This window comes from Streptomyces sp. NBC_00385, assembly GCF_035917155.1.
GTDB lineage: Bacteria > Actinomycetota > Actinomycetes > Streptomycetales > Streptomycetaceae > Streptomyces > Streptomyces poriferorum.
This window is the reverse complement of record NZ_CP107951.1, coordinates 4829992-4941848: the sequence shown is the minus strand read 5'-3', so window position 1 is coordinate 4941848 and position 111857 is coordinate 4829992. Positions and strand designations below refer to the sequence as shown.

Below are 111857 nucleotides of genomic sequence, written 5' to 3'. Positions count from 1 at the left end.
CGCAACTCCTACTTCTACGACCTGGTCAAGAACAGCGTGCTGCGCATGGCGTTCGTGCAGGCACACGAGTTGAAGCCGCACGGCGGTACGGCGGTGGCGCTCACCCCGGGCTGGCTGCGCTCGGAGATGATGCTGGACGCCTTCGGTGTGGCCGAGGAGAACTGGCGCGACGCGCTGGCCACGGTGCCGCACTTCTGCATTTCGGAGAGCCCGTCGTACGTGGGGCGAGCCGTCGCCGCCCTGGCCGGGGACGCCGGCCTCGCACGCTGGAACGGCCGGTCGTTGTCCAGCGGGCAGCTCGCCCAGGAGTACGGCTTCACCGACCTGGACGGCTCCCGCCCGGACTGCTGGCGCTACCTGGTCGAGGTCGACGCCGCGGGGAAACCGGCGGACGCGGCGGGATACCGGTAACCGTTGGGTCGAGGGGGCGCCACGGGGGCGCCTCCTCCTCGGCGAAGACGCCCTCGACGGACCGGGCGGTGGGTGCCCGCAGGAGCCAGCGGTTCAGGGTGTCGGGATCGACGCGAACATGCGCGCGAAGAGGCCGCTTCCGAAACTCCGGAAGCGGCCTCCACTCCCGCCCTACTGCGGCAACACCGGCAGCAGTTCCGGCAGATGCCCGTCCGAGGCGGCTGCCGCCGTCACCCGCTCCTGCGGCACCTCCCCGTACAGCGTCGTACGCGGCTTCGCCGGCCGGCCGGCCGCCTCGGCCACCGCGACCAGGTCCTGCACCGACTTGTACGAGCCGTAACTCGACCCGGCCATGCGGGAGATGGTCTCCTCCATCAGCGTGCCGCCCAGGTCGTTCGCGCCCGAGCGGAGCATCTCCGCCGCGCCCTCCGTGCCCAGCTTCACCCAGCTGGTCTGGATGTTGGTGATGTGCGGGTGCAGGAGGAGGCGGGCCATCGCCGTGACGGCGCGGTTGTCGCGGTCGGTGGGGCCGGGGCGGGCGATGCCGGCCAGGTAGACGGGCGCGTTCGTGTGGATGAAGGGAAGCGTCACGAACTCGGTGAAGCCGCCCGTCTCCTGCTGGAGGTTGGCGAGGGTGCGCAGGTGGCCCAGCCAGTGGCGGGGCTGGTCGACGTGGCCGTACATCATCGTGGAGGAGGAGCGCAGGCCCACCTCGTGGGCCGTCCTGATGACCTCCAGCCAGTCCGCCGTCGGCAGCTTGCCCTTGGTGAGGATCCAGCGGACCTCGTCGTCCAGGATCTCCGCCGCCGTGCCGGGGATGGAGCCGAGTCCGGCCTCCTTCGCGGCGAGGAGCCAGTCGCGGATCGACATGCCCGTGCGGGTCGCGCCGTTGACGACCTCCATCGGCGAGAAGGCGTGCACGTGCATGCCGGGCACGCGCTCCTTCACCGCCCGCGCGATGTCGAAGTACGCGGTGCCGGGCAGGTCCGGGTGGATGCCGCCCTGCATGCAGACCTCGACCGCGCCGACGTCCCAGGCCTGCGCGGCCCGGTCGGCGACCTGGTCGAGGGAGAGGGTGTACGCGTCGGCGTCGGTGCGGCGCTGGGCGAAGGCGCAGAATCGGCAGCCGGTGTAGCAGACGTTGGTGAAGTTGATGTTGCGCGTGACGATGTACGTGACGTCGTCGCCGACGACGTCACGACGCAGGGTGTCCGCGATGCGGCAGAGCTCGTCCAGGGCCGGTCCGTCCGCGTGCAGCAGGGTGAGCGCCTGGGCGTCGGTCAGCTTCGTCGGGTCGTCGGCGGCCTGGCCGAGGGCGCCCTTCACGTCGGTGTCGATGCGGGACGGGACCATGCCGGGCACCGCCGCCTCGCGGAGCGCCTCCCAGTCCCCGTACACCTCGTCGAAGTCGTCGCGGCGGTCGCCGGTGCGGCCCTCGGTGTCGATGGTGCGGTGCAGGTCGGTGCGGCCGGAGGCGTTGAAGCCCTCGTCGGGCTCCTGCCAGGGCAGGCCGGCCGGGATGGCGCCCTCCTTCGCGAGTCCGGTCTCCGGGTCGGCGAGGGCGCGGACGTGCGGGAGCAGGCGGGGGTCGAGCCAGGGCTCGCCGCGCTGGATGAACTCCGGGTAGATGGTGAGGCGTTCGCGGAGCTCGAAGCCCACCTCCGCGGTCCGTACGGCGAGTTCGTCGATGTGCGGCCAGGGGCGCTCGGGGTTCACATGGTCCGGGGTGAGCGGGGAGACGCCACCCCAGTCGTCGATCCCGGCGCCGACGATCAGCGCGTACTCCGCGTCGACGAGGTTCGGCGGGGCCTGGATGCGGGCGGACGGGCCGAGGATGTGACGGGCGACGGCGATGGCGGCGGCCAGTTCCTCCAGCTCCGCGTCCGGCATGGCGCGCATCGCGGTATCGGGCTTGGCGCGGAAGTTCTGGACGATGACTTCCTGGATGCCGTGGTAGGCGCGGGCGGTCCTGCGCAGCTCGAAGAGGGAGTCGGCGCGCTCCTCGTACGACTCGCCGATGCCGATGAGGATGCCGGTGGTGAAGGGGACGTTGGACCGGCCCGCGTCTTCGAGTACGCGCAGGCGGACGGCCGGTTCCTTGTCCGGGGAGCCGTGGTGGGGGCCGCCGGGCTCGGACCACAGGCGGGTCGCGGTCGTCTCCAGCATCATGCCCATGGACGGGGCGACGGGCTTGAGGCGCTGGAGGTCGGTCCAGGTCATCACGCCCGGGTTGAGGTGCGGAAGGAGACCGGTCTCCTCCAGGACGCGGATCGCCATGGCACGTACGTACGCGAGGGTGTCGTCGTACCCCTCGGCCTCCAGCCACTCCCGGGCCTCGGGCCAGCGGTCCTCCGGCCGGTCGCCCAGTGTGAACAGCGCTTCCTTGCAGCCCATCGCCGCACCCTCACGGGCGATGGTGAGGACCTCGTCCGGGGAGAGGAACATGCCGTGGCCCTCGCGCCGGAGCTTGCCGGGGACGGTGACGAAGGTGCAGTAGTGGCACTTGTCGCGGCAGAGGCGGGTCAGCGGGATGAAGACCTTGCGGGAGTACGTGATGACACCGGGCCGGCCCGCCGCCTCCAGACCCGCGTCCCGCACCCGGGCGGCGGAGGCGGCGAGATCCGTCAGATCGTCGCCGCGCGCCTGGAGCAGGACGGCGGCCTCGGCCACGTCGAGGGCGACACCGTCTCTGGCACGCTTGAGGGCACGTCGCATGGAGTTGGTGGTGGGGCGTCCGCGCTGAGGATCGGTCATGAACCGAGCATACGAGCGAGTAGCCGGCCGGTGACCGGCCGGATCTCCCGCAGGTCACCCACGCCCCTGGCGCCTCGGCCGCACAAGGGCCCTCGACCCGTAGGCTCGGCCCGGTGATGGAAACGATCGTCTTCGACATCGGCGAGACACTCATCCGCGACGACCGCTACTGGGCGTCCTGGGCCAACTGGCTCGGCGTCCCGCCACACACGCTGAGTGCGCTGGTCGGGGCCGCGGTCGTCCAGGGCCGGGACAGCGCGGACGCGCTGAGCATGCTGCGCCCCGACATGGACGTCGCCGAGGCCTCACAGGCACGCGCCGCCGCCGGGCGCGGCGAGCACCTGGACGAGTCGGACCTCTACCCGGACGTCCGCCCGGCGCTGGCCGAACTGCGTGCGCTGGGCGTACGGGTGGTGGTCGCGGGCAACGGGACGGTACGGGCCGGGGAACTGCTGCGGGCGCTGGACCTGCCCGCGGACCTGGTGGTCACCTCGGACGAGTGGGGCGTCGCCAAACCGGACCCGGAGTTCTTCGCCCGCGTCCTGGAGGTGTCCGGCTCGGACCCGCAGAAGACGCTGTACGTGGGCGACCATCCGGCGGGCGACCTGTTCCCGGCCAAGTCCTCCGGGCTGCGGGCGGCGCACATCCGGCGGGGCGCGTGCGGGTACTGGTGGGCGGACCACCCGGACGTGGTGGAGACCGCCGACTTCCGCGTCAACGCGCTGACGGAGCTCCCGGCCCTCCTGAACAGGACCCCGGACGCGCCGGTGCCGCCGCGCCCGCGGGCGTTGCGGGCGCTGTAGCCGCACCTGGCGTACGGACCGGGCCCCGCTACGGGCGGGAGACCCGGCCGCTGACGCAGCCGCTCAGAGGTACGGCAGCTGGGCCGACTTGGCCTTCACGTACGCCTCCCGGGCGGCCCTCGTCTCCGGGGCGTCGGACACCTCCGCGACCGGCACGTCCCACCAGGCCCCGGAGGACGGCGCGGGCACCAGCGGGTCCGTCTCGATGTGGATCACCGTGCACCGGTCGGAGGCCCGGGCCCCGGCGAGGGCCTTGCGGAGCTCGGCGACCGTGGCGACGCGCAGGACGTCCGCGCCCAGGCTCGCCGCGTTGGCCGCCAGGTCGACGGGCAGCCGGTCGCCCTCCAGCGCCCCGCTGTCCGGCTCGCGGTAGCGGTACCAGGTACCGAAGCGCGGGACGCCGACCGTCTCGGAGAGCGCCCCGATCGACGCGTACCCGTGGTTCTGGACCAGGACCACGATGAGCTTGACCCCTTCGGCGACGGCCGTCACCAGTTCCTGCGCCATCATCAGGTAGGAGCCGTCGCCCACCATGACGAAGACCTCGCGCTCCGGGGCGGCGAGTTTCACGCCGAGCCCGCCGGCGATCTCGTAACCCATGCAGGAGTACCCGTATTCGACGTGGTACTGCTTCGGGTCCGCCGCCCGCCAGAGCTTGTGCAGGTCGCCGGGGAGCGATCCGGCCGCGCAGATCACCACACCGTCCTCGCCCGCCGCCTCGTTGACCGCGCCGACCACCTCGGACTGGGCCGGCTTCGGGGTGTGTTCCAGGTGGTACGCGGCGTCCACGGCCGTGTCCCAGTCGCGGGCCAGGGCCGCGGTCCGCGCGCGGTGCTCCGGCGGCACCTGCCAGCCCGCGAGCGCGTCGGTCAGCGCCTCCAGGGCCTCGCGGGCGTCGGCGACCATCGCCAGTCCGGCGTGCTTGACCGCGTCCGTCCGGGCGACGTTGATGTTGAGGAACCGGACGCCGGGGCCGGCGAACTGGGTGTGCGAGGCGGTCGTGAAGTCGCTGTAGCGGGTGCCGATCCCGATCACCAGGTCGGCCTCGCGGGCCAGCGCGTCGGCAGCCGTCGTGCCGGTGTGCCCGATGGCACCGGCCGAGGACGGGTGGCCGTGCCGGAGCGAGCCCTTGCCCGCCTGGGTCTCCGCGACCGGGATTCCGGTGGCGCGGGCGAAGGCGTCCAGCGCCTCGGTGGCCCCCGCGTAGACGACGCCGCCCCCGGCCACGACGAGCGGGCGGCGGGCGTCCCGGATCATCCGGACGGCGTCGGCCAGCACCTCGGCCCGCGGAGCCGGCCGGTCGATGCGCCACACCCGGTGGGCCAGGAACTCCTCGGGCCAGTCGTAGGCCTCCGCCTGCACGTCCTGGGGAAGCGCGAGCGTCACCGCGCCGGTGTCCACCGGGTCGGTGAGCGTGCGTACGGCCGCCAGGGCGGCGCCGATCAGCTGCTCGGGACGCGCGATCCGGTCGAAGTAGCGGGACACCGGCCGGAAGGCGTCGTTGACCGTCACATCGCCCGCCCACGGCATCTCCAGCTGCTGGAGCACCGGTTCGGCGACGCGGGTGGCGAAGGTGTCCCCGGGCAGGAGCAGCACCGGAAGCCGGTTGATGGTGGCTCCGGCCGCTGCGGTGATCATGTTGGTGGCCCCGGGGCCGACCGAGGAGGTACAGGCGAAGGTCGAGAGGCGGTCGGACATCCGGGCGTACGCGGCGGCGGTGTGCACCATCGCCTGTTCGTTGCGGGCCTGGTAGTACGTCAGGTCGCGGTTCTCCCACAGCGCCTGCCCCAGCCCGGCGACGTTGCCGTGACCGAAGATGCCGAAGCAGCCCGCGAACAGGCGCCGGCTCTCCCCGTCCCGTTCGGTGTGCTGGGCGACCAGGAAGCGCACCAGCGCCTGGGCGACGGTCAGCCGGGTCATGATGTCCCTTCCGTGGAGGGTGTGGCCTCAGTGGAGTTCCAGGTGTCGCGGATCCAGGCGTGCGCCGGGTCGTCGGTGATCCGCCAGGCCCGCTCGTCGTGCGGGCCCGCCATCACGTTGAGGTAGTACATCGGGTAGCCGGGCAGGGCAGCGGAGGGGCCGTGCCAGCCGTCCGGGACCAGCACGACGTCACCGGTGCGGACCTCGGCCGTCTCCCCGGCGGGGCCCGGCGGGGAGCCGCCGAGCCGGTGGTGGCCGAAGCCGCCGCGGCCGATCTCGAAGTAGTAGACCTCCTCCAGCTCCGACTCCGCCGCGGTGTGCTCGTCGTGCTTGTGCGGCGGATAGCTGGACCAGTTCCCGTCCGGGGTGAGGACCTCCACCACGATCAGCCGGTCGCAGGCGAAGCCGTCGGCGCTGGCCAGGTTGTGGACCCGGCGCAGACAGGAGCCCGCGCCGCGCGTCTCGACCGGGACTCCCCCGGCCGGTCCGCGGCGGAACGGCAGGTCCCGCACGGCCGTACCGCTCGCCAGCGCGAAGCGGCCGCCGCCCGGGCTGCTGATGACGGCGTCGCTGCGCCGGGGGACGTACGCGAAGTCGCTCACGCCCTCGAAGACGCCGGGGCGCCCTGCCAGTTCGAACTCCTCGGCTCCGCAGCGTACGGAGCAGGAGCCGGACAGCGGCAGCACGATCACCTCGCGGTCCTCCGTACCGAAGGGCCGCGAGCCGCCGGGGCCGAGTTCCAGCACCCGCAGGCCGGTGTGGCGCATGCCGGTGTCCACGGTCCAGGGGCCGTGCGCGGTGCTGCCCGCGGGCTGATGGCCGTCCATGGCGTCTCCTCTCACAGCAGGCCGACGGCGGTGTCCACCGCTGCGGCCACGTCGTCGTCGGGCGGGTAGAGCAGCGACCGGCCGACGACCAGGCCGCGCACGGTGGGGAGCCGGAGGGCCTTCTCCCAGGAGGCGTACGTCTCGTCGGGGGTGCCCGGAGGGTCCCCGCCGAGCAGCAGCGCGGGAAGCGTCGACGCCTCCATCACCGCTTCCATGTGGTCGACCACCGGAACCTTCAGCCAGGTGTAGGCGGAGGTGCGGCCGAGGCCCTGGGCGATGGCCAGCGCGCGCGTCATGGCCTCGGGGCGCAGGTCGTTGACGGCTCGCCCGTCCGGCCCGCGCCTGACCCAGAAGGGTTCGACCAGGGCCGTCAGCCGGCGGTCCGCGAGCGCGGAGACGGCGTCAGCGCAGCCTGCCAGGGTGGAGGCGGTGGCGGCGTCGGCCGGATCGATGCGCAGGAGCATCTTCCCGGCGTTGAAGCCCATCTCCTCGATCGAGGCCGCGTCGTAGGCGGTGAACCGGTCGTCCATCTCGAAGACGGTCTCCGGTACGCCCCCGCGGTTCATCGAGCCGATGACGACCTTGTCCTCCAGGGCGCCGAGCAGCAGCAGGTCCTCCAGAACGTCGGGGGTGCCGAGCACCCCGTCCACGCCCGGGCGTTCCAGCGCGGTCAGCAGGCGGTCGAGGAGTTCCGCGCGGTTCGCCATGGCGTCGGGACGGCCGCGGACGGTCAGGGCGCCGCGGGCCGGATGGTCGGCGGCCACCAGCATCAGCCGGCCGGACGGCTGGACCATCGGACGCCGGCTGCGCCGCTGGGCCGCCTCCAGGATCGCCTCGGGCCGCAGGGCCCGGGTCTCCCTCAGGGTCTGGAGCGCTCCGTCACGCATGCGGTGCGGCTTCGTGGGTGTGCGCGTGTTCCATCATGTCCTCCACCTGGGGGGTAGTCGGCATGTCGGGGGCACAGAAGAGCCGCCCCGCGACGAAGGCCCCTGCGGCGTTGGCGAAGCGGAGGGTCCGCTCGAGTGGCCAGCCCGCGAGCAGGCCGTGGCACAGGGCGCCGCCGAAGGCGTCGCCCGCTCCGAGGCCGTTGACGACCCGGACGGGGTGGGGGGCGACGACGACCCGCTCGGTCGCGGTGCGTGCCAGCACGCCCGCGGGTCCTTGTTTGACCACGGCCAGTTCGATGCCGGTGGCCAGCAGGGCATCGGCCGCGGCGTCCGGATCGCGTACGCCGACGGCCGCCTCGCATTCGTCGAGGTTGCCGACGGCCACGGTGGCCCCCGCGAGAGCGGCCCGCAGCGCGGGCCCGGCCGCTTGCGGGGAGGGCCAGAGGCCAGGCCGGTAGTCGAGGTCGAGCACGGTGATCCCCGACCGGTCGCGGGCGGTCAGCGCGGCAAGGTGCGCGGAGGCGCTGGGTTCGGCGGACAGCCCGGTGCCGGTGACCCAGAGGAGCCCGGCCGCGCGGACCTCGTCCGGGTCCAGTTCCTCGGGGCGGATCTGCAGGTCGGGGGTGCCGGGCGGGCGGTAGAACCAGATGGGGAAGTCGTCGGGCGGGAAGACCTCGCAGAAGGTGACCGGGGTCGGGGGTCCGGCGACGGGGAGGACCCGGGCGTCGTCGACTCCGTAACCGCGCAGCTCGGTCCTGAGGTAGTCGCCGAAGGGGTCCTGCCCGGTGCGGCTGATCAGGGCGGTGCGTCGGCCGTGCCGGGCGGCGGCGACGGAGACGTTGGCGGCGCTGCCGCCCAGGTGCTTGCCGAAGGTCTCGACGTCGGCCAGGCCCACGCCCTGCTGGAGCGGGTAGAGGTCCACGCCGAGCCGTCCCATGACCAGGACCTCGGGCGGAGGCCCGGGGGCGCTCACGACGTCACCTTGCGCAGATGGGCGAGGGAAGCCACGACATCGGCCGACGGGCCCTCACCCGGGGCGGGTTCGGCGTCGAGGACGGTGTCCTGTTCGAGTACGTACCACCCGGTGTAGCCGGCCGCGTCCAGGGCCGTGGTGATCGCGGAGATGTCCACGTCCCCGCGTCCGAGCGGTTGGTAGAGGCCGCCCCGGACGGCGTCCGTGTACGTGACGTCCCCGGCCCGGACGCGGGCGGCCAGCGCCGCGTCGACGTCCTTGAGATGGACGTGGGCGATGCGGTCGGCGGCCCGGCGGGCCAGGGCGACCGGGTCGTTGCCGCCGGCCAGCAGGTGGCCGGTGTCCAGGCAGAGAGGGACGGAGCTGCCGGTGAGGACGCGTTCGACCTCGTCCGGGCCCTCGACCATGGTGCCGATGTGCGGGTGCAGGGTGGCGGTGATGCCTTCGGTACCGGCGTGGGCGGCGATCCGGTCGAGGTTGGCCAGCAGGGCGTCCCATTCCCGGTCCGTGAGTTCCGGGCGGGCGTCGTAGCCGTCGGATCCGGTGGCGGCGGCCAGGACCAGGGTCCGTGCGGAGCCGAACCCGGCCAGCGCGCGCCGCACTTCGGGGAGCGGGTCGCGGCCGGGGTCGTGGAGGACGACGGGGACGAATCCGCCGACGGCGGCCAGGCCGTGCCCGGCGAGCAGTTCCGCGCGAGCCTCCGGGTCCTGCGGCAGGAAGCCGTCGGGCCCGAACTCGGTCGCGGCCAGACCCGCTGCGGCCATCTCGTCGAGCACGCGCTCGGGGGCCATCTGGTGTCCCCAGCCGGGGACTTCGCACACACCCCAGGAGATGGGGGCTCCGGCGACGCGGATCATCGGCCCGCCTCCTCTACGCGTACGGGCCGGCCGGTGCGGCACGACCGGTCGGCGGCCTCGGCGATCAGCAGGGCGGCCAGCGCGTCGTCCCCGGTGCAGGGGCTGGGGCGGGTGCCCGCGGCGACTTCGGTGAAGGCGGTCAGTTCGGCGACGTACGCGTCGTGGAAGCGGCTGAGGAATCCGTCGTGGGAGACGGACCCGGGCTGCGGTCCGCCTGCGGTGAAGCGGAGGGGCGCGTGCGGGTCGAGGCCGGTGGCCAGGGTGCCGGTGGAGCCGGCCACCTCCATCCGCACGTCGTAACCGGCGCCGTTGTACCGGGTGGCGGTGCACGTCACCAGTGTGCCGTCGTCGAGGGTGAGGACGGTGACGGCGGTGTCGACGTCACCGGCGGCGGTGAAGCAGGAGTCGCCGCGGTTGGAGCCGGTGGCGCTGACCTCGACGACCTCACGGCCGGTGACCCAGCGCACGCTGTCGAAGTCGTGCACGGCGCAGTCGCGGAAGATGCCGCCCGACGCGGGCAGGTATCCGGCCGGTGGCGGCGCCGGATCGGCGGTGCAGGCCCGGACGGTGTGCAGCCAGCCCAGCTCGCCGGCGGCCACGGCGTCGCGCAGCGTGGCGTAACCGGCGTCGAAGCGGCGCTGGAAGCCGACCTGGAGCGGGACTCCGGTGCCGTCGAGCTCGGCCAGCAGGGCCTTGGTCCCGGCGAGGCTGTCGGCGATCGGCTTCTCGCAGAAGACGGGCACTCCGGCGCCGGCCGCGGCCCGTACGAGGTCCGCGTGGGCCGCGGTGGGGGCCGCGATCACGACGCCGTCCAGACCGGAGCCCAGCAGGTCGTCGAGGTCGGGGACGTGCTCGGCACCGAGTTTGACGGCCAGTTCGTACGCCTGGTGTCCGACGGCGTCGTGGAGGGCGACCGCCTTGACGGCGGGCAGTCCGATCAGGGTCTCGGCGTGGAACGTGCCGATCCGGCCGGTACCGATGAGTCCGATGCGCATGCGCGAATGCCTCCGGTTCGAGGAGGAGTGGATTCCTGTCTGATCCCTGCCCCTGATTTGTATCCTCAGCACTCACAACGAGTCAAGCATTTGTACTGACATATATACGTACTGAGCTGACGTCGAAGCGTGCGGCATACTGAGCGCCTGGCACTACGCGTCGAGGAGTCCCCATGGAATCGATCACCAGGCTGATAAGCATCGACCGCAGCAGTCCGGTGCCGCTGTACTTCCAGGTCGCGCAGCAGCTCCAACACCTCATCGAATCAGGCACGTTGGCGCCCGGCACCCGGCTGGAGAACGAGATCGCCCTGGCGGACAAGTTCGGACTCTCGCGCCCGACGATGCGTCAGGCCATGCAGTACCTCGTCGACAAGGGGCTCCTCGCACGCAAGCGCGGCGTCGGCACCCAGGTCGTCAACAACCGGGTGAGCAGGCAGATCGAGCTGACGAGCCTCTTCGACGACCTCCAGCGGGACGACCGCCGCCCCCGCACCGAGGTGCTGTCCCTGCAGACCGTGCCCGCCGCGGGCCCCGTGGCGGCCGCGCTCGCACTCGAACCCGGCACCCCCACGGTGGCACTGCGCAGGCTGCGTTACGCGAACGACGAGCCCATAGCCGTCATGCAGAACCATCTGCCCGCCGACCTGCTGACACTGACCGAGGACGACCTCACCGCACACGGCCTCTACGAACTGCTGCGGCGGTCCGGGGTCTCGCTGCGCACCGCCCGCCAGAACATCGGAGCCCGCAGGGCCACCGCGGCGGAGGCCCGCCTGCTGGGCGAGGGCCGCAGCGGCACCCTGCTCACCATGGAACGTACGGTCCAGGGCGACGCGGGCCGTCCGGTGGAGTTCGGGTCCCACCTCTACCGCGCGTCCCGGTACTCCTTCGAGATGACGCTGACCGCGCACTGAACGGCCCGGCGGGCGGCCGACGGACAGCGGCGGGCGGACAGCCGGGACACGTCAGCGCGCGGACAGCCGCCGCACGTCACCCACGCCCCACCGCCTCGACCCGCCGGGCCAGGGCCTCGTTCATCGCATGGAACTGCGGAAGCGTGTCGTCCCTCAACTGCCCCTCCACGAACGGCACCGCGACCCCGGTGAACGACTCGCTCTGTGTGACGCGGACCCGGCCGCCCCCGATCTCCTCGATCACGAACCGGTGCTCCCCGTCCGCGATCCAGCCGGGCCCCATCTTCCCGAGCCACCGCAGCTCCCGGCCCGGCTCCACGGTCAGGACTTCCGGGGTGAAGACGGTGTCCCCGGTCCTGTCGTGCATCACGTTGCGCAGGGTCGCGCCCTCTTCGAGCCGGCCGCCCTCCGACGTCACCCGCGTCGAGGTGAGGAACGGGTTCCACTGCGGATAGGCGGGCAGGTCGGTCAGCACCTGCCAGACCTCGTCGGGCGACGCCTCGATCTCGATGGACGCGGTCAGCCGGACGGGGTGGGTATTGCTCCACACCGTGTACCCGCCGAGCAGGGCGACGAGCGCCGCCCCGGCTCCCAGAAGTACGCGACGCCTGCGGCGCCGGGCGGGAACGGGAGCCTGATCCGGATCCCGGGGTGCCTCGGTCGGCGTGGAAGGTAAGGCGGTGGTCATCGTCGGACTTCCTCTCGTCAGGAGTTACACGGTCCGGGGCCCGGTCCGCCTCAGGCGGCGGCACCCCGCAGCACACTGGTCATGAGCCGGTCGACGTACGCGGTGCCGATGGGGCGTCCGGTGATCAGCAGCCGGTAGTACAGCGCCCCGGCCAACTGGTCGAAGAGCACCTCGGGATCGATGTCCTCACGCAACTCCCCCGCGTCCCGGGCCTGTTCGATGAGCCGGAGCACCAGGGCGTTGCGCCGGACGAACATGTCCTGCACGGCGGAGCCGATGTCGGCGTGGCGCGCGGCGGCGGCGGCGACCTCCGCGACGAGCCCGGCGGACGCGTCACCCGACGCCGCGGGGCGCCCGGCGAGCCGCATCCGGCCGAGGCCGTCGACGATCGCGTTGAGGTAGCGCGTGAGATCGGCGCGTACGTCGCCCCGGTACTCGACGGGGACCTCGTCCTGCATCCGCGCCACGACGGCGACGACGAGGTGGTCCTTGGTGGGCCATCGCCGGTACAGCGTGGTCTTGGCGACCCCGGCCCGCACCGCCACCTCGTCGACCGAGAAGGCGTCATAGCCGCGTTCGAGCAGCAACTCCAGGGCCGCGCCGGTGATGCGGGCATCCGCCGCCTCGCTGCGCGGCCGACCGCGCCGGACTGCCGGTTCCACGGGCCCACCCCTTATCGCTACGACCGTTTCGTAAAACGAAGGTAGCGCCGCCGGAGGCTTTACGCAACGGTGGTAGCGAAAAGCGGGGGATCGACCACCCGCAGGACAGAATGGTGATCAAGTGCACCCTTCATTACCTGAGTGACACACTGCCGATCACAGAGGCCCGCGCACGCTTCTGCTCCCTCGTCCGCAGGCCTCGCACGCGCGGGAGCGCATCACGATCACCGACCACGGCCAGCCCGCGGCCGTACTGATCAATCCGCAGGAGCTCGCCGAACTCGAAGATGCTCTGGCCCTTGCCCAGTACCAGGCACGCCAGGCATCCGGGAGCGTGGAAACGGTTCCCCATGACCAGGTGCGCGCGACTCGGCCTGGAGCAGCGTTGACGTATCTGATCACCTGGGACGAGAACGCCATCGACCAGGGCGGCTAGCCGAGGAAGAGCGGTAGGCGCGTGGCCAGGTCGCCGAGTGCGGCCGTCTCCGCCCCGGTCGGGGTCCGTCGCCCGGTGCCGACGAGAAGGGCGTCCCGGTCGGAGAGCGACGCGGGGAACGCCGCCCCGGCGATCGACTCCAGGAGCGCCCGCGAGCGGGCCATTCCCTCCGGCGGCGGGTCCGCCGCGTCCGGGAGGTGCGCGATGAGGTCGAGGTGGTGCAGCGTCCACTCCAGGACGTACGTGGTGAGGTACTCGTCGACCGTCAACACCTCGTCGCGCGTGCCGACCCGGGCCGCCGGATCCGCGAGAACCGCCGCCCTGCCCGCGGCCGACCCCACGTCGTCGAGGTGGAACCTGAGCAGCCACGGCTCCTCGTACGCCGCCGCGAGACGCACGGTCAGCGCGTCGAGCGGGTCGTCACCGGTGGGCGGCGTGGTGGAGACCTCCCAGTACGTGACCGCGTCCCGCGTCGGCTCCGAAGCGGCGGGCGTGGCGAGCGTGATCAGGACGTCCTGGGCGTCGATGACCAGGTGGCACACCAGATCCCGTACGAGCCAGCCGGTACAGCCGGACGGGCGGGCGAAGGCCTCGTCCGGAAGTTCGGCGACCGCGGTACGGAGCGCTGCCCATGAGTGGGAGAAGAGATCCATCGCCGCAAGCTAGCAGCGCCCGGCGCCGGTGCTCCCTCGCTCCGCCGGGACTCCGCATATCGCGGGCGTATCGAAATCCGCATACGCCCCCGCAACCGCGCCCCGTCTCCAATGGGGGCCATGACCCCCAACGCCACCCTGGCCGCGCCGTCCCGTCGCGTGCGCGGGATCGTGCTCATCGGCCTCGCGGTCCTCGCCCTGACGGTCGCCGTGTTCCCCATGCGGCGGATGCTCTGGATGGCCGCGCCGCGGTGCATGGCGGGGCGGTGGCACGGCTGTTACGACACGTTCAACGGCCTCGTGCTCATGACGCTGGTCGCGCTGCCGTTGTCCTTGCTCGTGGTGTGGGTGCTGGCGCGGATCCGGCGCGCCGCCGACGGAACCTCGCCGTGGCGGATGTCGCTGGCCGAGGTGGGCATGGTCCATGGCACGGCGCCGTTCCTGTGGATGACCCTGATGCCGGGGGCCCAGCCCGGTGCGGCTCCCGCCCGGGTGAGCCTGGTGCCGCTGCGGGACCTGGTCACGATGGGGCCGCTCGGGATCACCGGCAACCTGCTGGTCTTCGCGTCGCTGGGCTTCTTCGCCCCGATGCGGTTCGCGGCACTGGCGTCCGTGCCGCGGATCCTGGCGCTCGGGGCGGGCTGCTCGGCCCTGGTCGAGATCGCGCAGTACGTCTGCCGGCTGGACCGGGTGTCCTCCGTGGACGACATCCTGGTCAACGCCACCGGCGCCGTACTGGCCGGACTGGCGTCGCGCCGCTGGTGGCGTACGGCGGCGCAGGCGCCCACGGACCGGCCCCGGCCCCGGCCCGCAGTGTCCGGCCGGCTCTAGGCTTCGCACATGCGCGTACTGATCGTGGAGGACGAGCCCTATCTGGCCGAGGCCGTCCGTGACGGTCTGCGGCTGGAGGCCATCGCCGCCGACATCGCGGGCGACGGCGACTCGGCCCTGGAGCTCCTCAGCGTCAACTCCTACGACCTCGCGGTCCTCGACCGCGACATCCCCGGCCCCTCCGGCGACGAGGTCGCCCGGCGCATCGTCGCCTCCGGCAGCGGCATCCCGATCCTCATGCTCACCGCCGCCGACCGGATCGACGACAAGGCGTCCGGGTTCGGGCTCGGCGCCGACGACTACCTCACCAAGCCGTTCGAGCTGCGGGAGCTGGTCCTGCGGCTGAGGGCGCTCGACCGCAGGCGCGCGTACGCCCGGCCCCCGGTCCACGAGATCGCGGGCCTGCGGCTGGACCCGTTCCGCCGGGAGGTCTTCCGCGACGGCCGGTACGTCGCGCTGACCCGTAAGCAGTTCGCCGTACTGGAGGTCCTCGTCGCCGCCGAGGGCGGCATCGTCAGCGCGGAGGAGCTGCTGGAACGGGCCTGGGACGAGAACGCGGACCCGTTCACCAACGCCGTACGCATCACGGTCTCGGCCCTGCGCAAACGGCTCGGCGAACCGTGGCTCATCGCCACGGTGCCCGGCGTCGGCTACCGGATCGACACCGGCACGGACAGCGCCACGAACGCCGCCACGGACGCCCCCGCCTCCGGCGGCCCGCATGCGTAGACGCCCGGGGCTCAGCGTCCGGCTGAAGCTGACCCTCAGCTACGCCGCGTTCCTCGCCGTCGCCGGTGCCCTGTTGCTGGCCGTGGTCTGGGTCTACCTGCTGCGCTACGTACCCGACAACACGCAGGGCCTGCTCGGGATCTCACCCAACCGCTACCTCCTCATCCGCACGTTCGCGCCGCCCGCCGCCATCGCGATGGCCGCGCTGCTCGTGTTCGGCCTCGTGGGCGGATGGCTCCTGGCCGGCCGGATGCTCGCCCCGCTCACGCAGATCACGGACGCGGCACGGCTGGCCGGGTCCGGATCGCTGTCGCACCGGATCCGGATGGAGGGCCGTCAGGACGAATTCCGGGAGCTCTCCGACACGTTCGACGCGATGCTCGGACAACTCGAGTCCCACGTCGCCGAGCAGCAGCGGTTCGCCGCGAACGCCTCCCACGAACTGCGCACCCCACTGGCGATCTCGCGCACGCTCCTCGACGTCGCGCGCAAGGACCCCGCACGGGACCGGGACGAACTCGTCGACCGCCTGTACGAGGTGAACACGCGGGCCATCGACCTCACCGAGGCGCTCCTGCTCCTCAGCCGCGGTGACCGCTCCACGTTCAGGAGGGAGAGCGTCGACCTCTCCCTCCTCGCCGAGGAAGCCGCCGAAACGCTGCTGCCGCTCGCCGAACGACGCCGGATCACCCTCGACGTCAGCGGCACGGCGGCCCGGACCTGCGGCTCCGCGGAGCTCCTGCTGCGCATGGTGACGAACCTCGTCCAGAACGCCGTCGTCCACAACCTGCCCACGGGCGGCACGGTGACGGTCCACACGGAGGCGCACGGCGACACCAGCGTGCTGCGGGTCGAGAGCACGGGCCGCCGGCTGCCCCCGGAACTCGTACCGACCCTGACCGAACCCTTCCAGCGCGGCACGGAACGCGTACGCACGGACGAGCACGCGGGCGCCGGGCTCGGCCTGGCCATCGTGCACAGCATCGTCCGCGCCCACGCCGGAACCCTCGACCTCGCCGCCCGCCCCGCCGGCGGCCTCCTCGTCACGGTCCGCCTTCCGGGCACCGGGCGCCGGGCAGCCGGCTGATCACAGCGGAACGGGCGAACGGCGACGTCAGTCCTTGTCCCCGGCGGGCGGCGCGGGTGGCAGGGTCGGGTGGTCGGGGATCGGATAGACACCGACGGCGAATCCGTGGACGGTGTCACCGCTACGCGGGAGCTTGTCGAACTCGTGGACCACCTGCTCGATGCGCTCCCAGAACTCGGCCGCCTGATCTTCGGAGATCCGGGCCCGCCGGATGAACCCGCGCAGTTGCCCGAGCTCGTACGCCGTGGCCGACTCCTTCGCCGCCACCTCGAAGTCGTTGAAGTCGGGCGGCAGTTGTCCGTCGGAGGACTGCCTGCCGAGGCCGACGAAGAACATCCGCGCGGTGCGGCCGTAGTAACGCTCCTCGATCGCCCGGACCCTACGGGTCCGCACCACGCGCAGCAGACCGGCCTTGGTCAGGACCCCGACATGATGCGCGACGGTGCTCTTCGGCCGCTCGACCGCGGCGGCGAGCTCGGTGACCGTCGCGGCGCGCTCGTGCAGCAGACCGAGGAGGGTGGTGCGCAGGGGGTCGCCGATGGCCCGCACCTGCTCGGCGGTGGTGAGCTCGACCGTTTCGTCGAGTTCGTAGTCCGGAGTATTGCTCGACATAATTCGATTAGACTAGCATCGCCGATTGTTCCAAAACTTTGGATCGTTCACCGGGATGAATCAGCGAGATGAAGGCGGGCAGACGATGACCGAGGTTGTGCTGTTCCATCACGCGCAGGGGCTGACCCCCGGCGTCGAGGCCTTCGCGGCCGAACTCCGCCGGGCGGGCCACACCGTCCACGTGCCGGACCTCTATGAGGGGCACACCTTCGAGACCCTGGAGGAGGGCATCGGCTACGCGAGCGGGACGGGATTCGGCACCGTCATGGAGCGCGGGATCACCGCCGCCCGGTCGCTCGGCGAGGACGTCGTCTACATGGGCTTCTCCCTCGGCGTCATGCCGGCCCAGCGCCTGGCCCAGACCCGTCCCGGAGCCAAGGGCGCGCTGCTCGTCGACGCCTGCCTGCCCGTGTCCGAGTTCGGCGAGGCATGGCCGGCCGGCGTCCCGGTGCAGGTGCACGGGATGGACGGTGACCCGTTCTTCGCCGACGAGGGGGACCTCGACGCCGCCAGGGAGCTGACCGCCGCCACCGACCGGGCGGAGCTGTTCCTCTACCCCGGCAAGAATCATCTGTTCGCGGACTCCTCGCTGGCGTCCTACGACCGGGCCGCGGCCGAGCTGCTGACCGGGCGGGCCATCGAGTTCCTCAACGGCCTGCGGTAGCCGGGGCGGGCCCCGAGTCGGCCGGACCTGCCGCGAAGGACCATCGCCTGTCAGACCTGCCTGGGATGCTCCGAGGATGGAGATGACCGTGCAGCTGACGATCGACTGCTCCGATCCGCAGAAAATGGTGACCTTCTGGGCCGAGGCCCTGGGTTACGTTCCCGAGCCTCCGCCGGCCGGGCACGCCACGTGGCGTGCCTACTGGGCGGCGATGGGGGTGCCCGAGGCGGAGTTGCCGGCCGGCGCCGGGGACATCCCGGAGTCGATCATCGATCCCGAGGGACGTGGGCCGAGGGTGTGGTTCCAGCAGGTCCCGGAAGCGAAGTCCGCCAAGAACCGATGGCACTTCGACCTGAAGGTCGGCGGGGGCCGCGACGTCCCGCTGGACGTCCGCGCCCAGCGGGTCGACGCCACGGTACAGCGGCTGGTCACCGCCGGTGCCACCGTGCTGCGGATCAAGGAAGAGCCGGACATGGGGTTCTACGCCGCTGCCCTGCAGGACCCCGAGGGCAACGAATTCGACGTCGTGTGAGGGGCGTTGAGCCGGACCGGGCAGCACGCTCGGACACCGTCATGCAGGCCGGACACGATCGCTCACCGCCTCGGAGGTCCCGCAGAGATGATCACGTTCCTGATCTCCTTCGTCGCCGACCAGCTCCTGACCCCGGGGCTGCCCGGGCGACGGCGCCGGGAGCGGGCGCAGGAGCGCGTCTTCGCGGACGGCGGCGAGGTGACCTTCGAGGCGTACCTCCTGGGCGACCGCCCGTACTGCCGGCCGGTACCCGTCTTCCTCTCCGCCTCCCGGACCGCGCTGCACGTGTCACCCACCGAGTTCAAGGAGCTCCGGCGCCGCGCGTTGCCCGCCGAGCGGATCGCCGTACAGCGGATACGCCGCCGGGCACGGACGGATCCGCGCTCCATCCCCCCGTACTGGCAGCTCGCCGAATGCAGCGACGGACAGGCCGACATCCTGATCGCCTGCGATCCCGCGCACATGCGGTACGTGACCGAGGCGCTCCGCCCTACCTGAAGCAGTCCAGGATCAGCGGCAGGTCCTCCAGCCACTCACGCAGCCGGGCCCGCTTCCGGGCGGCGATCACGCACGGGTAGGCGGCGCCGTTACGGAGGCGGACGGTGACGCCCAGGTGCTTCGGGCTCGTGGCCGCATACTCGACCGTGCTGATATCCGCCCAGGTGAACCGCACTTCACCCAGCGGCGTTCCGAGCTCGACCCCCATGGCATCGACCAGGACGAAGCTGTCCGCGCTGACCGCCATGAACTCCATGTCGGACCCCGTATCGGGCCCCACGTAGTTCGGCGGCCCGAATCCGGTCGGCGCCTGGTGGAACGGGACGGCGGCGGCCGGTGCGTAGGAGGGCGGTGGCGGTACCGCCACCGTCGGGGAGTACGTCGCCCCACCCGGCACGAACAGGTCCAACAGCCGTTCCGGCGTGGGCCGTTCACCGGGCTCCTTGGCCAGGCACGACGCCACGATCGGCCGCAGGCCGTCCGGTACCACCGCCAGATCCGGCGCCTCGTGCACCGACCGGTACATCAGCCCCATCGGCGTCCCCGCCCCGAACGCGGATCCGCCCGCCGCCGCGACGAGCACGGCCCCGAGCGCGAACACATCGGCGGCTCCCCCGACTTCGAGTCCCTGCGCCTGTTCGGGCGCCAGGAACCCCGGCGTCCCGAAGGCGACTCCGGTGGCCGTCAGGCGGGTCGACTCCAGCGCCCGGGCGATGCCGAAGTCCAGGACCCTCGGGCCGTCCGAGGCCATGATGATGTTCCCGGGCTTCAGGTCACGGTGTACCAGCCCGCAGCCGTGGATCGCCGCCAGCGCCTCGGCGAGCGCCGCGCCGAGCTGCCGCAGCCGCGCCTCACCCATCGGCCCCTCGGCCTCGATCAGCGCGCCGAGCGTGGGCCCGGGGATGTACGCCGTGGCCAGCCAGGGCGCCGCCGCTGCCGGGTCCGCGTCCACCACCGGCGCCGTGTGGAAGCCGCCCACCCTGCGCGCGGCCTCGACCTCGGCACGGAACCGCTCCCGGAAGTGCGGGTCGGTCGCGAGCTCTGAGCGCGCCACCTTCACGGCCACCGCACGCCCGCCGCGTGAACGCGCCAGATAGACGACGCCCATCCCGCCGGCGCCCAACTCCCGCTCCACGGCGTACCCGCCGACACTCTCCGGCAGGCCCACACCGTCCGCCCCGTACCCCATGTGCCGCACGCCCCCCTGTGTTCCAGCGGCTCAGTATGACGCAGGCGGGCCGGGCAGCGGGACGGGACCATGCTCGCCGGCCCGGGCACACCACGCCGTCGCGTCGGACAATCGCCGGGTCCCCTCGCGATGATGCCGCGCCGGCCGATGGCGGACCGGCGCGATCCGAACGAGAGGCCCTAGGGGCGCAGGTTGGCCAGCGCCTGCGGAGTCAGGTGCCGGGCGAGCACGGCAAGGGCATCAGCGACTTCCTGGATCCTTTCCGGATCGCCGGCGCCGAGCGCCTTGGCGAGCGTGTCATCGATCGCGGTCGCCCGGACCCGCACCACGCGGTCCGAGAGGTCGGGGGACTTCCGGACCAGGAGGCGGCGACGGTCGGCGGGGTCGGGCGACGTCACGATCGCGCCCGTCTCCTTGAGACGGGCAACGGCCGTGGATACCTGGCTCTGCGGCAGGCCGGTCCGTGCGGCGATCTCACCGACGGCGCTGTCCGGATGGGCGGCGATATCGCTCACCACGATCAGGACGGACCGGACGGAGCCGCGGTGGCGCCCGCTACCGCCCTCCGGCTCCGGCATGGCCTCTTCGCCGATCTTCATCAGGGTCCGCCCCAGGAGGAACAGTTCGACTCCATTCATGGCGCCACAGTACATCGAGATCGATGCATCTCCCTCAATGCATCTATCTTGATGTATCTAGTTCGATGCAATACCGTCGGGGCCAGGTCCTCGGGTCCGCCGGGGTCGGTCGAAGGGGTGGATCCATGCGGAAATGGCACGCGAACCCGTGGGCGGTCCTGGTGACGCTCTCCCTCGGGTTCTTCATGACCCTGCTGGATCTGACGATCGTGAACATCGCGATCCCGGAGATGATCGACGGGCTCGGCGCCTCGCTCGACCAGACGCTCTGGGTCGTCAGCGGCTACGCGCTCGTCCTGGCGGTGCTGCTGATCACCGCCGGCCGCCTCGGCGACCTGCTCGGGCCGCGCAATGTCTTCGCCGCGGGGCTGGTGATCTTCACCCTGGCCAGCGTCGCCTGCGGAACGGCCCCGGACGCCACCCTGTTGATCGCCGCCCGAGTCGTCCAGGGACTCGGCGCCGCCTTGCTGGTGCCCCAGACGATGGCCCTGATCGTCTCGGTCTTCCCCGCCCAGCGGCGTGGCACCGCCATGGGGATCTGGGGCATGGTCGCGGGTCTGGCCACCCTGTCCGGCCCCACCCTGGGCGGCATCCTGGTCTCCACGGTCGGCTGGCGCTGGATCTTCCTGGTGAACGTGCCCATCGGTCTGGCCGCGCTCGCGCTCACCTTCCTGGTCGTCCCCGACATCCGGCACGGCCTCAAGCACCGCTTCGACGTGATGGGCGTACTGATCGCCACAGCGGCACTGGCCTGCCTGGCCTTCGGCCTCCAGGAGGGCACGCGCTACCACTGGGGCCCCGGTATCTGGACGCTGCTGGGCGCCGGCGCCGCACTCGTCGCGGGCTTCCTGCTGCACCAGCGCGGCAAGCAGGACCAGGAGCCGCTGGTGCCGTTCGCACTCTTCCGTGACCGCAACTTCAGCGTCATGACCGTTCTGGTCGCGCTGGTGTCGATGGCCATGATCGGGCTGGTGCTGCCGTTCAACCTCTATCTGCAGTCGGTCCTGCACCTGAGCGCGATCAAGGCCGGCATGGTGCTCGCCCCGTCCTCACTGGTATCGATGGCCGTCGGGCCGTTCGCGGGAAGGCTCTCGGACCGTCTCGGCGGCAAGTACCTGCTGATGACTGGACTGACGCTGTACGCAACCGGGATGCTCGCCATCGTGCTGATCGCGGGGGTGGCCACCCCCTGGTACGCGTTCGTCCCGGCGACCCTGATCACGGGTCTGGGCATCGGCTGCGTGGTCGCACCGATGTCCACCGAGGCCATGCGGAACGTCGATCCCCGACTGGCCGGCGCCGCCTCAGGCGTCAACAACACGATCCGTCAGGTCGGTTCCGTCATCGGCGCGGCGACGGTCGGCGCTGTGCTGCAGGGCCGGCTGACCGCCGAGCTGGCCACCGGCAAGACATACGCCGACGCGTTCATCGCCACGATGCACGTCACCGCGATCCTCCCGATCGCCGTGGTCCTGGCCGGAGCGCTCGCCTGCCTGCTGGTACGCAACCACACCAAGGCCGAGCCCGCGGGCCTCGTACCGGCCGCGGCCCCCTGCGAGACGACGCCCCGTCGCTGACCGAATGGCCCGCTTGTCCGGCCGCCGGCCCCACCGGTCGGTGGCCCGACAGCACTCCGTCCGACTCCGGGGCGCCCCGCCTGAACGCCGGTTCATCCAGGTCCAACAGGTTTGGGCCACAACGGTGCTGGACGCGCCGCCGCCTCGGGTTCGGTTCCCCAGGATCAGCCGGTCGCGGCGTCGTCCACCTTGAAGTCCATGCTGACCTTGCCGTTGACGACCGACTTCGCGGTCACCGTCACGCCGTACTGCTTGCCCTCCGACGCCAGCTGGCAGCGGATGGTGGCACCCACCTCGGCCGGAAGGTCCTCGGCGCAGGAGAAGGCGTCGGGCGCCTTGCCGACCTGGGCCGTCAGTGCGGCCTTGCCCTGACGGGCGACCTCCGCCCTGTTCACGGACTGACCCCCGGCGCCGGTGCCGGTGCTCGCCGCGTCGGTGGGCTCCGGGTCCGCGGAGCTGCCCGCGCCCGTGGCCTCGTCGACCTTGAAGTCCATGTTGACCTTGTCGCCGTCGACCGACTTGGCGGTGACCGTCATGCCCTGCTTCTTGCCGCCGTCGGTGAGCTCGCACCGTATGGTCGCGCCCACCTCGGCCTTGAGGTCGTCCTCGCAGGTGATGTCGTCGGGTTCCCGGCCGACCTGCTTACCGAGCGCAGCCGACGCCTGCTTGGCGACCTCGTCCTTCTTCACTTCCTTCGAGCCCACGCTCGCCGAACAACCCGCCGCGAACGCCACCGCGAGCAGCGCCCCTGCGGCTCGCACGGCGATACGGCTTCCGGTGGACTGCTGCATGGGGTCTCCTCGGTCAAGAACGATTCATGCCAAGCTACGCGACGCGCAAAATCACCGCCCCGGTTCCCGGTCCCGGCCGATCTCGGCCCACACCGTCTTGCCGACCACCCGCTCGGCCACACCCCACTTCGCCGCCAGCGCCTCGACCAGACGGAGCCCGTGCCCCGCCTCCGCACCTGCCCGCTCCTCGCACACCTCCGGCCGCCGTTCCCTCCGCGCGTCGGAGACCTCGATCCGGACCCCGCCCGCGCCGAGGGCCTGCAACCGCAGCTCGAAGTCCCGTCCCGGTACGTACCCGTGCACCACCGCGTTCGCCGCCAGCTCGGCCACGACCACCGCCACGTCGTCGGACAGCTCACTCCCGTACGGAACCCCCCACTCGTCCAGCTGATGCACGGCAAGCCGGCGTGCGAGCCGGGCGCCACGGCGGGTGGCGGTGAAGCGTTGGACGAACTCGGCGCCCGCAAGGGTGATTTCGGCGTTCATGTGACTCAGCGTGTCCGCGTACTCGTACGCTGACCAGGAGTGACACCACGACGCCGTGAAGCTGTACGGGTCCTCCCTGCCGGCTGTACGGGCTGTCGGCCGTGACCGGGTACGGACAGAGGCGGTACGGGACGGATGGCGAACGCGGAACGCGAAGAACGGCCGGAGCGGCCGGCCGAATCGGACGGTACGGCGCACCTGTTCAGGGCGCTGGGCAAACAGATCAAGGTCCTGCGCGAACGCGCGGGCCTGAGCCAGCGGGAGCTGGGCCTTGCGACGCACTGCGGGGAGGACCTGGTGTCGGCGGTGGAACGGGGCGTACGGACGCCCCAGCTGGACTTCCTTGAGCGTGTGGACCAGGTGCTCGGCGGGGGCGGAGTGCTGGCGGCGGCTGCGGATGAGGTGCGGGAGGCGTTGGCGCGGTCGCGGACGCGGCATCCGGACTGGTTCCGGGACTTCGCGCGCACGGAGGCGGATTCGCTGGCCCTTCACGAATACAGCAACCAGGCGGTACCTGGGCTACTACAAACCGAGGACTATGCCCGCGCGGTCTTCACCCGCCGCCGCCCCTTACTGAACGAAGAGACCGTCGAGAAACGGGTCGCGGACCGCCTTGCCCGCCAGTCGATCTTCGAGCGCTGGCCTGCGCCAACGTTCAGTTTCGTACTGGAGGAGGCGGTGCTGCAGCGCCCCATCGGCGGACGGTCCGTCCACATGGATCAGCTACGCCGACTGCGCCATGTGGGGCAGATGCGGACCGTTGAACTTCAAGTGATGCCGACTGAGCGCGAAGAACACCCATCTATGGACGGTCCCTTCACGCTGCTCACGCCGAAGGGACGCGGAGAGGTCGCCTATACCGAAGTGCAGGGCCACGCTCGACTCATCACCGCTCCTGACGAAGTCCGCGTGGTCAACGAGCGCTATGGGATCATGCGGGCGCAGGCTCTCACCCCGAGGGAGTCCCTGACGCTGATCGAGAAGATGCTGGGAGAGCGATGAACACCGAGCAACTGCACTGGTTCAAGAGCAGCTACAGCGGCGGCGAGGGCGGAACCTGCATCGAGGTCGCCTACGACTGGCGCAAGTCCAGCTACAGCACCGGCGAAGGCGGCAACTGCATCGAGGTAGCCACCTCCCCCGCCACCATCCACATCCGCGACTCCAAGAACCTCCAGGCCCCACACGTAGACGTGACCCCCGCCGCCTGGTCCGTCTTCCTCGCCCACGCCCGCCGGGGCTGATCCGGCAACCGACGGGCATTTCGTACGGGTCCGGCTCTCAGCGAGGACGCACTCCGGTAACCACGACGTCGAGCAGGTGGCCGATCCGACTCGCCCGTTCCCGGGCACCCTCGGTGGCCACCGCGATGCCGTTGGTCAGGTTGAGCAGATCCGAGATCGTGAGGTCACTCCGGGCCATGCCTTCCTGCTGCGCCTGACGCAGGAGTTCCCCGCCCGCCGCACGCACCTCGTCGTGGCGGGCCTCCACGTGTGTCCCGGACTCGGCCAACTCCTCGGCGAGCAGCGCGGCCAGGCCGCGGAACGTGCAGTTGTGCTCCACGACTACCCGCATCCACATTTCGAGGGCCTGCCCGGGTGCGAAGTCGTCCGAGAGCCCACGTGCTCGCGCGCAGAGGGCCCCGACCCGCTCGTCCATCACCGCAGCGGCCAGTGCGCGTCTCCCCCGGAAGTGGCGGTGCAGCGTCGCCGAGCCGACGCCCGCATGCCCGGCAATCCGCTCCAGCGAAACCAACACGCCCTCCTGCGCGAAGAGTTGACCGGCCGATGCCACAATCCGCTCGCGGCTGATCCGGGCATCGGCACGCACGTGCCGATCGGCACCCGCGCGCACCTCGTCGTCTGGCTGCATTCTTTCCCGTCTTCTCGCTAAATGGGGTCTGACCCCGTTTACTGTGGCATGGTGAGGCGCCAGGCTCCTGCCGATCGAAAGGTTCGATGCCCGATGCCCGATGCCCTTGGTGATCGCGACAGGCTTGTCGGTGGCTTCGTGAAACGCCCGTCCCTGGATCGGTATGCCACCGCATTCTCCGAACACTTCGCCATCCACCGGGACGCCGGGGTCATCGAGATCCGTATGCACACTGCGGGCGGATCGGCCGTCCTTTCGCGTGCGCTGCTGAACGCCTGGGGGCGCGTGCTCACGGAGGCCGGCGCGGACCCGGACAACGAGGTCGTGATCATCACGGGCACGGACGGACACTGGATGGCCGGGGTGGACCACCGGTCTTTTGCGCAACCGTTGTCGCAGTGGTCCAGCGACATGCTGTACGAGCAGTACGCAGACGGGGTGCGGATGCTTGAGGGCCTGGTTCTCCACGTCGACGTACCGACCATCGGCGTGCTGAACGGGCCCGGTCCGCGACAGGAACTGGCCTTGATGTGCGACATCACCCTGTGCGCCGACGACGTGGTGATCGCGGACGGGAACTTCGCTGCGGGTTCGGTGCCCGGCGACGGCATGTACCTGGCGCTGGAGGAGCTGATCGGCACCAAGCGTGCCGCCCACCTCGCTTACACGGGAGGGGGAATCGACTCCGCTACCGCGCTGCGGTGGGGGCTGGTCAATGAGGTGCTCCCGAGGGAGCAACTAATGGGCCGGGCCCGCCGTATTGCGGAGACGGTCATGACTGCGCCTCGTACATCACGTCGACTCACCCATGCGGTCGTCAGCCGCCCGTGGCGGCGCAGGATCTCCGAGGACCTCCGTGGCGTGTATGCGCGCCAACTCCTGGCGAGCAGTGGCCATTAGCGCCGCCGCGAACACACCCGTCCATCCGGACACCCGGCACACTCCAAGGAGCTACCAGCGACCATGAACATCGACTCCGTGATCGCGCGACAGCGTGTCGACGACCTGGATGCGGCCATCCCCTTCTACGAGAAGTTGACGGGCCTGACGGCCGCACGCTTCGCCTTCGCCGGGGTGACTCTGGCCGCCATTGGCCCCTTCTTGTTGTTCAGCGGGCCCGACGAGGCGGTGCAACAGGTCGCAGGGGTCGCGGCCACGCTCGCGGTCGTCGACCTGAAAGCGGCAGTCGACGAAGCCGTGACGGCCGGGGCCACCGTGCTGAGGCCGGCCCAGCCCACGCCCAACGGCCATCGCGCGGTGCTCCGCCATCCCCACGGAGGCGTGTACGAGTACGTCGGCCCCTGAGCAACCCGTCACATCCTGGCCGCCCAGTACGCGTGCCGGGCCTGCCGGGCCTGCCCCCGGATCGCACGTCACCGGGTCGCGGGAATCCACGATGCGGTGCCCACGACGTGGATTTCCGCGACCCGGTGGCCTACGACGTAAAAGCTTTTAAAGGCTCTTGGAAGAGAACTAAATACCCACCCAACCCGCCCGGCGTCCTCGTCACCCGCACGGGTGAGGTTCGCCAACTGAGCTGGATTTGCACCCGGTTGCGTGGCATATGCTCACCGCACCAAACTTCAGACTCTGACGGCCCCCGCCGGGACGACAATCCCGAGCGGGGGCCTGACCAACACGGAAGTGACACCTTCCTGATGGCTACCTCGCAGGTTATCGCGGCCCCCTACGTCCCGCCCTCTGGCGTCGAACATGTCAACGTTCGCCACACCGAGCGCTTCACCGTCGTGGGCAATCACCTCAGCCAGCACCCCGAACTCTCGCTTGCCGCCCGGGGTCTCGCCCTCCACATCCAGTCGCTGCCGCCCGGCGCCAAGGTCGGCATCAAGGTCCTCGCCGCCCGCCTGCCCGCCGACAGCGAGCACCGCATCGCCGAGGCCCTGCGGGAGCTGGAGCAGCATGGCTACCTGAAGCGCACGCGGGTGCGTTCGCCGGAGGGCAAGGTCTACACGCGCACGGTGTCGTACAACCACCCGGATCCGGCCGCGCTCGACAAGGCGCAGACGCAGACGGCCAAGCCGCGCAGGCCCCGCCCGGCACCGGCACCGGCACCCTCACCGAAGCCGACAGTCGTGCCGCCCCCACCCGCGGCGCAGCCCGAACCCGAGCCTGCGCCCCTCCCCCGCGTCCCCGCGCCCACCGCCAAGAAGCCCCCGCGCCCTCCGTTGCCCCAGCCGGTCAACCCCCGGCCGCAACTGCTCCAGGCTGCCGCGCTCCTGCTCGTCGGTCTCCAGAACCAGGACGCCGAACTCGTCCTGACCGAGGAGCAGATCGACTTCCTCGCTCCCGGTGTGGCGGCATGGTTCGAACGGGACGCCTCGCCCGCCGCCGTACGCAAGGCGCTCACCGAGGACCTGCCCCGGCCCGTACGGTTCCCGGCGCAGCTGGTGCGGCACCGGCTCACGGTCTCGCTGCCGTCCGGACGCTCCCTGCCCGCCGCGTTCCGGCCCGTGCCGATGCAGAACTGCGACGGCTGTGACCGGGCGTTCAGAGCTCCGGAGCCGGGCAACTGCGACGAGTGCGCAGGGGCCACGGACACGTACCCGCTGAACAGCTGCGGTTGAATGGGGCGGTGAACGAGACCGCAGCGCTCCTCCTCCGTCAGGCCGTCCGTCGTACTCAGGAGGCCACCCGTGAGCGTGCCGCCACGGGGCGCGGCCCGGAGGAAGCCGATGACGTTGCGGGCACGTTCTCCACGGACGGGGCGCTCGGCTTCGATCCGCTGCCACTTCTGCGGGCTCTGCACGAGGCCGGGTCCGGCGCGGTGGTCATCGGCCAGGTCGCCGGGATCATGCACGGCTCGACCGAGCTGACGGGCGACCTCGACCTGCTGTGGGACGGCTCCCCCGAACAGGGGCGCGCCCTGCACGCCGCCCTGGCTGCCACAGGCTGCACGGCCCTGCCCGAGCTGGACCGGCCGCAGGTGGAGTACCAGGTGCCCGGTGTCAGCGGCGACTTGTGCACGCCCGCCCTCCCCTGGGGTGACATGGACGTCGTGCCCTGCCTCGCCCGGGCCGTGCGTACCTGTGACCCGGCCGGATTCGCCATCCAGTACGTCGACTTGGACGACCTGATCCGCATGAGGCACGCCCTCGGCCGCCCCAAGGATCTCCGTCGCGCGGCCGAACTCGATGCCTTGCGCGCCTGAGGAGCGCACGCGCAGGGGCTGTTGATCTTCTTCCCCTGCGGAATCCGCGGTGAGAGGCTGGGTGACTTCGGAGGGATTGGGGGGCGGAGATGTCCAAGGAGCAGGTGCGCCGGGCGAAGCTGGAGGGGTTGAACGCGGGCGATGTTTGCAATGGGGTCGTTTCAGGGATCGAAGCGTTCGGTGTGTTCGTCGACATCGGGGGTTTGGACGGCGTGGTGAACTGCGCCGAGTGGACCTGGGGGACTCATTACGAGGCTTACGAGGCGATATCGGATGTCGTTGAGATCGGTCAGGAGGTGACCGTCGTCGTCCTGGGCGTTGACCTGGATCGAGGACAGTGCGCACTGTCGCTCAAGGCGCTCCATCCCGACCCACTGCCAGAGTTCGCGCGCACGCACTTCGGCCGTGTCGTCACAGGTCGCGTGGAGAAGGTGGTGAACATCGGCGCGTTCGTCCAAGTGGACCAGCACTACGCAGGGCTGGTCCCGTGGCCCGAGCTCGCAGACCACATGTCCGACCCCTCGGATTACGCCCTGCAGGCGGGCGACGAGGTCGCGGTGGAGGTCGTTGCCATCAACCTTGTACACCGTCGGATCCTGTTGTCCCTTCGCCCATGAGATCCCCTGACAACTCCGACCACCGGGAGCCCCTCCGATGACCGCACAACCCGCACGCCCCGATCGCAGCGGCCTCGCGGCCGCCTCGGTCATGGATGTCCCGCCGTTCACGCCTTCCCTCGTCAAGGCGGTATTCAGGGACGTGACCCCGATGCACGTATCCCGGCCGGCCGCGACAGCCGCCGCGTCGGTGACACGGACCGTCCTGGCGGAGATCATCGGCGCCGCGAGGAGAGCGGCGGCGGAGGAGAACCGGAAGAAGCTGCTTCCCAAGGACCTGATCTCGGCGATCGACCGGAACGTCGAACTCGAGGTGGGGGGCGAGTGGTTCGGATACAGCTCGACGTTCAAGGAGCGGATGGGTGTCATGCGCGACGCCGCGGGTGTCATCGTGACCCCTCCCAAGCGCAGCAGATCGCGCAGAGCGAGTGCTGTGGCCGGCTCCCACCGGTTCGAGGCCGGGGTCAGAAAGCTGCTGCGGAGCCAGGGGGTGACGGCCGTCCCTGCGATGGTCCGCGACCTGGACGGGATCGCGAGCACGTTTTTGACGGACCTCGCCCGGGATGCGGTCATGGTCGCCCGCAAGGGAGGGGGCAGGCGGACCGTCGGCCGGGATGACGTCATGGCCGCCACCAGCATGCGGTTGTTCGTCGGCATCAGGCAGCTCGCCCTCGCCGAGGCACGCGAGGCGACACGGGTCACTTCGGCGGGCTGAGCGGGTGCGGTCCACCGCCGGCGTCACCGCTTGGGCGATCCCTACGCCTCGCCCTCTCTGAAATTCCGCCGGTCGGCGGTTCCCCAGTACCACCCCAGAGAAGCCGGGCGCGGCGTAGGGATCCCCCGAACCGTATGTCGGGGCCATTACTGGTGCGTTACACGCCGGCTGGGGGGCGTGGGAACGCGAGAGCCGGCGCCCCCGCAATGGTGCGGGGACGCCGGCTCAGAGCGTGCAGGGGGTCAGGCGTTGTCGATGGTCAGGGTGATCGCCGAACGGATGGCGGTGTAGGAGCCCGACACCTCGTTGCCGACGAGGCCGGCCGTGCGGTCGGTGCCGTACGCGTCGAACGGCAGGGTGACGATCTCGTCCTTGCCGTCGCCGTCGAGGTCGGCCACGAAGTGCTCCCGGGCGCCCCAGGCGTTGAAGCCGGTGACGGCCAACTGGTACGGCTCGACGTCGGCCTTCAGTGCCTCGGGCTTGTAGAGCGCGACGAACGTCTCGCCGCTGCGGACGAGGATGCGGGCGCCGTCGGGGCCGGTGGCGAAGGAGCCGCTGCGGATCTCGGCGATGGCGCGAGCGTGGCCGTCCACGCCGTCGGCGCCGTAGGTGCGGAGCGAGGCGAGGCTGTTCTCCACCAGGCCCTCGGGGCCCGTGGTCCAGTTGGCGAGGGTGGCGTAGCCGCCCGCCTCGGCCTCGTGCAGCAGCTCGCCGGTGCGGCCGTCGCGGATCTGGACCATGTTGGTCAGCTGGTTGGGCGGCAGCTGCTCGGAGTTGCCGCGCACCACGTAGGTGAAGACCACCGCGTGACCGTCGGCGTACGGGATGCCCGACGAGGCGAACGTGCCGGCGCGCAGCGGCATGCCGAGGATGTTGCCCTGGCTGGTGCTGGGTGCCTCCGGGGTGAACGACCAGGCGGCCGAGCCGTCCTTGCCGTTCAGCGCGACGCCGCCCACGGCGACCGGAGCGGTGGGGCCCTGGCCGCGGGACTGGTACTGGGCGTAGATCTTGCCGTCGGCCGCGGACAGGTCGGCGAACGCCGGCGTGCCGATCTCCGCCGGGACCGTGTACTCCCACTTCAGGGAGCCGTTGCCCTCGTAGGCGCGGACCTTGTCGGTCGCCACGGTCACCTCGGCGACGCCGTCGCCGTCGAGGTCGGAGGCGACGACGTTACGGACGTACTCGCCGGCGCCCGCCTCGATGACGGTGCGGACCTTGCCGGTGCGGGCGTCGACGATGGCGGTCGCCGTACTCGCGGCGACGATCAGCTCGTCGCGGCCGTCGCCGGTGGTGTCGGCCTTGATGACCTGGACCACCCGGCCGGGCAGCGTCGTCGACCACAGCCGCTTCGGCTGTCCTGAGACCATCGACGTGCCGTCGTAGGCGAACAGCCCGTTGGACGAGCCGCCGAGGACGACGTCGTTCTTCTTGTCTCCGTTGATGTCCGTGACGGCGGCGGTGGTGGGGACGCCTTCCAGCGGCTGCACGGTCTTCTGCTTGCCGTTGCCGAGGTTGTAGACGCGTACGTTCTGGTCGGTGTCGACGGTCCGGATCCGCCACGAGCCGTCCTTGAACGGCTCGGTGTACAGGGGCGAGCCGATGATGCCGCTCTTCTCCCACTTCACGGCGCCCTTGGTGCCGCTGAGTACGGAGATCTTGGCGTAGTGGGAGCCATAGCGGTTCTCGGCGGTCTGGCGGTCCGCCTCGTTCAGATAGGTGGCCACGATCTTGCCGTCGGCCGCCTTCAGGCCCCAGGCGGCGGCGACGTCACCCTCGTCGCCCGTCCGCTTGACGGTGTGCGCCCAGAGCACGCTCGCGTCGTCGCCGTCGAGTGCGCGGACGCTGTTGGTGTTCATGTCGGGAACCGAGCTGTACGCGGATTCGGAGAGCGTCGACTCGCTGACCGTGTACTCCGGCTTGGAGTTGCCCTGGATGTCGCCGATCTCCAGCACGAGGGGAAGCGCGTTGATCCGCTCGGTGAGGCTGGTACGGGTGCCGTCGGCGATGTCGTAGGCGGCGATCTCGTACTTCACGCCCTCGGTGTAGTCCGACTGCTCCAGCGCCACGACGCGGTCACGCTTGGCGTCCAGGCGCAGCTGCCGTACGTAGAGGCGCCCGGTCTGCTCCCACTTGACGCTGCCGTCCTCGGTGTCGATCACCAGGGTGTGGCCGCTGGGGGTCTGGTCGGTGGCGTAGTCGCGGTCCTGGTTCCAGGAGGCGGCGATCAGTCCGTCGCCCAGCGGCTGGAGCGACCCCCACTGGACGCCGGCGTAGAGCTCGGCGTCGTGCGTCCAGGTCTGCTTCGGGGTGAGCTTGCCGTCGGCGAAGTCGAAGCGGATGCCGGTCAGGGTGGCCTTGGAACCGGCCGGGGAGTTCATGTTGGAGAACGCGGAGTCCGCGATCACGAGCGTCTTGCCGACCAGTTTGACGTTGTAGGCGGCCGCGTAGAGCTTCGACCACAGTGTCTTGCCGGTGGCGCCGTCCAGGACCGTGACGAAGGTGCCGTTGGGCAGCGAGGAGCCGGGGGAGGTGAACGGGCGGTAGGGCAGTACGCCGTTCTCGGCGGTGAAGACGATGTCGTCCACGCCGTCGCCGGTCAGGTCGCCGGTGGTGACACCGTCGTCGCTGGCCATGGCGAACGGGCTGATCGCGTTGAAGCCCATCACCACGGCGGGCGGGTAGGGCTCCTTGCTGCCGCGGGGGGTCGGGGTGATCTGCCAGTCCGTGTCCAGGGACGTGGCGTCGCGCGACCACTTCTGCTTGCCGTCGGCTCCTACGCGCTGGATCGGGCTGAGCCCGTTGACGCTGAAGTAGTCGCCCTTCGAGCCGCCGACCGGGAACGTGGCGGCCATGCCCTGGGCGCCCTCGATGCCGGACTTCTTGGTCAGCTTCCAGTTGCTGGTGGCGTCGGTCGACGTGCCGGTGCCGGCTGCGGTGGCGTCCTCGCCCGCTGCGGCGGCGGTCTTGTCAGCGGTTTCCTTGGCTGCCTCGGCGGCCTGCCGGGCATCGCCCTGGCCGCGCCCGTCGCCGTAGACGTCGGGCATGAGACGGCCGGCCATCTCCGCGGCCTGGCTGTCGGTGAGCTTCAGGATGCCGTTGCTGTCGTCGGCGTGGACCGCCGGGGCGGCGCTCAGGGCGAGGCCGGAGGCAACCAGCATGGAGGCCAGGCGCAGGCCCCGTCGTTGCGGGTTTCTCATCAGATGTCCTTCGGGGAGAAGCGGAGGGCGGTGGCGTCGCTCAGGACGGTCTCGTTGAACGAGCTGCCGAGACCGTCGGTGCCTGCCTGGTTCTCGATGCCGGTGGTGGCCGAACCGCCGCGCTGCGAGGCGGCGCTGCCGATGCCCTTGTACTGGAGGGTGACGGCGCCGGTGGCCTCGTCGAAGAGGGCCTCGAAGGAGACGCGTACCGAGGTGTCGGAGACGAAGGCGGCGTTGTTCCACACGATGGCGAACTGACGGGAGCCGGTCTTGCCGGTGACCGCGGTCTGGACGCTCGACTTCTTGTCCAGGGTCAGGTCGTCCCAGAAGGCGGCGACGACGCCGTTGGGCTGGGCGGACGCCGGCAGCGCGGTGTTGGCGTAGTCGCCCAGGCGCGGCTGGAGGAAGTTGACCAGGCCGTTGGTGGTGACGGAGGCGCTGGTGTAACTCACGCCGTAGTGGCGCACCGGGAACGGCAGGCTGATCTTCGTGGCGTCCTCGTCACCGGTCAGGGCGACGCTCTTCGATCCCTTGACCCAGGAGGAGGCGACGGGGGCACAGGAATAAGTACCGGCCGCGTCCGTGCGGTTGGGCAGCTTGACGTCGGCCGTCTCGTCGCCGTCGACCTTCAGCGCGCCGTTGTAGACGCCGTTGCACACGACCGGAGCGGCCGGGGCGACCGACAGCGTGTAGGCGCCCTCGGCGACCTTCGGCAGGGTGAACAGGCCCCGGCTGTCGGTGGTGACCGCCGCGACGGGGGTGCCGGTCACGGAGACGGTGGCCTTGGCGAGCGGCTTGCCGGTGACGTCGAGGACGGTGCCGGTCACCTGGTGCGCGGGCACGGCGGCGAGCGCGAGGTCCTGCGTCAGGGGCTGCCCCGTGGCCAGTTCGACGCCCGACACCGTGCCGGTCACGTAGCCGTAGGAGCCGGCCGAGAAGCTGTAGGTGCCCGGGAGCAGCGACAGCCGGTAGGAGCCGTCGGGACCGGTGGTCACCGAGCGGTTGGTGGAGTCGTTCGTGGCCTTGACGGTGACGCCCGACAGCGCGGCGCCGCTCGTCTTGTCCGTGATCTTCCCGGACACCGTCACCGCGGTGTGCGGGGCCTTCTCCACGGAGGCGAAGATGTCGAGCTTGCCCTCGCCCCACACGTTGTTCATACCGGCGGTGCCGCCGCAGTGGGTGTCCTCGACGTCGCGTGCGCCCTCGTTGAGGAGCTTGCGGGTCTCGTCGATGTTGCCGATCAGGGACGGGGCCGCCGACCACAGCAGCGCGACCGCGCCCGCGACGTGCGGGGTCGCCATCGACGTACCGCTGATGGTGTTGTACTGCGAACCGGGCCAGGTGGCCGTGACGTCGACGCCGGGTGCCGAGATGTTCGGCTTCGCGAGGCCGTCGATCGGGGAGGGACCGAAACCGGAGAAGTCGGCGATCTTGCCGGCGGAGTCGTACGCGCCCACGCCGTAGGAGACGACCTGCGAGCCCGGCGGGTGCGTGGTGGAGCAGGTGGCGCCGTCACCGTCGTTACCGGCGGCGAATGCCTCGAAGATGCCCGCGGAGTTCCAGGCCTCAATGATCTTCGTGTAGAAGGTGCCGTCGTCACCGCCCCAGGAGTTGTTGACGATGTTCGGGGCGAGGTCCGGGCGCGGGTTCTGCCCGTTGTGGTCGGTCGGGGCGAGGATCCACTGACCGGCCTTGAGGAGGTAGTCGTCCGTGCACTGATCGGACTCGCAGCCCTTGGCCGCGATCCACGTCGCGTCGGGGGCGACACCGATGCCGTGCTTGCCGACCATCGTGCCCATCGTGTGGGTGCCGTGGCCATTGTTGTCGCACGGCGTACCGGACGTGCCGCAGGCCCCGGACGGGTCGTAGAAGTTGTAGTCGTGCGTGAACGAGCCGTCGCCGTTGTTGCCCCGGTACTGCTGCACCAGGTCCGGGTGGTCGTACTGCACACCCGAGTCGACGCTGGCGATGACGATGCCCTCGCCACGGTTGTCGTACTGCGACCAGACCTGGTCGGCCTTGATGTCCTTGACGCCCCACTCCGGGGTGTCGTCGCCCGTGGCGGAGGAGTCGGCCCCTGCCGACACGGTGCGCGATGCGGTGACCTTCGCGTCGGAGGTCTCCATGTCGTCGAGCTTGTACGTCCGCGCCTTGACGATCCTGGCCACGTCGGAACGCTTCGCCAGCTCGTTCACCAGCGCCTGGTCACCGGTCACCTGGACCGTGTTGGCGATCCAGTAGTCCTGGTGCCCCACCTTCTTCTTGTCGAGGAAGGCGGTGAGCGAGCGCTGGCCCTTGTTCGCGGTGTCGCGCAGCGACTTGTAGGCGGCCTGGGCCGCCTGGGCGTGGGTCGTCTTGCGCTTGGCGGCCGTGAGGTCGGCCTGGTCCTTGAGCACGACGAAGAAGTGGGCGTCCGCGCCGTTGCGCACGGCGGACGCGAGTCCGGCGTCGATCTTGCCCGATGCCGGACTCGACGGTGCGGAGTCGGCGGAGTCGGCGGAGTCGGCAAGGGCGGGTACGGGACTGGCCAGCAGCGCGGCAGCCGCGCTGAGCGAGGCCACCGCCCACACGGCACGTCTACGCCTGGGCGATCGGGGCAGGTGCATCGAAGCACTCCTCCGGGGAAGGCAGTCGGGTGCCCGGACCCTAGGAGGCCGCCGTTACTCGTCCATTACAGGCCACTTGATCGCGCCGTGTCCGCGCCGGTGCGAAGCTGCGGGGCAACTTCCGTGGCGCGGTGGGCGGTCGGGGGCCGGGGCCGCCCCTCAGCGCGCGCCGAAGGCCGCCTCGAACGCATCCGCCGTGGGGGCGATGACAAGCGCGCTCCCCCGCAGGTCCTCGGGCAGTTGAGAGCGATCGCCCTCGTCGAAGATGAGCGCGTCTCCGTCCTGGGGCAGGATCGCGGCCCCGAGGGCCGCTGCCAGACCGGCGAGCACGCCGCTCATCGCGCCTCGCGAGAAGTGCGTCGCCGTCACACAGGGCATCCCCTCTTCGCCGTCAACGGCGTGATAGAGGTCCGCCTCGCCCCCGTCCTCCGCGCGGAGTTGGGAGAAGCCCTCCTCCAGGCAGCCCGCCACCGCATACGGCGCTGTGGCCTGCCGGAACCGTTCGGTGTCCAGGGCGACGACTTCGCCCGCCACGAAGCGGAGCAGGAAGATGCTGTAACTCACGGGCCCACTCTGTCATCACCGTGATCCGCCGGACGGGGCCCCGAGCCGTCGGCCGGAACGCCGCGTGGCCGTGCGACCATTCCGCCGTGACTCCTGAGCAGACATCCGAATCCGCCGGTCCGGCCGAGCGCCGGCTGACCGGGGTGGCGCTCAATCCGGCCGCACCCGTCGACGTCCTGCTGCGCCTGCTCGCGAGCGAGTCCGCGGCGGTACGGATGGTGCTGACCCGGGACCGGGCGCTGCCCGATCCCGTGGTGGACGCGGTCGTGGACCACCCGGACCGGTGGACACGTGGCTTCTTCGCCGAGAACCCGTACGCGGATCCGGAGCAGCGGGCACGGCTGGTGGACGATCCGGAGTATCACGTACGGGGGCGTCTGGCGCGGGAGCCGCGGGCCGGCGGCGTGTGCATGCCCCGGCCGTTGCCGGACCGGACCGTCGTACGGATCATCGAGACGTACGAGAGCGACCACCTGTGGGAGCTCAACCGGCTGGTCTCACCCGGTCTGCAGCGTGCGATGACCACTCACCCGTCGCCGAAGGTCCGCTGCATGGGGATCAGCCGCCTCTCCTGGGGGTCCCTGGCACCCGGTGTACAGGACGCCCTGCTGGCGGACCCGGACCCGGAGGTGCGGGGGTCGGCCGACGCGAGCAGGCGCGGTGACGAACGGCTCCGCGACCCGGACGCGGTGCGGAGGGACCTGCCCGCGCGCCCCTGCCACGCGCACACGCACCTGCTGATGTACGGAGCACTCGCACCGGACGTCGTGGCGGCGGCAATGCCCCGGCACGCGCGGCTGATCGCCGGCAATGACAGCGTGCCGCCGGAGACCGTGGCCCTGCTGGCCGCCCACCCCGACCCCGAGGTGCGCACCCGCGTCGCCGAGCGGCCCGACCTGAGGCCGGCCGAGCTCCGCGCGCTCACCGTGGACCCCGACCCGGGGGTGCGCCTCGCGCTCTCCGTGCATCCGGCGCTGACCGAGGCGGAACGGGCCGCGATCGACTACGAGGTGGATCAGGACGGGCCGTACCACCACTGGCCGCCGCACGACCCGGAGTCGCTGCCCGACCCCGAGCGGATCCGCGCGCTCGCCCTGTCCGCCCACCCGCTCCTGCGTCGGCGGGCCGCCGGCGAGCCGCATCTGCCCGCCGACCTGGTCGCGCTCCTCGCGGACGACTCCGACCTCGGCGTCCGGGTCCTGCTCGGCCTGAACCATCCGGACGCCCCGGCCGCGCTGCTGCTCCGCTGCTTCCTGGAGTACACCGGGTGCGACCGGTGGCATCTGACCGGGCACGGCAACTTCCCCCGTGCCGGGCTCGCCCGGTTCGCCGGCGACGAGGATCCGGCGGTCCGGCGGCTGGCGCTGCTCGACCCCGGGTTGCCCGGGGACGTCGCCGACCGCCTCACACGCGACCCCGACCCGCAGGTCCGCGCGGACGCGGCCCGCCACCCGCGGCTGCCCCAGGACCGCATCGCGGCGCTGCTCGACGACCCGGAGCTCGCCCGGCGGGCCGCGGCGAATCCGGAGCTGCCGATCGCGACGATGTACGCGCTGATCGCCGCGGCTCCTGGGGAGGGTGCCGGGGCGGGCTGCTGAGCCGGGACCGGCGGAAGGCCCGGGGCCGGCGGCGCATCCGGGGGCGGTCCGTCCGGGTGGGGTCGGCCACTGGACGGGGCAATGGCACGTGTCGCCTCGGGACCGGCGCGCCGCCGCTGCCCAGGATGCCCGTATGAGACCCATGACCAAGCGCTTTGCCGCGCTGCGCGCCCGCGCCCGCGCCACCGGCGCGGCCTGCGCCGTGCTGGCGACCGTCGTCCCCGCCTTCGCCCTCGGCCTGAGCGCGGCACCCGCCGCCGCCGCGCCTCTGCCCGGCGGCCTGGGCCCATGCGTACCGGGCGACTGCCCTGACCCGTTCCCGCCGATCAACAACGGGGACTTCGCGGGCCGGGACGACGCGATCAACATCTACGTCGGGGACGACTTCCTCGTACGCGGCCGGGCGGCCGAGGCCGAGGGCCGGGTCGTGGTGCTCGACGACTTCGACCAGGACAAGGACCCGGAGGCGGGCGGTTCGTACAACCTCGGGATCGTCGGTGTCGGATCCCGTGTTCCGCCGCCCGTCGACTCCGACTTCCTGACCACCGGCGGAGACGTGACGATCGCCGCCGGCGAGACCCTCGACACGACGGGCGGCATCGTCGACGAGGTGGGCACGGTGCGCTACGCCGGTACGCAGACCGGCACCGTCACCGGGGCCCTCGTCCAGGACCCGGACGCCGCGGCGCCCTACGTGGACCTGCGCGACCAGCTCACCGACGCCAGCCAGTGCTACGCGCGGCCCGGCGGAGAGCTCCGGACCCCGACCGGGACCGCGGTCAACCAGGGCACGCAGACGCTCTTCACGGGTGACGGGACGTCCGCCCTCCAGGTCTTCAACGTCGACTTCGACATGACGGCCGACGGCGGTGGCCAGCAGGGAGTCGTCTTCGCGCCCGACAGCATCCCCGACGAGGCGACGATCCTGGTCAACGTCATCGGGGCCGACCGCGCGATCAACACCTACAGCGGCGGAATCGCGGACACCGACCCGCTGAACGCCTACCGGGAACGCCTCCTGTGGAACTTCCCGGACGCCACCACCGTGGACCTCGCGGGGACCGGCCAGTTCCAGGGCAGCTTCCTGATGGGCGAGCAGTCCTCGATGACCACCGTGTCCCTTCCGGGGGTCAACGGCAGGTTCTTCACCACCGGTTCGGTGACGCACACCAGCTCCGCGACCGGCGGTGGCGGCCAGGAGTTCCACGCGTACCCGTTCGACGGCGATCTCCCGGACTGCGACGGACCGCAGCCGGTCACGGGTGAGGTGCGCGTCCTGAAGACGGACGCGGAGACCGGCGACGCACTGGCCGGTGCCGACTTCGAGCTGTGGCGGGAGACCAACGGCGTCGACGGCCTCCAGACCACCGGCACGGACCCCGACACCCTGGTGGACACCTGCACCACACCGGCGAACGGCGTCTGCGCCGAGACCACCACCGTGGGCACGTACTACTGGCGCGAGACGGCGGCACCTGACGGTTACGAACTGCCCGACCCCAACGTGTTCGGCCCGCTCGTACTGACGGAGGACAACGCCGACGCCGGTGTCCAGGTCGAGGCCACCAACACCGAGGAGTCGGTACCGCCGGTCACGGGCGAGGTACGGGTCCTGAAGACGGACGCCGGGACCGGCGATCCGCTGGCGGGCGCGGAGTTCGAGCTGTGGCGGGAGACCAACGGGGTCGACGGCCTCCAGACCACGGGCGCGGACCCGGACACCCTCGTCACCACGTGCACCACCCCGGCGAACGGTGTCTGCGCCGCGACCACCACGCCCGGCACCTACTACTGGCAGGAGACAGAGGCTCCCGAAGGCTACGAACTGCCGGACCCGGCCGTGTTCGGCCCGCTCGTGCTGACCGAGGACAACGCCGACGCCGGCGTCCAGGTCGAGGCCGCCAACACCGAGGAGCCGGTGCCGCCGGTCACGGGTTCGCTCACCCTGGAGAAGACGGACGCGAAGAACGGGCAGCCGCTCGCCGGAGCCGTCTTCGAGCTGTGGCGCGAGACCAACGACGTGCCCGGCCTGCAGACGGCCGGAACGAACCCCGACACGCTCGCCGACGCGGGGTGCTCGACCGACGACACGGGTGAGTGCACGTTCGACGATCTGCCCCTCGGTGAGTACTACCTGCGCGAGACCGCCGTCCCGGAGGGCTACGTCCTGCCGGCCAACCCCGTCTCGGGGCCGTTCGAGGTGACGGAGGCCAACAGCTCGCAGGGCGTCACCGTCGAGCTGGCCAACGAGCGCGGCGAACCGTGCAAGGGCAAGGACTGCAAGAAGCGCGTCCACGAGGGTGCGCGCGCCTGATCCGGTCACCCGCCCGGCCGCCCATCAATGGGCGGCCGGGCGGGGGCGCTGCTTGGCTGGCAGGACTCGGTTCCCGATCCGCCAGGAGGTCCGGCAGTGCGTCCCAACAGCCTCATCGGTGCCGTGGTCGCCACAGCGGCCACGGCACTGCTGTGTACCGCGGCCCCCTCGGCGGCCGCCCCCTCCGCGTCCGCCGACGACACCGCGTGCACGGCGCCGGCCGGCCCGTACCAGCGCCAGCTGGAGAAGCACCTGGGCCGGCCCGTGGACGGCCGCCAGTCCATGGCCGACTGCCGGGCCATCCGGTCCTTCCAGACCGCGCACGGCCGGCCGCACGCCGACGGCCGCGCCGACCTCGGGACGTACCGCACCGTGCTCGTCGTCGAGGCCACCCCCGACCCGAACGCCGCCGGACACTGCCCGGTCGAGTCCTCCCGCGTCACCTGCGTCGACATGGACCGCCAGCTGCTGTGGGTGCAGAAGGGCAAGCGGGTCGTCTTCGGACCCGCGCCCATCCGCACGGGCCGCGACGCGCAGGAGACCCGGCCGGGGTGGCACTCGATCTACTGGCGCAACCGCGACCACGTCTCCACGATCTACGACAACGCCCCCATGCCGTACGCCCAGTTCTTCGACGGCGGACAGGCACTCCACGGACACCCGGGCGACCTGTACGACGGCGGCGGCTCGGCGGGCTGCGTCAACCTGACCGTGGACGACGCGGCGGCCCTGTGGGACCTCCTCGCGGTGGACGACCGCGTCTACGTGTGGGGCGTCAAGCCCGGTACGGCCGGCTGACGGGCGCGGTCACCTCTCAGAGGTACTCGGCGAACGCGTCCAGCGTCCGCAGGACCTCCGGTTCGGCGGCGGGAGGCAGCTGGAGGACGACCTCCTCGATGCCCAGGTCCGCGTAGTGCGCCAGCTTGCCCGGGCTCGGCAGGACCGCGTACGGGATCACCTGGAGGTCCTTCGGGTCGCGGCCCGCCGCCTCCCACGCCGTACGGAGTGCGGGCACCGACTCCGTGAGGCCCCGGCCGCCGATCGGCAGCCAGCCGTCCGCGTACTCCGCGATGTGCGCGAACAGTTTCGGGCCCGCCGCGCCACCGATCAGGGTGCGCGGGCCCACCACCGGGCCGCGCGGCTGCTGGACCGGCTTCGGGTAGGCGTGGCTCGCCCGCACCGATCCGAACTCGCCCTCGTACGCCGTGGGTTCGGCGGACCACAGGGCACGCATCAGCGCCATCCGGTCACGGCCGAGCTCCCGGCGCGTCGACCAGTTCACCCCGTGGTCCGCCGCCTCCTCCACGTTCCATCCGAAGCCGAGACCCAGCGTGAAGCGGCCGCCCGAGACGTGGTCGAGGGTCGCGATCTGCTTGGCCAGATCGATCGGGTCGTGCTGGGTGACCAGCGTGATCCCGGTGCCCAGCTCCAGCCGCTCGGTCACCGCGGCGGCCTGCGCGAGGGCGACGAACGGGTCCAGGGTGCGGCCGTACTCGGGCGGCAGGTCACCGCCCGCCGGGTAAAGAGTTTCCCGGCTCACCGGGATGTGCGTGTGCTCCGGGAGGTAGAGCCCGGCGAATCCCCGCTGCTCAAGCTGGTGCGCGAGCCGCACCGGTGTGATCGTTTCGTCGGTGAGGAAGATCGTCGTGGCGATCCGCATACGAAAGACACCTCCGTCGTTGTCTGGTGGCGGCTCAAACGTATGCCGTACCGTGCGCAAAGCCGAGACTTCGGCGACTTCGGGGGAGGTCATTCACCATGGTCCGCAAGCGCACCCGCGCCGCTCTCACCGCTCTGTTCCTGACGGGCGTGCTCGTCGGCGGCGCACCCGCCGCGGCGTCCGCCGCCGCGCCCGCCTCCGTGTCCGCCGCCCCCCGTACCGCTTCGGTACAGGCCTCGGGCCATGTGGACGGGGCGGCGTCCGCCCACACCGGTGTGCGCGAGGCCGCGCACACGTACAAGAGCAAGAGCAAAAGCAAGAGCAAGAGCAAGAAGCGGCGGAAGCACAGTTCCGGCGGGTTCGGCGGCGGGCTGATCGTGGGGATCGCGCTGGCCGTGATCGTGGTCGGCATCATCGCGTTCGTGCTCATCGCCCGCGCACGGCGCAACTCCTAGCCGCCGCGCCTCTCGCCACCCCGGTCGGGTGGCGAGGGGCGCGGTCCCTCACCCTGCCGAGACGTCGTGCAGGGGGAGCTTCGCCGCGCTGGAGCGCATGACCAGAGGCCCGAAGGAGACGGTGTCGCCCGCGGACGCGGTCTGCGAGGTGGTGGACGTACCCGGGTAGTACCAGCGCCACGTGCCCGAAGCGGGCGCGGTCACCGTCGTGCTGACCTGGCCCGCGCTGTTCGTCCTCACGGTCTTCACCGTCGTGTACGAGGCGGCGCCGGCCTTCCTGAACTGCAGCTTCACGCTCTGGCCGCCGTAGCCGCGGTACTTCAGCGCCTCCCAGTCGGCGCGCGCCAGCGCGCCGGTGACCTTGACCTGCTTGCTGGTGCCGAACAGGTCGGGCCGCATCGCGGACACCTTCAGCGTCGCGGCTCGCTTCAACGTGAACGGGGCGAGCGCGTCGTAGATCCAGTAGTCCCTGTCGTTGGCGTTGACGACGCCGTAGACGACCCAGTCACCGGCCCCCTCGTTGGCGCTGCGCTCGCTGTACCCGGGGAACCAGGCGGGATCGAAGCGCAGCGTCCCCGTACAGTCCGAGGTGGTGCTGCTCAACTTCTTGCAGGTGACCCCGACCGTCTCGGCCGGAGCGCCGTAGGTGGTGTGGGCGCTGTGCGCGTCGAGATCCCCCACCCCCTTGACGCCCGAATTATCCTTGATCGTCAGCTTGACCGGGATGGTCACCACTCCACGGATGCCGACGACGACGCTCTTGCCGTTGTTCGCCACCGACTTGACGACCCGGATGTCGCCCCGCCCCTCGGCGTGCGCCGGTGACGCCCCCAGCACGGTCATGACCACCGAAGCGGCCACCGTGCCCCACAGCACATGTCTTCGCATGTCCCCTCCTCCTCACCGCCCGCGCCGGATCCGGCGCTGACGCGTGGGCACAGAGTAGAACCGGCCCCACGGGGGGCTCGTATGCGGGGACGGGGCCGCGAGGAGCCTCTCAGCCCGGCCAGACGATCGACTGCAGTTCGCTGTACGCGTGCAGCGCGTACGAGCCGACGTCCCGCCCGACCCCGCTGCGCTTGAACCCGCCGAACGGGGCCTCCATGTTGCGGCCGATGGTGTTCACGCCGACCCCGCCCGCGCGCAGCCGGCGGGCGACGCGGAAGGCGCGGGCCACGTCGCCGGACCAGACGTAGTCGATCAGTCCGTAGTCGCTGTCGTTGGCCAGCGCGATGCCCTCCTCCTCGTCGTCGAAGGGGACGACGACCACGACCGGGCCGAAGATCTCCTCCCGCACCACCCGCATGTCGTTGGTGCAGTCGGCCAGCAGCGTCGGCGCGACGTAGAAGCCGCGGCCGGTCGGGTCCGGGCGTTCGCCGCCCGTGACGACGCGGGCCCCTTCCTTCCGGCCCAGTTCCACGTACGACTCGATGCGGTCGCGGTGAGCCGCCGAGATGACCGGGCCGACGACCGTGCCCTTCGCCGTCGGATCGCCGACCGTCAGATACCCGGCATACGCGGTGAGCTTCTCGATCAGCGCGTCGTGCACGGCCCGTTGGACCAGGACGCGGGTCGGAGCCGTACAGATCTGACCGCTGTAGAACGAGAACGTCGTCCCGATGCCCGCGACCGCCGAGTCGAGGTCCGCGTCGTCGAGGACGACGGCGGCGCCCTTCCCGCCCAGCTCCATCAGCTGCCGTTTCATGCTCCGGCCGCATACCTCGGCGATGCGCTGCCCGACGGACGTGGAGCCGGTGAAGCTGACCATGTCGACGTCGGGCGAGTCGACGGCGGCCTCGCCCACTCCGGGGGCCGAACCGCTGACGACGTTGACGACCCCGGCCGGTACGCCCGCCTCCGCGAGGGCCCCGGCCATCCGGTAGACGGAGAGCGGGTCCTGCGGGGCCGGTTTCACGACGACCGTGTTGCCCATCGCGAGCGCGGGCGCGATCTTGCCGGCCGGATTGGCCCAGGGGTTGTTGTACGAGGTGATGCAGGTGACGACGCCCACCGGCTGGCGGACGGCGAGCGCCCCGAAGATCCCGGCCCGGCCCATCGGGCCCGCCTCGTTGATCTGCGGCGGTATCGCCTCCTCGACCGGTTCCAGCGCGCCCTTCGCGTACCGCCGGAAGCGCGCCGCGCCCACGGCGACCTGCATGCCACGGGCCGTACCGGTGGTGGCGCCGCTCTCCGCCTGGGCGAGGGCGGCGTTGGCGAGGAAGTCGCGCTGCATCACGTCGGCGGCGCGGTCGAGGATCGCGGCGCGCTCCTCGGGGCGGGTGCGGGACCAGGTGGCGAAGGCGTCACGGGCCGCTGAGGCCGCCTCGTACACCTGGGCGCGGCTCGCCTCGGGGGCGAGGCCGACGGTCTCCTCGGTGGCCGGGTCGACCACCTCGTAGTGGCCGTCGGCGGGTTCCGTCCACTCGCCGTTGATGAAGAGGCGCTGCGGGGTCGTGGTCATTGTGTGCTCACCGTCCGGGTGTCGCGGCCGGAACGGAGCACCGTCCCGGGGACCGCACCGGTCACCTTGTCGTCGCGCAGGGTCTCCACCCCGTTGACGCGGACCGACACGATGCCGAGGGCCTTGGAGTCGAGCCGGGGGCTGTCGCCGGGCAGGTCGTGGACGAGGGTGGCGGGGCCCGCGTCGATGCGTTCGGGGTCGAAGAGCACGAGGTCGGCGTGGAAGCCCTCCTCGACGCGCCCGCGGTCGCGGAGGCCGAAGAGGCGGGCCGGGTCGTCGGTCAGCATCTTCACGGCCCGTTCCAGCGGCATGAGCTTGCGGCCCCGCAGGCAGTCGCCCAGGAAGCGCGTCGTGTACGGAGCACCGCACATCCGGTCCAGGTGGGCGCCCGCGTCGGAGCCGCCGAGCATGACGTCCTCGTGCTCCCAGGTGCGCTGCCGCAGCGCCCAGGAGTCGGGGTCGTTGTCGGTGGGCATCGGCCACAGCACCGTACGCAGGTCGTCGGCCGCGCAGATCTCGACCAGGCAGTGGAAGGCGTCCTGGCCGCGCTCGGCCGCGATGTCCTTGACGACGCGCCCGCTGAGTCCCTCGTTCGCCTCGCTGTACGTGTCGCCGATGACGTACCGGCCGAAGTTCGCGAGGCGGCGGAAGACGCCCGCCTCCTTGCTGTCGGCGCGGCGCAGCATCTCGGCGCGGGTGTCCGCGTCCCGGAGCCGCTCGATGCGTTCGGGGACGGGGAGAGCGAGGATGTCACCCCAGCCGGGGATCAGGTTGAGGGCGCAGAACGTGCCGAGCGACATGTTCATCGGGGTGAGGATCGGCATGGTCAGCGCCACGATGCGGCCGCCCGCGCGACGGGCGCGCTCGCTGGGGATCAGCTGGCGCGGTACGCGTTCGGGGACGGCGGCGTCGATGGTGAGGACGTTCCAGTTCAGCGGGCGCCCGGCGGCGGCCGTCATGTCGACGAACAGCTCGATCTCGTCGTCGGAGAACTGGTCGAGGCAGCCGGCGACGATCGCCTCGATCTGTGTGCCCTCGTGCTCGCCGACAGCCCGGGACAGCGCGAGGAGTTCCTCGGGGAGTGCGTGCCGGGAGGCGACCGGCTGTCCGTCGCCGTCGGAGTGGGTGGAGGACTGGGTGGTGGACAGTCCCCATGCCCCGGCGTCCATCGCGTCGTGGAACAGGGCGAGCATGGCGTCGAGTTGGCCGGGCGTGGGCTGGCCGCCGACCGCGTCGGCGCCCATGACGTGGCGGCGCAGGGCGCAGTGTCCGACCATGAACCCGGCGTTCACGGCGATCCGCCCGTCGAGTGCGTCGAGGTACTCGCGGAAGCTGGACCAGCTCCAGTCGACGCCCTCCTCCAGGGCCTTGAGGGCCATGCCCTCGACCCGCGACATCATGCGCCGGGTGTAGTCGGCGTCCTCGGGCCGGTCCGGATGGAGCGGGGCGAGGGTGAACCCGCAGTTGCCGCCGGCGACGGTGGTGACGCCGTGGTTCATCGACGGGGTGGCGTACGGGTCCCAGAAGAGCTGGGCGTCGTAGTGGGTGTGCGGGTCGACGAAGCCGGGCGCGAGGACGAGTCCGGTGGCGTCCTCGGAGGTCACGGCCTCCTCCGCGACGGTCCCGGGCTCCGCGATGACGGCGATGCGGCCGGCCCGGATGCCGAGGTCCGCGCGGTAGGAGGGCCCGCCGGTGCCGTCCACGACGGTCGCTCCGCGGATGAGGTGGTCGAGCATGACGGGGTCCCTTCCGTGGTGTCCAAACGTGGATGTGCGCCGGGGTGCGTACGGCCGCGGTACGCACCCCGGCTCGCGGAGCGACGGTCCGGGAAGACGCCGCCCGCAGATCGAGCCCCTCGGGGCAGAATCAAGCCCCTCCGGCGATTGAGGAGCGGGGGTACGGGGGCGGAGCCCCCGAAGACCCGCGCCCCCGGGGCTCCGCCCCGGACCCCGCGCCTCAAACGCCGGCGAGGCTGGTTTTCACGCCGCGTCGCGGAACCGCGTCGTCCGGTGGACCGGATCCGTGTCGATCTTCGGGATCACGTGCTCACCGATCAGCTTGATCGAGTTCAGCGTGTCCTCGGGGCTGAGCCCGATCGGCAGCCCGAAGCTCAGCTGGTCCGCTCCCGCCTGCTCCCATCGACGGCACTGCCCCAGCACCTCGTCCGGGTCACCGCAGATCATCAGCTCCTCGGCGATCAGGAGCTCGATGATCTCCTCGGAGTACTCCGGCAGCAGCTCGGGCCACTCCGGGATCCCTTCCGGCCGGGGGAACGTGTCGTGGTAGCGGAACAGCAGCGACTGGAGGTAGTTCAGCCCGCCGCCCACCGCGATCTCGACGGCCTTCTTGTGGGTCTCGGCGCAGATCGCGGTCGAGGTCACCATGACGTTGTCGTTGACGAAGTCACCGACCGGCTCGGCGTCCTTGACGGCGTTCTTGTAGGACTCGACGACCCACTCCATGTCGGAGACCTTCTGCACGCTGAAGCCCAGCACGCCGAGGCCCTTCTTCCCGGCCATGGCGTACGAGGGCGGGGAGCCGGCCGCGTACCACATCGCCGGGTGCGACTTCCCGTACGGCTTGGGCAGGATCTTGCGCGGCGGCAGCGACCAGTGCTTGCCCTGGAAGCCGACGTACTCGTCCTGGAGCCACATCTTGGGGAACTCCGCGATGGTCTCCTCCCAGAGTTCCTTGGTGTGGTTCATGTCGGTGATGCCCGGCATGAACCCGAGGATCTCGTGGGTGCCCGCCCCGCGGCCGGAGCCGAACTCGAAGCGGCCCTCCGAGAGGTGGTCCATCATGGCGACCTTCTCGGCCACCTTCACCGGGTGGTTGACCGGGGCGAGCGGGTTGAAGATGCCGGATCCGAGGTGGATGCGGTCCGTGGCGTGTGCGAGATAGCCCAGGTACACGTCGTTGGCCGAGAGATGCGAGTACTCCTCCAGGAAGTGGTGCTCGGAGGCCCAGGCGTACTTGAAGCCGGACTTGTCCGCCTGGATGACGTACTCGGTCTCCTCGATCAGCGCCTTGTGCTCTGCCCCGGGGTCGGCCTTGGCCCGCGCGGCGGGCACGTACCCCTGTACAAAGAGCCCGAATTCCAAGGGGGTTCACCGTCCTCAATCTTTTCTGACACACCGTCAGATTCTGATGCGTCCGACTGTTCCACCGACACTCCGACCCGTCAATACCTGACGCTTCGTCAGACGCGCGGAAGTGGGCGCCCTGCTCAGAAGAGGCTGACTCCCGCCAGCCACCCGCCGTCGATGACGAACGGCTGGCCGGTGATGTACGAGGAGTCGTCCGAGGTCAGGAAGAGCGCGAGCGCCGCCACCTCCTCGGGCCGGCCGATCCGCCCGAGCGGTACGAGCTTCTTGTACAGGGCCCCCACGGCCTCCGCCGTCTCCACCGGATCGGCGTCCGGGTCCAGGGCCGCCGGATTGGTCATCGGGGTGTCCACGGCGCCGGGGCACATGGCGTTGACCCGGATGCCCTTCGCGGCCAGCTCCACGGCCGCCACCTTGGTCAGCCCCAGCACCGCGTGCTTGGTCGCCGCGTACGCGCCGACGAACGCCATGCCGGTGAGACCGGTGTACGAGGACGTGTTGACGATGGTCCCGCCACCGGCCGCCTCGATCTCGGGCGCGACGTTCCTGATCCCCAGGAAGGCCCCCACCTGGTTGACCTGCACCATCTGCTGGAACTCCTCCAGCGGCGTGCTCACCAGCTCGTTGAAGCGCAGGATCCCCGCGTTGTTGACCAGCCCGTCGATCCTCCCGAAGGCGCCCTTGGCGGCGGCGACGGCGGCCTGCCAGTCCTCCTCCCGGCTCACGTCCAGGTGCACGAAGAGCGCGGCGTCCCCCAGCTCCTTGGCGAGGTCCTCGCCCTGTTCGTCGAGCACATCGGCGATCACCACCCGCGCACCCTCGGCGACGAAGAGCCGCGCCTCCTGCTCACCCTGCCCGCGCGCCGCGCCGCTGATCAGTACGGTTCGCCCGTCCAGCTTGCCCATGGCCTGACTCCTACCTGTCGAGGTTGTCGAGGTGAGGTGCGACTTCGGCGGCGAACGCCGCCATCTGATCGGTCAGTTCACTTCTGCTGCGGCTGCGGAAGCGCACCTGGATCTGGTGCACCCCCATCGCGCCGTACTCCCGCAGCGACTCCGCGAGGGCCTCCGGCTTCCCGCTGAGCGTGCGCCGCCCCACGGACCAGTCCGGCTCCCCCACGTACAGCGGCTCGGTGATGGCCCCGATGACGACGGGCTCCGTGACCCCCGCCGCCTCGCGGAGCGCGTACAGCCGCCCGATCTGCGCGGGCAGCTTCTCCCGCGGGTCCCCCTGCGGCAGCCAGCCGTCCCCCCGCACGGCGGCCCGGCGCACCGCCGCGGGCGACGACCCGCCCACCCAGACCGGCACCCGTTCCTGAGCGGGCCGGGGCAGCTGCCCGAGCCCGCTGAAGGAGAACCGCTCCCCGGCGAACTCCGGGTACTCCTCGGGCCCGAGCGCGGCCTTGAGCGCGTCGATGCTCTCGTCGAGCACCCCGCCCCGCCCGTCGAAGTCCGCCCCGAGCGCCTCGAACTCCTCCCGCACGTGCCCGGCCCCGACCCCGAGGATCAGCCGGCCGCCGCTGAGGTGGTCGAGGGTGGCGTACTGCTTGGCGGTGGCCAGCGGATGCCGCAGCCCGACGACGGCGACATGACTCATGAGCAGCACCCGCTCGGTGATCCCCGCGAGGAAGGCGAGCGTGGCGACGGGGTCGTACCAGACGGTGCTCATCGCCCCCGCGAGTCTGCGGGGGATGGCGACATGGTCACAGCTCGCCAGATAGGTGAAGCCGGTACGGTCGGCGGTGCGGGCGATCTCGGCGAGGTCGGCCGGGGTGGCCCCGGCCTCCCACGGCTCTGCGTAGATGGCGCTCTGCGACTGGATCGGGAGCTGCATCCCGTACGACAGCGGTCCGGCGGGCAGTATCGGCACCGAACGGCCTCCTTCCCTGGATGACCTTGACACGAATCTGACGGCTCGTCACATAGCAAGCGGGGTCATCGTCGTGCCTGACGCCTCATCAGGCAAGGGGTGGCAGGGCGGAAGGAGTTCAGGGGATCGTCAGCGGCGGACGGATCTCCAGGTCCGCATCCAGCTTGGCCACGAGATCCGCGGCCTGCGAGGGAACGTAGCGGCCCGCCCACCGGCCGACGAGATCGAGGAACCCCTCCAGATCCGCGCGGACCGCACGCAGAAGGCCGGGCAGGTCCGCCAGGGGCAGCCGGATCGGCCGCCCCTCGGGACGTTCCTCGTCGCCGTCGCCGCCATCGGGCCACATGAGAACGGCCCGGCCCTCGAACTCGGCTCTCGGTGTCGGATCATGCCCGAGGTGTACGTGAACGCCGTCCGGCAGCCGGAGCCACTCACGCCAGTCCTCCAGACCGCAGCAGCACCCCGGGGTCACCGTCACGCCGGTCCGCGCGTCCCGGACGCGCAGACCGCCCGCAGCCACGAGCCGGTCGGTGGCGATCAGTCGCCGCACACGCTCGGCGGCGTCGGGCACGCAGCCGCTGCCGTCGGCTTCGGTCGCGAACCAGTCGGTGAGCAGCGCCATCGCGGCGCCGACCTCGCACTCGCTCATGCGTCCCGTGAGCGTCAGGAAGGTGTGGTGCGGCAGGGCGGCCGCGGGCCAGGACGCCGCGTTCACCGTGGGTACGGCTTCCAGGACGGCCTCGACGGTCAGCACCGCTCCAGTGTCGGCGGCGCGGGGCGGGCGCGCACCCTCTTTCGGCCGCCCCTCCGGGCCGGGCCGGACAGATCGCGTCGCCGCCACGACCTCGCGGGACCGTGTCGCGCACCAGGGTTCCGGTGGTCGCGGCGCACCGGCCACGCGTGCGCGTCGGAGCCCTCAGTCCTCAGTCCAGGGCGAATTTCAGCGCGGGAACCGCGGCCCCGGAGTCGCTCGCGGGGATCTTCCAACGGAAGGCGGTGCCGTCGCCGTCGACGTAGACGAGGGTGCCGCCCCGCTCCGCTGCGGCGATGTCGAAGACAGCCACGTCCTGGTGGCCCACCTCGGGGGGAAGGGCCGCCCCGCCTTCGCTGAATCCGATGGGGGCCACGCCTGTCGCGGCCTTGCTGTTCCTGTCCGTGACCGTGCGGCCGTCCGCGGTCGTCCATCGCAGGCCGCCCTGTCCGGCTGTCGTCGTCACACGCGACGTGGTCCGGTTCCTGGACTGGTAGGTCACGACAGCGAACAGGCCGTGCTCCGGGGCGCCGAAGCCGGTGCGGTCGGCGTAGACGACCGTGTCCGGGGTGATCCGGGCAGCCCCCCGGCCACCGACGCCTGCGGTGTCCGCGCTCTGCCCCAGCCCGAGCGTGGCGCGCGGGCTCGGCTCGGGTGCGCTCCGGTCGCCGCTGTCCGTGCAGGCCGTCAGGCCCAGACAGCAGACGACCGCGAGCGCGGAAGCGGTGACGAGGTGGCGCATGATCCCCCCAACAGGAACAGGCAAAGGAAGCAGAGTCTGCCACAGCCGGCCGGCCTCGCGGGGGAACTCCCCTCTCCACCAAGGGCGTCGACCCGCCCTACTTCCGGTAGAGCTCCTCGATCTCGCCCGCGAAGTCCCGTGCGATCGCGTCCCTCTTCAGCTTCAGGGACGGGGTCAGATGGCCGCCGTCCTCCGTGAAGTCCACCGGCAGGACGGTGAACTTACGGATCGACTCGGCCCGCGAGACCAGGCGGTTGGCCTCGTCCACCGCGCGCTGGAGCGCCGCGCGCAGTTCCTCGTCGTGGACGAGTTCGCGCATCGGGACGTCCCTCTTCTTCTTCATCTGCCGCCAGTGGGACAGGCCGTCCGGCTCCAGGGTGATCAGGGCGGTGATGAACGAGCGGTTGTCGCCGACCACCATGCACTGGCTGACCAGCGGGTGCGCGCGCAGCCAGTCCTCCAACGGGGCCGGGGTGACGTTCTTGCCGCCCGACGTGATGATGATGTCCTTCTTGCGGCCGGTGATCGTGAGGTAGCCGTCCTCGTCGAGCGCGCCCAGGTCGCCGGTGGCGAACCAGCCGCCGTCCAGGACCGGGACGGCCTCGCCGCGTTCGGTGTCCCAGTAGCCCTGGAACACCTGGCCGCCGCTGAGCAGCACCTCGCCGTCCTCCGCGATGCGTACGGCGGTGCCCGGCATCGGCCAGCCCACCGTGCCCAGGCGGGGTTTGAGCGGCGGGGTGACGGTGGCGGCGGCCGTGGTCTCCGTCAGGCCGTAGCCCTCGAAGATCTCGATGCCCGCGCCCGCGTAGAAGGCGGCGAGCCGGCGGCCCAGCGGGGAGCCGCCGCAGATCGCGTAGCGGACGTGACCGCCGAGCGCCGCCCGGATGCGGCGGTAGACCAGCGGGTCGTAGAGCGCGCGGGCCGCCCGCAGGCCGAGGCCGGGACCGGGGCCCGTGCCGTGTTCGGCGGCCTCGACGGCCTGGCCGTAGCGCTGGGCGATCCGGGCGGCCCGGTCGAAGGACGAGGCGCGGCCCATCTTCTCGGCGGTGGCGCGGCCGGTGTTGTAGACCTTCTCCAGGACGTACGGGATCGCCAGCAGGAACGACGGCTTGAAGCCGGCCAGGTCGGCGAGCAGGTCCTCCGTCTGGATCGACGGGGCGTGGCCGAGGCGGACGCGGGCGCGCAGACAGCCGATCGCGACCATGCGGCCGAAGACGTGCGACAGCGGCAGGAACAGCAGGGTGGAGGCGGGGTACTTGCTGACGGACTTGAAGACCGGGTGCAGCAGCTCGATGGCGTTGTCGACCTCGGCGAAGAAGTTGCCGTGCGTCAGGACGCAGCCCTTGGGGCGGCCGGTGGTGCCCGAGGTGTAGATGAGGGTGGCCGGGGTCTCCGGTTCCAGGGTGGCGCGGCGGGCGGCCACGGCGTCGTCGGGAACGTCCTTGCCGAGCTTCTTCAGCCGGCCCAGCGCGCCCGTGTCGAACTGCCAGAGGTGCGTGAGGTCGCCGAGCTGTTTACGTTCCTGGCTGATGATGCGGCCCTGGTCGGCCGTCTCGACGGCGCAGGCGACCGCGCCCGAGTCCTGGAGTATCCAGCGGGCCTGGAACGCGGACGAGGTCGGGTAGATGGGGACGGTGACCAGGCCCGCGGCCCAGGACGCGAAGTCGAGCAGCGTCCACTCGTACGTCGTACGCGCCATGATCGCGATGCGGTCGCCGCCCCGCAGACCCTCCGCGATCAGGCCCTTGGCGACGGCGAGTACCTCGGCCGCGAACTCCGCCGCCGTCACGTCCTGCCAGCTGCCGTCCGGCTGCTTGCGGCTGAGGACGGCCTCCGCGGGCGCCTCGCGGGCGTTGTCGAAGGGGATCTCGGCGAGCGAGCCACGGCGCACCGGCCGGGCGAACGCCGGGACGGACACCTGCTGGACGGTGCCGTCGGCGGCCCTGACCTTCGTCGGCTCGACCAGGACGGGGGTGGACGGGGCGGTGGATGGGGCGGATCGCGTGGACACGTGCGGCTCCTCGGCATCGGGGTCGGGCGGTTCACCTGGTCCGTCCGGCGACAGGCCCTGATGCCTGCGCCGAACCGTGCTCAACTTCTCTACCGTTCAGACGCGTTCGAGGATCGCGGTGACTCCCTGTCCACCTGCCGCGCAGATCGAGATCAGCCCGCGGCCCGGGGCGTCCCGCTCCGCGAGGAGCCCCGCGAGCGTCGCGACGATCCGCGCGCCCGTCGCCGCGAACGGGTGCCCGGTGGCGAGGGAGGACCCCGCCACGTTGAGCTTCTCCCGGTCGACGGGTGCGAGCCCCCGCTTCTCCCAGGCGGCCAGCGTGGCGAGCACCTGGGAGGCGAAGGCCTCGTGGACCTCGAAGAGGTCGAAGTCCTCGATGCCGAGCCCGGCCCGCTCCAGCATCCGCGGCACGGCGTACGCGGGTGCCATCAGCAGCCCGTCCTCGCCGCCCACGTAGTCGACCGCGGCGCTCTCGTACAGGGAGAGATACGCCTGCGGCTCCAGACCGTGGCGCTCGGCCCACTCCTCGCTCGCCAGGAGCACGGTCGCGGCTCCGTCCGTGAGCGGTGTCGAGTTGCCCGCGGTCATCGTCGCGTCCGGGTGGTCCACGCCGAACACCGGTTTCAGCGTGGCGAGTTTCTCCACGGTGGAGCCCGGGCGCAGGTTCTGGTCGCGGTCCAGGCCGAGGTACGGGACGACGAGGTCGTCCAGGAAGCCCCGGTCGTACGCGGCCGCGAGCCGCTGATGGCTGGTCGCGGCGAGGAGGTCCTGCTCCGCGCGGCCGATGTCCCACTGCCGGGCAGTGACCGCCGCGTGGTCGCCCATCGAGAGACCGGTGCGGGGTTCGGCGTTGCGCGGGATGTCCGGGACGAGGTGGCGGGGACGTACGCCCGTAAGGGCCTTCGCCCTGGCGCCCGTCGACTTCGCGCGCCGGGCCGACAGCAGCAGCCGGCGCAGTTCGTCGTTGACGCCGAGCGGCGCGTCGCTCGTGGTGTCCGCGCCCCCCGCGATGGCGGAGTCGACCGCCCCGAGCATGATCTTGTTGGCGGCGGCGATCACCGCCTGGAGGCCGGTGCCGCACGCCTGCTGGAGGTCGTACGCGGGGGTGCGCGGGTCGAGCCGTGAGCCGAGCACGGTCTCCCGGGCCAGGTTGAAGTCCCGGCTGTGCTTGAGGACCGCGCCCGCGGCGAACTCGCCGACCCGCTGTCCCTGGAGCCCGAAGCGCTCGACCAGTCCGTCCAGCGCGGCGGTGAGCATCTGCTGGTTGGAGGCCCGCGCGTACGGCCCGTCGGAGCGTGCGAAGGGGATACGGCTGCCACCGATGACCGCGACCCTGCGGGGCTGCGGGAGTGCGAGGGGGATCAACTCGACCAACTCATCTCGACCAACTCCTGACTCTTGAGTAACCTTACTCCAGAGTAAATCTACGACCGAGCAGGGAGTCTGGACAATGGCCGACCGCTATCTGCACCTCACCAGCACGGCAACCGGCCGATTTCTGACCCGGAGACTCGGCCTGCCCCAGCCCGCCCGGCTGCGCCGCTGGACCCTGGAGACGCCGACGCTGCCCGGCCCGGTCCTCCACCTCACCGCCGGGGACTCCGCCGTCACGGACGAGCTCGGCACCGTCCTCGCCGCCTGCGGCCCCGAGATCGTGGCCCGCGCCGACCGGCCCGCCGGAATCGTCCTGGACGCGACGGCCGTCGACACCGCCGCCGGGCTCGCGGCCGTGCACGCCGCGCTGCACCCCGTCGTCCGCTCGCTCGCACCGGGCGGCCGCGTCGTCGTCCTCGGCACACACCCGTCGCCGGAGGACCACCACCAGGCCGCCGCCCAGCAGGCCCTCGAAGGGTTCGTACGCTCCCTGGGCAAGGAGATCGGCAAGGGCGCCACGGTGCAGCTGGTGCGCATCGCCCCCGGCGCGGTCGCCGGTGCCGGGTCCACCCTGCGCTTCCTGCTCTCGCCCCGGTCCGCGTACATCAGCGGCCAGGTCATCGAGGTGACCGACGCCGCCCCCGGCACCGTCGCCGACTGGGCCGCCCCGCTCGACGGGCGCACCGCACTGGTCACCGGCGCCGCCCGGGGCATCGGCGCCGCGGTCGCCTCCGTCCTCGCCCGGGACGGCGCCCACGTCATCTGCCTGGACATCCCGCAGGCCCAGGAGGACCTGGTCCGCACCGCCGACCGCCTCGGCGCGACCGCCCTGCCGCTGGACATCACCGCCGACGACGCGGCCGAACGGATCGCCGCCGCGGCCCCGGACGGCCTCGACATCCTCGTCCACAACGCCGGCATCACCCGCGACCGCCGCCTCGCCAACATGCCCGCCGACCGCTGGGCCTCGGTCATCGACGTCAACCTCGACAGCGTCCTGCGCACCACCGACGCGCTGCTGAAGGCCGGAACCGTCAACCGCGGCGGCCGGATCGTCGCCACCGCCTCCATCGCGGGCATCGCCGGCAACAACGGCCAGACGAACTACGCGGCCAGCAAGGCCGGCATCATCGGCCTGGTCCGCTCGCTCGCCCCGCGCGCCGCCGCAGACCACGGCGTCACGGTCAACGCGGTGGCCCCCGGCTTCATCGAGACGAAGATGACCGCGGCCGTCCCGCTCCTCATCAGGGAGGCGGGCCGCCGCATGAACTCCCTCTCGCAGGGCGGCCTCCCGGTCGACGTTGCCGAGACGACCGCGTGGTTCGCCCAGCCCGCCTCCGGCGCCGTCAACGGCCAGATCGTCCGGGTCTGCGGCCAGAGCCTGCTGGGAGCGTGACGCGGATGCCGAGCCTGCTGCTCTCCCTGGCGCGCGGCGCCGTCACCTCCCCGTTCAAACGCGCGGGCAGGCCGGGCGCCACCCTGCCGTCCGACCGCCACCACCGCCCGGCCGCACCCGTCGCCCCCGGCCCCCTGGCCGCGTACCGCAGGATCTGCGGCTTCCCGGAGACCGGCCCCCTCCCGGTCACCTACCCGCACGTCCTGGGCTTCCCGCTCGCCATGCGGCTGATGACCGGGCGCCGCTTCCCGCTGCCGGTCACCGGGCTCGTCCACACCTGGATCGAGATCACCGCACTGCGCGAGCTGCACCCCACCGACAGGATCGACCTCACCGTGTACGCCGAGGAGTTGACACCGCACCGGCGCGGCACCGAGGTCACCGTGGTCACGGAGGCGAGGCTCGCGGACGAGCTGGTGTGGGAGTCCCGCAGCGGATACCTGTCCCGCCATGCGACGCGTACGGCCCCGGCCCCGGCTCCCGCCGCCCCCGGACCGGCGCTCCCCGCCGTCACCGAGTGGCGGCTGCCCGCCGATCTCGGACGGCGCTACGGAGCCGCCTCCGGCGACCGCAACCCGATCCACCTGTACCCGCTGACCGCCCGGCTGTTCGGCTTCCCCCGCGCCATCGCCCACGGCATGTGGACCGTCGCGCGCTGCCTCGCCGAAGCCCCGGAGCCCCACCCGGTCCACTCGGTACGGGCCGACTTCAGAGCCCCCGTCCTGCTGCCCGGCACCGTCACCTACGCCTCGGACGGCACCGCCTTCCAGCTGCGCGGCGACGGCGGGCGCGTCCACCTCACCGGGACGACGGCGAGGACTGCCCCTGAGGCTGCCAGGGACGGCCGTTCATAAGGTTCTCCAGACCGGCCCAGGAGAAGTTCATCAAGGTGGCCGCCGCCTCCTTGGCCGAGACACCCGGAGTCTCGTTCGCCCATCCGGCGAGCGCCTCCGCGGCGCCCACCAACGCCTGCGCCAGGCCCGTCACATCGCGGTCGGGAAGCGCCGGATCGTGGTGCGCCTCGCGCGCCGCGGCGCCGATCAGACCCGTCACGAACGCAACGATCTCCTCGCGCATCACGTTCACCTCACCGGCGAACGGCTCCCCGTGCGTCCGCGCCTGCCGGTAGAGCACCGCCCAGCCGTCCGGGTTCTCCGCGGTGTGCGTGAAGAAGGCCCGCAGCCCCTCCCAGAGTTGCCGGTCCGCCGGCAGCCCCGGCTGCACACCCGCCTGCACCGCTGTGACCAGCGCTTTCGACTCGCGCGCGATGCACGCGGAGAAGAGTTCGTCCTTGGAATTCAGGTAGAGATAGACCAACGGCTTGGACACGCCGGCCAGCTCGGCGATCTCGTCCATCGAGGCCGCGCGGAATCCGCGCTGCCCGAAGATCTGCACGGCGGCGTCCATCATCTGCTGCTCACGCACCGCGCGCGGCATCCGTTTGCTCTTCACAGCACCCACGTCGACTTCCTCCCGCCCCCGATGCGCTACTCCGCGGTAAGCGTACGGCGCGGGGCGCCCCGCCGTCGTACGGAGCGGGGTTCACCCGGCCCGGACGGCCGGAAGCCGTTGCCCACGACGCACGGAAGCGCCCCCGGCCCGTCGGGACCGGAGGCGCTCCTGAGCATCGTGCGTGTGCGGTTACGCGGCGACCGGCACGCGCTCCGGCTCGGTGTCGCGCACCTCGGCGTCGTCGACCGGGGAGGCCGAGGCCGAGTTGTACGCGTCGTGGTCGAGGATCTTCTCGCGGGCCGAGACGAGCACCGGGACGAGCGCCTGACCGGCCACGTTCGTGGCGGTCCGCATCATGTCCAGGATCGGGTCGATGGCCATCAGCAGGCCCACGCCCTCCAGCGGGAGGCCCAGCGTCGACAGGGTGAGGGTCAGCATGACCGTGGCACCGGTCAGACCGGCGGTGGCCGCCGAACCGATCACCGAGACGAACGCGATGAGGATGTAGTCACCGACACCCAGCTGCACGTCGAAGATCTGCGCGATGAAGATCGCGGCGAGCGCCGGGTAGATCGCGGCGCAGCCGTCCATCTTGGTCGTCGCGCCGAACGGGACGGCGAAGGAGGCGTACTCCTTCGGGACGCCGAGGCGCTCGGTGACCTTCTGGGTGACCGGCATCGTGCCGACCGAGGAGCGGGAGACGAAGGCCAGCTGGATCGCGGGCCAGGCGCCCTTGAAGAACTGGAGCGGGCTGACCTTGGCGACGGTGGCGAGCAGCAGCGGGTAGACGCCGAACATCACCAGGGCGCAGCCGATGTACACGTCGGCGGTGAACGTCGCGTACTTGCCGATCAGGTCCCAGCCGTAGTCGGCGATGGCGTAGCCGATGAGGCCGACCGTGCCGAGCGGCGCGAGGCGGATGACCCACCACAGGGCCTTCTGGAGGAGCTCCAGGACCGACTCGCTGAGGCTGAGGATCGGCTGGGCCTTCTCGCCCAGCTGAAGGGCGGCGATGCCGGCGACGGCGGCCATGAAGACGATCTGGAGGACGTTCAGCTCGGTGAACGGCGTGATCACGTTGTCCGGGATGATGCCGGTCAGGAAGTCGAGCCAGGAGCCGGAGTGCTCCGGGAGCTTGCCGTCCTTGGGCGTGAGGCCGGTGCCGGAGCCCGGGTTGGTGATCAGGCCGATCGCGAGGCCGATGGCGACCGCGATGAGCGAGGTGATCATGAACCAGAGCAGGGTGCGGGTGGCCAGCCTGGCGGCGTTGTTGACCTTCCGCAGGTTGGTGATCGACACCAGGATCGCGAAGAAGACGAGGGGCGCGACGGCCAGCTTCAGCAGCTGGACGAAGATGTGGCCGACCTTGTCGAGCGTGGTGTAGAGCCAGCCGATGTCCTGGCTGCGGGCGAGCCAGCCGAGCAGGACGCCGAGCACGAGGCCGGCGACGATCTGGGCCCAGAAGGGGACCTTGGGTATGCGGAAACCGGAGCCGGAGGGCTCAGCGGTGGTGGACGCGGGGTTCGCGGACACGGACACACTCCAGATGTGACGCATCGGGACGCACGGGGACGGTGTGCGGGGGACGGGGGTGCGGCGCCCGCGTCAGGGGCGGCGCCGCTGTGATGCCGGTTCAGACGTTGCGGCAACAGACCGCGGACATACAGCGGCAGAGATCGACATGCAGGCGCTCCACGAGCGGGATGCTCGTGGCAGGTCGCAGGCGCACAGCTGTCTTCATGTCGAACACGTTAACACTTGAACTTTGAGAACCTCAAAGGTCTTCTTTGGGCCCGAGGGGTGGGCCCCGGCCCGCCTCCTGACCCCCGGGAACGCGAAAACCCCAGTACAGGAGCGCGCGCTCCGGTGCTGGGGTTTCGAGAAGAAAGGCGAGGGGTGTGAGGAAGCTTACAAAGTCCTTACGCCGCCCTCACTCCGCCCTCACGGGTGATGACGACTACGGGGCGCCCCCTACTGGGTGACGCTGTCCTCGCGGGTGCGGTTCGCCTCAAGACGCGCCTTGGCGCGGTCCACCGAGGACACGATCTGCTCGGACATCTCGTCACGCTGCTTGCGCAGGAGGACGTAGCTGAGCGGCGCGGAGAGCACCAGCGCGAGCAGGACGACCCAGACGATGTTGGATCCCCCGGCGCCGGAGGGGATGAGCCCGAAGTTGACGGCGATGGCGGCGACGACGAGGCAGCCGACGAAGATGCTCAGACGCATCGCGGTGTACCGGACGGTGGCGCTCGGCTTGGCAGCGGACACAGCTGGCCTTCTCTCTACGTACGACAGTCCTGCCCGACCAGTGAAGCATGCCCCACAATCGATCAGTTCGGAGGGCTGCGCCAACCACCCCGCCGGGCGCGCACTCAGCCGAGCGGCAGCAGCATGATGATGTCGTCGCGGTCGTCGCCGTCGGCCACCCGGATCGCCCCCGGCACCCGCCCGACCTCCTTGTATCCGCAGGCACCGTAGAAGCGGTCGGCGCCCGTGCCGCCGCGGCAGGTGAGCCGGATCGCCTCGATGCCGTCGATGGAGCGGGCGGCGTCGGCGGCCGCGGCCATCAGATCGCGGCCGTAGCCGCGGCCCTGATGACGCGGGTGGACCATGACGGTGTAGATCCAGAGCCAGTGCGCCATCAGCCGGTGCGTGTTGTGGGTGAGGAAGGCCGTGGCGGCGATGACACCCTCCTCGTCGTAGCCGACGAGGATCCGGGTGCGGCCCTCGGCCATGGACACGAGGTGCTTGACCAGTGCGGGCCGCACGTCCTCGGCCGTCACGGGCGGCACGAAGCCCACCGCGCCGCCCGCGTTGGACACATCGGACCAGAGCTCGGCTATGCCGTCCCGGACCGACCGGTCGAACTTCGGGTCCAGCTCAAATGTAAGCGTCATAGGAGCAGGTTAACCATTACTCGCCGTCTGCTCAACCACCGTCCGGAACGCGAGAAAGCCCCGGCCGGGGACGGCGGCCGGAGCTTTCGTACTGCACTGCGCGCGCGACGGGGCGCGCGACGGGTCAGACCCGCATCGGCTGCGGCGACTCGCGCCGCCCGGCGTCCGGGCCCGGGTACTCGCGGATGATCTCGTACCGGGTGTTGCGCTCCACGGGCCGGAAGCCGGCGTCGCGGATCAGGTCCAGCAGATCCTCACGGCCCAGCTTGTTCGGCGTGCCGTAGTTGTCCGCGTCGTGCGTGATCTTGTACTCGACGACCGAGCCGTCCATGTCGTCCGCGCCGTGCTGGAGGGCGAGCTGGGCGGTCTGCACGCCGTGCATCACCCAGAAGACCTTGACGTGCGGGACGTTGTCGAACAGCAGCCGGGAGACCGCGAAGGTCTTCAGCGCCTCGGCGCCGGTCGCCATCGTCGTCCGCGCCTGGAGCTTGTTGCGGACCTTGCCGTCCTTCATGTCCACGAAGTCGTGCTGGTAGCGCAGCGGGATGAAGACCTGGAAGCCGCCGGTCTCGTCCTGGAGCTCACGCAGCCGCAGTACGTGGTCGACGCGGTGACGGGGCTCCTCGATGTGCCCGTACAGCATCGTCGCCGGGGTCTTGAGACCCTTCTCGTGCGCGAGCCGGTGGATGCGCGACCAGTCCTCCCAGTGGGTGGCGTGGTCGACGATGTGCTGGCGGACCTCCCAGTCGAAGATCTCCGCGCCGCCGCCGGTCAGCGACTCCAGACCGGCCTCGATGAGCTCGTCGAGGATCTCGGAGGCGGAGAGCCCGGAGATGGTCTCGAAGTGGTGGATCTCGGTGGCGGTGAACGCCTTGAGGGAGACCTCCGGCAGCGCTTCCTTCAGCGCGCTCAGCGAACGCGGGTAGTAGCGCCACGGCAGGGTGGGGTGCAGCCCGTTGACGATGTGGAGCTCGGTGAGGCTCTCGCCCTCCATCGCCTTCGCGAGACGGACGGCCTCCTCGATGCGCATCGTGTACGCGTCCTTCTCCCCCGGCTTGCGCTGGAAGGAGCAGTAGGCGCACGAGGCGGTGCACACGTTGGTCATGTTGAGGTGACGGTTGACGTTGAAGTGGACGACGTCGCCGTTCTTGCGCGTACGCACCTCATGGGCCAGCCCGCCCAGCCAGGCCAGGTCGTCGGACTCGTAGAGCGCGATCCCGTCCTCGCGGGACAGCCGTTCGCCGTCCCGGACCTTCTGCTCCAGCTCGCGCTTGAGTCCCGCGTCCACTAGGGCGCCTCCCATTTCCTCTTCGTAACAGACTCAGATCACCGTACGCCTAGCTCTCCTCGGGGAGGTCTCCGACCCGGTTCTCCCACTTGGTGGAGAGCACGATCGTCGTACGCGTCCGCGAGACGCCCTTGGTTCCGCTCAGGCGGCGGATGGTCTTCTCCAGGCCGTCGACGTCACCGACCCGGACCTTGAGCATGTAGGAGTCGTCACCCGCGATGAACCAGGCGTCCTCGATCTCGGCGAGGTCCTTCAGCCGGTGGGCCACGTCCTCGTGGTCGGCGGCGTCCGAGAGCGAGATGCCGATGAGGGCCGTGACGCCGAGGCCGAGCGAGGCCGCGTCGACGGTGGCGCGGTAACCGGTGATGACACCGGCGGTTTCCAGCCGGTTGATGCGGTCGGTGACGCTGGGCCCGGAGAGCCCGACGAGCCGCCCCAGCTCGGCGTACGAGGCCCTGCCGTTCTCCCTGAGGGCCTGAATGAGCTGCCTGTCCACCGCGTCCATGTGACTGAAACCTTCCATTGTTCAGCAGTTTCGCGAGTCTACGTGTAGAATCTAAGGCATGCAGGCTTCGCGGCCTGCAAATCTTTCCGAACTTCCAAAAAATGCTTTCGAATCTTCAGGAGTGGATACACCGTGTACACGATCGAGATGGCCTACGCCCGGATGCGCGAGCTGCAGGACCAGGCCAACCGCTCGCGTGCCCACCAGCCCGCCACGGCCCACCGGTCCGGCCGGACGCGCAGGCTGCGCGCCCCCAAGAAGCGCTGACCCCACCCGGGTCAGCCGCGAGAGCCGCCACCGAGCTCTCCCTCCCAGCGGCGGTACAGCTGATGCGGCACCCCCGCCGCGTCCAGCACCCGTCCCGCGACGAAATCCACCAGGTCCTGGATGTGCGTCGCCCCCGCGTAGAACGCCGGAGAGGCGGGCAGCACGACCGCGCCCGCCTCGTCCAGGGCCACCATGTGCCGCAGCGTCTGGCCGTTCAGCGGAGTCTCGCGCACCGCGACGACCAGCTTCCGCCGCTCCTTGAGCGTCACGCTCGCGGCCCGCTGCAGCAGGTCCTTCGAGAGCCCGAGCGCCACCCCGGCCACGCAGGCCGTCGACGCGGGCACGATCAGCATCCCCTTCGCCGGGTACGACCCCGAGGACGGCCCCGCGGCCAGATCGCCGGCCGCCCAGTGGCGCACCCCGGACACGTCCACGTCGAAGGTGTGCGGCTTTCCGTCCGCGCCCCGCGCCAGCCAGCCGGCCAGGTCCTCCCGCCAGTGCGCGTCGCGGAACGCGATCCCGGTCTCGTCCAGCAGCGTCAGCCGCGAGGCCCGGCTCACCACCAGATCGACGCTCTCCCCCGCGGCCAGCAGACCGCGCAGCACGGCAGCGGCGAATGGGGTGCCCGAAGCGCCCGAAACCCCGACAATCCAAGGCTTTCGCTGCTGCTGACTCACTGAAGTCCCGGAATCCACACCCCCGAGCCTATCCGGCGCCCTTCTCCGGCGGCGTGTCAGGAGTTCGAGGCCCCGACGGGTACTACACCGTCAGGCCGCGCACCAGCAGGTCCAGCAGCGCGCAGGCGAAGAGCGCGATCCCGATGAACCCGTTGACCTGGAAGAACGCCCGGTTCAGCCGCGACAGATCGTGCGGCCGCACGACCCGGTGCTCGTACACGAAGGCCACGGCGACGATCACCATGCCCACCCAGTAGAAGAGCCCGGCCTCCGTGGCCAGGCCGAACCAGACCAGCAGGCCCGTCGTCACCACGTGGCAGACCCGCGCGCCCCACAGCGCCGCCGGGACACCGAAGCGCGCCGGGACGGACAGCACCCCGTGGGCGCGGTCGGCCTGGACGTCCTGGCAGGCGAAGATCAGGTCGAAGCCGCCGATCCACACACCGACGGCGAGCCCCAGGATCACCGCGTCCCACGACCAGCTGCCCGTCACCGCCAGCCAGGCGCCGACCGGCCCCATGGCCTGGGCGATGCCGAGGATCGCGTGCGGGTAGTTCGTGAACCGCTTGCCGTACGGGTAGACGACCATCGGGATCACGGCGACCGGTGCCAGCGCCAGACAGAGTGGGTTCAGCAGGGCCGCCGCCCCGAGGAACACGACGACGGCGACGAGCGCGCCGGTCCACGCCGACTTCACCGACACCGCGCCGGTCACCAGCTCACGTCCGGCGGTGCGCGGGTTACGGGCGTCGATCTCGCGGTCGATGATCCGGTTCGCGGCCATGGCGAACGTGCGCAGTCCGACCATCGCGACGGTGACCAGCAGCAGCGTCATCCACTGCACGGACCCGTCGTCCAGGAACATCGCGGTCAGCGCGGCGATGAAGGCGAAGGGCAGCGCGAAGACCGAGTGCTCGATCATCACGAGCCGCAGGAACGCCCTGACCTTGCTGCTCGGTTGCGCGGGCCCGGAGCCCAGGGTCGCTTCGGCGGCGCTCACAGTCCGTATTCCTTCCACCGGCGGTCGACCTTCGCCGCCGTGTCCGGGTCGGACTCGACCATGTCCGGCCAGCCCCCGTCCCGGGTGTAGCCCTCCTCGGGCCACTTCTTCGTCGCGTCGATGCCCGCCTTGCCGCCCCAGAACTGCTGGTACGAGGCGTGGTCGAGGTGGTCGACCGGGCCCTCGGCGACGGTGAGGTCACGCGCGTAGTCGGTGTTGCCCAGCGCCCGCCAGGACACCTCGTGCAGATCGTGGACGTCGCAGTCGGAGTCCACGACGACGATCAGCTTCGTCAGCGACATCATGTGCGCACCCCAGATCGCGCTCATCACCTTCTGCGCGTGCTTGGGGTACTTCTTGTCGATCGAGACGATCGCACAGTTGTGGAAACCACCGGACTCGGGCAGGTGGTAGTCCACGATGTCCGGAACGATGATCTTGAGCAGCGGCAGGAAGAACCGCTCGGTGGCCCGCCCCAGCGGACCGTCCTCGGTCGGCGGCCGGCCGACGACGATGGACTGGAGCAGCGGCCGCTTGCGCATGGTCACGCAGTCGATGGTCAGTGCGGGGAACGGCTCCTGCGGCGTGTAGAAGCCCGTGTGGTCGCCGAACGGCCCTTCGGGGAGCATCTGGCCGGGCTCCAGCCATCCCTCGATGACGACCTCGGCGTTGGCCGGGACCTGGAGCGGCACGGTCTTGCAGTCGACCATCTCGATCCGCTTGCCCTGGATGAACCCGGCGAAGAGGTACTCGTCGATGTCCCCGGGCAGCGGGGCGGTGGAGGCGTACGTGACCGCGGGCGGCGCGCCGAAGGCGATGGCGACCGGCAGCCTCTCGCCGCGCTTGGCGGCGACCTGGTAGTGGTTGCGGCTGTCCTTGTGGATCTGCCAGTGCATGCCGATGGTGCGGCGGTCGTGGCGCTGGAGGCGGTAGAGCCCCAGGTTCCGGACGCCGGTCTCGGGGTGCTTGGTGTGGGTGAGCCCCAGGTTGAAGAAGGAGCCGCCGTCCTTGGGCCAGGTGAACAGCGCGGGCAGCTGGTCCAGGTCCACGTCGTCGCCGGTGAGGACGACCTCCTGGACGGGGGCGTTCTCGCTCTTCACCTTCTTCGGCGGTACGTGCACCATCGTGCCGAGCTTGCCGAAGGCCTCCCGGACGCCTACGAAGCCGTGCGGCAGTTCCGGCTTGAGTAGTCCGCCGATCTTGTCGCTGATGTCGGCGTAGGACTTCAGCCCGAGGGCCTTCAGGAGGCGCTTGTCGGTGCCGAAGACGTTCATGGCCAGGGGCATCGAGGAGCCCTTGACGTTCTCGAAGAGCAGCGCGGGTCCGCCGGCCTTGTTCACCCGGTCGACGATCTCACCGACCTCCAGGTAGGGGTCGACCTCGGCCTTGATGCGCTTGAGCTCGCCCTCGCGCTCCAGGGCCCGGAGGAGGGAACGAAGATCGTCGTAAGCCATGCCGTCCAGTCTGACATCCCGCCTCCCGCAGGCTGCCGGGGCTCCCCGTCGTCGGAGGCCGTACCTCTCCGCGGGATGCCGTGTCACGCGGAGAGGCGGCCGCCCCGGTGGGGCCGGAAGCCTCCGACAGCGACGCGCCCACGCCCGGGCATCAGCCGACGGGCGGGGGCGCGCGTACGTACGGGGTCAGCGTCCGGCGGCGTACGGGACGAAACCCGTCCACGCGTCGTCACCGAAGGTGAGCTGCGGGCCGGGCCGGTTCTTCGAGTCGCGGACGTGTACCGCGTCGGGGGCCGTCGCTACCTCGACACAATCGCCTTCGTTGCCGTCGCTGCTGTAACTGCTCTTGAACCAGGCCGGCTCGGAATCGACCTGTGCGGGGGCTCTGCGGATCATGTCTCTCCCAGCATTCGCTCGATGAGGGCCAGAGTCTCTCGGGGCGTGAGAGCCTCGGCCCGGATGATTCCATACCGCAGTTCAAGGATACGGAGCTGCTTCGGCTCGGTCACGCGGCGACCATTGAACGCCCCGTTCGACCATCCCACTGCCGAGCCATCTTTGAACTTCATCACCCTGATGTCCCCGTCCATCCCGGGATGCGCCTCTCGATGCGTGGGCATCACCTGGAGGGTCACATTGCGCAACTGCCCGATCTCCAGTAACCGTTCGAGCTGCCGCCGCCATTCCGGTCTGCCCCCGATGGGGCGCCTGAGAGCCGCCTCCTCCTGAACGAAACCGAGAGCGGGCGCAGGGGACCTCTCGTAGATCGACTGCCGGACCATGCGCGCGGCAACCATGCGTTCCACCTCGTGTTCGGAGTACGGGGGCTGCCTGGCCTCGAACAGAGCCCGGGCATGGCCCGGGGTCTGCAACAGCCCATGCAGGCCGTGCGCCACATAGGCCGAGATCTCAACCGCCTTCGCCTCGACGCCGGCCAGGTCCCGCACCTTCTTCGGGTACCGGACCGCCGCCACATCCCGCTTCATCGTGGCGATCTTGCCGCCCGCGCCCAGTACCTCGTCCGACCGGTCCAGGAACTCCGGCCGGGGAATCCTCTGCCCACCCTCCACCTTGCGGACCAGGTCCTCCCCGTACCCGATCGCGGCCCCGAACTCACAGGCCCGCATACCGGCGGCCTCCCGCCAGGCCCTGATCTGGCGCCCCACGGCGGCGACCACCGCAACGCCCGACTCGTCGTCCGGATCGACGTCCCAACCGGGCTCGTCCGCTTCGGCGTCTCCCTGCTCCGTATCGATCCCGTCCACACTCATCCGTGCCCCACTTCCGACGTGCGTGCCGTTCTTTCCTCAACGGCGTCTGATCCCCAACGTCACTCCGGACAGCCGGGACAGCACGGGACAAACACCGGACAACTGCCACCGGGTCGCGGATGCCCACGACCTACGCGGCCACGACCCGGTGACCCACGACGCGGCTGCCCACGACGTCTAAAGGCTTTTAAAGAACTCAGGGAAATAACCCCACCAAACCCAACCCCACCCCCGTCCTGACCTGCATCACTCGCGCGAGTGAACAATGGCAACTGGGCTGGATTCGAGGTGGGTTGGCTGGCATATGCTCGCCGCGACAACCACAGAACGAGACGGCCCCCGGTGAGACGGACAATCTCAACCGAGGGCCTGACCACGAGGAAGTAGACCCCTTCCCGATGGATACCCCGCAGGTTATCGCGCCTCCGTGCGCCCAGCCCGGCTCCCCCGGCACCCAAGACGTCACGCCGACATCCGGCGTCATCCACGTCAACACCCGCCACGTCTCCGGCTTCGTGATCATCGGCAACCACCTCGCCCAGCACCACGAGCTCTCCCTCATCGCGATCGGACTGGCCGTCCACATCCAGTCCCTGCCCGCCGGGGCGAAGGTCGGCATCAAGGTCCTCACCAACCGCTTCCCCGAGAGCGAAGCCCGCATCACCGCCGCCCTCCACGAACTCGAAGCCGAGGGCTACCTCCACCGCAGCCGCGTACGGCTCGCCACCGGCCGCGTCGTCACCCGCACGATCTCGTACAACAAGCCAGGCGCCACCGCACCCCCGGTCACCACGCCGCAGCGAAAGCCACAGCGGCCGACCAGGCCCGCGCCCGAGCCGCTGCCCGAGCCGACGCCCGCGCCGACGACGGCCCCGTCACCCGCGCCGGAACTCGCCGCCCCCATCCGCGTACCGGCACCCACGGCCCCGAGGAAGCAGCCCGCGCCACTCCCACAACCGCACGCACCCACGGCGCAGTTGACGCAGGCGGCGGCAGCCCTCCTCGCCGACCTACGCCGCCACGCGCCCCAACTCACCCTCACAGAAGAAGACATCCCCACACTCGCCCCCGGCATCGCCGCCTGGCTCGAACGTGACGTCCACCCCGACACCATCCGCCACGCCCTCACCGACCAACTCCCCCACCCCGTCAAACACCCCGCGAAGTTCGTCCGCAACCGCATCACCACACTCCTGCCACCCCCACTCCCCGGCACCACAGACCTCACACCCCCACCCCGCCGCACACCCCTCACCATCCCGCTCCAGAACTGCGACACCTGCGACCGCGCCTTCCGCGCCACCCACCCCGGACACTGCCGCGACTGCCGCTCCGATCTCCGCGCCGAACCGACAGACCTCACGTGCGGGGCCGCGTGACACACCCGGCCTGGGTCGGACCCACGTCTGTCCACGGCCCCAGCCTGCGGCCGGGCCAGCCGTCGGACACGGCGGGGCCAAGAATGGGCGTTGGCTGCCAGTGCCCCGTCAGAGGGTGTTGGCGTCAGGGAAGGGCCTCTGCGACCCCGTCAGGCCAGTCGCTCTGCCAGCAGGAGGGCGCCGATGGCGATCATCATGGCACCGCTGACGCGGGTGACGTTGCGGGCGGCCGAAGGCCGGGTGCTCAGGAGCGTTCTGGCCAGAACGCCGACGAGGACGTAGACGACGGCGCACGCGGTCAGGTGCACCGTGCTGAGCAGACCGGTCTGCGCGGCGACCGGCCAGCCCGTGGCAGGGTCGATGAACTGCGGGAACAGCGAGAAGTACAGCAGCAGCGCCTTCGGGTTCAGGCCGCTGATCCCGAATCCCTTGAGCAGTACCTGCAACCGGGAGGTGTCCGCGCTCTCGCCCGCGGTCGTCGGAACGGCCGGCTGCCGCAGGACGCCCCAGCCCAGCCACAGCAGGTACCCCGCCCCCACCATGGTCAGGGCGGTGAGCGCGGCCGGGGAACTCGCCACGATCACCGCCAGCCCCGCGACGGCCACCAGCGCATAGGCCGCGTGCCCGGCGACCAGTCCCGTGACGGCCGGGACTACCGAGCGTCCCCGCAGTCCGGCGGAGATCGCGTAGGCCCAGTCCGCGCCCGGTGTGAACACCAGCAACAGGTCCACAGCCAGGAAGGCCGCCAGCGTCGTCGTATCCATCGCTCGCTCCCTCTCGCGTGTCTTGTCTGGAGGGAACGCTAGGCCAGATTCGCCCGAAAGTGTTTGCGTATTTACCTCATGATCGCCCCACGTGCGGAAGAATCTTCTCCATGGATGCCATGGACCGGAAGATTCTTGCTGAACTGCAACTCGACGGCCGCCTGACGGTCACCGAGTTGGCCGCTCGCGTGCAGCTCAGCGTCTCGCCCTGCCACCGCCGGCTGCGCGATCTCGAACGCGAGGGTGCGATCCGCGGCTACCGGGCTGTGGTCGACCCGGCGGCTGTCGGCCTGAACTTCGAGGCTCTCGTCTTCGCCACCCTGCGCTGGGAGACCCCTGACACCGTCACCGCCTTCGAGGAGGCCGTGGCCGCCGTTCCGCACGTGCTGCAAGCCCAGCGCTTGTTCGGCGAGCCCGACTACCTGCTAAGGGTCGCGACCGCCGACCTGGCCACCTTCCAGCAGTTGTACGACCAGCAACTCGCCCGGCTTCCCGGCGTCCAACGCCTGACGTCCACCCTCGTCATGAAGAACGTCGTCCAGGACAGGCCGCTGCCCGAATAGCCGCCCGGTCCCGCCCTTCCCTGCCCGCCGGTGCCCAGGACGCTCACGCTGGGCTCGGCGGTCATGACGGTTCTCATTCTTCGGGGTACGGCAGCGGGGGCAGCGAGGTCAGGTGCGGGCGGCCCTGATCAGCCCGTCCAGCCATGCTTGGTGGCCGTTGAGCATCGGGTTCGGGCGCTCGCCGGCCAGGGCGGCGGCCGGCTGTCCGATCTGCGTCTCCTGGGTGAGGACGCGGACCCGGCCGCCGGGCAGGTCCTCGACCAGCCAGGCGTGCAGCACGTCGAGCTTCTCCTCCGGGGTGCCGTCCTGCTTCGCGGTCCACGACAGGCGGCCGGGAACACCGTCGGCCGGGGCCGGGGCCTGGAACTCGGTAACGAGCGCGGCCAGAGGCGGGAAGCCGAAGGTTCCGAAGCTGAAGACGAGGCCGCCCGCGAGGACCGGGCCGCCGCCTTCGGGGAAGGAGATGTCGGCGACGTTGTCGTAGTAGCCCTCCCACTGGGAGGTGTCGGTCAGCGAGTGCCAGACCCGGGCGGCGGTGAGGCCGGGCACGACAACTTCATTGGAGACGAAGTTGTCGCCGGTTCCGGGAAGGTAGCGCTCAGGCCAGGTGATCGCGTTCTGCGTGGTCATAGGGGGTGCCTTTCACAAGTGGGTCTTCAGCGTCGCCGCCGGTGGGGGTGCCGCCACTCGGCGACGTCCTCGACGGTAGAGCCGCAACCCATCGGTGCACCAATACGTGATCCGATTCCAGGTATCGGCATCCCGATGACGGAAACCACTACCCTTGCCGTCATGAACAACCAGAAGCGCGCCGCGGACCAGGAAGCCCCCGCGCCCGCCACCGCCGGCAAGCAGCTTCCGTCGCACGCGGACCTCAACCTGCTGCGCACCTTCCTGACCGTCCACCGCACCGGCTCCTTCACCGCCGCCGCCCCCCGGCTCGGCCTGTCCCAACCCACGGTGACCGCGCAGATCCGCACCCTGGAACAGCAGACCGGCCGCGAGCTGTTCACCCGCCTCCCGCGCGGCGTCGACCCCACCCCCTACGCCCACGAACTCGCTACACAGATCGCCGCCCCGCTCGACGCCCTCGCCGGCCTGGAGGACACCGCGGCCACGGCCGGACCGGTACACCTGGCCGGACCCTCGGAACTGCTGTGTGTCCGGGTCCTGCCCGCCTTGGCCCCGCTCATCGCCGAAGGCGTCCAGCTGCGGGTGGCCCAGGAACTGCCCGAACCGCTCGTCGAGGAGATGCGCGCCGGCCGCCACGACCTCGTCATCGCCACCCGGCGCCCACGCAGCCGCACGTGGGAATCCGTGCCCCTGACCGACGAGGAATACCTCTTGGTCGCTGCCCCCGCCTGGGCCGAGCGCGTCGGTAGACACCCGGACAGTGGCAACCTGTGCGCCGCCCTGCGCGAGGTCCCGATGGTCACCTACGCCGAGGACCTGCCCATCATCCGACGCTACTGGCGCACGATCTTCGGCAAGCAGTACACCGCCCGCGCCGCCGTCACCGTCCCCAACCTCTACGCCGTCCTCTCTGCGGTCAACGCCGGCGCCGGATACAGCGTCCTGCCCCGATCCCTGTGCCAGGACCACCTCGACACCGGTCGGCTGATCCTTCTGCACGACCCGCAAGAGGCGCCCCTGAACACCCTCTTCCTGCTCCAGCGCCCCGGAGCCGAAGCGAATCCCGACGTGTTGCGCGTCCGCGAACGACTCAGGGAGGCCGCCCGCACCTGGTAACCACCGCCACATAGGCCGCGGCGCCCCGGAGCCGGAGACGCCGGACACCCAGGTCCTCACCTTCGAGTTCGGCGGGTTGACCGGGAGCGAGCACGAGCAGGTCACTCATGCCGTTCAGCGGCTGATCCAACAGGAGTTGGACAGTGATTCAGCGGAACAGGTCGCCGGCCCCGCCCCAGCAAGGGACGGAGCCGGCGACCTGATGTCGCGACTCATCGGGCCAGGGGCGCCGGGCCGAAGGCCACGACGCCCCTGGCCCCCGCCGTTGTCGCAGGTCCGCTCGTGTTCGTGACACTGACCGTCAGGCTCAGCAGGCGCCGAGGTCCTCCCAGACGCCCCATTCGCCGGTGCTGCCGGGCTGCTCGCCCTGCGTCCACCACTTGGCGCGCCAGGTGTGGTCGCCCAGGGACGCGGTGTCGCCGCCGTTGTAGACGCGTCCGGCCTCCCAGGCCGATGCCGCGCAGTCGCCCGGGTCCGGGTCGCCGGGGTCGCCCGGGTCGGTGCCGCCGCCACCGATGTTCACGTCGATGCAGGCGTAGAAGGCGTTTGACGTGTCGGCGACGTTCCAGACCGCGAGGACCTTCTGCTTGCCCGAGAGGGACCCGAAGTTCACGTTGTGGGTCACCGTGGCGCCGGGCTGGGCACCGCCGTCGTTGAACTCGGCCACCTTGGTGCCGCCGACGTAGTACTGCCAGGTGCTCGTGGCATGCCGGGCGGTCAGCGTCCAGGAGAAGTTGGCCGAACCGGCGACCGGGGTGACCTTCCAGCCCTTGCTGTCGTCGTCGAGCTCGGCGAACTGGGAGTTTCCGCCGCTGCAGCTCCGCAGGCCTTTCGGGCCCTCGACGCTCTGCGGTTCGTACTTGATCTGACCGCAGGGGACGGTGCCCGCGGCGCACTGGGCCTGGCGGCTCGGCGGTGAAGAGATGTAGCCGTGCGCACTCGCCGTGGTGGCGGGCAGGGCCACCGCGATGAGGGGGGCGATCCCCGCACCGATCACGAGAGCCAGTCTTCGCTTGGCGTTCATGCCAACTCCTTCGCTGAAGGGGCTGCCGAAGGCAACGGCAGCATCAGGACGCGCCCGCACCGGCGTGGTCCCGTGGCGTGATGCGTACCGGGCACGGGTGAACACACGGGTGCGGCCGGTGGCGAGGGGGGCGCCGCCCCGCAGACCCTTCGCGCGCCACCGGTCACGCACTGTCGACCGGGGCTCACCTTTAGGTCTAGACCATACTCGGGGCGGGGCGTCCGTCAAGAGAGCGCACAGCCGGCGATCACCCCGGCACCGCACGCCGCGTTCTCCTCCAACACCCCCTCCCGGGAAGGGGGTTGGTGTTGAGACGAGAAGCCGGGCCCCGCGCGGGGGGGGCTATGAGGTCTTTCGGGGAGAAGAGTGAGGAATGGGCGATGCCCCGGACAGCCGCCGCCCGGTCACGCCCGGCCGGGCCCCGAACCCCAGGCCGCTCCCCCGAGGACGTAAAGGACACCCGCTACTCTGGGCGCGTCACCGGGGCGGGGCATCGCCCCGCCAACTCTCCTCGGGGGGACCTCTCCACCATGCTCCGGGCCCTGATCTATCTCCTGCCTCTGGCGCTGACGATCTACGCGTTCATCGACTGCCTGAACACCCCGGAGGACGAGGCCAAGCACCTGCCGAAGGTCGCCTGGGTCTTCATCATCCTGCTGTTCTGGATCGTCGGCCCGATCGTGTGGCTGGCCGCGGGCAAGCTGCGCCAGGTGCCCGACGGAGGCCGTACGCCATCCGAATGGCACCGCGGCCACCGCCGGCAGTGGGTGGCGCCCGACGACAACCCCGACTTCCTGAAGTCGCTGAAGGACGAGAACGAGAAGGACGAGGCCGTCCTCAAGGACTGGGAGGCGGACCTGCGCCGCCGCGAGGACGAGCTCAAGCGGCGGGAGAGCGGGCCGGAGTCGACCCCGCCCGCTTCCTGATCCCGAGCGCGCCCGAGCGCCAGATCGCGATCGTTCGAAAATCTTCACCCCCCTCCAACACCCGGCCGATATCCTGGTGTTGACGGAGTGACAGATCAGGGTGGGCGGCGGTGCTGGGGGTGCTGTGGAGCGAGACCTGTACGGGCGCGAGGCAATTTTCGGTGACGACGGACTTGCGGCGCGGCTGACCGGTCTCACTCCACACGGTTCGCGGCGGGTCACCTGCGAACACGGTGACGACCCGCCCGTCGCCGTACTGACCGGCGGCCGGGGCATGGGCAAGACGGCCGTGCTCAAGCAACTGCGCAGCCTGTACCGGGAGATCACGCCGGTCGCCCTCGTGGACTGCGAGGCCGTACGGCCGCCCGCGGACCCGGGCCCCGGCTGGACACCCGTGACGGGAGTGCTGCCCGAACTGGCCACCCAGCTCACGGCGCGGGTGCACGCGGCCCGCCCCGTGCAGTTCCCCCGGCTCAGCCTGGGCCTGGTCGCGGTGGCCTCGGTGTCCTGGCGACGGGAGGACGAGTCCCGGGCCCAGCGCGACCTCCAGTCGCTCGGCCCGGTACTGGCGACGCTCGACACCCGGGCCGACACCGCGACGGGCTGGGTCACCAAGGTCCTGACGAAGCTCGCGGCCGGGGCGTTCGACTCGATGGCGCCGATGGCCGGCATGGTCGCCGAGGCGACCGTGGAGACGGTGCTGGAGGAGACGTTCAGCCGGTTCCAGCGGCGCTCGGCGGACTGGTACGGCACGTATCCGCACGCGGGCGGCAACGGGCGCATCGGCCTGCGGCAGCTCGCGGTCGACTTCGAACGCGGCGGCGATCTGCGCCGCCGGGCCGAGGACCACCTGGTGCTGGCCCTGGTCGAGGACCTGGTCCGGGCCTACCGCGGGATGGCGCGCGGCGCCCGGCGGGGCCGCCCGGTCCTGCTCCTCGACAACGCCCACACCCCGCTGGGCCGGCAGCTCGTCGAACCCCTGCTGCGGCAGCGCGCGGGCGGGGTGCGGGACCAGATCGCGGTGTTCGCGTCCTCGCGCATCCACGACCACGCGGGACTGAGCCACGCGGTGCGCCGGCGGCTGCCCGAGGTGGCGCACGCCTCGCAGTGGGTACGGGGCACCGAGGTGACGTCCGGGATCCTGGCCGTGGGCCTCACCCCGCTGGACGCCGCCCATGTGCGCTCCGCGCTCGACCGGCACGATCCGCACGGCCGCACCCCGGCCGGGCTGGCGCGCGGGATCCACCGGCTGACCGGGGGCCGGCCGCTGGGGGTGGCCCTGCTGGCGCAGGCGGCGGGCGAGTCGCCGGACCCGGGCGACCTGGTGCCGGGGTCGCTGCTGGAGCGCACGGTGGAGCTGCGGGAGGACCGGCCGCCGGTCCGGGTGGCCGACGAACTGCTGGAGCGGCTGCTGCCCGGGCAGCGCCCGGACGTGCTGAGCGTGCTGGCCGCCGCACACGGCGAGGACTCGGCCCGGCTGCTGGCCACGACCCGGCTGCGCGGGGAGTCCCTGGACGGCGATGTGGCACTGCGGGTGCGGGACGCGCTGCGGTCGGAGGACTGGCCGGTGGGGCCGGAGCACTTCGTCGCCGATCCGCTGCTGCGGGCGCTGCTGCTGCACCGGCTGCGGTTCCAGGACGACGACCCGCCGTACTACGCGGTGTGGCGCGCGGTGCACGAGACGCTGCGTTCGGCGTACGCCGCCGGGGGCAGCTGCCCGAGCGAACCGCACCGGCTGCACCAGGAGCTGGTGCTGGGCGCGGCGGAGGACTGCGTGACGCATCTGCGGGTGCAGTTCGCCCGGCCCGACGTGCTGAGCTGGCTCGACGCGCTGCGCTTCATCGCCTCCGCCCCCTGTCCCCGCCCGCCCGGCAGCACGGGCCCCGATCCGCGGCGGGCCGTCGCACTGGGGCGGGCGGCCGCCTCCGACGAGCAACGGGACGCGCTCGCCGGGCTCGACGAGCGGGCCGCCGAACTCCAGTTGCAGCTGCGGCGGCTGCTCCACGCCGTCTGGCTGCTGTCCGATCCGCTGGCCCTGCCCGACGAAGAGGTGATCGACAAGATGGCGCACGAGCTGCGGCAGCTGTCCGGCAGGCATCCCACGGGGCACGCGGTGCTCTGGGACGCGGCGACGCACTGGCCGCGCGACCTGCGGGACTGGCGGGCCCTGTCCATGCCGCCGGGAGCGCCCGTGCCCGCCCGGGCCGGGCAGCCGGGTCCGGGGGACGGTGGCCCGGATGCGTAACCCGCTGCGGTACCGGCTGTGGTGGACCACCCGGCAGAAGATCATCACCTCGGTCGTCGTGGGCGCGCTGCTGGTCACGACCGGCTGGTACGGGGCGGACCGCCTGACGGAGCCCGAGGACCGGTCCTGCGCGACGGGGGTTTCCCGTCCGCAGGGCAGCGACGAGTGCGTCGGGGTGTCCGGGGACGGCTACGACTTCGGGCAGTCGCAGCTGACCGAGGTCGCCGCGGCGATCGGCCGGGAGAACAGGTCACTGAAAGCGGGCGGATACGCGACCGTCGCGCTGCTGCTCCCGCTGACCTCGACCGACACGTCCATGCGGACGAAGGTGCTGCACGAGCTCCAGGGCGCGTTCGCCGCGCAGTACCGGTCCAACCACCGAGCGAACGGGCAGGTCCCGCAGATCCGGGTGGTCCTCGCCAACACCGGGAGCAACAGCCTGCAGTGGCAGCCCGTGGTGGACCGGCTGCTGACGATGACGGGAGCCCCGCACCGGCTGCGCGCGGTGTCCGGGGTCGCGATCAGCAGTACGCAGGCCAAGGAGGCGGTGAAGGAGCTGACGGGGGCCGGGATTCCGGTCGTGGGCTCCACGATCACCGCCGACGACATCGCCAACGGCCCCTCCGGCGACCCGTTCCCGGGCCTCGCCCGGGTGTCCCCCACCAACCGGGACGAGGCCCGCGCCCTCGCCTCGTTCGGCGAGGTCAAGGCGGACAAGGCACTGCTGGTGCAGGACACCCGCAGCGGCGACCACTACACGGACACGCTGAAGTCGGCGTTCAACACGCTGCTGAAGGGCTCGAAGTACGAACCGGAGCTGTTCACCTCGCGGAAGGACCCGTACGACGAGGGGACCACGGCCAACACGTTCGAGCAGATCACCCATCTCATCTGCGACACGGACGCGGACACGGTGTTCTTCGCCGGGCGTCATGTCCAGTTGCGCCAGTTCGTCAACGCGCTGGGCGCGCGCGGCTGTCAGAGCCGCCGGTTCACGGTCCTCACCGGTGACGAGGGCTCCTATCTGGGCAGCGACAAGAAGCTCGACCGCGACGCGCTGCGGCGCAAGGTGACGGTCCGCTACGCCTCACTGGCGCATCCGGACGCCTGGCCCGCGGTGGCGGCCGGGAAGAAGCAGCCGACCGGCGGTTCGGCGGAGGACTACCGGGCGTTCACCGATCTGCTGGCCGAGGTGGGGAAGAAGCCGGTCGGCCCGATCGGGCCGACCGCGCACGACGACCTGACCGACGGCCAGCTGATCATCGCCCATGACGCGATGACGCTGGCGGTGGCGGGGATCCGGCGGGCGACCACGGACGGGAAGGAACTGCCGGACCTGGCGGACGTGGGCGGCCAGTGGCCCCGGGTGAAGGGGTCGCTGCGGGTGCGGGGGGCCAGCGGCTGGATCTGCCTGGACAACCACGGCAACCCGTACAACAAGGCCGTGCCGGTGGTGGAGCTGGCACCGGACCCGCCGCACCAGCGGTTCTCGGCGCTGGCGTGGCCGGAGGGCGCGGCGCCGAAGGAGCAGTGCCTGCCGCCCTCGTCGGCCCCCTGACACGGGACACAGGAACGGCTGCCCGCCCCCGCCGGAGCGGGGACGGGCAGCCGTGGTGTCCGGTCCGCGGTGGGGCTCAGACGCCGGCGTAGGAGTGCTTGCCGGTGACGAAGATGTTGACGCCGTAGTAGTTGAAGATCCAGCAGCCGAAGGCGATCAGCGCCAGGTAGGCGGCCTTGCGGCCCTTCCAGCCGGCCGTCGCGCGGGCGTGCAGGTAGCAGGCGTACGCGACCCAGGTGATGAAGGACCAGACCTCCTTGGGGTCCCAGCCCCAGTAGCGGCCCCAGGCGTCGCCGGCCCAGATCGCGCCCGCGATGATCGTGAACGTCCACAGCGGGAAGACCGCCGCGTTGATCCGGTACGAGAACTTGTCGAGGCTCGACGCGGACGGCATCCGGGAGAGCACGGAGTGGGCGAACGCGCCGGGCTCCTGCCCGTTGGCGAGCTTGCTCTCGTAGTTGTCACGGAAGAGGTAGATGAACGTGCCGATGCCGCCGATGAAGAACACGGCGCCGCAGATGATGGCGGTGGAGACGTGGATCCACAGCCAGTACGAGTGCAGTGCGGGCACCAGCTGGTCGCTGGAGGTGTAGAGCACCGTGGTCGCGAGGCCGAGGTCCAGCAGGACGGCCGTGATCAGGATCAGGCCCATCCAGCGGACGTTCTTCTTCAGGGCCAGCAGGGCCAGGTACGCGCCGACCGCCACCGTGGAGAAGGTGATGGAGAACTCGTACATGTTGCCCCAGGGGGCGCGCTGCACGGACAGGGCGCGGGCGATGACCCCGCCCGCCTGGATCAGGAAGGCGAGCACGGTCATGGAGACCGCGATCCGCCCGTAGAGGTCGCCCTTGAAGGTGCCGCCCGCGGCGCCGGGACCGTCCGGCACGTCGCGCGATCCGGCCGCGGACCGGGTGACGATCTTCGGCCGTTCCAGGACGGCGGTGGCGCCGCCCTTCTGCGCGACCTGGACCTTCACCGTGCCGGCGGCGGCCTGTTCGGTGGTCAGTGAGGCGGCGGTGCGGCCGACCTTGCTGCGGGACCCGAACACCCACTCCGCGATGTGTGCGAAGAAGGCCAGGGTGTAGACGGCCATCGACGAGTAGATCAGCACATTGCTGGTGTGTGCCAGGTTCTCGTTGGTTGCGGCGGCGAGATTCACTTCTCAGCCCCTTCGGAAGGTTCTGCGGAGGACGCGGCGACGACGTGGGTGCCGGAATCCGGATCGGTGTCGGGGTCGGTGTCTGGGCCGGGCGCCGTGGGCGCGACGGCGTTGAGCGTGACCGCGAGATCGGCCAGCTCCTCGGGAAGCTTCGCGGACTCGCTGCGGCCGAGCCCCGCCATTTCGACGACGGTGACGCCGTCGGCGCCGCGTACGGCACGGATCCAGATCCGGCGGCGCTGGATGAACAGCGAGCCGGCCAGTCCGGCGATCGCGCCGATGGCTCCGGTGAGCGCCCAGCCGCTGGCGGGCTGCTCCGAGATCTGGAAGCTCGCCCACTCCTGGAGGCCCTCGAAGGTGATGGAGCCGGCCCCGTCGGGCAGCTTCATCGTCTCGCCGACCAGCAGCCGCTGCTTGAGCTGCTCGCCCTTGGAGTCCTTGAACTCCTTCATCTTCGACTTGTCGAGCTGGTAGACGTTCTGCGCCAGTCCGGAGTCGACGCCGAGCGAGCCGTGGTAACCGTTCAGCGCGAGGACCGGCATGTCGGCGGCCGGGAACTGCGAGAACATCGTGCCCTTGCCGCTGCCCGCGAAGGTCGGCACGAAGAAGGCCTGGAAGCCCAGCTGGTCCTTCTTGCCGTTCTTGTCGCGGTAGCCGTCCATCACCTTGATCGCACCGGACGAGGTGACGTTGTTGTCGAGGGGCAGCAGCGGCACGGCGGCCTTGTAGACCTCCTTGCCCCTGCCGTCCTTGACCGAGACGACGGGCGCGTAGCCGTGGGCGTTGAGATAGACCTTCGTACCGTCGACGACCAGCGGTTCGTTGACCTTGATGACCTTCTTCTTCGGCTTGCCGTAGGCGCCGTCGGAGTACGTCACGTGTGCCTCGTACGTCCGGGGCGTACCGATCTGCGGGCCGCTGCGCTCGTACGTTCCGATGAAGTCGTCGAGGGTGAAGCTGAAGGGCGACAGCGAGTCGTCGTCGAAGAGCGAGCCGGACTTGAAGTCGTCGTACTGCGTGATCGTGTTGGAGAACCCGTCGCCCTCGACGACGAGCTTGGCGCCCTCGGACTTGAAGAGCTGTCCCCAGGCGAAGGCCACCAGCATCACGATGAGCGCGATGTGGAACATCAGGTTCCCGGCCTCGCGCAGATAGCCCTTCTCGGCGGCGACCGCGTTCCCGTCGACGTGGGCCCGGTAACGGCGCTTGCGCATCATCGTGAGCGCGGCCTCATGGACCTGCCCGGGCTCGGCCTCGGTGCGCCATGTGGTGTACGCGGGCAGCCGGGTCAGGCGCTTGGGGGCAAGCGGCGGGCGGCTGCGCAGCTGACCGATAAACGTGCCGGTGCGCGGCACGATGCAGCCGATGAGGGAGATGAACAGCAGGATGTAGATCGCGGAGAACCACACCGAGCTGTAGACGTCGAAGAACTGGAGCTTCTCGTAGATCGGCGTGACGGTGGTGTGGAGCCCCTTGAAGGTCTGCACCTTGAGCTCGTCGACGCTGTTCTGCGGGATCAGCGAGCCGGGGATGGCGCCGAGCGACAGCAGGAAGAGCAGGATCAGCGCGACCCGCATGGAGGTCAGCTGACGCCAGAACCAGCGCACCCAGCCGATGACGCCCATGGCGGGAAGGCTCGCCAGGGTCTCCTCGCGCGGCGCGGTGGAGAGCTGGGAGCCGGCGGCGCCGAGCTCCCGGGCGGTCTCCCGGTCCTGCTCGGCGCGCACCTCCCGCTCATCGGGACGCTCGCGCTCCTGGGACGGGTTGGACTTGGTGTTGCTCATCGGTACTCAGATCCCCACCGTGAAGCCGGCGGACCAGCCCTGTAGTTCCTGCATCATGCTGCCCCACACGCCGGTCAGCAGGAGCAGCCCGGTCACGATCATCATGCCGCCGCCGATGCGCATGACCCATGCGTAGTGGCGTTTGACCCAGCCGAACGCGCCGAGCGCCTTGCGGAAGGCGACGGCCGCGAGCACGAACGGGATGCCGAGGCCGAGGCAGTACGCGACCGTCAGTATCGCCCCGCGTCCGGCGGTTCCCTGGTCCATCGCGAGGATGCTCACCGAACTCAGCGTCGGGCCGAGGCACGGGGTCCAGCCGATCCCGAAGAGCGCTCCGAGCAGCGGGGCACCCACCAGACCGGTCACCGGCTTCTTGTGGATGCGGAACTCGCGCTGGGTCATCCACGGCATCAGGCCCATGAAGAAGACCCCCATGAGGATCATCAGCACGCCGAGGATCTTGGTGAGCGGTCCGCTGTTCTCCTGGAGCGTGTCGCCGAAGTAGCCGAAGAGCGCGCCGCCGGAGACGAACACGGCGGTGAAGCCGGCCACGAACAGCGAGGCGCCCGCGACCATGCGCCCCCGTCGGGCGTCGGCCAGATCGGCTCCGCTGACCCCGGTGACGTAGCTGAGGTAGCCGGGGACGAGCGGCAGGACGCAGGGCGAGAAGAAGGAGACGAGCCCGCCGAGCAGGGCGATGGGCAGGGCGACCAGCAGGGCCCCGCTCAGGACCGTCTCGTTGGGGCCGGCGGCGAGGGCGATCACCTGATCACTTCTCCGCGATCAGGGGGTCGAGCATCTCGCGCAGCCGGGTGTCGTCGAGCGGGCCCACGTAGCGGGCGGCCAGCTTGCCCTGCCGGTCGATGATGACGGTCGACGGGATGGACTGCAGCTTGAACGTTCCCTTGGGGAACCGCAGCAGGAGCTTGCCGGTCGGGTCGTAGAAGCTGGGGTAGGTGACCCCGAAGTCCTTCTCGAAGCTGATGGCCTGGGCCGGTTCCGGGTCGCGGGTGTTGACCCCGATGAACTGGACGCCCTGGTCCTCGGTGGCCTTGGCCACCTTGGTGAAGTACTTGGCTTCCAGTCTGCAGGGAGCGCACCACGAGCCCCAGGCGTTGAGGACGACGACCTTGCCCTTGTAGTCGGCGAGGTCGAGCTTCTTGCCGTCCAGACTCTTGCCGTCGAGCTTCGGCGCGGCGGCCCGGTCACCCTTGGCCGCGGTCGAGATCCCGCCATTGCCGGTGACGAAGTTCGTGTCGCCACCGCCACCGGTCGTGCCGCCCGAACTGCACGCGCTCAGCGTCAGTGCGAGCGCGACGGCCGCCGCGGGTGCGGCGAGCAGGGTGAAGCGGCGTCGGGATGCGCGGCCATAGCTCATGTGAAAAGTTTCGCATGACGGTTTCGGGGATCTTGGGCACCCCCCTCGGTGCCCGTAAAGCCCGTTGTCAGGCCTGTTTAAAGAACGTGTTCCAGCCGCCTTCGGGGGCCTGACCGACCTCCAGCGTACGAAGCTTGGCAAGCACCGCCGGGTCCTGGACGTCGAGCCAGTCGACGAACTGCCGGAAGGAGACGAGGCGCACATCCGGCTTCCCCGCGATGTGCTTGAGCGCGTCCTCGACCGCATCCATATAGATGCCGCCGTTCCACTCCTCGAAGTGGTTTCCGATGTAGAACGGCGCACGGTTCGTCTCGTACGCGCGCTGGAAACCGCTGAGGTACGACTGGGTGGCCTGGTTCCGCCAGCCCGGATACCGGGACGGCATTCCCTTGGTCGAATTCTGCGACTGGTTGGCCAGGATGTTGTAGTCCATGGAGAGGACCTCGAAGCTGTGCCCGGGGAACGGGATGCCCTGGAGCGGCAGGTCCCAGACGTCCATGCGCTTGGTGGGCCACACCTGGGTGCCGCCGGGCGAACTGGCGTCGTAGCGCCAGCCCAGCTTCTTCGCGGTGGGCAGCAGGTTGTCCTGTCCGAGCAGACAGGGGGTGCGGCCGCCGACGAGTTCCTTGCGGTAATCGAAAGGCAGCGGATCGAGGTCGGTCCAGCCGGTGTTGGTACGCCATTCGGTGACGAAGGAGATCGACTGATCGATTTCGCTCTGCCACTGGGAGGGCGACCAGTTGCCCACCGATCCGGAGCCGCCGCAGAAATGCCCGTTGAAGTGCGTGCCGATCTCATGGCCGTCGAGCCAGGCCTGGCGCACGCCCTTCAGCGTCTCCTTGATGTGATCGTCGGTGAGATAACCGATGTCGGAGGCACCGATGGGGTTGTTGGGCGGGCGGTAGAGCGATTTCTTCGATTCGGGCAGCAGATACAGCCCGGAGAGGAAGAAGGTCATCTTCGCGTCGTGTTCCCTGGCGAGTTCCAGGAAACGCGGGAACAGCCCGTTGCCGACCTCGCCGGCGCCGTCCCAGGAAAAGATCACGAACTGCGGGGGCTTCTGCCCGGGTTCGAGCGGCACGGGCGCGGACGGCTGGTGCGGCTGCTTCCCGGTGTCGGCGGTGGAACCGTCACCGATGGCACGGACGTCCTTCTTCGCGGGCCCGTTGCCCTTGACCGCTCCGTCGGCCCCCTTCTCCCCCTTGGCACCCTTCTCCGGGCCCGCCCCACCCGTACCGGACCCGCCGGAGGAACTGCAGCCCGCCATCCCGATGGCGACCGCGGCCCCAAGTCCGGCTCCGAGCAAACCCCTTCGGCTGATGTCGCGCATGTTGTTCCCATCTGCGGTCGTTTTGCCTCAAGTCCATACAAACTGGCAAAGGCTTAGATGGGTGAAGCAACACGGGGGTTCCTCGAATTAGCACACAATTCTTTGCGGAACCAGACCCCAGCCATGACCGAACGCAAGATCGACCCCGAACCGCCTGAAAAACGGCAGGCCGAAACCCCGGACGGCATAATTCCGCCCGGTCGGCCTACAAACGATCAGAACAAGCTGGAAGCTGCCACATTCCGGACCGGGGCAGCCAAATCGAGCCCCGCCGGGATCAACTGCCCCGCCTCGGATCACAGGGGCCGAATTCGAGCCCGTCCGGCGCTTGAGGGCAAACGGCCACCGGGCCGAACCCGGGCCCACCCACCGGCCGGACCGGGGCGGACCCGAACCGAGAGCCCCCCGGCCAACGGCCGGCTACGCGCCGAACCCCTTCGACGCCCCCTTCACCGGCTTCGCCCCCGCCAGCAGATGCGCCGGCACCAGATCCCGGGCCGGCTCCGAGTACCCGACCGAAACGATCTTGTCGCCCTGGTACGTGAAGCTGGTCAGCGAGGCGAGCGTGCACTGGCGCTTGCGCGGGTCGTGCCACAGCCGGCGCCGCTCCACGAAGCTGCGCACGATCCAGATCGGCAGCTGGTGGCTGACGCACACCGCCTCGTGACCGCGCGCCGCGTCGCGCGCCGCGTCCAGGGCGCCCATCATCCGTACGACCTGCTCGATGTACGGCTCACCCCACGACGGCCGGAACGGGTTCGTCAGGTGCTTCCAGTTGTCCGGCTTGCGCAGCGCCCCGTCGCCCACACCGAAGGTCTTGCCCTCGAAGACGTTGGCGGCCTCGATGAGCCGCTCGTCGGTGGCGAGGTCCAGGCCGTGCGTCTTGGCGATCGGCGTCGCCGTCTCCTGGGCCCGCTCCAGCGGGGAGGCGACGACATGCGTGATGTCGCGCTTGTCCAGGTGCTCGGCGACCCGGTCGGCCATCTGCCGGCCGAGCTCGGAGAGGTGGTAGCCGGGGCGGCGCCCGTACAGCACACCCTCCGGGTTGTGCACCTCTCCGTGGCGCATCAGGTGGACGACGGTGATGTCCTTGCGTCCGGCGTTGCTGCTGGTCTCGCTCATGCGGTGGCCTCCGATGCGGCGCGGGCTGCGGCGGGCAGCGCGGCGGCGATCCGCTCGACGGCCCGGCTGTCGTGTGCGGTGGAGACGAACCACGACTCGAACGCGGACGGCGGGAGGTAGACACCCTGCGCCAGCATCGAGTGGAAGAACGCGGTGAAGCGGAAAGCTTCCTGCCGCTTGGCGTCGTCGTAGGTGCGGACCGGACCGTCCGTGAAGAAGACGGAGAACATGTTGCTCGCGGCCTGCACGGTGTGCGCGACCCCCTCCTTGTCGAGGGCCTGGCTCACCAGCCCCCGGATCTCCGCGGAGACCGCGTCGACCTTCGCGTACGCGGCGTCGTCCAGCAGACGCAGCTGGGCGAGACCGGCGGCGGTCGCGACCGGGTTACCGGAGAGGGTGCCCGCCTGGTAGACGGGGCCGACGGGGGCCAGGTGCGCCATCACGTCGGCGCGGCCGCCGAACGCCGCGGCCGGGAAGCCGCCGCCCATGACCTTGCCGAACGTCATCAGGTCGGGCCGCACCCCGTCGACGCCGAACCAGCCGGCCTTCGACGTACGGAACCCGGTCATGACCTCGTCGGAGATGTACAGCGCACCGTTGGCGGCGCAGATCTCCTTGAGCCCCGCGTTGAAACCGTCCAGGGGCGGTACGACGCCCATGTTGCCCGGCGACGCCTCGGTGATCACACAGGCGATCTCGCCGGGCTGCGCGGCGAAGGCGGCCCGCACGGCCTCCAGGTCGTTGTACGGCAGCACGATCGTGTCGCCGGCCTGGGCGCCGGTGACCCCCGGCGTGTCCGGCAGACCGAAGGTCGCGAGACCGGACCCGGCGGCGGCGAGCAGCGCGTCGACGTGACCGTGGTAGCAGCCGGCGAACTTCACGATCTTCGCCCGGCCGGTGAAGCCACGGGCGAGGCGGATCGCGGACATGGTCGCCTCGGTGCCGGACGACACGAGCCGTACCTGCTCCACGGGCTCGACCCGGGCCACGATCTCCTCGGCGAGTGCGACCTCGCCCTCGCCGGGCGTACCGAACGAGGTGCCGCGGGCGACGGCGTCCTGGACGGCGGCGATGACATCGGGGTGGGAATGGCCGAGAATCATCGGCCCCCACGAGCACACGAGGTCGACATACTCGCGACCGTCGGCATCGGTGAGGTACGGACCGGTACCGGAGACCATGAAGCGGGGCGTACCGCCCACGGCTCGGAAGGCACGTACGGGAGAGTTCACGCCACCGGGCGTCACGAGGGCCGCGCGGTCGAAAAGCGTCTGCGAAACTGGGGCGTCATAGGGAAAGCTCACACATGCCATGGTGTCAGAGCCACGGACGGAGTTGCGGACAGGTGTTTCACCGCACGTTCGTGGGGGAGGTCACTGACACGATGATCGGGTTGCGCGGCGGGGGCTGTGTCTCCTAGTTAGTAGTCGGGTGGATGAGATATGCATCGCGGTGGCGAAGTGGGCGAAGGCACCGACGACCTGGGGCCCGAGCCTGCCCGGCGGGGTCGGCACCGGCGCGAGGCTGAGCGCAAGCAGGGCATACAGGCCGGCGGTGCGCAGGTCGGAGCCGGAAGCAGGAGCAGTGGCGGGATGGGGGTGACCTACAAGTACTTCGGGGCCCCGGACGGCGCCACTGCCGCACGTGTGCCCATTTCCATGCGGCCCGAGGAGCTCGGCGGCGACGAGCTGGGCATGGGCGGCATGTTCACCAAGATCAAGCCGGAGACGGTCGCCGCGATGGTCCTCACCGGCATACAGGGCATACCCCTGCACAAGGTCCCGCCGCTGGAGCTGGTCGTGCTTCACCCCGACTACGCGGTGGTCAAGCTCCCCATGACGGTCGTGGACCCGCTGCGCGGCGTGGGCGAGGAGTCCGTGGGTGCCGCGGCCTTCATCTGGTCGACGGTCCCCGACCGCGGCGGCCCGCGTGACGCGTACAACGTCTATCAGCTGCTGCACGAGTGGCAGGACTTCAGCCACCGTCTGCACGATGCGGGGCATCAGGCCTACTGCCTGGTCTGGCCCTGACCCGGCCTTCCGGAGCGACCTCGCGCAAGCGGGCCCGTCGAAGCCACCCCTTCGTCAATCGCCGTTAGTTATAGAATTACGCCGTGAGCAGCGAGGATGCCGCCCTGGAGGCGTTGGTCGCACTGGGGGACCCGGTGCGACGCGGACTGTATCGGCACGTCTCCGGGACGCCGGGCGAAGTGGGGCGGGACGCGGCGGCCGAGGCGGTCGGGGTCTCCCGTTCGCTGGCCGCGTTCCACCTGGACAAGCTGGTCGAGGCCGGCCTGCTGGAGGTGTGCTTCCGGCGGCTTTCGGGGCGCAGCGGCCCGGGGTCCGGGCGGCCCTCGAAGCTGTACCGGCGGGCCGGGGGCGAGCGCACCGTCTCGGTGCCGCCCCGCTCCTACGACACGGCGAGCCGACTGCTGGCCGAGGTCGTGGAGCGGGCCGGGCTCGACGGGGAGCTGCAGGCGGCCGCCAGGGCCGCCGGGGAGGCCTCGGGGGGTGAACAGGGGTGCGCGGCGGATCCGGTCGAGGTCCTGCGGGCGCGCGGTTACGAGCCGTTCTGGGACGAGGGGACGCTACGACTGAACAACTGCCCCTTCCATGCGCTGGCCGACCAGTTCCCCGCCCTGGTCTGCGGGATGAACCTGGCCGGAATCGAGGGCCTGCTCAAGGGGCTGCCCGGCGGCAAGGACTGGAGCGCGGCGATGGACCCCCTTCCGCACGGGTGCTGCGTCGCGCTCGAAACCGCGAAGAGGACGGGGCCGGGCGCCGAACCGGAAGCCGCCGCGGGCGCACCGCCGTCGCGCACGGAACCGTAGCCGAAGTCTAAAAACAGCATTCGTTGACTTTAGAAGGTCCGCCCGGGCATGCTTGCCCCCGTGAGCGACTTCCACCTTGCCCAAGTCAACGTCGGGCGCATGCTTGCCCCACTTGACAGCCCCCAGCTGGCCGGCTTCGTCGCCCAGCTCCAGGAGATCAACGCCGCCGCCGACCAGGCTCCCGGTTTCGTCTGGCGCATGGTCGACGACAGCGGTGCCGACGCGACGAACCTGCGCCCCGAGCACGACGACGACCTGCTCCTGATCAACTGCTCGGTCTGGGAATCGGTCGAGGCACTGCGGAACTACACGTACCGCAGCGACCACCTCAAGGTGCTCGCGCGCCGCCGTGACTGGTTCGAGCGTCTCGCCGACGTCTCCGTCGCACTGTGGTGGGTCCCCGCAGGACACCGCCCGAGCATGGCGGAGGCGATGGGCCGTATCGCCCTGATCCGCGAGCAGGGCGAAGGGCCCGAGGCCTTCACCTTCCGGGCGCCGCACCCGCCACCGTCCGGCTCCCCCGCCGAAGCCGCGCACGCCCGCCGGGGCACCCCGTCCCGCACTGAACACACACCCACTGAACGCACACCCGCCGAACACGCACCCCGCTGAGCGGGCCGCCGCCGAACACACGGCCCAGCCGGCGTCACCCCCGGCGCCGACCTGCACGAAGGGCGTCCGCCAGCCAGCCCTATCCGGCCATTCATTGGCCGAAGAATGATCTTCAGTAGACCTGCCGAACCTGCCGATGCAGGAGGCATCGACACTGAAGGAGGCCTGCCATGGGCGACACTCTGCTGGCTCTGTCCATCCCCGTGCTGGTCTTCGCCTCCGGCATCTACGCGGCATGCGATACCTGGTGGCGGCGCCGGCATCCGGCGCCGCCGTCCCCGTACACCCATCAGGCCGCCCGGCTCGCCGAGCGCGCGATGCTCGTGGACGCCGAGCAGATCGTGGACGGCGCCTACGCGGCTCTCGGCACGCTCTACGACGGCCCGACGGCGGCGGACACGCCCATTCCGGCCACCGGCGTCACGCCCGGGGCGGCTGCCAGCCCGGATCACGACCGGTCAGCGCCAGCACCCGCGCAAAGGGGCTAGCCCCGTCCGGTACGGGGAAGGGCTCGCCGAACACCTTCGCCTCGCGGGCCTTCGGAGCCATCCCCTCCATGACGGGACCGAGCTCGTCCACCACGTCCGCGTCCGGCGCGAACTCCTGACCGGTGGCCCGTGCCAGGTCCCACGCGTGCACCGTCAGATCGCCGAGCACCATGTGCCCGACCGTCCGCGCGGGGAATCCCATGGCGCCCGTGGTCCCCTCCTCCGCGCCCGGCGCCGCCCACGCCTCGACCAGCGCGGCGGTCTCCTCGCCGAAACGTTCCCGCCAGTCCCCGGCGACCGCGTCCGGGGCCTCGCCGTGCTCCACGTCCCGCCTGGCCGCGAGAGCGGTGAAGTTGGCGACCACCTGGGCGAGATGGCTGACCAGGGCACGCACGTCGTACTCCGCGCACGGCGTGGGGTCGTCCAGCCGGCTGTCGTCGATCCCCCGCACCACGGGCAGCGCGCTGCCGGCCGCCGCATCCAGCAATTCACTGATCTTCTTCATGCTTCGACCATGCATCCGGTGACGGCCGGGGTCTTGAACAAACGCGACAGCCGGGACGCGGAAGCGGACCACGTCATAGGATCGGCAGCCATGCCCGGCTCCCCAGGTCCCCGACGCGACACCCGGGGCATCGTCGACGCCCCCGAGCTGTTCGCACACGTACGCTTCCGGCGCCGGGAGCCGGCCCCCGCGCTGCGCCCGTACCTGGAGCACTACTGGCTGATCGACTGGGATCTGCGCGAGCCGTACGCCTCCCATCTGGTCCCGCACCCCAGCGTCAACCTGGTCTTCGAGCGGTACGCGGGCTGCGGGGACGAGGACGCCGGGTTCGCGGAGGTCTCGGGCATCGGCCTGGAGCTCTTCACGCAGAAGCTGGAGGGGCGGGGACGGGTCTGCGGTGTGCAGTTCCGGCCGGGCGGCTTCCGGCCGTTCGCACCCGACCGGCCGGTGTCGGACTGGACGGGCCGCCGGGTCCCGGCCGCCGAGGTGTTCACGCCGCCCGCCCCGCCGTCGGCCGTACTGGACCCCGGGCGGGAGGACGCGCGGGTCGCGGCGCTCGACGCGTACCTGCTGGCACTCGGCCCGGAACCGGATCCGCAGGCCGAGCGGGCGATGGCCCTGGTCGATCTCGTACGCACCGACCGCTCGGTCCGCCGCGTCGGTGAACTGGCCCGGTCCGAGGGACTGTCGGTGCGGTCGCTGCAACGGCTCTTCGCCACGTACGTGGGCGTCGGCCCCAAGTGGGTCATCCTCCGCTACCGCATCCACGAGGCGCTGGAGCGCGCCGAGTCGGACCCGGCGGTGGACTGGGCGGGACTCGCCGCGGACCTCGGCTACAGCGACCAGGCGCACCTGGTCAGAGACTTCACCGCGACGGTCGGCGTCCCGCCGACCGTGCTGGGTGCCCGCTGAATGTCAGTGACCCGTCCTACAGTTCCGGCATGGAGCGCGCCGAAGCACCATCCGTACGGATCGAGCCCTGGTCGGACAGCGACCTGGAACTGCTCCGCCGTGCCAACGCACCGGAGCTGATGGACCATCTGGGCGGCCCCGAGTCGGAGGAGCAGCTCATAGGGCGTCACGGCCGCTACGTGGCGCTGAGCGCGGACCGGACGGGCCGGGGCAGGATGTACCGCATCGCGCTGCCCGGAGAGGCCGAGGCCGTGGGCACCATCGGCTTCTGGGAGCGCACCTGGCAGGGCCGGGAGGTGTACGAGACGGGGTGGGCCGTCCTCGCGGAGTTCCAGGGCCGGGGCATCGCGTCGGCGGCGACGGCGGCCGTGGCCGGGCAGGCGCGCGCCGCGCGCAAGCACCGCCAACTGCACGCCTACCCGTCCGTGGACAACGCCGCGTCGAACGGGGTGTGCCGCAGGGCGGGGTTCCTGCTGATGGGCGAGTGCGAGATCGAGTACCCACCGGGACACCCGCTGCTGACCAACGACTGGCGGCTGGACCTGCACCCGGACAGCTGACCGCTGCCCGCCGGCCGCCGCCCGCTGCCCGCTGCCCGGATAAGGATTTGACGGGCACGGCCGCCTCTTGGATATTTATCTGCGTCACACAGCTTATGCGTTTCGCAGACAATGCTCGGTCCATGATCCATCGGGACCCCTCACCAAGGAGACCTCTTCATGCTCACCCTCGTCACCGGCTGCCGCGGCCGCGTCGCTTCCGCGCTCCTCTCGCTCCTGCACGGGGGCGGCCACGCCGTGCGCGCCGCCTCCCGCAACCCCGTCGAACTCTCGCTGCCGGCCGGCGTCCCGTCCGTGGCCTGTGATCTCGGCGACCCCAGCACCTTCGCGGCCGCCCTGGAAGGCGTCGACTCCGTCTTCCTCTACGCCGAGCCGTCCCACATCACCGAGTTCCTCGCCGCCGCGCAGACCGCCGGCGTCGCACACATCGCCCTGCTCTCCTCCAGCTCGGTCCTCGACCCGGACGCCGGGTCCAACCCGATCGCCGCCTCCCACCACGCGGTGGAGCAGGCCCTGACCGAATCGCCCCTCACCTCGACCCTCCTGCGCCCCGGCGCCTTCGCCGGCAACGCCTACCAGTGGTCGGAGTCCATCCGGTCGGGCCGCCCCGTCGAACTGCCCTACCCGCACAGCGGGACCAGCCCCATCGACGAGACCGACATCGCCGAGGCGGCACTCGCGGTCCTCACCGACGCGCGGCTCCAGGGCTCGGCCTACCACCTGACCGGCCCCGAATCCCTCACCGCGGCCGAGCAGGTCGAGCTCCTGGCCGCCGCGTCCGGCAGCCCCGTCACCGTCCGTACCGTGACCAGGGCCGACTGGAAGGCCGCCGTCTCCCCCTACATGCCGGAGGAGATCGCCGAGGGGCTGCTCGACCACTGGGCCGCCACGGACGGCTCGGCTGCCGAAGTCACGGACGAAACGGAGGAACTGATTGGCCGTCCGGCCCGCACGTTCGCGGCCTGGGCCGCCGGACACGCCGCCGCCTTCCGCGCCTGACGCCCGCGCGACCCGGTCGAATCCCGTGGCTGCGACCCCCGCCCCGATGGCATCCTGACCAGGTGAACGGACCCGAGATCCACCTCGAAGTCGCTCCCGAGCTGCGCCTCTTCGTCGCGCACGAACGCCGCCGCGGCCGGACGGCCGTGACCACCGACGGCTCGTCCACCCTCGGCCACGTGGTGGAATCGCTCGGCGTCCCGCTCACCGAGGCCGGGCAACTCCTCGTCGACGGCAACCCCGTGCCCGTGTCACACATCCCCGCGGCGGGCGAACAGGTAGAGGTCCGGGCCGTCCAGCGCCCCCAGCACGTACCGGGCGCACCCCTGCGCTTCCTCCTCGACGTCCACCTCGGCACCCTCGCGCGGCGGCTGCGGCTGCTCGGTGTCGACGCGGCGTACGAGAGTGAGGACATCGGCGACCCCGCACTGGCCACCCGCTCGGCCCAGGAGCGGCGGGTCCTGCTCTCCCGGGACCGCGGACTGCTGCACCGGCGGGAGATCTGGGCGGGGGCGTACGTCTACAGCGACCGCCCCGAGGCGCAGTTGCGCGACGTACTGGAACGGTTCGCGCCGGACCTCGCCCCGTGGACGCGGTGCACGGCGTGCAACGGACCGCTGGCGGCAGCCGACAAGGACACCGTCAGCGGGCAGTTGGAGCACGGGACGCAGCGGTCCTACGACGTGTTCGCGCAGTGCACGGAGTGCGACCGGGTGTACTGGCGCGGCGCCCATCACGCCCGCCTGGAGGCGATCGTCAACGAAGCCGTCCGCGACTTCGGGAACGCCCTGGCCGGCCCCGGCCCGTCGGGCGCCTGACTCAGCGCCCCGCGTCAGGGCGCGTCGCCGTCACGCAGCTTCTCGACCTGCGTGGCGCTCAGCTCCACGGTCCGCCGCATATGAGCGATGAGGAAGGCGACCTCGTCGTCGTCATACGTGTCGAACAGCGCCGCCCAGCCGCCGTTCAGCCGCTCCCAGACCGCGCCGAACTCCACCATCCGCTCCGGAACGGTCGTGACCAGCACCCGCCGCCGATCGGCCGTGTCCCGCGCACGGGTCACATACCCGGCCCGCTCCAGCCGGTCGACGAGCCGGGTCGCCGAGCCGGTGGTGAGCCCGGTGAGCTCCGCGACGCGGCCCGTGGTGACGGGCCCGGCCTCCAGACCGAGCAGGTTGAGGCACTGCAGATCGGTGGGATGGAGCCCCAGATGGTCGGCCACGGCCTGGTTGAACAGCGCGTACGAGGCCATGTAGCGGCGCGAGGTGACGGCCAGCTCGGCCAGCAGGGCGCTGCGACGGGGAGCGGATGACTTCTGCGGCATGCAGAGAGTGTACGAAGCAGAGACATCACACCCCTGCGACCGATCGGCGCTGCGGCAGCCCGGCTACGGCCGGTCGGTCGGTGCTGCAGCTGCTGCCCGGCGCTACTGCTGCTCGGCGCCGCGGCCGATCGGCGCTGCGGGCGGTCGGTCGGTGCGGCCGGTCGGTCGGTGCGGCCGCCGCTCGGCACTACGGCCGCTCGGCGGTCAGGTAGCGCTGGACGGTGGGCGCGAGCCAGGCGACCACCTCGTCACGCTCCATCGACACCGCGGGCGGGACGCGCAGGACATAGCGCGCGAGCGCCATGCCCAGGATCTGTGAGGCCACGAGAGCGGCGCGGCGCGGCGCGTCGGCAGGATCGGGACAGACTCCCTCCGCTATCGGTCCGAGCTGCTCGGCGAACACGGCCCGCATCCGCTCGGCACCGGCCTCGTTGGTGACGCCGACCCTGAGCAGTCCGGTGAGCACGTCGTCCTGCTCCCAGCGGTCCAGGAAGTGGCCTACGAGGACGGCTCCGATGTGCTTGCCGGGCATCGCCCCGAGCGCGGGCATCCGCAGGTCGATCACGGACGCGGCGGCGAACAGTCCCTCCTTGTTCCCGTAGTAGCGCATCACCATCGACGGGTCGATGTTCGCGTCGCGGGCGATGGACCGGATGGTGGCGCGCTCGTATCCGTCGGCCGCGAAACGCTCGCGGGCCGCTTCGAGGATCGCGGCCTTGGTGGCATCGGAGCGGCGAGGGGATGCGGGGGCTCTCGTCATGCCAACAAATGTAGGCCAACACCCGTTGACATGCCAGCCCGGCCGGGCTTATGTTTGCCAACAAGCGTTGACCCACAAGCGTTGGCATTCGGCATCAGGGAGACCGCCATGAACAGCAGCTCCGACTCCGGCACCAGCACCACCACCAGCCCGAACCGCGACATCGCCTCCGCCCCGGCACCCACCGTCGACGTACTCGTCGTGGGCGCCGGCCCCACCGGACTGCTGCTCGCGGGCGACCTGGCCGCCCAGGGCCTGTCGGTCACCGTCGTCGAACGCCGCCGCCACGAAGCGGGAAACGTCACCCGGGCCTTCGCCGTCCACGCCCGCACGCTCGAACTGCTCGACACCCGCGGACTCGCCGACGAGCTGATCAAGACCGGCACCACCCTCACCTCGCTCCGCCTCTTCGGCCGGCTCGGCCTCGACCTCTCCCGGCTGCGCACCCGGTTCCCGTTCCTCCTGATCACTCCGCAGTACGAGGTCGAGCGCCTGCTGGAGCGCCGCGCCCGTACCGCCGGGGCCGACCTGCGGTACGGGGCGGAGCTAACGGACCTGGACCGGGCGGCGAGCACGGACACGGTCACCACGCGCATCCGCGAGGCGGACGGCACGCAGACCACGCTCATGGCGCGCTACGTCGTAGGCACCGACGGGGTGCGCAGCTCGGTGCGCCAGGCCCTGGGGCTCCCCTTCCCGGGCGAGTCCGTGATCCGGTCCATCGTCCTGGCCGACGTCCGCCTCACCGAGGAGCCCGCCGCCCTCCTGACCGTCAACGGGGTGGGGGACGCCTTCGCCTTCATCGCACCCTTCGGCGACGGCTGGTACCGCGTCATGGGCTGGGACCGCACCCACCAGGCGGCCGACAGCGACCCGGTCGAGCTCGGCGAGCTCCGCGAGATCGCACGCCGCGCGTTCGGCACCGACTACGGGATGCACGACGCCCGCTGGATCTCCCGCTTCCACAGCGACGAACGCCAGGTGCCCGCGTACCGCACCGGACGGGTCTTCCTCGCCGGGGACGCCGCCCATGTCCACTCACCCGCGGGCGGACAGGGCATGAACACCGGCCTCCAGGACGCCGCCAACCTCTCGTGGAAGCTGGCCGCCGTACTACGGGGGCACACCGCGGCCCCCGAGGCGCTCCTGGACAGCTATCACGCCGAACGGCACCCGGTCGGCACCAAGGTGCTCCGCGCCAGCGGCACGATCGTCCGCCTCGCGATGGCCCACAGCCCGCTCCAGCGGACCGTCAGGGCACTGGTCACCCGGGCGCTGTCCGCCGTCCGCCCCGCCTCCGACCGGGCCATCGGCATGATCTCCGGCATCGGAATCGGCTATGCGGCTCCGCGCGGGGCGCACCGGCTCACCGGGACGCGCGCCCCCGACCTCGGCCTGATGGAGGGACGCCTGCACCAACTGCTGGGCGAGGGCGCGTTCGTGCTCGTCACTCCTGCCGGAGTACCCACACCCGTGTCACCCGCGCCGGTCGTGCACGCCCACTGGTCGGGCGACCGGACCTCAGCACTCCTGGTCCGCCCCGACGGATACGTGGCCTGGGCCGGCGACCGAACCGACCCCGCGGCCCTCACGGCCGCACTGACCCGATGAACCGGCCCGCGCACACAGACCCAGGCGCGGACCGCACAGACCACACAAGCAGCGCAGGCGGCGCAGGCGGCTCAAGCGGCTCAAGCGGCTCAAGCGGCTCAAGCGGCTCAAGCGGCTCAGAACACGTACTCGTCCCCCGTCGCGGGAGCCAGCACCTCGTGCTCGCTGTTCTTCGTGTTCCGGTCCGTCGCCCCGCCGTTCCACACGGTGTCGATCCGGACGATCACCTCGGCCGGCCGCCCGGCGAGCCGCAGTTCGAGAGCGAGCTGCCGCTGCTCGGAGCCGTCCGCGTGCAACGTGCCCGTCCGGCACAGCACGGTCGTCAGATCGGCCCGCAGACACTCCTGCGGCAACTGCTGGCGGCCCGCCAGCGGTACGGAGACCCGCAGCCGCACGGTCGCTCCGTCCAGATCCGCCGGCCCGCGGTTCTCGCTGCGCAGCCAGATCCCGAGCCCGGTACCCCAGAGCGAGACATGCCCGTGGTGCGAAACATCCGCCTCCGGTGCGATGTTCCGCGCCGCCGGCGTACCGAAGGGCGCGCCGACGGCGGCGGCCGTCCCGCCCACACCCAGCGCCACCGTCGACGCCATCGCCGCCGCAGCGGCCACCCCCAGCAGAGCCTTACGCGTCACTACCATGCCCTGAAGATACAGATCATCACGAATTATCCATATTTACCCACTGGTTCGGCGCGTCTCGGATACGCGTCCATGGCACGCTTCCCCCATGTCCGTGCTCCGCTCCATCGCCCTCTTCGTCGTCGCCGCCCTGTTCGAGATCGGCGGCGCCTGGCTCGTGTGGCAAGGGGTCCGGGAGCACCGCGGCTGGGCCTGGATCGGCGGGGGCATCATCGCTCTGGCCACCTACGGTTTCGTCGCCACGCTCCAGCCCGACGGCGAGTTCGGGCGGGTGCTCGCCGCGTACGGCGGGGTCTTCGTCGTGGGGTCGATCGCCTGGGGCATGGCCGCCGACGGCTACCGCCCCGACCGCTGGGACGTGACGGGTGCACTGATCTGTCTGGCCGGCATGGCCGTGATCATGTACGCCCCCCGCAACCACTGACCGCGCCCCTGCCTATCCTGAGCCCGTACCGATCAGCTGTCCGAGGAGCCCGCCATGGCCGCCGCATCCCCCATCGCCGTCATCACAGGAGCGAGCAGCGGCATCGGTGCCGCGACCGCCCGGCAGCTGGCGGCAGCCGGCTTCCGCGTGGTGCTGACCGCACGCCGCAAGGACCGCATCGAGGCGCTCGCCGCCGAGATCACCGAGGCGGGCCACGAGGCCACGGCCTACGCCCTGGACGTCACCGACCGCGCCGCGGTCGACGAGTTCGCCACCGCGTTCCGCACCCTCGCCGTTCTCGTCAACAACGCCGGCGGCGCGCTCGGGGCCGACCCCGTGGCCACCGGCGACCCGGCGGACTGGCGTCAGATGTACGAGACCAACGTCATCGGCACGCTCAACGTCACCCAGGCCCTGCTCCCGGCCCTCACCGCGAGCGGGAACGGCACGGTGGTCATCCTCTCCTCGACCGCCGGCCTCTCCACCTACGAGGGCGGCGGCGGCTACGTGGCCGCCAAGCACGGCGAGCACGTCCTGGCGGAGACCCTCCGCCTGGAGATCGTCGGCACCCCGGTCCGCGTCATCGAGGTCGCCCCCGGCATGGTCAAGACGGAGGAGTTCGCCACCACCCGCTTCCGCGGCGACACCGAGAAGGCCGCCAAGGTCTACGCGGGCGTCGACGCCCCCCTCAGCGCGGACGACGTGGCCGACACGATCACCTGGGCCATCACCCGCCCCAGCCACGTGAACATCGACCTCCTGGTGGTCCGCCCGCGCGCCCAGGCCTCCAACTCGAAGGTGCACCGCACGGTGTGAGGGCTCACCGGCAACGGGTGCGCCCTCACACCGGGGGTCAGAACAGGCGGACGCGCGAGGCGGGGTCCCAGGACATATCCGCGTACGGGCCGCTGATGGAGCCCTTGCCGTTCCCGTAGTGGACGTGAATCTGGCCGTCGATGGGCCGCAGGATGTCCGACAGCCCGTCGCCGGTCACGTCACCGGTCGAGATGACGGGCGCGTCGGAGGGCCAGGCGTACGGCAGTTTCTTGCGTGCGCCGAAGCCGCCCTTGCCGTTGCCCGGGTACAGGTACAGCCCCCGGGACTTGTCGCGGGCCAGCAGGTCGCTCCTGCCGTCCCCGTTGAAGTCGCCGGGTGAGACGAGCCGGTTCACGGCGTTCCAGCCGCCGGTGCCGGACACCTTCCGGTGGCCGAAAGCGCCCTTGCCGTTGCCGGGGTACAGCCACAGCACTCCGGCCTTGTCGCGGGCCAGCAGGTCGCTCCTGCCGTCGCCGTTCAGGTCACCGGCGGCGCTGATCTCGTACATCGTGTTCCAGCCGCCGCCGACCCTGACCCGTGCGCTGAACGTGCCGTCGCCCCGGCCCGGGTAGAACCACAACACGCCGTACTTGTCGCGGGCGTACAGGTCCTCCTTGCCACCACCGTTGTAGTCGCCGTGCCGGACCAGTTGCGTCATGACGTTCCAACCGCCGCCGACGAGACTGGCCTTGGGCCGCCCCTGGGTGTCGGCCAGCCCGGACAGGAACCAGAGCCGGCCGTCGTCCGCGCGCTCCACGCCGTCGGGTACGGAGTCGTTGTTCAGATCACCGAACCGGGCGGCGGCAGGCAGTCCGGCCGGCCTCTTCTGCCTCGGCCCCCAGTCCAGCCACGGGACGCCTGTATTGGCCTCGTACTCCGTCGCCGCCATCATCACGGAGCCGATGTTGTTGTTCCAGGTCTTCCCGAAGGAGCCTCCGGAGAGTTCCAGCTCGCCGAGGTGCGGCGGGAGGATCAGGGTTTCGCCGCCGAAGTTCGACGAGGTGTGGGCCACGACCCACTTGCTGCTGTCGTTGACGAGCGAGGATGTCTTGTCGTTGAAGGTCCCCAGGCTGGACTGGCTGCCCGTGAGCGTCTTCATCTGACCGGTGTAGTAGCTGTACTGGAAGAGGCAGAGCTTCCCCGAGGGACAGCGGGCAGCCCCGTCGGCCGCGGCGGCCTGCGGGGCCGCGGTGACCAGGGCGGCCAGGGAGGCGGCCAGGGCCACGGCCGTGGCGGCCGCACGGCGGCCCGGGATGGTTCCACGCATGCGAGCGGACTCCGTTCGTTGGAGGGGCGGGGCCGGGCGATCGGTCAGAAGACGAAGGTCGCCTTCGCAACACCGGCGAACGTCTTCGCGGACTTGAGGCCGCCGTTCGCCGCACCGGTGCCGGGGTAGACCTGGAGGCCGGTCTGCGACGGGGCGTGCGCGATCAGGTCGGGCCGGCCGTCCCCGGTGACATCGCCCAGTCCGGCGAGCTCCGTGCGCGTGTTCCAGCCCCCGGTCCCGATGAGCTTGCGGGCCCCGAAGGCGCCCTTGCCGTTGCCCGGGTAGAACCAGAGCCGCCCCGCGGTGTCCCGGGCCACCAGGTCGGCCCGCTGGTCGCTGTTCATGTCGCCGGAGCCGACCAGTTCGTTCATGGCCTTCCACCCGCCGCCGACCTTCTTACGGGCCCCGAAGGCGCCCTTGCCATTGCCGGGATACGTCCACAGCGTGCCTGCCCCGTCGGAGGCGAGCAGGTCCCCCTTGCCGTCCCCCGTGAGGTCTCCGGCCGCGACCAGGTCGCGCATGGTGTTCCAGCCGCCGCCGACCCGGGCCCGCACGCCGAAGCTGCCGTCGCCCCGGCCCGGGTAGAACCACAGCACGCCGGACGTGTCACGGGCGAACAGGTCCTCCTTGCCGTCGCCGTTCTGGTCGCCGTGCCGGGTCAGCTTGTTCATGGCGTTCCAGCCGGCGCCGGCCAGCCGGTCCCGGCCCCCCGAATCGTAGGTGTGCGAGGACCACAGCTGTCCGTACTTGTTACGGGACAGCAGATCGGCGAACCCGTCGGAGTTCACGTCCCCGAAGGCGGCGGAGGCCGGCAGCCCCGCAGGGCGGGCCTTGGGCCCGTCCTCCCAGCTGTACGTGGCGTACCGGCTCTCGCCCGCGCAGAAGTAGTCCGCATCCGGCCCGACGTCGAGGGAGCTGACGGCCCCGTCGAGCTGGGGCATCCAGCTCTCGTCGAATGACTGACTGCCCGCGTACCAGTGAGTGGCCTCGCCCCTCGGGTCCAGGTTCGGCAGGCTGTTGAAGCACACGCCCCAGTCGGTGTGGTTGGTGAACGAACGGATGCGGTTGTCCCACGAACCGAGTGTCAGCATGCCCTTCTTGACGATGAGCATCTGGCCCTGGCCCAACGGCGCGCTGAACACACACAACTCGCCCCACTGACATCGGCCGTACCCGCTCGCCGCCTCGGCGGGCACCGTGGTGGCCGCGGCGAACACACCTGCGACAGCAGCGGTCGTGAGCACGCCACGCAGGGCGCGCGAAAGATGGCTACGCACTCGGTTTCCCCCCAGAAATGGTGCAGAGCGGCCACCGCACCACTCACGGATGCGCAGCCGAAGTGCCCGAATAGTAAAGGGTCGGTGAGACACCCGGCCCTCCGGGACTCGGGCACCGCTCCCGCACCACCGCGCTCAGCCCTTCACGCAGATGATCTGCTTCAGCTTCGCGACGACCTCCACCAGGTCGCGCTGCTGGTCGATGACCTTCTCGATCGACTTGTAGGCGCCCGGGATCTCATCGACGACACCGGAGTCCTTGCGGCACTCCACACCCCGCGTCTGGTCCTCCAGGTCCTTCGTGGAGAAGCGCTTCTTGGCGGCGTTCCGGCTCATCTTCCGGCCCGCGCCGTGCGAGGCCGAGTTGAAGGACTTCTCGTTGCCGAGGCCCTTCACGATGTACGAGCCGGTGCCCATGGAGCCCGGGATGATCCCGAAGTCCCCGGAGCCGGCCCGGATGGCACCCTTGCGGGTGACCAGCAGGTCCATGCCGTCGTACCGCTCCTCCGACACGTAGTTGTGGTGACAGGAGATGACCGGTTCGAAGGTCACCTTGGCCTTCTTGAACTCCTTGCGGACCACGTCCTGGAAGAGCGCCATCATGACCGCACGGTTGAGCTTCGCGTACTCCTGCGCCCAGAAGAGGTCGTTGCGGTAGTCCTGCATCTGCGGGGTGTCCGCGAGGAAGACCGCCAGGTCACGGTCTACCAGGTCCTGGTTGTGCGGCAGCTGCTGTGCCCGGCCGATGTGGAAGTCGGCCAGCTCGTTGCCGATGTTCCGGGACCCGGAGTGAAGCATCAGCCAGACCGAACCCGACTCATCGAGACAGACTTCAATGAAGTGATTTCCCCCGCCGAGCGTTCCCATCTGCTTCGTGGCACGTTCCTGACGGAATTTGACCGCATCGGCCACCCCGTCGAACCGTGCCCAGAAGTCGTCCCAGCGGGGCGCCGCGAGGTCGTGCAGCCGGTCCGGGTCCACCGGGTCGCTGTGCATACCCCGGCCCACCGGAATCGCCTGCTCGATCTTCGACCGGAGCGGGGACAGGTCCCCGGGCAGGTCGTTGGCGGTCAGCGATGTCTTGACCGCGGACATTCCGCAGCCGATGTCCACGCCCACCGCCGCCGGGCAGACCGCTCCGTGCATCGCGATCACCGAGCCGACCGTGGCGCCCTTGCCGAAGTGGACGTCCGGCATCACGGCCAGACCCTTGATCCATGGCAGGGTGGCGACGTTGCGCAGCTGCTGCATGGCGACGTCCTCGACCGAAGCCGGATCGGCCCACATACGGATGGGGACCTTCGCGCCCGGCACCTCTACGTACGACATAACCCCTCGATTCCCCCGAAAAGACTGAAAGCGCAAAACCGGTGCCAAGGTCGGCAAATGAGTCGGTCGACCGGCATTCACGGCGGCGCGTGCGATACACATTGTGTCCACCGGCCGCCATCGAGCGGCAACCGTTTTTCGCGCGAAGGGAGCCCAGGACCGTGCGACGAATGGCGTACGTACCCGGCGCCGTGCTGATCGTGGCACTCGTCGCCGGCTGCAGTGCCGGCACCGAGGGCGACGCATCCGCCACCGACAGCAAGCCCGGCACCCTGTCCGCCTCCGCCGCGCCCCCGGGCAAGTACCGCACCCTTCCCGAGGCCTGCCGCGCCATCCCGCTCGCCACGCTGAAGGACCTGCTGCCGGGCGCCGCGCAACTGCCCGAGGTCCAGCAGGAGCAGGTGTACGAGGGCACGCCCGCCGGAACGTTCGACACGGACCGCCGCGTCGGCTGCAGCTGGAAGTCCGAGGCGGCCGACGCCTCCCGCAGCGTCACCATCGACTTCGAGCGTGTCGTCTCGTACGACCCGGCCGTGAGCGACGAGGACCGCGCCCGCGAGGTGTACGCGAAGAAGGAGGAGGCCGCGGACCTCCCCTCGGCCTCCGTGCCGCCCGACGGCGCGGAGAAGGACACGGCCTCGCCCGAGGGCTCCCCGACGGGGAAGGCGGGCGCCGACGGGAAAACGGACGCGACGCCGGGCGCCGGCGCCGACCCGGAGAGCAGCCCGAGCGCCGACGCGGACGGTGGCACGGGCACCGGCGACGCGGACGGTCCTGCGGATGACACCGCGGACGGCGGCACGGCCGGCAGCCCCGCCGAGAACCTCCGGCCCCGAGTCCTCGACACACTCGGAGACAGTGCGTTTCTGGACGATCTGCTCACTCCGGCAGGTTCCGCCGCACAGCAGCGCACGGTGAGCGTGGTATTCCGCACATCGAACGTCATCGTCACCATCCGGTACACCGCGCAGCCGGCCCTCTCCACCGAGGTCCCCGACAGCAAGGAACTGCAGGAGAAGGCCCAGGCACTGGGCGAGAAGCTGGTCGACGGACTCAGCGAGTAGCCCCGCCCCCGGCCGCCACGGGCCGCCCCCGGGACTCCCGGCCGGGGCGGCATCCGGGACCCGTCCGTCGTACCGTGGCCCTCCGGACCACCCGCCCGACCGCCGCGCCACCCGAGTGAAGGAACCATGCACCGATCAGCCCCGCGACTCACCCGCATACTCGCCTGCGCCGCCGTCCCGGTGATGCTCGTCGTCGCCGGCTGCTCGTCGGACTCCGACGGGAAGAAGGACAGCGCCTCCTCGTCGTCCGCCGCACCGGACGCGACGAAGACCGAAGCGGCCGTCGCACCGGCGAAGTTCGCCGAGCTGCCCGACCCGTGCAAGTCGATCACCGCGAAGACGGTCAAGTCCCTGGTCCCCTCGGCCAAGAACAAGAGCGGTACGCGCGGCAGGTCCAGCGACACCGCCGCCCGCGGCGGCTGCTCCTGGAACGGCCTCGACGACAACGGCGTCAAGGGCTCCCAGTACCGCTGGCTCGACGTCGGCTTCACCCGCTTCGCGTCCGACCAGGCCCTCGGCAGCGGCGCGGACCGGGCCCGGGCGGACTACACGAAGCAGGTCGCCAAGGCCCAGGCGGCCGAGGGTGCGAAGAAGCTCGCCACCGCCCCCGCCCCGGCCGGCTCGATCGGCGAAGAGGCCACCAAGGTCACGTACGACCTCACCAAGACGGGTGAGGACTTCAAGTACGCGACGGTCATCGCCCGTACGGGCAACGTCGTCGTCACCGTCAACTACAACGGTGCGGGCTACGCGGGCGCCAAGACCCCGTCCGCCTCGGACATCCTGAAGGGTGCCGAGACGGCCGCCAAGGAGGCCGTCGCCTCGGTGGCCGCCGCCAACGACGCCGGACAGCCGAGCGGCTCGCCGAAGCCCGCCGGGTCAGCCTCGGCCAAGGCTTCCGCCAAGGCCTCCGCCTCCGCCACGAAGACGGGCTGACCGCCCCCGGCCCTCTCCTGCGACGAAGCCCGGTCCTCGCCCGAGAACCGGGCTTCGCCCCTCCCCGCGCAACACCACGCTCCGGCATGTGCCAGGCTGTGCCCGCCGGATCTCGAAGTCGTCCCGCTGGAACGGACGTCGGGGACAAAGAATTGGGGAGGGGTCGCGGGTGGCCGCGATGCAGCTGACACGCACTCACCGGATACTCGTCGGGCTCGTGGTCGCCGGTGCGGTGCTCATCGCGGCGATCGGTTTCGCGGGCTCGTACGCGGCCGTGCGCGAGCTCGCCGAGCAGAAGGGCTTCGGCAGTTTCTCCGTCGTCTTCCCGATCGGCATCGACGCCGGCATCTGTGTCCTGCTCGCGCTGGACCTGCTGCTGACCTGGCTGCGCATCCCGTTCCCGCTGCTGCGCCAGACCGCGTGGCTGCTGACCGCGGCGACGATCGCGTTCAACGGCGCGGCTGCCTGGCCCGACCCGCTGGGCACCGGCATGCACGCCGTGATCCCGGTGCTGTTCGTCGTCTCCGTCGAGGCCGCACGCCACGCCGTGGGCCGGATCGCCGACATCACCGCCGACAAGCACATGGAGGGGGTCCGCCTCACCCGCTGGCTGCTCTCCCCCGTGCCGACGTTCCGGCTGTGGCGGCGGATGAAGCTGTGGGAGCTGCGGTCGTACGAGCAGGTCATCAAGCTGGAACAGGACCGGTTGATCTACCAGGCCCGTCTCCAGGCCCGCTTCGGCCGCAGCTGGCGCCGCAAGGCCCCCGTCGAGTCCCTGATGCCGCTCCGCCTCGCCAAGTACGGCGTCCCGCTCGCCGAGACGGGCCCCGCCGGACTCGCCGCGGCCGGCATCGAACCGGCCCTGCTGCCCCCGGCCCCCGACCGGGCGACAGACCAGGCCCCCGCCGTCGCCGTGGAGACGGCCCCGCAGCCGGAGCTCGCGTACGACCCCCGACAGAACCCGCAGAACCCGCAGCAGCAGCCGGTTCAGCAGGAGCAGTACGCCAAAACGGTTCCCGGCGAGTGGGCCGAGGAGCAGCAGCTCGCGGAGGGGCCCGGCACGCATGACAGCCCGTGGTTCGCGGCGCAGGTGCCGGACGCGGCGTACGAGGGCTCGTACAACCCGACGTACGTCGAGGGCCTGGAGCCCACCCCGGTGATGATCCCGTCGGGTCCCGGGGGCCGCACCCGGCCGCTGGGCAACGTCGGCACGATCGGTGCGGTGCCCGGCCAGCGTACGGAGCAGATGCCGATGGCCCCCGAGGCCGAGGAGGCTTCGGAGCCGGGGCAGGACCAGGGACCCGTGCAGGAGCGGTTCCCGGTGCAGGAGCAGCAGCCGAAGGCCGTCGTCGAAGCCGCCGACGAGTGGGCCGAGGAGTGGGCGCAGGAGGACGCGGAGTTCAGCGAGATCGCGTACGAGGTCTTCGCCGCGTTCGTGACCCAGCACAGCACGTACCCCAGCATCGAGGTCCTCGACATACATCTGTCGGACGGGCACAACGTGCGGCACCCGCGCAGTGCGGCTCTGCTCCGCCAGCTGATCCAGGGCTTCAAGAACCGCTACCACGCCGAACTCGAGGCCGACCACATCGCGTGATCGGGCCATGGATCCGGACACGGAACGACGGCGGCAGGCGAAAAGAACAACAACAGGAACAGCGACGACAACGGCTGAGGGCCGTCACCCGCGTCACCGGGGTGACGGCCCTCAGCCGTGCGCGTTTGCGCAGGTCCACGCGGATCTTCGCGGTCGGGGAATGTCTCGAAAGAGGCATTCCCGGTACGTCCTAGGTCCTCTACATATCGTGCGGCGGCCGACCTAGATTCGATGGTGTGCCGCAGTGGACGCGCCCCCGGTGATTCACGCGGCACGGAAATCAGTCGACCTCGCACCGTCCATCGCGCCGCCGGAATTCGAATGCTCCGTGCACCCGTTTCCCCTCACTTCACGGAGTCCGGATCCCGCCGACCCACCATGAGAGGAACACCGTGTCCCGCGCCCTTCCGCTAAGAGCCGTGCTCGCCTCCGCGGCCGTTCTCACGGCGATCGCGCCGATTGCCCTCCCGGCCCCCGCCCTGGCGAATTCGCCCGCCCCGGCGGCCTCGGCCGCCGGCCGACACACCGGTCCGGACGTGATCAACACCCGGGCGGCCGACGTCTACCCGGAGGGCGTCGCCTGGGACCCCACGCGCCGCGCCTTCCTGGTCGGCTCCGCCCTGAAGGGCACCCTCTCGGTGATCCGGCTGGACGGCACCGTCGAGGAGCTCGCGCCGAGCATCGGGATGGTGTCCACGCTCGGCGTCCGGGTGGACACCGCGCGCAATCGCATCCTCGTCGCGTACAGCGACTTCTGGATCCGCCAGCGCCTGGAGGTCGGGGATCAGCCCCCGACCTCGGGTGTGGCCGTCTTCGCTCTGGACACCGGCAAGCTGCAGCGTCGTATCGACGTCGCGCAGGGGCTCCCCCGGACGTTCGCCAACGACCTGACCTTCGACCCGCAGGGCAACATCTACGTCACGGACTCCGTGTCGCAGACCCTGCAGCGGATCGACCTCGCCGGCCGTGTCACCCCGGTGGTGAGCGACCCCCGCTTCGCCGCGCAGATCGTCGGTCTGAACGGCATCGTCTGGCACCCGGACGGCTATCTGCTGGCCGTGCGCTACGACGACGGCCGGATGTTCCGGATCCGTCCCGACGCCCCGGCCGGCCGCAAGGTGGCCGAGGTGGACCTCGCCGAGCCGCTGGTGGGCACGGACGGGCTCGGGCTGCGTCCCGACGGCTCCCTGGTCGTCGTCACCAACTCGATCGGTGCCGCCGTCGGCGCGCCGGGCGGCGTGGACGCCGTCAAGGTCGTGGGTTCGCGCGACGGCTGGCGCAGCGCGTCGGTCCGCTCGCGGGTGGACCCGTGGCCCGTCGGCGGCCCGACGACCGTGGCGGTGACGCCGTACGGCGACTACGTGCTCAGCGGTGAGGTGGGGACGGTTCTGGTCGGGGAGACCTCGGACCGGATCGTCCTGCGTCGCCTTCCCTGCTCGGGCCCGGTGCGCCACGGGCACTCCACGAGCAGCAACTCCACGAGCAGCAAGGGGATCATCCGATGACGACAACCAAGAGCCGAGGCGTTCTCTGGGCGTTGGTCGCCACCTCTCTGCCCATGTTCATGGTCTCGCTGGACAATCTCGTCGTCACCAACGCGCTGGCGGAGATCAGCCAGGACTTCGACGTGAAGCAGTCGGAGCTGCAGTGGGTGATGAACGGCTATGTGCTGGCCTTCGCCGGTCTGCTGCTGGCCGGTGCGGCGCTGGGTGACCGGTTCGGGCGCCGCCGGGTGTTCCTGGGCGGCATCGCCCTGTTCACCCTGTCCTCGGTGGCGTGTGCGATGGCCGGTTCGGTCGTGACGCTCGTCATCGCCCGGGTGTTCCAGGGTGCGGGCGCGGCGGCCATTCTTCCGGTCTCGCTCACGCTGGCCGTCGGCGCGGTGTCGCGGGCGCAGCGGAACCTGGCCGTCGGCGTGTGGGGCGGTGTCAACGGTCTCGGTATCGCGGCGGGTCCGCTCGCGGGCGGTCTGGTGACCGAGAAGATCGAGTGGAGCTGGATCTTCTGGATCAACGTGCCGGTCGGTGTGATCGCTCTGCCGCTCGCCCTGTGGGCGGTCAGCGAGAGCCGCGGCAAGGAGCGGAGCCTGAACGTCCCGAGCATGGTGCTGGTGACCGCTTCGGTCGTGTCGGCGGTCTGGGGCATCGTGTCGGCGGCCGACCACGGCTGGACGCACGCCACCACGCTGACCGGGCTGTCCCTCACGGTGATTCTGGCGGTGGGGTTCGTCGTGTCCGAGCGGAACAGCAAGTACCCGCTCATCCCGGCCCACATGTACCGCGCGCCGGCCTTCGTGCTGAGCAACGTGGTGTCGATCACGATGTACTTCGGTGTCTTCGGGTCGATCTTCTTCCTCACGCAGTTCCTTCAGGGCCCCATGGGCTACTCCCCGTTCGAGGCGGGTCTGCGCACCATCCCGTGGACGCTGGCGCCGATGTTCGTGGTGCCGGTCGCCAGCCAGTTCGTGGACCGGATCGGCGGCGGCGTGCTGCAGGCGGCGGGCTGCGCCCTCCAGGGGATCGGCCTGGGCTGGATCGCCCTGGTCGTCACGCCGGACGTCGGGTACGCCGCCATGGTGCCGGCGCTGGCACTGGCCGGTATCGGTATGGGTCTGGTCTTCGCGGGCAACCCCGCCACGGTGATCTCGGCGGTGCCGGAGAACGAGCAGAACAAGGCGTCGGGCGCCAACAACACCAGCCGTGAGTTCGGCGGCGCGCTGGGTGTGGCGGCACTGACCACCGTGTTCAGCCGCCAGTTCGCCGACAACACCTCGGGCGATCCGGCCGCGGCGTTCACCGACGGTCTGGAGGCCGCTCTGTGGATCGGTGTGGCGGTCGTGATGATCGGCGCGGTGAGCGGCATGTTCATCCGGCGGAGCGCGGAGCGGGCCGGCGACGAGGCGGCCGAGGACAGCGCGGTGTCGGTCCCGGTCGGCTGACCGGCACGAGGCCCGGCAGACCACCCCGAGAACTGGTTCGGAGGAACCGATGACCACCCAGGTGCTGGAAGACGCCACGACGTCCGTGGCTCCGGCGATCGAGTACGGCCGCACGATCGAGCGCTCGCTCGCCCACCGTTCCGCCATCTCCGAGGTCTTCGTCACGGACGTCAGGAGTCTGCGGCCGATGGCGGTGACCGCGGGGATCCACCTGCCGCTCACCCACCTCTACTACAGCGACCACCGGCAGCAGCCGAAGCTGCACGACTCCCTGCTGCTGCTGGAGGCGGGCCGGCAGTCGGCGATCGCCGGTTCCCACACCAACGCCGGTGTTCCGGCGGGGACCATGGCCATCGTCCACGCCTTCCAGTTCTCTCTGCGGAACCTGCACGCGCTGCGGATCGGCGGCGAGCCGGGGCCTCCGAGGGTCGACACGGACTTCTTCGGCAAGACCGCCCGGCACAGCGGGCGTTACCGCAAGGGCCGGCTGGAGCAGCGGATCTTCATGGGTGACGTGCATGTCGCCGACCACTCCATGGACGTGCTCTTCCTCAAGGGGGACGAGAACGAGATCCTGCGCCACGCGCAGCGCGGCACGCCCGCGCCGCTCAGCTCGGACTTCACAGAGGCGCCGGGTGAGGTCGGGCGTGTGGCGCCGGAACTGGTGGGCCGTGACAACCCGTTGAACGTCGTGCTCACGGAGCCGGAGTTCACCGCGGGGTCCGTCACGGCCCGGGTCGCACCGCGCTTCGACAACCCGGCGCTGTTCGACCACGTCTACGACCATCTGCCGGCCATGACGCTGGTGGAGGCGGCCCGCCAGCTGGCGCTGCTGACGGTGGCGTCCGCCGGGACCGGCCGGGCGGCCGCGTCCGGCTCGGGCTCGCTCTGTGCCATCGGTTACGAGGGCGGGTTCGAGCGTTTCGCGGAGCTGGACATCCCCCTGACGGCGACCGCGACCCCGGCTTCCGCGGGTGCCGGGCAGCACGCGATACGGGTCCGCTTCCACCAGGACGCGCAGGAGATCGCGGAGCTCACCGTCGCCGTGGCCGATGTCTCCCACCTCCACGGATCCTCCAGGAGCCGGCATGCCTGACACCACACCACCGCGTCTGGCCGTCTGGTCGGACTTCGGAGGGGTGCTCACCCCTCCGCTCGCCCACACGATGAAGACGTTCTGCGCCTCGATGGGCCTCGACCAGGAGGTCCTCGGCCGCGCCCTGGCCACGGTCACCGCCCGTTACGGCACCTGCGACATCATGGAGCCGATCGACACCCCGGTGGTGACCGAGGAGGCGTGGCTCCAGGAGATCGGCGATGTGCTGGAGGCCGAGCACGGTGTCACGCTCCGCCTCACCACGATGGCGGACGCCTGGTTCGACGGCCGGGAGACCAACCACGACTGGGTGGCCCAGCTGCGCAAGGCGCGCGAGCGCGGGGCGTTCGTCGGGATGCTCTCCAACATGGTGCCCGCCTGGGACCCGTACTGGCGGCGCATGATCGAGCCCGACGGGCTCTGGGACGACGTGATCCTGTCGTTCGAGGTGGGCCACCGCAAGCCGTCGCCCGGCATGTTCGAACTGGCGGCGCGGCGGGCCGGTGCGCCTCCGGAGCGCTGTGTGCTCGTGGACGACCTCGCGCAGAACTGCGCGGGTGCCGAGGCGGCCGGCTGGCAGTCGGTGCTGTTCACCGACGCCGAGAGCGCCGGTGACCGGCTCGCCTCCCTGTGGGAGGACTTCGCGTGACGCCCCGTCCGCCCGCCCCGTCCCCGACCCCGACCGTGGTCCGGCCTCGTCCGGCCGGCCCGCGGCACCCCACCACGAGGAAGTGCATATGAGCCGCTCCGTACTCGTCACCGGCGGAAACCGGGGCATCGGGCTCGCCACCGCGCGGGCTCTGGCGGCCGAGGGACACAAGGTCGCCGTCACCTACCACAGCACGCCGCCCCCTCCCGGCTTCTTCGCCGTGCGGTGCGATGTGACCGACCCCGCGCAGGTGAAGGCCGCCGTGGAGGAGGTGTCCATCCAGCAGGGCGCCGTCGAGGTCCTGGTCTCCAACGCGGGCATCACCCGCGACCAGTTGCTGATCGGCATGCCGGAGGACGATTTCCGGGCCGTGATGGAGACCAATTTCCAGGCCGCGGTCACCGTCACCCGTGAGGTCGTCCCGGCGATGATCAAGGCCCGCTGGGGCCGGCTGATCTACATGTCGTCGATCAACAGCATGTCCGGCGCGCCGGGCCAGACCAACTACGCGTCCGCGAAGGCCGCGTTGATCGGTTTCGCCCGTTCGCTGGCCATCGAGCTGGGCCGGCGCAACGTCACCGTGAACGTGGTGGCCCCCGGAATGATCGAGACCGACATGGTCGAGCACGTCACCGACGCGCGCCGCCAGGCCGCACTGGCCAGGACCGCGCTGGCCCGCACCGGTACGCCCGAGGAGGTGGCCGCGGCCGTGCGCTTCCTCGCCGGCGAGGACGCCTCGTACGTGACCGCCGGGGTCATTCCGGTCACCGGCGGTCTGGGCGCCGGGCACTGAGCCGGCCCCGCCGGCCGGCGAGCGACAGATTTCCGGGGTATCTCCCCGGGTTCCCTCCCCACCGTTCGAGGAGTAACCAGATGAGCACCGAAGCACTCGACCTCTCCATCAACATGGGCCTGATCTTCAACGACCTGAGCGAAGAGGCCGCCCTCAAGTACGTCGCGGACGACTTCGTCGACTACGAGGCCCAGGCCGGCGTCCCGAACGGCCCGTACGGCTACCTCGGCACCGCACGCTGGGTGCACAGCGCGTTCGAGGGCGCCAAGTGGGAGCACCTGGACAGCTTCTCCGAGGGTGACCGCGCCGTCCTGCGGCTGCGCTTCACCGGCAAGCACACCGGCGACTTCCTCGGCATCGCGCCGACCGGGCGCGACGTGGACGTCGAGCAGACCCACATCTACCGGATCGAGAACGGCAAGGTCGTCGAGCACTGGGGCTTCCGCCAGGACCTGCTGCTGCTGACGCAGATCGGCGCCATCACCCTCGTGCCGCCGACCCCGGCCGCCGTCTGACCCACCCGGCCGTTCCGGCCCGTTTCCTGAGACCTGTCGCGCCACCCCTTCACGTTCGCTCCTTACGAAAGGACCCACCATGACCGTGCAGACCGTGGAACTGGATGCCGAGCTGCGGACCCGCGTCATCGACATCGTCAACGAGGAACTGGAACTGGAAGACGGTGAGCTGACCGAGGACGGTCTGTTCATCGAGGACTACGACAGCGATTCGCTCACGCTGATAACCGTGGTCTCCCGAATAGAGAAGGAACTCGGTTTCGTCCTTCCCAAGGAGGAGCTGGAGTCCCTGACCACGCTCCGCACGCTGCTGCTCGCCGTCGAGGGATGCGCGCGGAATGCCTGAGCCGACCTTGCGCCGAGTCGTCATCACGGGGCTCGGAGCGGTCAGCCCGGTCGGAATCGGCGTGCGGGACTTCGCCGATTCCCTCCGGGCGGGCCGGGTCGGCATCGGGCCGGCCCGCAGCTTCGACGCCACACCGTTCCCCAGCCGCAAGGCCGCCGAGGTCGACGACTTCGACCCGGCCGCCCTCCTCCACCACCTCGACCCGGACCGCTGGGGCCGCAGCGCGCTCCTGGCCGCCGCCGCCTCCCGGCTCGCGGTCGAGGACTCCGGCATCGACCCCCTCCTCCTCTCCGCCGGCCGGTCCGGCTCCATCATGGGCACCACGAGCGGCGAGTCCGCGGTGGCCCAGAGCCTGGGCGGCCAGTGGGTCACCCAGGGCCTGAAGGGCCTGGAGCCCCGCCTCGTCGGGCAGTTGCCCGCCGGCCAGATCGCGGGCGCCGTCAACGCCGAACTCGGCCTGAGCGGTGACGCGCAGACCATCCCGACCGCCTGCTCGGCCAGCAACTACGCGCTGGGGTACGCCTTCGACATGGTGCGTCTGGGCGAGGCCGACTTCATGCTGGCCGGCGGCGCCGACTCCGTGAACCGGCTGACCCATGCCGGGTTCTACGCCCTGGGCGCCATGGCCCAGGACCTGCCGCAGCCGTTCGACGCCAACCGTTCGGGCATCATCACCGGCGAGGGCGGGGCCGCGCTCCTGCTCGAACCGCTGGAGCACGCCCTGGCCCGCGGCGCCCGCATCTACGCCGAGGTGCTCGGATACGCGGCGAACTGCGACGCCTCCCACATGGTGCACCCCGACGCCACGAGCATCGCGGACTGCATCAAGGCGGCGCACCGCAACGCGGGCGTCGTCCCCGACCAGATCGACTACATCTGCGCCCACGGCACCGGCACGCCGACGAACGACGCGACCGAGGTCCGGGCGGTACGCCAGGTCTTCGGTGACCGGCTGCCTCCGATCAGCTCGATCAAGTCGATGCTCGGCCACACCATGGGCGCGGCCAGCGGCTTCGGCGCCATCGCCTGCTGCACCGCTCTGGAGCAGGGCTTCCTGCCGCCGACCGCGAACCTGGTCGAGACGGACCCCGAGCTCGGGCCCGGTGTGGACTGTGTCCCGGGCCGGGGCAGGGACGCCCGGGTGGAGATCGTCCAGAACCACGGCTTCGCCTTCGGCGGCAACAACGTCATCACCATCCTCGGGAGGTACCTGTGACCACGGCCGCGCCCGTGCAGCCCCTGCCGGTCGTCGGCGTCGGAGTGGTCTCCAGCGCGGGCTACGGTCTGGCGCCCCTGGCCGGAGCGCCGGACAGGTACGCCGTGTCCGAGCCGGAGTCCGCCGCCGGGGCGGACACGGCCTACCCGCCGCGTCCGCTGCGGCCCGTCCCCGGCTTCAAGGCCGCCGACCACCTGGGCCGCAAGGGCATCAAGAACCTGGACCGGCTCGCCCAGCTGAGCCTGGTCGCCTGCAAGCAGGCCCTGGAGGCGGCGGGACCGGCCGCGGCCGGTACGGACCCGGCCAGGACCGGCGTGGTGCTGGCCACCAACACCGGCTCCATCGCCGGCTACTCCGACCTGCTGTACGAGACCCTCACCCTCGACAAGCCCTACCTCATCAACCCGGGCAAGTTCGCGGGCAGCGTCATGAACTGCAGCGCCGGCCAGATGGCCATCCGGCACGGGCTCAAGGGCCTGAACGCCACGGTGGCCGGCGGCCGCAGCGCCAGCCTCTACGCCTTCCGGCACGCGAGGCTCGCCATGGCGGCGGGGCGTGCCGAGGAGCTGCTCGTCGGCGGTGCCGAGGAGCTCAGCGCCCCGACGGCCTGGGCCTGGCACCACGCGGGAACGCTGCGGGAGGCCGCTCCGGTCGGCGAGGGCAGCGCCGTCTTC

Annotated in this window: 112 protein-coding genes (2 of these 112 only partly in view); 54 read left to right on the top strand and 58 right to left on the bottom strand. The window is 70.9% G+C overall.

Translation table 11 applies throughout. The features are described from left to right. Nucleotides 1-411: the final stretch of an SDR family oxidoreductase gene (locus OG959_RS22145; RefSeq protein ID WP_326660984.1), read on the top strand. The gene continues 522 nt to the left of window position 1, outside the view; only the last 411 of its 933 coding nucleotides appear in the window; its start codon lies beyond the left edge, outside the window; the stop codon is at nt 409-411. 171 nt (nt 412-582) lie between these two features. On the opposite strand, the gene OG959_RS22140 is transcribed toward OG959_RS22145, so the two are convergent. Beyond that, on the bottom strand, nt 583-3165 hold the full coding sequence (locus tag OG959_RS22140) for a bifunctional FO biosynthesis protein CofGH (protein ID WP_326660982.1): 2583 nt from the start codon (nt 3163-3165) through the stop codon (nt 583-585). A gap of 116 nt (nt 3166-3281) precedes the next feature. Between OG959_RS22140 and OG959_RS22135 the strand changes: the two genes are divergently transcribed. Beyond that, nucleotides 3282-3968 carry an HAD family hydrolase gene (locus OG959_RS22135; RefSeq protein ID WP_326666542.1) on the top strand — a complete coding sequence of 229 codons (687 nt, stop codon included), beginning with the start codon at nt 3282-3284 and terminating at the stop codon, nt 3966-3968. 63 nt (nt 3969-4031) lie between these two features. Here OG959_RS22135 and iolD read toward each other — a convergent pair whose 3' ends face one another. The 6 genes from iolD to OG959_RS22105 are packed head-to-tail and all read right to left on the bottom strand — an operon-like array spanning nt 4032 to nt 10427. After that, nucleotides 4032-5888: a 3D-(3,5/4)-trihydroxycyclohexane-1,2-dione acylhydrolase (decyclizing) gene (gene iolD / locus OG959_RS22130; RefSeq protein ID WP_326660980.1), complete on the bottom strand. Its 1857-nt coding sequence runs from the start codon at nt 5886-5888 to the stop codon at nt 4032-4034. Continuing rightward, nucleotides 5885-6715, bottom strand: a complete 831-nt coding sequence (gene iolB, locus OG959_RS22125) for a 5-deoxy-glucuronate isomerase (protein WP_326660978.1) — start codon at nt 6713-6715, stop codon at nt 5885-5887. Before iolB ends, iolD begins: the two co-directional genes overlap by 4 nt. An 11-nt stretch (nt 6716-6726) precedes the next feature. Beyond that, on the bottom strand, nt 6727-7602 hold the full coding sequence (locus tag OG959_RS22120; RefSeq protein WP_326660976.1) for a Cgl0159 family (beta/alpha)8-fold protein: 876 nt from the start codon (nt 7600-7602) through the stop codon (nt 6727-6729). Continuing rightward, complete coding sequence (iolC, locus tag OG959_RS22115; RefSeq protein ID WP_326666540.1) at nt 7595-8539, bottom strand: 5-dehydro-2-deoxygluconokinase; 945 nt, start codon at nt 8537-8539, stop codon at nt 7595-7597. The genes OG959_RS22120 and iolC overlap by 8 nt, the downstream gene beginning before the upstream one ends. 32 nt (nt 8540-8571) lie before the next feature. Continuing rightward, nucleotides 8572-9432: a TIM barrel protein gene (locus OG959_RS22110; protein WP_442805608.1), complete on the bottom strand. Its 861-nt coding sequence runs from the start codon at nt 9430-9432 to the stop codon at nt 8572-8574. After that, on the bottom strand, nt 9429-10427 hold the full coding sequence (locus OG959_RS22105; RefSeq protein WP_326660974.1) for a Gfo/Idh/MocA family protein: 999 nt from the start codon (nt 10425-10427) through the stop codon (nt 9429-9431). The genes OG959_RS22110 and OG959_RS22105 overlap by 4 nt, the downstream gene beginning before the upstream one ends. Before the next feature lie 173 nt (nt 10428-10600). On the opposite strand from OG959_RS22105, the gene OG959_RS22100 reads away from it, so the two are divergent. Further along, nucleotides 10601-11344 carry a GntR family transcriptional regulator gene (locus tag OG959_RS22100; protein ID WP_326660972.1) on the top strand — a complete coding sequence of 248 codons (744 nt, stop codon included), beginning with the start codon at nt 10601-10603 and terminating at the stop codon, nt 11342-11344. 76 nt (nt 11345-11420) lie between these two features. Here the strand turns inward: OG959_RS22100 and OG959_RS22095 are convergent, their stop codons facing one another. The 3 genes from OG959_RS22095 to OG959_RS22080 form a co-directional block, all read right to left on the bottom strand. After that, nucleotides 11421-12032, bottom strand: coding sequence for an SRPBCC domain-containing protein (locus tag OG959_RS22095; protein ID WP_326660971.1), 612 nt, complete (start codon nt 12030-12032; stop codon nt 11421-11423). 50 nt (nt 12033-12082) lie between these two features. Next, entirely contained in the window at nt 12083-12694 is a 612-nt protein-coding gene (locus tag OG959_RS22090) for a TetR/AcrR family transcriptional regulator (protein ID WP_326660969.1), read from the bottom strand. A gap of 432 nt (nt 12695-13126) precedes the next feature. Then, nucleotides 13127-13783, bottom strand: coding sequence for a maleylpyruvate isomerase N-terminal domain-containing protein (locus OG959_RS22080; RefSeq protein WP_326660968.1), 657 nt, complete (start codon nt 13781-13783; stop codon nt 13127-13129). A gap of 120 nt (nt 13784-13903) precedes the next feature. Here OG959_RS22080 and OG959_RS22075 point away from each other — a divergent pair, with 120 nt between their 5' ends. Genes OG959_RS22075 through OG959_RS22065 form a run of 3 tightly spaced genes read left to right on the top strand, consistent with a single transcriptional unit; the run spans nt 13904 to nt 16430 of the window. Further along, on the top strand, nt 13904-14614 hold the full coding sequence (locus tag OG959_RS22075) for a VanZ family protein (protein ID WP_326660965.1): 711 nt from the start codon (nt 13904-13906) through the stop codon (nt 14612-14614). 9 nt (nt 14615-14623) lie between these two features. After that, nucleotides 14624-15343, top strand: a complete 720-nt coding sequence (locus OG959_RS22070; protein WP_326660963.1) for a response regulator transcription factor — start codon at nt 14624-14626, stop codon at nt 15341-15343. Beyond that, nucleotides 15336-16430, top strand: coding sequence for a sensor histidine kinase (locus OG959_RS22065; protein WP_326660961.1), 1095 nt, complete (start codon nt 15336-15338; stop codon nt 16428-16430). The genes OG959_RS22070 and OG959_RS22065 overlap by 8 nt, the downstream gene beginning before the upstream one ends. A gap of 27 nt (nt 16431-16457) precedes the next feature. Here OG959_RS22065 and OG959_RS22060 read toward each other — a convergent pair whose 3' ends face one another. Beyond that, nucleotides 16458-17042 carry an ArsR/SmtB family transcription factor gene (locus OG959_RS22060; protein ID WP_326660959.1) on the bottom strand — a complete coding sequence of 195 codons (585 nt, stop codon included), beginning with the start codon at nt 17040-17042 and terminating at the stop codon, nt 16458-16460. Nucleotides 17043-17127: 85 nt separating this feature from the next. Here OG959_RS22060 and OG959_RS22055 point away from each other — a divergent pair, with 85 nt between their 5' ends. The 3 genes from OG959_RS22055 to OG959_RS22045 all read left to right on the top strand — a co-directional run bounded on the left by OG959_RS22055 (nt 17128) and on the right by OG959_RS22045 (nt 18736). Further along, the gene (locus tag OG959_RS22055; RefSeq protein ID WP_326660957.1) at nt 17128-17706 is read left to right on the top strand and encodes a dienelactone hydrolase family protein; all 579 of its coding nucleotides are present in this window, start codon (nt 17128-17130) and stop codon (nt 17704-17706) included. 76 nt (nt 17707-17782) lie between these two features. Continuing rightward, nucleotides 17783-18238: a VOC family protein gene (locus tag OG959_RS22050; RefSeq protein WP_326660955.1), complete on the top strand. Its 456-nt coding sequence runs from the start codon at nt 17783-17785 to the stop codon at nt 18236-18238. Between the two features lie 87 nt (nt 18239-18325). Then, nucleotides 18326-18736 (top strand): hypothetical protein, encoded by a 411-nt coding sequence (locus OG959_RS22045; protein WP_326660953.1) that lies wholly within the window; start codon nt 18326-18328, stop codon nt 18734-18736. Here OG959_RS22045 and OG959_RS22040 read toward each other — a convergent pair. Together OG959_RS22040 and OG959_RS22035 are read right to left on the bottom strand one after the other, a co-directional pair. Continuing rightward, nucleotides 18729-19925: a serine/threonine-protein kinase gene (locus OG959_RS22040; RefSeq protein WP_326666538.1), complete on the bottom strand. Its 1197-nt coding sequence runs from the start codon at nt 19923-19925 to the stop codon at nt 18729-18731. The genes OG959_RS22045 and OG959_RS22040 overlap by 8 nt on opposite strands. A gap of 179 nt (nt 19926-20104) precedes the next feature. Continuing rightward, complete coding sequence (locus tag OG959_RS22035; protein ID WP_326660952.1) at nt 20105-20563, bottom strand: helix-turn-helix domain-containing protein; 459 nt, start codon at nt 20561-20563, stop codon at nt 20105-20107. Nucleotides 20564-20688: 125 nt separating this feature from the next. On the opposite strand from OG959_RS22035, the gene OG959_RS22030 reads away from it, so the two are divergent. Beyond that, complete coding sequence (locus OG959_RS22030; protein ID WP_326660951.1) at nt 20689-22140, top strand: DHA2 family efflux MFS transporter permease subunit; 1452 nt, start codon at nt 20689-20691, stop codon at nt 22138-22140. Between the two features lie 164 nt (nt 22141-22304). Here OG959_RS22030 and OG959_RS22025 read toward each other — a convergent pair whose 3' ends face one another. Both OG959_RS22025 and OG959_RS22020 read right to left on the bottom strand, forming a co-directional pair. After that, nucleotides 22305-22931, bottom strand: coding sequence for a DUF4333 domain-containing protein (locus OG959_RS22025; RefSeq protein WP_326660949.1), 627 nt, complete (start codon nt 22929-22931; stop codon nt 22305-22307). A gap of 51 nt (nt 22932-22982) precedes the next feature. After that, nucleotides 22983-23417 (bottom strand): ATP-binding protein, encoded by a 435-nt coding sequence (locus tag OG959_RS22020; RefSeq protein WP_326660947.1) that lies wholly within the window; start codon nt 23415-23417, stop codon nt 22983-22985. A gap of 135 nt (nt 23418-23552) precedes the next feature. Between OG959_RS22020 and OG959_RS22015 the strand changes: the two genes are divergently transcribed. Beyond that, a complete protein-coding gene (locus OG959_RS22015; protein WP_326660945.1) occupies nt 23553-24419 on the top strand; it encodes a helix-turn-helix domain-containing protein in 867 nt (288 codons plus the stop codon). Then, nucleotides 24416-24661 (top strand): DUF397 domain-containing protein, encoded by a 246-nt coding sequence (locus tag OG959_RS22010; protein WP_326660943.1) that lies wholly within the window; start codon nt 24416-24418, stop codon nt 24659-24661. Before OG959_RS22015 ends, OG959_RS22010 begins: the two co-directional genes overlap by 4 nt. 37 nt (nt 24662-24698) lie before the next feature. Here the strand turns inward: OG959_RS22010 and OG959_RS22005 are convergent, their stop codons facing one another. After that, a complete protein-coding gene (locus OG959_RS22005) occupies nt 24699-25289 on the bottom strand; it encodes a TetR/AcrR family transcriptional regulator (protein ID WP_326660941.1) in 591 nt (196 codons plus the stop codon). 48 nt (nt 25290-25337) lie between these two features. Here OG959_RS22005 and OG959_RS22000 point away from each other — a divergent pair, with 48 nt between their 5' ends. The 6 genes from OG959_RS22000 to OG959_RS21975 all read left to right on the top strand — a co-directional run bounded on the left by OG959_RS22000 (nt 25338) and on the right by OG959_RS21975 (nt 29790). Next, nucleotides 25338-26189 carry an enoyl-CoA hydratase/isomerase family protein gene (locus tag OG959_RS22000; protein WP_326660939.1) on the top strand — a complete coding sequence of 284 codons (852 nt, stop codon included), beginning with the start codon at nt 25338-25340 and terminating at the stop codon, nt 26187-26189. Between the two features lie 63 nt (nt 26190-26252). Further along, nucleotides 26253-26594 (top strand): VOC family protein, encoded by a 342-nt coding sequence (locus OG959_RS21995; protein ID WP_326660937.1) that lies wholly within the window; start codon nt 26253-26255, stop codon nt 26592-26594. A gap of 353 nt (nt 26595-26947) precedes the next feature. Then, the gene (locus OG959_RS21990; RefSeq protein ID WP_326660935.1) at nt 26948-27874 is read left to right on the top strand and encodes a helix-turn-helix domain-containing protein; all 927 of its coding nucleotides are present in this window, start codon (nt 26948-26950) and stop codon (nt 27872-27874) included. An 8-nt stretch (nt 27875-27882) separates the two neighbouring features. Then, nucleotides 27883-28458: a hypothetical protein gene (locus OG959_RS21985; protein ID WP_326660933.1), complete on the top strand. Its 576-nt coding sequence runs from the start codon at nt 27883-27885 to the stop codon at nt 28456-28458. Nucleotides 28459-28547: 89 nt separating this feature from the next. Then, nucleotides 28548-29075, top strand: a complete 528-nt coding sequence (locus OG959_RS21980; RefSeq protein ID WP_326660931.1) for a S1 RNA-binding domain-containing protein — start codon at nt 28548-28550, stop codon at nt 29073-29075. A gap of 37 nt (nt 29076-29112) precedes the next feature. Then, complete coding sequence (locus OG959_RS21975; protein WP_326660929.1) at nt 29113-29790, top strand: hypothetical protein; 678 nt, start codon at nt 29113-29115, stop codon at nt 29788-29790. Between the two features lie 242 nt (nt 29791-30032). On the opposite strand, the gene OG959_RS21970 is transcribed toward OG959_RS21975, so the two are convergent. The 3 genes from OG959_RS21970 to OG959_RS21960 form a co-directional block, all read right to left on the bottom strand. Next, nucleotides 30033-32987 carry a hypothetical protein gene (locus OG959_RS21970; RefSeq protein ID WP_326660927.1) on the bottom strand — a complete coding sequence of 985 codons (2955 nt, stop codon included), beginning with the start codon at nt 32985-32987 and terminating at the stop codon, nt 30033-30035. After that, nucleotides 32987-35593 carry a S8 family serine peptidase gene (locus OG959_RS21965; protein ID WP_326660925.1) on the bottom strand — a complete coding sequence of 869 codons (2607 nt, stop codon included), beginning with the start codon at nt 35591-35593 and terminating at the stop codon, nt 32987-32989. Before OG959_RS21965 ends, OG959_RS21970 begins: the two co-directional genes overlap by 1 nt. A 159-nt stretch (nt 35594-35752) precedes the next feature. Further along, nucleotides 35753-36157: a hypothetical protein gene (locus OG959_RS21960; protein ID WP_326660924.1), complete on the bottom strand. Its 405-nt coding sequence runs from the start codon at nt 36155-36157 to the stop codon at nt 35753-35755. An 86-nt stretch (nt 36158-36243) separates the two neighbouring features. On the opposite strand from OG959_RS21960, the gene OG959_RS21955 reads away from it, so the two are divergent. The 3 genes from OG959_RS21955 to OG959_RS21945 all read left to right on the top strand — a co-directional run bounded on the left by OG959_RS21955 (nt 36244) and on the right by OG959_RS21945 (nt 40867). Further along, nucleotides 36244-37755, top strand: coding sequence for a hypothetical protein (locus OG959_RS21955; protein ID WP_326660922.1), 1512 nt, complete (start codon nt 36244-36246; stop codon nt 37753-37755). A gap of 142 nt (nt 37756-37897) precedes the next feature. Beyond that, complete coding sequence (locus tag OG959_RS21950; RefSeq protein WP_326660921.1) at nt 37898-40069, top strand: SpaA isopeptide-forming pilin-related protein; 2172 nt, start codon at nt 37898-37900, stop codon at nt 40067-40069. Nucleotides 40070-40165: 96 nt separating this feature from the next. After that, entirely contained in the window at nt 40166-40867 is a 702-nt protein-coding gene (locus tag OG959_RS21945; RefSeq protein WP_326660919.1) for a L,D-transpeptidase, read from the top strand. Nucleotides 40868-40883: 16 nt separating this feature from the next. On the opposite strand, the gene OG959_RS21940 is transcribed toward OG959_RS21945, so the two are convergent. Further along, complete coding sequence (locus OG959_RS21940) at nt 40884-41729, bottom strand: LLM class F420-dependent oxidoreductase (protein WP_326660917.1); 846 nt, start codon at nt 41727-41729, stop codon at nt 40884-40886. Nucleotides 41730-41827: 98 nt separating this feature from the next. Here OG959_RS21940 and OG959_RS21935 point away from each other — a divergent pair, with 98 nt between their 5' ends. Next, the gene (locus OG959_RS21935) at nt 41828-42184 is read left to right on the top strand and encodes a hypothetical protein (protein ID WP_326660915.1); all 357 of its coding nucleotides are present in this window, start codon (nt 41828-41830) and stop codon (nt 42182-42184) included. Nucleotides 42185-42232: 48 nt separating this feature from the next. On the opposite strand, the gene OG959_RS21930 is transcribed toward OG959_RS21935, so the two are convergent. The 10 genes from OG959_RS21930 to OG959_RS21885 all read right to left on the bottom strand — a co-directional run bounded on the left by OG959_RS21930 (nt 42233) and on the right by OG959_RS21885 (nt 54496). After that, nucleotides 42233-43072: a hypothetical protein gene (locus tag OG959_RS21930; protein ID WP_326660913.1), complete on the bottom strand. Its 840-nt coding sequence runs from the start codon at nt 43070-43072 to the stop codon at nt 42233-42235. Between the two features lie 109 nt (nt 43073-43181). Then, nucleotides 43182-44645 (bottom strand): aldehyde dehydrogenase family protein, encoded by a 1464-nt coding sequence (locus tag OG959_RS21925; protein ID WP_326660911.1) that lies wholly within the window; start codon nt 44643-44645, stop codon nt 43182-43184. Further along, complete coding sequence (locus tag OG959_RS21920) at nt 44642-46381, bottom strand: N-acyl-D-amino-acid deacylase family protein (RefSeq protein WP_326660910.1); 1740 nt, start codon at nt 46379-46381, stop codon at nt 44642-44644. The genes OG959_RS21925 and OG959_RS21920 overlap by 4 nt, the downstream gene beginning before the upstream one ends. A 243-nt stretch (nt 46382-46624) precedes the next feature. Continuing rightward, nucleotides 46625-47746 carry an LLM class flavin-dependent oxidoreductase gene (locus tag OG959_RS21915; RefSeq protein ID WP_148021987.1) on the bottom strand — a complete coding sequence of 374 codons (1122 nt, stop codon included), beginning with the start codon at nt 47744-47746 and terminating at the stop codon, nt 46625-46627. A gap of 125 nt (nt 47747-47871) precedes the next feature. After that, nucleotides 47872-48654 (bottom strand): SDR family NAD(P)-dependent oxidoreductase, encoded by a 783-nt coding sequence (locus OG959_RS21910; RefSeq protein WP_326660907.1) that lies wholly within the window; start codon nt 48652-48654, stop codon nt 47872-47874. A gap of 10 nt (nt 48655-48664) precedes the next feature. Further along, nucleotides 48665-49618 (bottom strand): LLM class F420-dependent oxidoreductase, encoded by a 954-nt coding sequence (locus OG959_RS21905; protein ID WP_326660905.1) that lies wholly within the window; start codon nt 49616-49618, stop codon nt 48665-48667. Nucleotides 49619-49736: 118 nt separating this feature from the next. Next, on the bottom strand, nt 49737-50372 hold the full coding sequence (locus OG959_RS21900; RefSeq protein WP_326660903.1) for a hypothetical protein: 636 nt from the start codon (nt 50370-50372) through the stop codon (nt 49737-49739). Between the two features lie 169 nt (nt 50373-50541). Then, nucleotides 50542-51111, bottom strand: coding sequence for a hypothetical protein (locus OG959_RS21895; RefSeq protein WP_326660902.1), 570 nt, complete (start codon nt 51109-51111; stop codon nt 50542-50544). Between the two features lie 97 nt (nt 51112-51208). Next, nucleotides 51209-53122, bottom strand: a complete 1914-nt coding sequence (locus OG959_RS21890; RefSeq protein ID WP_326660901.1) for an AMP-dependent synthetase/ligase — start codon at nt 53120-53122, stop codon at nt 51209-51211. A 96-nt stretch (nt 53123-53218) separates the two neighbouring features. Next, a complete protein-coding gene (locus OG959_RS21885; protein ID WP_326660900.1) occupies nt 53219-54496 on the bottom strand; it encodes an acetyl-CoA C-acetyltransferase in 1278 nt (425 codons plus the stop codon). Nucleotides 54497-54572: 76 nt separating this feature from the next. On the opposite strand from OG959_RS21885, the gene OG959_RS21880 reads away from it, so the two are divergent. Then, complete coding sequence (locus tag OG959_RS21880; protein ID WP_326660898.1) at nt 54573-55892, top strand: 3-oxoacyl-ACP reductase; 1320 nt, start codon at nt 54573-54575, stop codon at nt 55890-55892. A gap of 5 nt (nt 55893-55897) precedes the next feature. Further along, on the top strand, nt 55898-56746 hold the full coding sequence (locus tag OG959_RS21875; RefSeq protein ID WP_326660896.1) for a MaoC family dehydratase: 849 nt from the start codon (nt 55898-55900) through the stop codon (nt 56744-56746). On the opposite strand, the gene OG959_RS21870 is transcribed toward OG959_RS21875, so the two are convergent. From OG959_RS21870 to OG959_RS21845, 6 genes are all read right to left on the bottom strand, one after another. Further along, the gene (locus OG959_RS21870; RefSeq protein WP_326666535.1) at nt 56691-57329 is read right to left on the bottom strand and encodes a TetR/AcrR family transcriptional regulator; all 639 of its coding nucleotides are present in this window, start codon (nt 57327-57329) and stop codon (nt 56691-56693) included. The two genes, OG959_RS21875 and OG959_RS21870, sit on opposite strands and share 56 nt — an antisense overlap. A gap of 204 nt (nt 57330-57533) precedes the next feature. After that, nucleotides 57534-58877 (bottom strand): dicarboxylate/amino acid:cation symporter, encoded by a 1344-nt coding sequence (locus tag OG959_RS21865; RefSeq protein WP_326660894.1) that lies wholly within the window; start codon nt 58875-58877, stop codon nt 57534-57536. A 438-nt stretch (nt 58878-59315) separates the two neighbouring features. Continuing rightward, a complete protein-coding gene (locus tag OG959_RS21860) occupies nt 59316-59570 on the bottom strand; it encodes a DUF4229 domain-containing protein (RefSeq protein WP_148022106.1) in 255 nt (84 codons plus the stop codon). Between the two features lie 146 nt (nt 59571-59716). Continuing rightward, on the bottom strand, nt 59717-60241 hold the full coding sequence (locus tag OG959_RS21855; protein ID WP_326660892.1) for a GNAT family N-acetyltransferase: 525 nt from the start codon (nt 60239-60241) through the stop codon (nt 59717-59719). Between the two features lie 124 nt (nt 60242-60365). After that, nucleotides 60366-61529: an aminofutalosine synthase MqnE gene (mqnE, locus tag OG959_RS21850; protein ID WP_219573365.1), complete on the bottom strand. Its 1164-nt coding sequence runs from the start codon at nt 61527-61529 to the stop codon at nt 60366-60368. A gap of 49 nt (nt 61530-61578) precedes the next feature. Further along, nucleotides 61579-62034: an Lrp/AsnC family transcriptional regulator gene (locus tag OG959_RS21845; protein WP_250969189.1), complete on the bottom strand. Its 456-nt coding sequence runs from the start codon at nt 62032-62034 to the stop codon at nt 61579-61581. Nucleotides 62035-62166: 132 nt separating this feature from the next. Between OG959_RS21845 and OG959_RS21840 the strand changes: the two genes are divergently transcribed. Then, entirely contained in the window at nt 62167-62301 is a 135-nt protein-coding gene (locus OG959_RS21840; protein WP_326660888.1) for a hypothetical protein, read from the top strand. 11 nt (nt 62302-62312) lie between these two features. Here OG959_RS21840 and OG959_RS21835 read toward each other — a convergent pair whose 3' ends face one another. The 5 genes from OG959_RS21835 to OG959_RS21815 all read right to left on the bottom strand — a co-directional run bounded on the left by OG959_RS21835 (nt 62313) and on the right by OG959_RS21815 (nt 66703). Further along, nucleotides 62313-62978, bottom strand: coding sequence for a UbiX family flavin prenyltransferase (locus tag OG959_RS21835; protein ID WP_326660886.1), 666 nt, complete (start codon nt 62976-62978; stop codon nt 62313-62315). Between the two features lie 82 nt (nt 62979-63060). Beyond that, the gene (mqnP, locus tag OG959_RS21830; RefSeq protein WP_326660884.1) at nt 63061-63978 is read right to left on the bottom strand and encodes a menaquinone biosynthesis prenyltransferase MqnP; all 918 of its coding nucleotides are present in this window, start codon (nt 63976-63978) and stop codon (nt 63061-63063) included. Beyond that, entirely contained in the window at nt 63975-65432 is a 1458-nt protein-coding gene (locus tag OG959_RS21825) for a menaquinone biosynthesis decarboxylase (RefSeq protein WP_148020136.1), read from the bottom strand. Before OG959_RS21825 ends, mqnP begins: the two co-directional genes overlap by 4 nt. Before the next feature lie 186 nt (nt 65433-65618). Then, nucleotides 65619-65828, bottom strand: coding sequence for a DUF397 domain-containing protein (locus OG959_RS21820; RefSeq protein ID WP_326660881.1), 210 nt, complete (start codon nt 65826-65828; stop codon nt 65619-65621). Next, nucleotides 65825-66703 carry a helix-turn-helix domain-containing protein gene (locus OG959_RS21815; protein WP_326660879.1) on the bottom strand — a complete coding sequence of 293 codons (879 nt, stop codon included), beginning with the start codon at nt 66701-66703 and terminating at the stop codon, nt 65825-65827. Before OG959_RS21815 ends, OG959_RS21820 begins: the two co-directional genes overlap by 4 nt. 398 nt (nt 66704-67101) lie before the next feature. On the opposite strand from OG959_RS21815, the gene OG959_RS21810 reads away from it, so the two are divergent. Next, nucleotides 67102-68082 (top strand): helix-turn-helix domain-containing protein, encoded by a 981-nt coding sequence (locus OG959_RS21810; RefSeq protein WP_326660877.1) that lies wholly within the window; start codon nt 67102-67104, stop codon nt 68080-68082. A gap of 149 nt (nt 68083-68231) precedes the next feature. Here the strand turns inward: OG959_RS21810 and OG959_RS21805 are convergent, their stop codons facing one another. After that, entirely contained in the window at nt 68232-68846 is a 615-nt protein-coding gene (locus tag OG959_RS21805; RefSeq protein ID WP_326660875.1) for a LysE family translocator, read from the bottom strand. Between the two features lie 110 nt (nt 68847-68956). Here OG959_RS21805 and OG959_RS21800 point away from each other — a divergent pair, with 110 nt between their 5' ends. Next, on the top strand, nt 68957-69409 hold the full coding sequence (locus OG959_RS21800; protein ID WP_326660873.1) for an Lrp/AsnC family transcriptional regulator: 453 nt from the start codon (nt 68957-68959) through the stop codon (nt 69407-69409). 108 nt (nt 69410-69517) lie between these two features. On the opposite strand, the gene OG959_RS21795 is transcribed toward OG959_RS21800, so the two are convergent. After that, complete coding sequence (locus tag OG959_RS21795) at nt 69518-70039, bottom strand: SRPBCC domain-containing protein (protein WP_326660871.1); 522 nt, start codon at nt 70037-70039, stop codon at nt 69518-69520. A gap of 162 nt (nt 70040-70201) precedes the next feature. Between OG959_RS21795 and OG959_RS21790 the strand changes: the two genes are divergently transcribed. Beyond that, the gene (locus OG959_RS21790; protein ID WP_326660870.1) at nt 70202-71158 is read left to right on the top strand and encodes a LysR family transcriptional regulator; all 957 of its coding nucleotides are present in this window, start codon (nt 70202-70204) and stop codon (nt 71156-71158) included. Between the two features lie 307 nt (nt 71159-71465). Here OG959_RS21790 and OG959_RS21785 read toward each other — a convergent pair whose 3' ends face one another. Next, the gene (locus OG959_RS21785) at nt 71466-72182 is read right to left on the bottom strand and encodes a lytic polysaccharide monooxygenase (RefSeq protein WP_326660868.1); all 717 of its coding nucleotides are present in this window, start codon (nt 72180-72182) and stop codon (nt 71466-71468) included. A gap of 530 nt (nt 72183-72712) precedes the next feature. Between OG959_RS21785 and OG959_RS21780 the strand changes: the two genes are divergently transcribed. The 3 genes from OG959_RS21780 (at nt 72713) to OG959_RS21770 (ending at nt 76911) form a co-directional block, all read left to right on the top strand. Continuing rightward, nucleotides 72713-73108 carry a PLD nuclease N-terminal domain-containing protein gene (locus OG959_RS21780; RefSeq protein ID WP_326660866.1) on the top strand — a complete coding sequence of 132 codons (396 nt, stop codon included), beginning with the start codon at nt 72713-72715 and terminating at the stop codon, nt 73106-73108. A 124-nt stretch (nt 73109-73232) separates the two neighbouring features. Continuing rightward, on the top strand, nt 73233-75353 hold the full coding sequence (locus OG959_RS21775; protein ID WP_326660865.1) for a hypothetical protein: 2121 nt from the start codon (nt 73233-73235) through the stop codon (nt 75351-75353). Next, nucleotides 75346-76911, top strand: a complete 1566-nt coding sequence (locus tag OG959_RS21770) for an ABC transporter substrate-binding protein (RefSeq protein WP_326660863.1) — start codon at nt 75346-75348, stop codon at nt 76909-76911. The genes OG959_RS21775 and OG959_RS21770 overlap by 8 nt, the downstream gene beginning before the upstream one ends. Nucleotides 76912-76987: 76 nt before the next feature. On the opposite strand, the gene ccsB is transcribed toward OG959_RS21770, so the two are convergent. The 7 genes from ccsB to hemL all read right to left on the bottom strand — a co-directional run bounded on the left by ccsB (nt 76988) and on the right by hemL (nt 84997). Further along, nucleotides 76988-78070 (bottom strand): c-type cytochrome biogenesis protein CcsB, encoded by a 1083-nt coding sequence (gene ccsB / locus OG959_RS21765; RefSeq protein ID WP_326660862.1) that lies wholly within the window; start codon nt 78068-78070, stop codon nt 76988-76990. Then, nucleotides 78067-79854 (bottom strand): cytochrome c biogenesis protein ResB, encoded by a 1788-nt coding sequence (gene resB, locus OG959_RS21760; RefSeq protein WP_326660861.1) that lies wholly within the window; start codon nt 79852-79854, stop codon nt 78067-78069. Before resB ends, ccsB begins: the two co-directional genes overlap by 4 nt. Nucleotides 79855-79860: 6 nt before the next feature. Then, nucleotides 79861-80619, bottom strand: coding sequence for a cytochrome c biogenesis CcdA family protein (locus OG959_RS21755; RefSeq protein ID WP_326660859.1), 759 nt, complete (start codon nt 80617-80619; stop codon nt 79861-79863). A 4-nt stretch (nt 80620-80623) separates the two neighbouring features. Then, nucleotides 80624-81232 (bottom strand): TlpA family protein disulfide reductase, encoded by a 609-nt coding sequence (locus tag OG959_RS21750; protein WP_326660858.1) that lies wholly within the window; start codon nt 81230-81232, stop codon nt 80624-80626. 67 nt (nt 81233-81299) lie between these two features. Then, nucleotides 81300-82562 (bottom strand): hypothetical protein, encoded by a 1263-nt coding sequence (locus tag OG959_RS21745; RefSeq protein WP_326660856.1) that lies wholly within the window; start codon nt 82560-82562, stop codon nt 81300-81302. A 420-nt stretch (nt 82563-82982) separates the two neighbouring features. Beyond that, nucleotides 82983-83684, bottom strand: a complete 702-nt coding sequence (locus OG959_RS21740) for a histidine phosphatase family protein (protein WP_219567288.1) — start codon at nt 83682-83684, stop codon at nt 82983-82985. Then, entirely contained in the window at nt 83681-84997 is a 1317-nt protein-coding gene (gene hemL / locus OG959_RS21735; protein ID WP_326660854.1) for a glutamate-1-semialdehyde 2,1-aminomutase, read from the bottom strand. The genes OG959_RS21740 and hemL overlap by 4 nt, the downstream gene beginning before the upstream one ends. 279 nt (nt 84998-85276) lie before the next feature. Here hemL and OG959_RS21730 point away from each other — a divergent pair, with 279 nt between their 5' ends. The 4 genes from OG959_RS21730 (at nt 85277) to OG959_RS21715 (ending at nt 87614) form a co-directional block, all read left to right on the top strand. Continuing rightward, nucleotides 85277-85714 carry a hypothetical protein gene (locus tag OG959_RS21730; protein WP_219567286.1) on the top strand — a complete coding sequence of 146 codons (438 nt, stop codon included), beginning with the start codon at nt 85277-85279 and terminating at the stop codon, nt 85712-85714. Nucleotides 85715-85797: 83 nt separating this feature from the next. After that, on the top strand, nt 85798-86514 hold the full coding sequence (locus OG959_RS21725; RefSeq protein ID WP_326660851.1) for a helix-turn-helix transcriptional regulator: 717 nt from the start codon (nt 85798-85800) through the stop codon (nt 86512-86514). 60 nt (nt 86515-86574) lie between these two features. Then, the gene (locus OG959_RS21720; RefSeq protein ID WP_326660849.1) at nt 86575-87126 is read left to right on the top strand and encodes a DUF3291 domain-containing protein; all 552 of its coding nucleotides are present in this window, start codon (nt 86575-86577) and stop codon (nt 87124-87126) included. Nucleotides 87127-87296: 170 nt separating this feature from the next. Beyond that, the gene (locus OG959_RS21715) at nt 87297-87614 is read left to right on the top strand and encodes a hypothetical protein (RefSeq protein WP_326660847.1); all 318 of its coding nucleotides are present in this window, start codon (nt 87297-87299) and stop codon (nt 87612-87614) included. On the opposite strand, the gene OG959_RS21710 is transcribed toward OG959_RS21715, so the two are convergent. Next, nucleotides 87547-88119, bottom strand: coding sequence for a TIGR03086 family metal-binding protein (locus OG959_RS21710; protein ID WP_326660846.1), 573 nt, complete (start codon nt 88117-88119; stop codon nt 87547-87549). The genes OG959_RS21715 and OG959_RS21710 overlap by 68 nt on opposite strands. 90 nt (nt 88120-88209) lie before the next feature. Between OG959_RS21710 and OG959_RS21705 the strand changes: the two genes are divergently transcribed. The 4 genes from OG959_RS21705 to OG959_RS21690 all read left to right on the top strand — a co-directional run bounded on the left by OG959_RS21705 (nt 88210) and on the right by OG959_RS21690 (nt 91408). Continuing rightward, the gene (locus OG959_RS21705) at nt 88210-89031 is read left to right on the top strand and encodes a helix-turn-helix domain-containing protein (protein WP_326660844.1); all 822 of its coding nucleotides are present in this window, start codon (nt 88210-88212) and stop codon (nt 89029-89031) included. 29 nt (nt 89032-89060) lie between these two features. Next, the gene (locus tag OG959_RS21700; RefSeq protein ID WP_326660842.1) at nt 89061-89591 is read left to right on the top strand and encodes a GNAT family N-acetyltransferase; all 531 of its coding nucleotides are present in this window, start codon (nt 89061-89063) and stop codon (nt 89589-89591) included. Between the two features lie 159 nt (nt 89592-89750). Beyond that, on the top strand, nt 89751-90590 hold the full coding sequence (locus tag OG959_RS21695) for an NAD(P)H-binding protein (protein WP_326660840.1): 840 nt from the start codon (nt 89751-89753) through the stop codon (nt 90588-90590). Nucleotides 90591-90652: 62 nt separating this feature from the next. Beyond that, a complete protein-coding gene (locus OG959_RS21690) occupies nt 90653-91408 on the top strand; it encodes a Mut7-C RNAse domain-containing protein (protein ID WP_326660838.1) in 756 nt (251 codons plus the stop codon). Between the two features lie 14 nt (nt 91409-91422). On the opposite strand, the gene OG959_RS21685 is transcribed toward OG959_RS21690, so the two are convergent. Both OG959_RS21685 and OG959_RS21680 read right to left on the bottom strand, forming a co-directional pair. After that, nucleotides 91423-91911 carry a MarR family winged helix-turn-helix transcriptional regulator gene (locus tag OG959_RS21685; RefSeq protein ID WP_326660836.1) on the bottom strand — a complete coding sequence of 163 codons (489 nt, stop codon included), beginning with the start codon at nt 91909-91911 and terminating at the stop codon, nt 91423-91425. Between the two features lie 187 nt (nt 91912-92098). Further along, nucleotides 92099-92671, bottom strand: coding sequence for a TetR/AcrR family transcriptional regulator (locus OG959_RS21680; protein ID WP_326660835.1), 573 nt, complete (start codon nt 92669-92671; stop codon nt 92099-92101). A 108-nt stretch (nt 92672-92779) separates the two neighbouring features. Here OG959_RS21680 and OG959_RS21675 point away from each other — a divergent pair, with 108 nt between their 5' ends. Next, nucleotides 92780-94282 (top strand): FAD-dependent oxidoreductase, encoded by a 1503-nt coding sequence (locus OG959_RS21675; RefSeq protein ID WP_326660833.1) that lies wholly within the window; start codon nt 92780-92782, stop codon nt 94280-94282. Between the two features lie 116 nt (nt 94283-94398). Here the strand turns inward: OG959_RS21675 and OG959_RS21670 are convergent, their stop codons facing one another. Then, entirely contained in the window at nt 94399-94920 is a 522-nt protein-coding gene (locus OG959_RS21670) for a hypothetical protein (RefSeq protein WP_326660832.1), read from the bottom strand. A gap of 88 nt (nt 94921-95008) precedes the next feature. Between OG959_RS21670 and OG959_RS21665 the strand changes: the two genes are divergently transcribed. Next, nucleotides 95009-95344, top strand: coding sequence for a YnfA family protein (locus OG959_RS21665; RefSeq protein WP_326660831.1), 336 nt, complete (start codon nt 95009-95011; stop codon nt 95342-95344). Nucleotides 95345-95398: 54 nt separating this feature from the next. Continuing rightward, entirely contained in the window at nt 95399-96160 is a 762-nt protein-coding gene (locus OG959_RS21660; protein WP_326660829.1) for an SDR family oxidoreductase, read from the top strand. Between the two features lie 37 nt (nt 96161-96197). On the opposite strand, the gene OG959_RS21655 is transcribed toward OG959_RS21660, so the two are convergent. The 3 genes from OG959_RS21655 to OG959_RS21645 all read right to left on the bottom strand — a co-directional run bounded on the left by OG959_RS21655 (nt 96198) and on the right by OG959_RS21645 (nt 100033). Then, on the bottom strand, nt 96198-97427 hold the full coding sequence (locus OG959_RS21655; protein ID WP_326660828.1) for an FG-GAP-like repeat-containing protein: 1230 nt from the start codon (nt 97425-97427) through the stop codon (nt 96198-96200). Between the two features lie 44 nt (nt 97428-97471). After that, nucleotides 97472-98704 (bottom strand): FG-GAP-like repeat-containing protein, encoded by a 1233-nt coding sequence (locus tag OG959_RS21650; RefSeq protein WP_326660826.1) that lies wholly within the window; start codon nt 98702-98704, stop codon nt 97472-97474. A 135-nt stretch (nt 98705-98839) separates the two neighbouring features. Then, a complete protein-coding gene (locus OG959_RS21645; RefSeq protein ID WP_326660824.1) occupies nt 98840-100033 on the bottom strand; it encodes an RtcB family protein in 1194 nt (397 codons plus the stop codon). Between the two features lie 170 nt (nt 100034-100203). Here OG959_RS21645 and OG959_RS21640 point away from each other — a divergent pair, with 170 nt between their 5' ends. The 12 genes from OG959_RS21640 to OG959_RS21585 form a co-directional block, all read left to right on the top strand. After that, nucleotides 100204-101097 (top strand): DUF3558 domain-containing protein, encoded by an 894-nt coding sequence (locus OG959_RS21640; RefSeq protein ID WP_326660822.1) that lies wholly within the window; start codon nt 100204-100206, stop codon nt 101095-101097. 126 nt (nt 101098-101223) lie between these two features. Further along, nucleotides 101224-102033: a DUF3558 family protein gene (locus OG959_RS21635; protein ID WP_326660820.1), complete on the top strand. Its 810-nt coding sequence runs from the start codon at nt 101224-101226 to the stop codon at nt 102031-102033. A gap of 178 nt (nt 102034-102211) precedes the next feature. Beyond that, entirely contained in the window at nt 102212-103630 is a 1419-nt protein-coding gene (locus tag OG959_RS21630; RefSeq protein ID WP_326660819.1) for a DUF2637 domain-containing protein, read from the top strand. Between the two features lie 419 nt (nt 103631-104049). After that, entirely contained in the window at nt 104050-105135 is a 1086-nt protein-coding gene (locus tag OG959_RS21625; RefSeq protein WP_326660818.1) for an SMP-30/gluconolactonase/LRE family protein, read from the top strand. Further along, entirely contained in the window at nt 105132-106568 is a 1437-nt protein-coding gene (locus tag OG959_RS21620) for an MFS transporter (protein WP_326660816.1), read from the top strand. Before OG959_RS21625 ends, OG959_RS21620 begins: the two co-directional genes overlap by 4 nt. A gap of 49 nt (nt 106569-106617) precedes the next feature. After that, nucleotides 106618-107664, top strand: coding sequence for an AfsA-related hotdog domain-containing protein (locus OG959_RS21615; RefSeq protein WP_326660814.1), 1047 nt, complete (start codon nt 106618-106620; stop codon nt 107662-107664). Further along, a complete protein-coding gene (locus tag OG959_RS21610) occupies nt 107657-108313 on the top strand; it encodes an HAD-IA family hydrolase (RefSeq protein ID WP_326660813.1) in 657 nt (218 codons plus the stop codon). Before OG959_RS21615 ends, OG959_RS21610 begins: the two co-directional genes overlap by 8 nt. Nucleotides 108314-108401: 88 nt before the next feature. Continuing rightward, complete coding sequence (fabG, locus tag OG959_RS21605; protein ID WP_326660812.1) at nt 108402-109106, top strand: 3-oxoacyl-ACP reductase FabG; 705 nt, start codon at nt 108402-108404, stop codon at nt 109104-109106. Between the two features lie 80 nt (nt 109107-109186). Further along, on the top strand, nt 109187-109621 hold the full coding sequence (locus OG959_RS21600; RefSeq protein WP_326660810.1) for an ester cyclase: 435 nt from the start codon (nt 109187-109189) through the stop codon (nt 109619-109621). Between the two features lie 79 nt (nt 109622-109700). Further along, a complete protein-coding gene (locus OG959_RS21595) occupies nt 109701-109967 on the top strand; it encodes an acyl carrier protein (RefSeq protein WP_148020103.1) in 267 nt (88 codons plus the stop codon). After that, nucleotides 109960-111183: a beta-ketoacyl-[acyl-carrier-protein] synthase family protein gene (locus OG959_RS21590; RefSeq protein ID WP_219567261.1), complete on the top strand. Its 1224-nt coding sequence runs from the start codon at nt 109960-109962 to the stop codon at nt 111181-111183. The genes OG959_RS21595 and OG959_RS21590 overlap by 8 nt, the downstream gene beginning before the upstream one ends. Beyond that, nucleotides 111180-111857: the 5' portion of a beta-ketoacyl synthase N-terminal-like domain-containing protein gene (locus OG959_RS21585; RefSeq protein ID WP_326660806.1), read on the top strand. 453 nt of this gene lie beyond the right edge of the window; 678 of the gene's 1131 nt are visible here — the first part of the coding sequence; its start codon is at nt 111180-111182; its stop codon lies beyond the right edge, outside the window. The genes OG959_RS21590 and OG959_RS21585 overlap by 4 nt, the downstream gene beginning before the upstream one ends.

Bases quoted from the DNA above. Each gene is read 5' to 3' on its own strand.
- OG959_RS21980 (WP_326660931.1), top strand. From the start codon at position 28,548: ATGTCCAAGGAGCAGGTGCGCCGGGCGAAGCTGGAGGGGTTGAACGCG.
- OG959_RS21950 (WP_326660921.1), top strand. From the start codon at position 37,898: ATGACCAAGCGCTTTGCCGCGCTGCGCGCCCGCGCCCGCGCCACCGGC.
- OG959_RS21845 (WP_250969189.1), bottom strand. From the start codon at position 62,034: ATGGACGCGGTGGACAGGCAGCTCATTCAGGCCCTCAGGGAGAACGGC.
- OG959_RS22135 (WP_326666542.1), top strand. From the start codon at position 3,282: ATGGAAACGATCGTCTTCGACATCGGCGAGACACTCATCCGCGACGAC.
- OG959_RS21615 (WP_326660814.1), top strand. From the start codon at position 106,618: ATGACCACCCAGGTGCTGGAAGACGCCACGACGTCCGTGGCTCCGGCG.
- OG959_RS21815 (WP_326660879.1), bottom strand. From the start codon at position 66,703: ATGAGTGTGGACGGGATCGATACGGAGCAGGGAGACGCCGAAGCGGAC.
- OG959_RS22035 (WP_326660952.1), bottom strand. From the start codon at position 20,563: ATGAATGGAGTCGAACTGTTCCTCCTGGGGCGGACCCTGATGAAGATC.
- OG959_RS21820 (WP_326660881.1), bottom strand. From the start codon at position 65,828: ATGATCCGCAGAGCCCCCGCACAGGTCGATTCCGAGCCGGCCTGGTTC.
- OG959_RS21640 (WP_326660822.1), top strand. From the start codon at position 100,204: ATGGCGTACGTACCCGGCGCCGTGCTGATCGTGGCACTCGTCGCCGGC.
- OG959_RS21880 (WP_326660898.1), top strand. From the start codon at position 54,573: ATGGCCGACCGCTATCTGCACCTCACCAGCACGGCAACCGGCCGATTT.
- OG959_RS21940 (WP_326660917.1), bottom strand. From the start codon at position 41,729: ATGCGGATCGCCACGACGATCTTCCTCACCGACGAAACGATCACACCG.
- OG959_RS22065 (WP_326660961.1), top strand. From the start codon at position 15,336: ATGCGTAGACGCCCGGGGCTCAGCGTCCGGCTGAAGCTGACCCTCAGC.
- OG959_RS21665 (WP_326660831.1), top strand. From the start codon at position 95,009: ATGTCCGTGCTCCGCTCCATCGCCCTCTTCGTCGTCGCCGCCCTGTTC.
- OG959_RS21635 (WP_326660820.1), top strand. From the start codon at position 101,224: ATGCACCGATCAGCCCCGCGACTCACCCGCATACTCGCCTGCGCCGCC.
- OG959_RS21730 (WP_219567286.1), top strand. From the start codon at position 85,277: ATGGGGGTGACCTACAAGTACTTCGGGGCCCCGGACGGCGCCACTGCC.
- OG959_RS22050 (WP_326660955.1), top strand. From the start codon at position 17,783: ATGGAGATGACCGTGCAGCTGACGATCGACTGCTCCGATCCGCAGAAA.
- OG959_RS21790 (WP_326660870.1), top strand. From the start codon at position 70,202: ATGAACAACCAGAAGCGCGCCGCGGACCAGGAAGCCCCCGCGCCCGCC.
- OG959_RS21670 (WP_326660832.1), bottom strand. From the start codon at position 94,920: ATGGTAGTGACGCGTAAGGCTCTGCTGGGGGTGGCCGCTGCGGCGGCG.
- OG959_RS21620 (WP_326660816.1), top strand. From the start codon at position 105,132: ATGACGACAACCAAGAGCCGAGGCGTTCTCTGGGCGTTGGTCGCCACC.
- OG959_RS22000 (WP_326660939.1), top strand. From the start codon at position 25,338: ATGGTGAGGCGCCAGGCTCCTGCCGATCGAAAGGTTCGATGCCCGATG.
- OG959_RS22020 (WP_326660947.1), bottom strand. From the start codon at position 23,417: ATGAACGCCGAAATCACCCTTGCGGGCGCCGAGTTCGTCCAACGCTTC.
- OG959_RS22095 (WP_326660971.1), bottom strand. From the start codon at position 12,032: ATGACCACCGCCTTACCTTCCACGCCGACCGAGGCACCCCGGGATCCG.
- OG959_RS21805 (WP_326660875.1), bottom strand. From the start codon at position 68,846: ATGGATACGACGACGCTGGCGGCCTTCCTGGCTGTGGACCTGTTGCTG.
- OG959_RS21675 (WP_326660833.1), top strand. From the start codon at position 92,780: ATGAACAGCAGCTCCGACTCCGGCACCAGCACCACCACCAGCCCGAAC.
- OG959_RS21610 (WP_326660813.1), top strand. From the start codon at position 107,657: ATGCCTGACACCACACCACCGCGTCTGGCCGTCTGGTCGGACTTCGGA.
- OG959_RS21600 (WP_326660810.1), top strand. From the start codon at position 109,187: ATGAGCACCGAAGCACTCGACCTCTCCATCAACATGGGCCTGATCTTC.
- OG959_RS21740 (WP_219567288.1), bottom strand. From the start codon at position 83,684: ATGAGCGAGACCAGCAGCAACGCCGGACGCAAGGACATCACCGTCGTC.
- OG959_RS22110 (WP_442805608.1), bottom strand. From the start codon at position 9,432: ATGATCCGCGTCGCCGGAGCCCCCATCTCCTGGGGTGTGTGCGAAGTC.
- OG959_RS22015 (WP_326660945.1), top strand. From the start codon at position 23,553: ATGGCGAACGCGGAACGCGAAGAACGGCCGGAGCGGCCGGCCGAATCG.
- OG959_RS21855 (WP_326660892.1), bottom strand. From the start codon at position 60,241: ATGACGCTTACATTTGAGCTGGACCCGAAGTTCGACCGGTCGGTCCGG.
- resB (WP_326660861.1), bottom strand. From the start codon at position 79,854: ATGAGCAACACCAAGTCCAACCCGTCCCAGGAGCGCGAGCGTCCCGAT.
- OG959_RS22030 (WP_326660951.1), top strand. From the start codon at position 20,689: ATGCGGAAATGGCACGCGAACCCGTGGGCGGTCCTGGTGACGCTCTCC.
- OG959_RS22140 (WP_326660982.1), bottom strand. From the start codon at position 3,165: ATGACCGATCCTCAGCGCGGACGCCCCACCACCAACTCCATGCGACGT.
- OG959_RS21780 (WP_326660866.1), top strand. From the start codon at position 72,713: ATGCTCCGGGCCCTGATCTATCTCCTGCCTCTGGCGCTGACGATCTAC.
- OG959_RS21825 (WP_148020136.1), bottom strand. From the start codon at position 65,432: ATGGCTTACGACGATCTTCGTTCCCTCCTCCGGGCCCTGGAGCGCGAG.
- OG959_RS21970 (WP_326660927.1), bottom strand. From the start codon at position 32,987: ATGAGAAACCCGCAACGACGGGGCCTGCGCCTGGCCTCCATGCTGGTT.
- OG959_RS22100 (WP_326660972.1), top strand. From the start codon at position 10,601: ATGGAATCGATCACCAGGCTGATAAGCATCGACCGCAGCAGTCCGGTG.
- OG959_RS21715 (WP_326660847.1), top strand. From the start codon at position 87,297: ATGGGCGACACTCTGCTGGCTCTGTCCATCCCCGTGCTGGTCTTCGCC.
- OG959_RS21860 (WP_148022106.1), bottom strand. From the start codon at position 59,570: ATGCGTCTGAGCATCTTCGTCGGCTGCCTCGTCGTCGCCGCCATCGCC.
- OG959_RS22010 (WP_326660943.1), top strand. From the start codon at position 24,416: ATGAACACCGAGCAACTGCACTGGTTCAAGAGCAGCTACAGCGGCGGC.
- OG959_RS22045 (WP_326660953.1), top strand. From the start codon at position 18,326: ATGATCACGTTCCTGATCTCCTTCGTCGCCGACCAGCTCCTGACCCCG.
- OG959_RS22070 (WP_326660963.1), top strand. From the start codon at position 14,624: ATGCGCGTACTGATCGTGGAGGACGAGCCCTATCTGGCCGAGGCCGTC.
- OG959_RS21870 (WP_326666535.1), bottom strand. From the start codon at position 57,329: ATGCCGCGCGCGGTGCGTGAGCAGCAGATGATGGACGCCGCCGTGCAG.
- OG959_RS22075 (WP_326660965.1), top strand. From the start codon at position 13,904: ATGACCCCCAACGCCACCCTGGCCGCGCCGTCCCGTCGCGTGCGCGGG.
- OG959_RS21930 (WP_326660913.1), bottom strand. From the start codon at position 43,072: ATGCGAAGACATGTGCTGTGGGGCACGGTGGCCGCTTCGGTGGTCATG.
- OG959_RS21795 (WP_326660871.1), bottom strand. From the start codon at position 70,039: ATGACCACGCAGAACGCGATCACCTGGCCTGAGCGCTACCTTCCCGGA.
- fabG (WP_326660812.1), top strand. From the start codon at position 108,402: ATGAGCCGCTCCGTACTCGTCACCGGCGGAAACCGGGGCATCGGGCTC.
- OG959_RS21655 (WP_326660828.1), bottom strand. From the start codon at position 97,427: ATGCGTGGAACCATCCCGGGCCGCCGTGCGGCCGCCACGGCCGTGGCC.
- OG959_RS21810 (WP_326660877.1), top strand. From the start codon at position 67,102: ATGGATACCCCGCAGGTTATCGCGCCTCCGTGCGCCCAGCCCGGCTCC.
- OG959_RS21770 (WP_326660863.1), top strand. From the start codon at position 75,346: ATGCGTAACCCGCTGCGGTACCGGCTGTGGTGGACCACCCGGCAGAAG.
- OG959_RS21685 (WP_326660836.1), bottom strand. From the start codon at position 91,911: ATGCCGCAGAAGTCATCCGCTCCCCGTCGCAGCGCCCTGCTGGCCGAG.
- OG959_RS21700 (WP_326660842.1), top strand. From the start codon at position 89,061: ATGGAGCGCGCCGAAGCACCATCCGTACGGATCGAGCCCTGGTCGGAC.
- OG959_RS21660 (WP_326660829.1), top strand. From the start codon at position 95,399: ATGGCCGCCGCATCCCCCATCGCCGTCATCACAGGAGCGAGCAGCGGC.
- OG959_RS21910 (WP_326660907.1), bottom strand. From the start codon at position 48,654: ATGGGCAAGCTGGACGGGCGAACCGTACTGATCAGCGGCGCGGCGCGC.
- OG959_RS22080 (WP_326660968.1), bottom strand. From the start codon at position 13,783: ATGGATCTCTTCTCCCACTCATGGGCAGCGCTCCGTACCGCGGTCGCC.
- OG959_RS21990 (WP_326660935.1), top strand. From the start codon at position 26,948: ATGGCTACCTCGCAGGTTATCGCGGCCCCCTACGTCCCGCCCTCTGGC.
- OG959_RS21785 (WP_326660868.1), bottom strand. From the start codon at position 72,182: ATGAACGCCAAGCGAAGACTGGCTCTCGTGATCGGTGCGGGGATCGCC.
- OG959_RS22055 (WP_326660957.1), top strand. From the start codon at position 17,128: ATGACCGAGGTTGTGCTGTTCCATCACGCGCAGGGGCTGACCCCCGGC.
- OG959_RS21935 (WP_326660915.1), top strand. From the start codon at position 41,828: ATGGTCCGCAAGCGCACCCGCGCCGCTCTCACCGCTCTGTTCCTGACG.
- OG959_RS22040 (WP_326666538.1), bottom strand. From the start codon at position 19,925: ATGGGGTACGGGGCGGACGGTGTGGGCCTGCCGGAGAGTGTCGGCGGG.
- OG959_RS21750 (WP_326660858.1), bottom strand. From the start codon at position 81,232: ATGAGCTATGGCCGCGCATCCCGACGCCGCTTCACCCTGCTCGCCGCA.
- OG959_RS21895 (WP_326660902.1), bottom strand. From the start codon at position 51,111: ATGCGCCACCTCGTCACCGCTTCCGCGCTCGCGGTCGTCTGCTGTCTG.
- OG959_RS21710 (WP_326660846.1), bottom strand. From the start codon at position 88,119: ATGAAGAAGATCAGTGAATTGCTGGATGCGGCGGCCGGCAGCGCGCTG.
- iolC (WP_326666540.1), bottom strand. From the start codon at position 8,539: ATGGGACGGCTCGGCGTGGACCTCTACCCGCTCCAGCAGGGCGTGGGC.
- OG959_RS21645 (WP_326660824.1), bottom strand. From the start codon at position 100,033: ATGTCGTACGTAGAGGTGCCGGGCGCGAAGGTCCCCATCCGTATGTGG.
- OG959_RS22060 (WP_326660959.1), bottom strand. From the start codon at position 17,042: ATGTCGAGCAATACTCCGGACTACGAACTCGACGAAACGGTCGAGCTC.
- OG959_RS21975 (WP_326660929.1), top strand. From the start codon at position 29,113: ATGACCGCACAACCCGCACGCCCCGATCGCAGCGGCCTCGCGGCCGCC.
- OG959_RS21695 (WP_326660840.1), top strand. From the start codon at position 89,751: ATGCTCACCCTCGTCACCGGCTGCCGCGGCCGCGTCGCTTCCGCGCTC.
- hemL (WP_326660854.1), bottom strand. From the start codon at position 84,997: ATGGCATGTGTGAGCTTTCCCTATGACGCCCCAGTTTCGCAGACGCTT.
- OG959_RS21920 (WP_326660910.1), bottom strand. From the start codon at position 46,381: ATGCTCGACCACCTCATCCGCGGAGCGACCGTCGTGGACGGCACCGGC.
- OG959_RS21745 (WP_326660856.1), bottom strand. From the start codon at position 82,562: ATGCGCGACATCAGCCGAAGGGGTTTGCTCGGAGCCGGACTTGGGGCC.
- OG959_RS21800 (WP_326660873.1), top strand. From the start codon at position 68,957: ATGGATGCCATGGACCGGAAGATTCTTGCTGAACTGCAACTCGACGGC.
- OG959_RS21705 (WP_326660844.1), top strand. From the start codon at position 88,210: ATGCCCGGCTCCCCAGGTCCCCGACGCGACACCCGGGGCATCGTCGAC.
- OG959_RS21590 (WP_219567261.1), top strand. From the start codon at position 109,960: ATGCCTGAGCCGACCTTGCGCCGAGTCGTCATCACGGGGCTCGGAGCG.
- OG959_RS21875 (WP_326660896.1), top strand. From the start codon at position 55,898: ATGCCGAGCCTGCTGCTCTCCCTGGCGCGCGGCGCCGTCACCTCCCCG.
- OG959_RS22025 (WP_326660949.1), bottom strand. From the start codon at position 22,931: ATGCAGCAGTCCACCGGAAGCCGTATCGCCGTGCGAGCCGCAGGGGCG.
- OG959_RS22005 (WP_326660941.1), bottom strand. From the start codon at position 25,289: ATGCAGCCAGACGACGAGGTGCGCGCGGGTGCCGATCGGCACGTGCGT.
- OG959_RS21680 (WP_326660835.1), bottom strand. From the start codon at position 92,671: ATGACGAGAGCCCCCGCATCCCCTCGCCGCTCCGATGCCACCAAGGCC.
- OG959_RS22105 (WP_326660974.1), bottom strand. From the start codon at position 10,427: ATGCGCATCGGACTCATCGGTACCGGCCGGATCGGCACGTTCCACGCC.
- iolB (WP_326660978.1), bottom strand. From the start codon at position 6,715: ATGGACGGCCATCAGCCCGCGGGCAGCACCGCGCACGGCCCCTGGACC.
- OG959_RS21630 (WP_326660819.1), top strand. From the start codon at position 102,212: ATGCAGCTGACACGCACTCACCGGATACTCGTCGGGCTCGTGGTCGCC.
- iolD (WP_326660980.1), bottom strand. From the start codon at position 5,888: ATGACCCGGCTGACCGTCGCCCAGGCGCTGGTGCGCTTCCTGGTCGCC.
- OG959_RS21995 (WP_326660937.1), top strand. From the start codon at position 26,253: ATGAACATCGACTCCGTGATCGCGCGACAGCGTGTCGACGACCTGGAT.
- OG959_RS21965 (WP_326660925.1), bottom strand. From the start codon at position 35,593: ATGCACCTGCCCCGATCGCCCAGGCGTAGACGTGCCGTGTGGGCGGTG.
- OG959_RS22120 (WP_326660976.1), bottom strand. From the start codon at position 7,602: ATGCGTGACGGAGCGCTCCAGACCCTGAGGGAGACCCGGGCCCTGCGG.
- OG959_RS21595 (WP_148020103.1), top strand. From the start codon at position 109,701: ATGACCGTGCAGACCGTGGAACTGGATGCCGAGCTGCGGACCCGCGTC.
- OG959_RS21925 (WP_326660911.1), bottom strand. From the start codon at position 44,645: ATGACCACGACCCCGCAGCGCCTCTTCATCAACGGCGAGTGGACGGAA.